58 protein-coding genes (1 of these 58 only partly in view) are annotated in these 86858 nt (G+C 33.5%); 30 read left to right on the forward strand and 28 right to left on the reverse strand.

Translation table 11 applies throughout. The annotated features are described in order from the left end of the window. A protein-coding gene (locus tag EAH81_RS21315; protein ID WP_140511032.1) for a SulP family inorganic anion transporter crosses the window boundary here: on the forward strand, positions 1-256 show its 3' end. 1274 nt of this gene lie to the left of the window's left edge; the window shows 256 of its 1530 coding nt (coding positions 1275-1530); the start codon falls outside the window, past its left edge; the stop codon is at positions 254-256. Between the two features lie 681 nt (positions 257-937). Here EAH81_RS21315 and EAH81_RS21320 read toward each other — a convergent pair. The 9 genes from EAH81_RS21320 to miaB all read right to left on the reverse strand — a co-directional run bounded on the left by EAH81_RS21320 (position 938) and on the right by miaB (position 10585). After that, complete coding sequence (locus EAH81_RS21320; RefSeq protein WP_140511033.1) at positions 938-2140, reverse strand: ectonucleotide pyrophosphatase/phosphodiesterase; 1203 nt, start codon at positions 2138-2140, stop codon at positions 938-940. Positions 2141-2412: 272 nt separating this feature from the next. Next, positions 2413-4041 (reverse strand): chaperonin GroEL, encoded by a 1629-nt coding sequence (groL, locus tag EAH81_RS21325; RefSeq protein ID WP_140511034.1) that lies wholly within the window; start codon positions 4039-4041, stop codon positions 2413-2415. A 74-nt stretch (positions 4042-4115) separates the two neighbouring features. Then, positions 4116-4391: a co-chaperone GroES gene (gene groES / locus EAH81_RS21330; protein ID WP_012023920.1), complete on the reverse strand. Its 276-nt coding sequence runs from the start codon at positions 4389-4391 to the stop codon at positions 4116-4118. 140 nt (positions 4392-4531) lie between these two features. Further along, positions 4532-4870 carry a preprotein translocase subunit SecG gene (secG, locus tag EAH81_RS21335; RefSeq protein ID WP_041517492.1) on the reverse strand — a complete coding sequence of 113 codons (339 nt, stop codon included), beginning with the start codon at positions 4868-4870 and terminating at the stop codon, positions 4532-4534. A gap of 3 nt (positions 4871-4873) precedes the next feature. Beyond that, on the reverse strand, positions 4874-6532 hold the full coding sequence (locus EAH81_RS27710; RefSeq protein ID WP_194150832.1) for a tetratricopeptide repeat protein: 1659 nt from the start codon (positions 6530-6532) through the stop codon (positions 4874-4876). 103 nt (positions 6533-6635) lie between these two features. Beyond that, positions 6636-7145: an LptE family protein gene (locus tag EAH81_RS21345; protein ID WP_140511035.1), complete on the reverse strand. Its 510-nt coding sequence runs from the start codon at positions 7143-7145 to the stop codon at positions 6636-6638. Positions 7146-7219: 74 nt separating this feature from the next. Further along, a complete protein-coding gene (locus EAH81_RS21350; RefSeq protein WP_140511036.1) occupies positions 7220-8479 on the reverse strand; it encodes a sigma-54 interaction domain-containing protein in 1260 nt (419 codons plus the stop codon). Positions 8480-8537: 58 nt separating this feature from the next. Beyond that, positions 8538-9059, reverse strand: a complete 522-nt coding sequence (locus tag EAH81_RS21355; protein ID WP_140511037.1) for a YcxB family protein — start codon at positions 9057-9059, stop codon at positions 8538-8540. Between the two features lie 80 nt (positions 9060-9139). Further along, positions 9140-10585, reverse strand: coding sequence for a tRNA (N6-isopentenyl adenosine(37)-C2)-methylthiotransferase MiaB (gene miaB / locus EAH81_RS21360; protein WP_140511038.1), 1446 nt, complete (start codon positions 10583-10585; stop codon positions 9140-9142). Positions 10586-11564: 979 nt separating this feature from the next. On the opposite strand from miaB, the gene topA reads away from it, so the two are divergent. The 8 genes from topA to EAH81_RS21400 all read left to right on the forward strand — a co-directional run bounded on the left by topA (position 11565) and on the right by EAH81_RS21400 (position 22750). Further along, positions 11565-14081: a type I DNA topoisomerase gene (gene topA, locus EAH81_RS21365; RefSeq protein WP_140511039.1), complete on the forward strand. Its 2517-nt coding sequence runs from the start codon at positions 11565-11567 to the stop codon at positions 14079-14081. A 3-nt stretch (positions 14082-14084) separates the two neighbouring features. Next, positions 14085-15236, forward strand: a complete 1152-nt coding sequence (locus tag EAH81_RS21370; protein WP_140511040.1) for a formimidoylglutamase — start codon at positions 14085-14087, stop codon at positions 15234-15236. Between the two features lie 263 nt (positions 15237-15499). Continuing rightward, a complete protein-coding gene (gene gldK, locus EAH81_RS21375; protein WP_140511041.1) occupies positions 15500-16906 on the forward strand; it encodes a gliding motility lipoprotein GldK in 1407 nt (468 codons plus the stop codon). A 56-nt stretch (positions 16907-16962) separates the two neighbouring features. After that, complete coding sequence (gldL, locus tag EAH81_RS21380) at positions 16963-17610, forward strand: gliding motility protein GldL (RefSeq protein ID WP_140511042.1); 648 nt, start codon at positions 16963-16965, stop codon at positions 17608-17610. Positions 17611-17662: 52 nt separating this feature from the next. Beyond that, on the forward strand, positions 17663-19207 hold the full coding sequence (gldM, locus tag EAH81_RS21385; protein ID WP_140511043.1) for a gliding motility protein GldM: 1545 nt from the start codon (positions 17663-17665) through the stop codon (positions 19205-19207). A gap of 44 nt (positions 19208-19251) precedes the next feature. Next, positions 19252-20241: a gliding motility protein GldN gene (gene gldN, locus EAH81_RS21390; protein WP_140511084.1), complete on the forward strand. Its 990-nt coding sequence runs from the start codon at positions 19252-19254 to the stop codon at positions 20239-20241. A 395-nt stretch (positions 20242-20636) separates the two neighbouring features. Beyond that, on the forward strand, positions 20637-21626 hold the full coding sequence (gldN, locus tag EAH81_RS21395; RefSeq protein ID WP_140511085.1) for a gliding motility protein GldN: 990 nt from the start codon (positions 20637-20639) through the stop codon (positions 21624-21626). Between the two features lie 74 nt (positions 21627-21700). After that, a complete protein-coding gene (locus tag EAH81_RS21400) occupies positions 21701-22750 on the forward strand; it encodes an NAD(P)/FAD-dependent oxidoreductase (protein ID WP_140511044.1) in 1050 nt (349 codons plus the stop codon). A gap of 2 nt (positions 22751-22752) precedes the next feature. Here EAH81_RS21400 and EAH81_RS21405 read toward each other — a convergent pair whose 3' ends face one another. Further along, positions 22753-23136 (reverse strand): DUF983 domain-containing protein, encoded by a 384-nt coding sequence (locus EAH81_RS21405; RefSeq protein WP_140511045.1) that lies wholly within the window; start codon positions 23134-23136, stop codon positions 22753-22755. A 74-nt stretch (positions 23137-23210) separates the two neighbouring features. Between EAH81_RS21405 and EAH81_RS21410 the strand changes: the two genes are divergently transcribed. Further along, on the forward strand, positions 23211-25124 hold the full coding sequence (locus EAH81_RS21410; protein WP_140511046.1) for an ABC-F family ATP-binding cassette domain-containing protein: 1914 nt from the start codon (positions 23211-23213) through the stop codon (positions 25122-25124). Between the two features lie 595 nt (positions 25125-25719). Here EAH81_RS21410 and EAH81_RS21415 read toward each other — a convergent pair. After that, positions 25720-26679 carry an App1 family protein gene (locus tag EAH81_RS21415; RefSeq protein WP_140511047.1) on the reverse strand — a complete coding sequence of 320 codons (960 nt, stop codon included), beginning with the start codon at positions 26677-26679 and terminating at the stop codon, positions 25720-25722. A gap of 65 nt (positions 26680-26744) precedes the next feature. On the opposite strand from EAH81_RS21415, the gene EAH81_RS21420 reads away from it, so the two are divergent. After that, positions 26745-27614: a diacylglycerol/lipid kinase family protein gene (locus EAH81_RS21420; protein ID WP_140511048.1), complete on the forward strand. Its 870-nt coding sequence runs from the start codon at positions 26745-26747 to the stop codon at positions 27612-27614. 420 nt (positions 27615-28034) lie between these two features. Here the strand turns inward: EAH81_RS21420 and EAH81_RS21425 are convergent, their stop codons facing one another. Both EAH81_RS21425 and EAH81_RS21430 read right to left on the reverse strand, forming a co-directional pair. Continuing rightward, entirely contained in the window at positions 28035-29180 is a 1146-nt protein-coding gene (locus tag EAH81_RS21425) for a peptidogalycan biosysnthesis protein (RefSeq protein WP_140511049.1), read from the reverse strand. Positions 29181-29297: 117 nt separating this feature from the next. Continuing rightward, positions 29298-29786 carry a DUF1761 domain-containing protein gene (locus EAH81_RS21430; protein WP_140511050.1) on the reverse strand — a complete coding sequence of 163 codons (489 nt, stop codon included), beginning with the start codon at positions 29784-29786 and terminating at the stop codon, positions 29298-29300. A 222-nt stretch (positions 29787-30008) separates the two neighbouring features. On the opposite strand from EAH81_RS21430, the gene EAH81_RS21435 reads away from it, so the two are divergent. Together EAH81_RS21435 and EAH81_RS21440 are read left to right on the forward strand one after the other, a co-directional pair. After that, positions 30009-30824 carry a Two component regulator three Y domain protein gene (locus EAH81_RS21435; protein ID WP_241676614.1) on the forward strand — a complete coding sequence of 272 codons (816 nt, stop codon included), beginning with the start codon at positions 30009-30011 and terminating at the stop codon, positions 30822-30824. Positions 30825-31140: 316 nt separating this feature from the next. Beyond that, entirely contained in the window at positions 31141-31446 is a 306-nt protein-coding gene (locus EAH81_RS21440) for a hypothetical protein (RefSeq protein ID WP_140511052.1), read from the forward strand. 113 nt (positions 31447-31559) lie between these two features. Here EAH81_RS21440 and EAH81_RS21445 read toward each other — a convergent pair whose 3' ends face one another. After that, on the reverse strand, positions 31560-32546 hold the full coding sequence (locus EAH81_RS21445) for a GlxA family transcriptional regulator (RefSeq protein WP_140511053.1): 987 nt from the start codon (positions 32544-32546) through the stop codon (positions 31560-31562). A gap of 161 nt (positions 32547-32707) precedes the next feature. Between EAH81_RS21445 and EAH81_RS21450 the strand changes: the two genes are divergently transcribed. The 3 genes from EAH81_RS21450 to EAH81_RS21460 all read left to right on the forward strand — a co-directional run bounded on the left by EAH81_RS21450 (position 32708) and on the right by EAH81_RS21460 (position 34222). Then, the gene (locus EAH81_RS21450; protein ID WP_140511054.1) at positions 32708-33019 is read left to right on the forward strand and encodes an EthD family reductase; all 312 of its coding nucleotides are present in this window, start codon (positions 32708-32710) and stop codon (positions 33017-33019) included. Positions 33020-33075: 56 nt separating this feature from the next. Beyond that, positions 33076-33573: a DinB family protein gene (locus EAH81_RS21455; RefSeq protein WP_206669098.1), complete on the forward strand. Its 498-nt coding sequence runs from the start codon at positions 33076-33078 to the stop codon at positions 33571-33573. A gap of 205 nt (positions 33574-33778) precedes the next feature. After that, entirely contained in the window at positions 33779-34222 is a 444-nt protein-coding gene (locus EAH81_RS21460; protein WP_140511055.1) for an SRPBCC domain-containing protein, read from the forward strand. 505 nt (positions 34223-34727) lie between these two features. On the opposite strand, the gene EAH81_RS21465 is transcribed toward EAH81_RS21460, so the two are convergent. From EAH81_RS21465 to EAH81_RS21475, 3 genes are all read right to left on the reverse strand, one after another. After that, positions 34728-36737, reverse strand: a complete 2010-nt coding sequence (locus EAH81_RS21465; RefSeq protein WP_140511056.1) for a hypothetical protein — start codon at positions 36735-36737, stop codon at positions 34728-34730. A gap of 415 nt (positions 36738-37152) precedes the next feature. Continuing rightward, on the reverse strand, positions 37153-38853 hold the full coding sequence (locus EAH81_RS21470; protein ID WP_140511057.1) for a RagB/SusD family nutrient uptake outer membrane protein: 1701 nt from the start codon (positions 38851-38853) through the stop codon (positions 37153-37155). A 25-nt stretch (positions 38854-38878) separates the two neighbouring features. Beyond that, positions 38879-42085, reverse strand: coding sequence for a SusC/RagA family TonB-linked outer membrane protein (locus EAH81_RS21475; protein ID WP_140511058.1), 3207 nt, complete (start codon positions 42083-42085; stop codon positions 38879-38881). Between the two features lie 850 nt (positions 42086-42935). Between EAH81_RS21475 and EAH81_RS21480 the strand changes: the two genes are divergently transcribed. Beyond that, complete coding sequence (locus EAH81_RS21480) at positions 42936-45134, forward strand: alpha-galactosidase (RefSeq protein WP_140511059.1); 2199 nt, start codon at positions 42936-42938, stop codon at positions 45132-45134. Between the two features lie 235 nt (positions 45135-45369). Here EAH81_RS21480 and EAH81_RS21485 read toward each other — a convergent pair whose 3' ends face one another. From EAH81_RS21485 to EAH81_RS21495, 3 genes are read right to left on the reverse strand one after another with little or no spacing between them, the layout of a single operon-like run. After that, positions 45370-45936 carry a hypothetical protein gene (locus EAH81_RS21485; RefSeq protein ID WP_140511060.1) on the reverse strand — a complete coding sequence of 189 codons (567 nt, stop codon included), beginning with the start codon at positions 45934-45936 and terminating at the stop codon, positions 45370-45372. Between the two features lie 18 nt (positions 45937-45954). Then, positions 45955-52626 carry an FG-GAP-like repeat-containing protein gene (locus EAH81_RS21490; RefSeq protein WP_140511061.1) on the reverse strand — a complete coding sequence of 2224 codons (6672 nt, stop codon included), beginning with the start codon at positions 52624-52626 and terminating at the stop codon, positions 45955-45957. Between the two features lie 9 nt (positions 52627-52635). Further along, positions 52636-53088, reverse strand: coding sequence for a T9SS type A sorting domain-containing protein (locus tag EAH81_RS21495; RefSeq protein WP_140511062.1), 453 nt, complete (start codon positions 53086-53088; stop codon positions 52636-52638). 384 nt (positions 53089-53472) lie between these two features. On the opposite strand from EAH81_RS21495, the gene EAH81_RS21500 reads away from it, so the two are divergent. Both EAH81_RS21500 and EAH81_RS21505 read left to right on the forward strand, forming a co-directional pair. Beyond that, complete coding sequence (locus EAH81_RS21500; protein WP_140511063.1) at positions 53473-57288, forward strand: T9SS type B sorting domain-containing protein; 3816 nt, start codon at positions 53473-53475, stop codon at positions 57286-57288. Positions 57289-57321: 33 nt separating this feature from the next. Beyond that, positions 57322-57858 (forward strand): hypothetical protein, encoded by a 537-nt coding sequence (locus EAH81_RS21505; RefSeq protein ID WP_140511064.1) that lies wholly within the window; start codon positions 57322-57324, stop codon positions 57856-57858. Positions 57859-57860: 2 nt separating this feature from the next. Here the strand turns inward: EAH81_RS21505 and EAH81_RS21510 are convergent, their stop codons facing one another. From EAH81_RS21510 to EAH81_RS21520, 3 genes are all read right to left on the reverse strand, one after another. Next, on the reverse strand, positions 57861-58709 hold the full coding sequence (locus EAH81_RS21510) for a hypothetical protein (RefSeq protein WP_140511065.1): 849 nt from the start codon (positions 58707-58709) through the stop codon (positions 57861-57863). Positions 58710-58868: 159 nt separating this feature from the next. Next, positions 58869-59288, reverse strand: coding sequence for a hypothetical protein (locus EAH81_RS21515; protein WP_140511066.1), 420 nt, complete (start codon positions 59286-59288; stop codon positions 58869-58871). A gap of 33 nt (positions 59289-59321) precedes the next feature. Continuing rightward, positions 59322-59549: a helix-turn-helix domain-containing protein gene (locus EAH81_RS21520; protein WP_140511067.1), complete on the reverse strand. Its 228-nt coding sequence runs from the start codon at positions 59547-59549 to the stop codon at positions 59322-59324. A 154-nt stretch (positions 59550-59703) separates the two neighbouring features. On the opposite strand from EAH81_RS21520, the gene EAH81_RS21525 reads away from it, so the two are divergent. Next, positions 59704-60042 (forward strand): hypothetical protein, encoded by a 339-nt coding sequence (locus EAH81_RS21525; RefSeq protein WP_140511068.1) that lies wholly within the window; start codon positions 59704-59706, stop codon positions 60040-60042. On the opposite strand, the gene EAH81_RS21530 is transcribed toward EAH81_RS21525, so the two are convergent. Beyond that, a complete protein-coding gene (locus tag EAH81_RS21530; RefSeq protein ID WP_140511069.1) occupies positions 60043-64113 on the reverse strand; it encodes a hybrid sensor histidine kinase/response regulator transcription factor in 4071 nt (1356 codons plus the stop codon). A gap of 885 nt (positions 64114-64998) precedes the next feature. Here EAH81_RS21530 and EAH81_RS21535 point away from each other — a divergent pair. From EAH81_RS21535 to EAH81_RS21570, 9 genes are all read left to right on the forward strand, one after another. Further along, entirely contained in the window at positions 64999-67941 is a 2943-nt protein-coding gene (locus tag EAH81_RS21535) for a SusC/RagA family TonB-linked outer membrane protein (RefSeq protein ID WP_140511070.1), read from the forward strand. A gap of 6 nt (positions 67942-67947) precedes the next feature. Then, entirely contained in the window at positions 67948-69555 is a 1608-nt protein-coding gene (locus tag EAH81_RS21540; RefSeq protein ID WP_140511071.1) for a RagB/SusD family nutrient uptake outer membrane protein, read from the forward strand. A 29-nt stretch (positions 69556-69584) separates the two neighbouring features. Then, positions 69585-70652 (forward strand): SusE domain-containing protein, encoded by a 1068-nt coding sequence (locus EAH81_RS21545; RefSeq protein WP_140511072.1) that lies wholly within the window; start codon positions 69585-69587, stop codon positions 70650-70652. A gap of 289 nt (positions 70653-70941) precedes the next feature. Then, positions 70942-72039, forward strand: a complete 1098-nt coding sequence (locus tag EAH81_RS21550) for an arabinogalactan endo-beta-1,4-galactanase (protein WP_140511073.1) — start codon at positions 70942-70944, stop codon at positions 72037-72039. Between the two features lie 3 nt (positions 72040-72042). Next, entirely contained in the window at positions 72043-73074 is a 1032-nt protein-coding gene (locus tag EAH81_RS21555; protein WP_241676615.1) for an arabinogalactan endo-beta-1,4-galactanase, read from the forward strand. Between the two features lie 290 nt (positions 73075-73364). Next, the gene (locus EAH81_RS21560; RefSeq protein ID WP_140511074.1) at positions 73365-75803 is read left to right on the forward strand and encodes a DUF4982 domain-containing protein; all 2439 of its coding nucleotides are present in this window, start codon (positions 73365-73367) and stop codon (positions 75801-75803) included. A gap of 135 nt (positions 75804-75938) precedes the next feature. After that, complete coding sequence (locus tag EAH81_RS27525; protein WP_161595838.1) at positions 75939-76097, forward strand: hypothetical protein; 159 nt, start codon at positions 75939-75941, stop codon at positions 76095-76097. Continuing rightward, positions 76097-76981, forward strand: a complete 885-nt coding sequence (locus tag EAH81_RS21565) for a hypothetical protein (RefSeq protein WP_140511075.1) — start codon at positions 76097-76099, stop codon at positions 76979-76981. The genes EAH81_RS27525 and EAH81_RS21565 overlap by 1 nt, the downstream gene beginning before the upstream one ends. 64 nt (positions 76982-77045) lie before the next feature. Next, entirely contained in the window at positions 77046-78089 is a 1044-nt protein-coding gene (locus EAH81_RS21570) for a hypothetical protein (RefSeq protein WP_140511076.1), read from the forward strand. Positions 78090-78194: 105 nt separating this feature from the next. On the opposite strand, the gene EAH81_RS21575 is transcribed toward EAH81_RS21570, so the two are convergent. From EAH81_RS21575 to EAH81_RS21590, 4 genes are all read right to left on the reverse strand, one after another. Continuing rightward, positions 78195-78599 carry a helix-turn-helix domain-containing protein gene (locus tag EAH81_RS21575; RefSeq protein ID WP_140511077.1) on the reverse strand — a complete coding sequence of 135 codons (405 nt, stop codon included), beginning with the start codon at positions 78597-78599 and terminating at the stop codon, positions 78195-78197. 341 nt (positions 78600-78940) lie between these two features. Then, positions 78941-79495 (reverse strand): porin family protein, encoded by a 555-nt coding sequence (locus EAH81_RS21580; protein WP_140511078.1) that lies wholly within the window; start codon positions 79493-79495, stop codon positions 78941-78943. Positions 79496-79583: 88 nt separating this feature from the next. Beyond that, positions 79584-80720 (reverse strand): helix-turn-helix domain-containing protein, encoded by a 1137-nt coding sequence (locus tag EAH81_RS21585; protein WP_140511079.1) that lies wholly within the window; start codon positions 80718-80720, stop codon positions 79584-79586. Positions 80721-81100: 380 nt separating this feature from the next. Then, positions 81101-84922 carry a T9SS type B sorting domain-containing protein gene (locus EAH81_RS21590; RefSeq protein WP_140511080.1) on the reverse strand — a complete coding sequence of 1274 codons (3822 nt, stop codon included), beginning with the start codon at positions 84920-84922 and terminating at the stop codon, positions 81101-81103. 509 nt (positions 84923-85431) lie between these two features. Between EAH81_RS21590 and EAH81_RS21595 the strand changes: the two genes are divergently transcribed. Further along, the coding region (locus EAH81_RS21595; protein ID WP_140511081.1) for a T9SS C-terminal target domain-containing protein at positions 85432-86858 on the forward strand (1427 nt) is incomplete at its 3' end.

Here is an 86858-nt window from a genome sequence, read left to right on the forward strand (position 1 = left end):
TTCTATAACAACTTTCGTCGAAAAGTTTGATATAGCAAACGATCCAAATCATGTAATTATTGATTTTAAAGAAAGTCGTATAGCTGATATGTCTGCGATTGAAGCTCTGAATAATCTAACTAAGAAATATAATCAACTTGGGAAAGTGATCGAGTTGCAGCATTTAAGCCCGGATTGCCGAGAGTTACTTAAAAATGCCGAAGCTGTTATCAAAGTAAATGTAATCGAAGATCCTACGTACAAAGTTGTCTCTTAATTAGATAATGTGTCAATTAGAAAATTAGATAATTTATGCGTTATCAATAAAATTATCTAATTGACACATTTTCTAATTATCAAATTCATGCACTCTATGTAATTGGTGCTATTATTTTTGTTGTTTAAAATAGTTTTTCAAATTTGGAATCAGCAAATCAAAAACTATTAAAGCAATAATAAGAATATATAATATTGGTTTTTTATACACAAAATGCACATGAAAAATCATTGTGGTTATCACATACAGAAGAATAACTATATACAGACTAATTCTAATCTTTTTCATTTTAGTATAATATTAATTTTCTTAATTTTTAAAAGTTGATTAGAGACTTAATATAAAATGTCTTAAAAGAGGAATAATCCAACCGCCATCAATTTCTTCTATCTCGTGTTTGTTTAACTCTACTAAATTGAGGTTTTCTAAGTTTACCAATTCTAACTTCATAATTTTAATTTAAAAAGGCTAATGATAAGCTTTTTGCAAATGTTTCTCAAGAACTTTTGTGATTACAAACTTATCATAGTTCCGTCCAATAAAATTGGATGGAAGTTAAGTGCTTAGAAAAAGATATCTTTTTTGGTGGATCTTATATGTAAAACAGTAAATTAATTATAAAATTATTATTCGTTATCAATGAAATTTTCTAATTGACACATTTTCTAATTACCACATTTTCTAATTCTTCAACATGTTTTTTACCTCACTAAACCTTCCATCTACTTCTTCAATTTGCAAACCTAAAATATGAGCAATTAACGGATAAACAGAAACGTTTTGAAATGAACTGACCTCCTTATCTACTTTAAAAGCTGGGCCTTTTGCATAGAAAATGGCTTGCATATCTTTTTGTTTGTTATCATAACCGTGAGTTCCGCCTTTTGTGTCGTCAGTCTTATTTTTTGCCAGACTATATCCTTTTTTAGCTTCAATCACAAAATCATGAACACGTGGATTTGTACCGTAATGAAGCCTTTTAGGAACTTCACCTGATTTCCAGAATTTAATATGTGGTACTTTTTTTAAAGCCTTTGCGATAGAATCCTGATAACCCGGTTTCGCCTGAAGACTCATAATTGGATTGATTACCTCTTTGTAACTCAACCATTCCGGTTTTAAATAATCCAGAATGACTACTTTTTTGTCATTGCTAATATTAGTCATTCCATGATCTGAGACAATAATTAAATTGATTTGTTTTCCAATGGCTAATTGATCAAGCTTAGAAGATAATTGTCCCATAACGGAATCCATTTTATGAACCATTTTTTCGTTTTCGGGAGAAAGCGGGCCATAAGTATGTCCTGTATGATCTGGTTCGTCAAAATATAAAGTAATCAAATGCGGTCGCTGTTTTTCAGGAAGCTGTAACCACTTTATAACAGTGTCAATTCTGGTTTCGTATGGAATTTTATTGTCGTAATTTTTATAAATACCAGGACGTTTTTTATCCGTATCAGATCCCGGCCAGAAAAAAGAAGCGCTTTTTACACCTTGTTGTTCTGCTACATTCCAAATAGGATTTCCACCATAAAAGCGCGAATCATTTTTAGAATCTGTCGACAATGAGAAATATTTATCTAAAGCCGAATCGTAGAAAGCATTATTGATAATACCGTGATGATCCGGATAAAGTCCAGTCACAATCGAATAGTGATTCGGGAATGTTTTGCTTGGATAAGATGGTCGCATAGATTTGGCATGCACACCTTCTTTGGCAATTTGTTTTAAATTTTTAAGGTCAAAATGTTTTGCGTAATCCCAACGAAATCCATCCATAGAAACCAATACAACGTAGGCATCTTTATTGGATTGAGAATAGGAGAAAGTGTTAAGAAATAAGAATGCAAAAAATAATAGGTGAGTTGTAAATTTTCTCATTTTATAATTTTAATAGAATGACAAAGTTACTGATAAACGATTTTTTAATGAAAAAGAGAATGTTAAACTAAATGAAAGTTTACTGGATATTTGAAAAAAGGTTAGCCACGAATTTTACGAATTATCACAAATTTTTAGCACAATAATAAAAAAAATAATTTGTGAAAATTCGTGAAATTCGTGGCAAAAAAATCTTTTAATTCATTTAATCTGTGACAAAAAAAAACGCCAGATCAAAATCTGGCGTTTTATAGTTTAAGAAGTTAGAACGATTACATCATTCCTGGCATACCGCCACCCATTGGCATTCCGCCTCCGTTATCTTCTTTAATATCAATTAATGCACACTCAGTAGTTAGGATCATTCCCGCAACAGAAGCAGCATTCTCTAATGCTACACGAGTTACTTTTTTAGGATCAATAATACCTGCTTTAAGCATGTCAACATATTCGTCAGTTTTAGCATTGTATCCATAATCACCAGAACCTTCGGCAACTTTTGCTACAACTACAGAACCTTCAAGACCTGCATTTTCAACAATAGTTCTTAATGGAGATTCAACAGCACGAGAAACGATTTGAATTCCTGTTGCTTCGTCAGCGTTATCAGCTTTAATTCCTGCCAAGGCCGCTTTTGCTCTTAATAAAGCAACACCACCACCAGCAACAATTCCTTCTTCAACAGCAGCACGAGTAGCGTGTAAAGCATCGTCAACTCTGTCTTTTTTCTCTTTCATTTCAACTTCAGATGCAGCACCAACATAAAGAACAGCAACACCACCAGCTAATTTAGCCAAACGCTCTTGCAATTTTTCTTTATCATAATCAGATGTAGTAGTTTCCATCTGACCTTTAATTTGGTTTACTCTGTTTTTGATGATATCAGCTTCACCAGCACCACTTACAATAGTAGTGTTGTCTTTATCGATAGAAACTCTTTTTGCAGTTCCTAACATTTCGATAGTTGTATTTTCCAGCGTATAACCTCTTTCTTCAGAAATTACAGTTCCACCAGTTAAGATTGCGATATCTTCTAACATTGCTTTTCTTCTGTCTCCAAAACCTGGAGCTTTTACAGCAGCAATTTTAAGAGCACCTCTTAATTTATTAACTACAAGAGTAGATAGAGCTTCTCCGTCAACATCCTCAGCAATAATTAATAATGGTTTTCCTGATTGAGCAACTGGCTCTAAAACAGGTAGTAATTCTTTTAAAGAAGATACTTTTTTGTCGTATAATAAGATATATGGAGAGTCTAATTCAACTTCCATTTTCTCTGGGTTTGTTACAAAGTAAGGAGAAAGATATCCTCTGTCAAACTGCATACCTTCAACAACATCAACGTATGTATCTGTTCCTTTAGCTTCTTCTACAGTAATTACACCTTCTTTACCAACTTTAGCGAAAGCAGTAGCGATCAAATCACCAATAACTTCGTCATTGTTTGCAGAGATAGAAGCAATTTGTTTGATTTTGTCAGAATCACTTCCAACCACTTTAGCCTGTTTAGCAAGGTCAGCAACGATAGCTTCAACGGCTTTATCGATACCACGTTTCAAGTCCATTGGATTTGCACCTGCAGCAACGTTTTTCAAACCTTCTTTTACGATTGCCTGAGCTAAAACGGTAGCAGTTGTAGTTCCGTCACCCGCTAAATCATTAGTTTTAGAAGCTACTTCTTTAACCATTTGCGCGCCCATATTTTCTAATGGGTCTTTTAATTCGATTTCTTTTGCAACAGAAACACCATCTTTAGTAACAGTTGGTCCACCAAATGATTTTCCAATGATTACATTACGACCTTTTGGTCCTAGAGTTACTTTTACAGCATTTGCTAATGCATCAACACCACGTTTTAATCCGTCACGTGCTTCAATATCAAATTTTATATCTTTTGCCATTTCTTTTAATTTAGTTTAAAGTTTTATTTGTTTCAAGTTTCCTCGATACTTATATTCTTGAGACTTATGTATTTTTAGATTATTGCAAGAATATCGTCCTCACGCATAATCAAATAATCAGTTCCTTCAAGTTTTAATTCTGTTCCGGCATATTTACCATAAAGAACAGTATCGCCAACTTTTACGGTCATAGTGTGATCTTTAGATCCGTTTCCAACAGCTACAACAGTTCCTTTTTGTGGTTTTTCTTTGGCAGTATCCGGAATAAAAATCCCTGAGGCAGTTTTAGTTTCAGCAGCAACAGGCTCAATAAGTACGCGATCTGAAAGCGGTTTAATGTTTAAGGCCATGATTTTATATTATTATAAGTTATACGTTTTTTATGTTCTATTGGATTTCAGAAATTGTGCCATGCTCTTAAAACTGACATTATTTCTTAAAAAAAATGCCAGCTTTGACAGGCTGGCATTTAATATTTATATCTAAGTGATTATTTTGCTGCAGGAGTTGCCGGAGCAGGTGTTTGTTGAACTGGAGCAGCTGGCGTGTTAGCAGGAGCTTCGGTTTTTTCAATAATTTTAGAGTCAGTATCACTTAATGATCCTGTGAAACTTAAGCTTGAAAGCAAAATTAAAGCAATCAAAATAGTCGCTAGTGTCCAGGTACTTTTATCTAAAAAGTCTGTTGTTTTTTGTACTCCACCTAACATTTGAGTTCCGCTGATAGTAGACGACAATCCGCCTCCTTTAGGGTTTTGAACCATGATTACTACGATCAATAGAAAACAAACTATTGTGATTAAAACTAAAAAAATTGAAAATGTGCTCATTGCTTAATTATTATTGTTATTTTGTTGTAAAATCTTTATATCCGAAATACGGTCTGCAAAGAAACTAATTTTTTCTGGATATTTCAAAATTAATATTTCATATGCTTGTATTGCTTTTGTATATTTTTTTTGTTCCAAATATACTCTGGCCAAAGTCTCGGTCATTAAGTAGGAATTATCCTCTTGATTTATGTTGAATTGTACTGCTGGCGTTATTGCAGTCTGCTTTATAGGCGAAATCTTCGGATTCGTTTCGATGAATTTATTGATTATTTCTGCCTTTTTCTTTTTCTCTTCGTCCAATAATTCAACTTCAACAATTGTTTCGGTTGGTTTTTTAGTTTGTTTTTCCTCTTCCGGAGTTTCTTCTGATCTGTCAATTGGCTCAGTTTTGGCTAATTGAAGCCATTCCTGAAAAGAGTGTTTTTCATTAACCGAAAAATCTAATGGTTTTCCTATTTCCAGATTTTCTTCTGCAGTTTTTACAACTTCCGGGATTTCGATCTCGTTAGGTTCTTCAACTTCTTCTTCTTCTTTAGCTTTCTCAAAAACTACTGTTGAAGCTTCTTTAATAGAATTTAAAATCGATTTTTCAATGGGATCAACTCTGACATCTGGAATTTCATCATCAACGGTTTCATCAAAAAAGGTTGAAGTTGCTATTTTAACAGGCTGCTCGATAATTGGATCAACTTTTATTTCTTCTATTTTTGGAGTTTCTTCAAAAGTTATATTCGTTTCTGTTTGATCAGAAGTTAAAACGGGTTCCTCAATTATTGCAGGTTCTTCAAAAACAACTGATGTTACTTCTTTAAAATGATCTAAAATGGGTTGCTCAATAACGGGCTCAATTTTAATCTCTTCTGTTTCTATAGGTTCTTCAAAAGTTGCAGTTGTTATTTCTTTAAAAGAATCTAAAATTGATTGCTCGCTAATTGGCTCAATTATAAGCTCCTCTATTTTTGGAGTTTCTTCAAAGGTTGCAGTTGTTACCTCTTTAAATGAATCCAAAATTGCTTGCTCGCTAATTGGTTCGATTATAGGCTCTTCTATTTTTGGAGTTTCTTCAAAAGTTGTACTAATTACTTCTTTAAATGAATCTAATATTGATTGCTCACTAATGGATTCAATTTTAAGGTCTTTTATTTTTACAGGTTCTTCAAAAGTTGTTGTTACTTCTTTAAAAGAATCTAAGACAGGCTGCTCAATAACCAAATCGATTTTTGGTTCTTCAATTATTACAGGTTTTTCAAAAGTGACCGTTGTAGCTTCTTTAATAGAGTCTAAAATAGATTGTTCTATTGGATCAATGCGAACTTCTGTACTTTTTTTAATTTGTTCTGCCGAGATGATTTCGCTGTCAAAAACAGTAATATTCAAAAGATCTTTTAACTTTCTGTCGTAATATTCGCTTTGGATAGAAGTAAAAGTTTCCGAAGTTATAAAATCAAACAAAATCGAACGGTCAGTCGTATAAGCGGCCGTAACTTTTAGAGCATAATTATACTTAAAGCTGTTTTGATTATAAAGTCCTTTTAATCGCAATGCGCGGGCACTTTGAAAATACGGAAATTCATTCAAAACACTTCCTAATGCATCCGCCTGCTTTTCTGTAATAGCATCGGGTTTGTTCATTAAGTAGGTATAATCAGTTACGTTCATTATGTATTATTTAATCGTATTGTTGTTTAATTATTTATTGGATTATTAAATCGTTTGTAGATTAGTCGATTTGACGATTAACCGATTTAACAAATCAACATTTTTACCACTTTGCGAGTGACTCATTAAAAATATCCTGAGTAATTCTCTCAAAAATTACTTTAAGTGCTTCGTTCAGAATAGCACCTGTTGGAAGACCAGATCCGGCAAAATCATAATAAAACTCAAATGATTTTTCAAAATCGTCAGTTTCTTTCTTTTTATTGGTAAACCTAACTTGTACACGAATTGTCAAACGGTTTTGTGCCGCTTTCAGATCTGAATCTGCTGTAGCAGTCATTGGCGTTGTTCTGTAGTCTACAATTTCTCCTTCATAAACTAAATCTCCACCGTTGCTAACTAAGTTTAAATTAGTTTGCCCCATAATTATATCCTGCAATGCCAGTGTAAATTGTCTGTCGATTCCCGGTTCAACCAAATCAGCATTATTTTGAAAGAAATTAACCTGAAAAGTTTTTGCGTCAATTTTTCCCGTTCCTGTAAAGTTGTAAACATTGCAACCGCTAAAAGTTGTTGCAATTAATAGAATTAAAAGATATTTTAAATTTTTCATTTTTTATTTTAAGATTTCAAAGATATTCATTTTCGGCCAAAACTTTTTTGCGTCTTCGTGTCTTTGTGGTAAAACTACAAATCAAATTGTTTAATTTTTCTATATAATGTTCGCTCAGAAATACCTAATTCATCTGCAGCAGCTTTTCGTTTACCTTTATTTTTCTCTAATGATTTTTTGATCATTTCGATTTCTTTTTGTTCTAAACGTAAAACCTCTTCTTCTTCAATCGTTTCAGCGAACAAATAATTATCGTCTTGCATTTGATAATTTTCTTCGCGTGCTGTCGGTGTCATGACAGCCGTTCTTGGTTCTTCTTCAAAATCTATCTCGCTTTCATTTTCCTGCGAACCATATATCTTCTGAATCAAATTAGGATTAATGTCCTGGACTTTTGAACTTCCATTTTTCATTAATTCTAAAGTCAATTTTTTCAAATCATTCAGATCACTTTTCATATCAAAAAGAACTTTGTACAGGATATCTCTTTCAGTACTAAAATCGTTTTCTTTTTTCTTGTCGCTAATTACAGAAGGCAAATTGCTTCCTTCGGCGCTAGGGAGATAAGATTGTAAAGTTGCTAATGTAATATCACGATTGGTTTCTAAAACTGAGATTTGTTCTGCTACATTTCGCAACTGACGGATGTTTCCGTTCCATCTGAATTTTTGCAAAAGCAGAACAGCATCGTCATCTAACTTCAACGGTGGCATTTTGTATTTATGCGCAAAATCAGCAACAAATTTTCTAAATAACAAATGTATGTCTTCGTTTCTTTCACGCAAAGGCGGTAAAGTAATTTCGACAGTTGTTAAACGATAATACAAATCCTCACGGAATTTTCCTTTTTCAATTGCATTGAATAAGTTTACGTTTGTAGCCGCAACGATTCTAACATTTGTTTTCTGAACCTGAGAAGATCCTACTTTTATAAATTCACCATTTTCAAGAACACGAAGTAAACGAACTTGAGTTGTTAAAGGTAATTCACCCACTTCATCAAGAAAAATAGTTCCGCCATCGGCTACTTCAAAATAACCTTCACGCGTGCTTGTTGCACCTGTAAAAGCGCCTTTTTCGTGTCCAAAAAGCTCACTATCAATAGTTCCTTCCGGAATTGCACCACAGTTTACAGCAATATATTTACCATGCTTTCTGTGCGAAAGCGAATGGATTATTCTTGGAATATTTTCTTTACCAACACCACTTTCCCCAGTCACCATTACCGAAATATCAGTAGGCGCCACCTGAATGGCTTTTTCAATGGCGCGATTTAATTTAGGATCATTTCCAATAATCTCAAATCGCTGTTTTATTGCTTGAACTGTTTCCATTTGTTTTTTGTTTCAAGTTTTTATTTGTTTCAGGTTTCAAGTTTTTATACTTTGAGCCTTAACTTTTTAAACTCTTTTTTATATCGATCGAATTAAAAAGCTGTTTTAATTCGTTATATTGATTGTTTTTAAGATCCGCTTTGTTGAGAATAAGAAAGTGATTCTTTTTTATAAACACAATGAAATAATCTTTTACTTCTTTTATCTTCAATAAGTCCTTCCAGAAATATTTTGTATCGAAACTATCTCCTTTTACTTGAAAAAAGTCATAATTGAAAATATGGTATATGTTTTCTTTGTTTTTAGGGTCTTCATTAAATTTAATAGCTATGTTCCGACGTAGTATAAGGAAAAGAACTAAAGGGAAAAATAAAATCAAGATTTCTGATCTAAACAAATTATCGAAAGAGAAGTTATCTTTTGATGTCTCATTTATGATTATGCGAACTCCGTTTATTAATAATAATGAAAATGCAATAATACAAAACCAAATTATCGGTTTTGGGAACATTACACTTAATATGGCTTTTGTGTATGTTTTTGCACTAAAATTATTTTTTACTAGAATTTCTTTCTCCATATTTTAAATTAAAACTTAAATAATCTTTATTATGTATGTCTCAAGTTACAAAGAAAACCTGAAACTTGAAACAAATTTTCTTAATTCATTTCACTAAATCCAACCGCTTCACCTTTCAAAGTTCCACTCGTACAACTTGTGATTTTTACATTTACAAAATCTCCAATTTTATAATTTTCCTTTGGGAAAACTACTGTAATACTTTGAGAGTTTCTTCCAGAGAACTCTTCAGATGATTTTTTAGATACTTTCTCAACTAAAACTTCAACAATTTGCCCTACGAATTCTTCACTGCGGAACCAAGCATGTTTTTGTTGTAAATCAACAATTTCCTGTAATCTTCTTGCTTTGGTTTCTTCCAGAACATCATCTTCCATTTTTCTTCCTGCCAAAGTTCCCGGACGCTCAGAATACGAATACATATAACCAAAGTTATATTTCACATATTCCATCAGACTCATTGTATCCTGATGATCTTCTTCAGTTTCTGTTGGAAAACCGGCAATCATATCTTGCGAAATCGAAGCATTCGGGATAATCGCCTTGATTTTATCAATCAAAGCCATGTATTCTTCACGAGTATGTAAACGATTCATTTCTTTTAGAATTCTGTTGCTTCCAGACTGAACCGGCAAGTGAATGTGTTTACAAATATTTGGATATTTCGCAATAACGTGCAAGATGCTTTCGTGCATATCCTGCGGATTAGAAGTCGAAAAACGAATACGCATTTTAGGAAAACCAACAGCAACCATTTCAAGCAATTGATCAAAATCGACCGCCGTTGCTTTTTGCATATCAGATGCATTTACAAAATCTTTTTTCAAACCGCCACCGTACCAAAGGTAACTGTCAACGTTTTGACCTAAAAGTGTGATTTCCTTAAAGCCTTTATCCCATAAATCCTGAATTTCCTTTATAATACTCTGAGGTTCACGACTACGCTCACGTCCGCGTGTAAAAGGCACAACGCAAAACGTACACATATTATCGCAGCCACGAGTGATAGAAACCAAAGCTGTAATTCCGTTACTCATCAAACGAACCGGCGAAATATCTCCATAGGTTTCATCTTTTGATAAAATTACATTAATGGCGTCACGGCCTTCCTCAACTTCTGCCAATAAATTAGGCAAATCTTTGTAAGCATCAGGTCCAACAACAAGGTCAACTATTTTTTCTTCCTCCAGAAATTGACTTTTCAAACGTTCCGCCATGCAGCCCAAAACGCCCACTTTCATCTTTGGGTTAATACGTTTCACCGCATTATATTTCTCCAGACGTTTGCGAATAGTTTGCTCCGCCTTATCTCGAATCGAGCAGGTATTTACAAGAACCAAATCGGCATCTTCAAGAGTTTGTGTGGTGTTATATCCGTTTATTGATAAGATAGAAGCTACGACCTCACTGTCCGAAAAATTCATCGCACAACCGTAACTTTCTATAAAAAGTTTCTTAGTATTCTCAGGTTTATTCTCCAAAACAAGACTTTCGCCCTGTTTGCTTTCCTCAATAATCTTTTCCATTGTATAATTTCAAAGTGCAAAGATAACGTAAATGCTATCAATGTGACAAGATGGCAGAAAAGAATTTTTAGATTATTGATTATTGATTTTGATTACTTGGACAAACTATAAATGACTTCTTTGCCACATATTAAAAGATCAAAAGGATTTTTTTTACCGCAAATTTCACAAATTTCCACAAATTAATTCGTGCTTATTCGTGGCGAATAAAAACTTTGTAAACTTTGCGATTAACTTTTTTTGCCACAGATTAAAAAGATTCTCAAAGCTTTGCGAACTTATCCTGACATCTTTCAGCTCAAATTAAACTTTGTGAACTTTGCGTAAAAACTTTGTGGTCTCTGCGGTTAGATTTTGCCACAGATTAAAAGATTAAAAGGATTTTTTACGCCACGAATTTCACAAATTTCCACAAATTAATTCGTGCTAATTCGTGAAATTCGTGGCGGATAAATTTTAATAATTCTTTTCGGAAAACCCTGATAAATTTGCGGTTATATTTTTTAGCCACAGATTAAAAGATTAAAAATGATTCTCAAAGCTTTGCGAACTTCGCCTGAAATGTTTCAGCTCAGATTAAAACTTCGCGAACTTTGCGTAATAACTTTGTGAACTTTGGGGTTAAATTTTTTAAGAAGCTATTTCCAGCTTTCCGTTGCATCCCGATAGCTATCGGGACATAAAAAAAGCAAAGTTTCTAATGTTTTAAAAAGAGCTTCTTTTAGTCGCTTTTTTAAAACAAGAAACTTTTGCGTTTTTTATTCCGGGCTTTTCACTGCAATCTGGGCTAGGAATTTAGGGTATGAAAAAGAACATTTCCGGGGTAAAAACCATTAAAAGTTATACCTATATATATAATAGGTAGGAATACAGATAAATCTGCAATTTTAAGAAACATAATATTAAAATAACTCAAAAATGCATTCGCAAGGCAGATATTTAAAAAAAATAGATACTTTTGTTGCAGAAAAATAGAGCAATGGCAAAGAATTTAGTAATAGTGGAGTCACCTGCAAAGGCGAAAACGATAGAGAAATTTCTGGGAAGTGATTTTCAAGTAGAATCAAGTTACGGACATATCGCAGACTTACCATCAAAGGAAATAGGAGTAGATGTAGAGAATGGATTTAAACCTAAATACGAAGTCTCTCCGGATAAAAAAGCCTTAGTAAGCAAGTTGAAAGCACTATCTAAGAATGCCGAAATGGTTTGGTTAGCAAGTGATGAGGACCGCGAAGGAGAAGCTATTTCATGGCACTTGGCGGAAGAATTAAAACTGGATGTTAAAAAAACCAAGCGAATTGTTTTTCATGAAATTACCAAGTCAGCGATTCTTAAAGCGATTGAGAATCCAAGAGAAATTGATTATAACTTAGTAAATGCACAACAAGCGCGTCGTGTTTTAGATCGTTTAGTAGGTTATGAATTATCTCCGGTTTTATGGAGAAAAATTAAAGGCGGACTTTCTGCCGGACGTGTACAATCAGTTTCAGTTCGTTTGATTGTTGAGAGAGAACGCGAAATTCAAAATTTTAATGCCGTTGCGAGTTATTCTATCGTAGCAGAATTTGTAAATGAGGCAGGGAAAACTTTCAAAGCCAAATTACCAAAGAACTTCAATACTAAAAAAGAAGCCGAAGATTTTTTAAACAAAAACATCGGATCACAATATAAGGTAGCTGATTTAGAAACTAAACCTACCAAAAAATCACCAACAGCGCCTTTTACAACTTCTACTTTGCAACAAGAAGCAGCCAGAAAATTGTATTTGCCGGTTGGAATCACAATGCAGCTTGCACAACGTTTATACGAAGCGGGACTTATTACTTATATGAGAACCGATAGTGTGAATCTTTCTAAAGATGCAATGGATGCCGCTGAAGCTGAAATCATAAAATCATACGGAAAAGAGTTTTCAAAACCTCGAACTTTCGCCAACAAAAGCAAAGGAGCACAAGAAGCGCACGAAGCAATTCGTCCGACAGATATGTCACGTCATACCGTAAATATCGATCGTGACCAAGCTCGTTTATATGATTTGATCTGGAAAAGAACATTGGCATCTCAAATGAGTGATGCACAATTAGAAAGAACAAACGTAAAAATTGAAGCAAATAATCACAGTGAGATTTTTACAGCTTCAGGAGAAGTTTTACTTTTTGAAGGTTTCTTGAAAGTGTACTTAGAAGGACACGATGATGATGAGGAAGAGCAAGAAGGCATGTTGCCAGCCTTGAAAGTAAACGAAAAGTTAGCAAACAATTATATTACAGCTACAGAACGATATTCAAGACCACCGTCTCGTTATACAGAAGCTTCATTGGTTAAAAAATTAGAAGAATTAGGAATTGGCCGTCCGTCTACGTACGCGCCAACTATTTCTACTATCATCAATAGAAATTATGTTGAGAAAGGAACTCTTGAAGGCCAGGAACGTAAATACACCCAACTTACTTTACAAGCAAATAAAGTAGGCGAAAAGGTACTGAAAGAAAATACAGGTTCAGACAAAGGAAAATTAGTTCCAACAGATATCGGAACTATCGTTACAGATTTCTTAGTTAAGAACTTCGGAAATATTTTAGATTACAACTTTACTGCAAAAGTAGAACAGGATTTTGATGAAATTGCTGAAGGAAATATTGACTGGGCAGTTATGATGCAAGAGTTCTACAATAAATTTCATCCAAATGTAAAAGAGGTTGAAGCTAATGCAGAACGTGAAAGCGGAGAAAGAATCTTAGGAAAAGATGCAGACGGGAGACAAGTTTCTGTTCGTTTAGGAAAATTTGGACCAATGGCTCAAATTGGAGAAGCGGATGACGAAGATAAAAAATTCGCAAGTTTAATGTCTGATCAAAACATCGGAAACATTACACTTGAAGAAGCTTTGAATTTATTTTTATTGCCTAAAAATCTAGGAGAATATAAAGGAGAAGAAGTAGAAGTTAGCAATGGTCGTTACGGTCCTTATGTGCGTCACGGAAGTGTGTTTATTTCTTTACCAAAAGGAGAAGATCCATTAAGTCTTTCTAAAGAAAGAGCCCAGGAATTAATTGATGAAAAAGCAATTGCTGATGCGCCAATTGCAGTTTACAAAGGCGAAGGAGTGCAGAAAGGTGTGGGGCGTTTTGGTCCGTTCATCAAATGGAATGGTATTTTTATCAATGTAAGCAAAAAATACAATTTTGATAATTTATCACAACAAGAAGTAGAAGAACTAATTGAAGATAAATTACAAAAAAATATAGACAAAGTGCTTCACAATTGGGAAGACGAAGGAATTTTGGTTGAAAAAGCGCGTTGGGGTCGCTCGGTTATTACAAAAGGTAAAATCAAAATTGAATTAAGTAAAGATGTTGATGCTACAAAATTGACATTGGCTGAAGTTCAGGAAATGATTGCTAAAAAAACACCGGCAAAAAAGACACCAGCAAAAAAAGCAACAACAACTAAAAAAGCACCAGCTAAAAAACCAGCTGCTAAAAAGAAATAACAAATGGAATTTGATTTTCTAGAACCAGTTAACGAAGGGATTTTAAAATTCATTAGTTCGTTGTCTTCACAAGAATTGGGCAGCAAAGTAGTTTTGCATACACAAGATCAATTTCCTGATATTAGCAAAATAAATATTGCTATAATTGGTGTTTTAGAAGACCGTCGCAGCAATGATATAGTGAATGAAGTTAATCTTACAGCGGTTCGTAAAAAGATTTACAGCATGTTTCCCGGTAATTGGGATGCTTCTATTGCTGATTTGGGAGACATACTGGCAGGAGACTCTGTAGAAGACACATATTTTGCATTAAAGAAGGTAACTTCTACATTAATTAAGAATAAAGTGATTCCTATAGTCCTGGGAGGTTCCCAAGATTTAACCTATGCTTTGTATCGCGCTTATGATGATTTAGAGCAAATGGTAAATATGGTTTCTGTAGATAATAAATTTGATTTTGGTAAAGAAAATGAAACAGTTTCGGCTAATTCTTTTTTGACTAAAATCATAATAGATGAGCCTAATAACCTTTTTAATTATTGTAATATTGGATATCAGACTTATTACAATTCGCAGGAAGAAATTGATTTAATTGAAAAATTATTTTTTGATGCCTATCGTTTGGGCGAAATATCAAATAAAATAGCTTTGGCAGAACCGGTTTTTAGAGATGCTGATTTGGTAAGTATTGATTTGAATTCCGTAAAGTCTTCGGCTTCAGGAAATATGAAGTCTTTTGAGCCTAATGGTTTTAACGGAAAAGAGATTTGTTCTTTGGCGAGATATGCCGGAATTAGTGATAAAGTTTCCTCTTTTGGAGTTTTTAATCATAATAGCACAGCACAGGAATCGGGTATTATTGCTCAGATCGTATGGTACTTTATAGAAGGGTATCATTACCGATCAAAAGAGTATCCGTTTGGAAGCAGAACGAACTATTTAAAATATATTGTTCCGCTGGAAGATGAGGAGCTTATTTTTTACAAAAGTGACAAAACGGAACGTTGGTGGATCGAGATTCCGTTCGAATCAAATGGTAACAATAAATTAAAAAGAAATACGTTATTACCGTGTTCTTACGACGAATATTTGAGCGCTTGCAACCAAGAATTGCCAGAAAGGTGGTGGAAAGCACAGCGAAAAAATGCTTTGTAGCAGAAAATTTTAGCAGAAATCTTAATTTTTTTAAAATTTAAAAATCAAGTTAAGAAATATTAGTAAGACAAGATTTACATATTATAAAATTTAACGTTTTACGTCGATTTTTTAAGTTAGTTTGTCGATAAAATATTTTTTTTTTATTTTATTTAACATTATTTTTGAACGGTGAAATAAATTTCGCAACTAGTATTGTTTTTTAGATAAATAATAAATACGTTTACGAACTTATAATAATGAATAGATAATCCCAAATTTATATGAAGAAGTTTATTGCATTTGCAGCAATGTTAACACTGGTAATTGGCTGTGGTAAGTCAGGAGACAAAGGTGAATTGGTTGGTGTTACAGGAGGCAAATGGCACCCTGAAAAGCCTTATGGAATGACTTTAGTTCCAGGTGGGTCTTTTATTATGGGTAAATCAGATGCTGATTTAGCTAATGTAGAGGATGCTCCGACTAAAACAGTAACTGTTCGTTCATTTTATATGGATGAAACCGAAATTACAAATAGCGAATATCGCCAGTTTGTAGAGTGGGTAAAAGACTCTACAATGAGAGTTCGTTTAGCTATTTTGGCTGATGAAACCGGACAGAAATCTACAGGTGATAAAGGTAAAAAAGGTGGCAGCATCTCAGATTATGCATTTAATGATTCTGAGCCGGATAAGATGACGGCTTATGATAAATATATGTATGATAACTACTATAGTGTAGGTACAAAAGATGATCCTTATGCTGGAAGAAAACTGAACAAAAAAGTTAAGTTAATTAAAGATACTAAAGCTTACCCGGATGAGTATTATACTGAGGTAATGGACTCTATGTATTTGCCAATTGAAGAATCATATAATGGTTTAAGAACAATTGACGTAAATAAATTGAAATTCCGTTATTCTTGGATGGATATTCAGGCAGCTGCAAAAGCCAAAGTAGGAAAAAGAAAAGACTTCGTTAAAACAGAACAAGTTAGTGTTTACCCTGATACAACAGTTTGGATTAAAGATTTTGCTTATTCATATAATGAGCCAATGCACAATGATTATTTCTGGCACAAAGCTTATGGAGATTATCCTGTAGTTGGTGTGACTTGGAAACAAGCTAAAGCATTTTGTGCCTGGAGAACTTTAAATAAAAATAGCTATATCAAATCTAAGAAAAAAGGACGTGATTTAGTTAATGCTTTCAGATTGCCAACAGAGGCAGAATGGGAGTATGCTGCAAGAGGTGGTCTGGAATCAGCTACTTATCCTTGGGGAGGTCCTTATACTAAAAGCGACAGAGGTTGTTTCTTAGCAAACTTTAAACCAAACAGAGGAGATTATGCTGCTGATGAGGCATTATATACTGTTGAGGCTAAATCTTATGAGCCAAACGGATACGGATTGTATAATATGGCAGGAAACGTTTCAGAGTGGACGGATTCAGCTTACAATCCAAATGCATACGAATACGTTTCTACAATGAACCCTAACGTAATTGATGGAAACAATCAAAGAAAAGTTGTTCGTGGAGGATCTTGGAAAGATGTTGCTTACTTCCTACAGGTAAGTACTCGTGATCACGAATATGCGGATTCTGCAAGAAGTTATATTGGTTTCAGAACTGTACAAGATTACATGGGAACTCAAACAACAGGAAGCGGAAAAAAGAAAAGTAAATTATAATTAATATCAATAACCAAATCGAATCTATTTAAAATTAAAACCTAAAAAAAAGTATTATGGCATTATTAAGTAAAAAAGCAATGAATTTCGCTTATGGTATGGGAGCGGCAGTAGTAATTATTGGAGCATTATTCAAAATTACTCACTTTGAAATTGGACCATTAACAGGAACATTGATGCTTTCAGTTGGATTAGTAACAGAAGCGTTAATCTTTGCACTTTCTGCTTTTGAACCAGTAGATGATGAGTTAGATTGGACTCTTGTTTACCCAGAATTAGCTAACGGTCAAGCTAGAAAAAAAGCGGATAAAGTTGAAACTCCATCTGATGCCCAAGGATTATTGTCTCAAAAATTAGACACTATGTTGAAAGAAGCTAAAATTGACGGTGAATTAATGTCAAGTTTAGGAAACTCAATCAAAAATTTCGAAGGAGCTGCAAAAGCAATTTCTCCAACAGTAGATTCTATTGCAGGACAAAAGAAATATGCTGAAGAAATGTCTATGGCTGCTGCACAAATGGAATCATTAAACAGCTTGTACAAAGTACAATTAGAAAGTGCTTCAAGAAATGCACAAGCAAACAGTGAAATCGCTGATAATGCTAATAAATTGAAAGAACAAATGCAATCAATGACTGCAAACATTGCTTCTTTGAACAGTGTTTACGGTGGTATGCTTTCTGCAATGAGTAACAAAGGATAATTAGTTTTTAACTATTGTATTAAATTTATTAATAAGAACTAATTAGAAAAAAATGGCAGGAGGAAAATTAACCCCTAGACAGAAGATGATTAACCTGATGTATCTGGTTTTCATCGCAATGTTAGCAATGAATATGTCAAAAGAAGTTTTATCAGCTTTTGGCTTAATGAATGAAAAATTTGAAAGCGCTAATACCTCTTCAGAACAAACAAATGTTGGTTTATTGACATCTTTAGATCAAAAAGCCGCTGAAGCAAAAGGAGAATTCGCAACTGCTGCAGTTACAGCTCATAAAGTAGAAACAATTTCAAAAGAATTTTACGCATACATCGGATCTTTAAAAGGTGATGTTTTAAAAGGATTTGAAACTGATAAAGAAACTGGAAAATTACCTTACGAGTCTATGGACAAAGGTGATAATATCGACAACTGGTTTACTGGTGAAGGATATACTGCAAAAGGAAAAGATATCATTTCTCATATTGAAAAATATAAAGCAGATATGAAAGCTGCTTTGGCTGATAAGAATAATAAATATGGTACTATTATCTCTGAAGTTGAAAAGAAATTTGATGTTTCAGACGTAAAAAATAAAGAAGGTTTAAAAGATAAATATTTAGCTTACCACTTTAAAGGTTTTCCAGCTGTTGCTTCATTAGCTAAACTTTCAGCTTGGCAAAATGACGTTCAAAAAGCAGAATCTGATGTTTACAGTGCTGCTTTAGGAAAAGCTGCAGTTGCTGCTGCTTCATATAGCAACTACCAAGCAATTGTTGTTTTAGATAAAAATGCTTACTTCCAAGGAGAAAAAGTTACAGGTAAGGTAGTTTTAGGTCGTTATGACGAAAATACAAAACCAACTTCATTCCAAGGTCCTGGACAAATTGTTAACGGACAGGCTGTTATTTCATTAACTGCTGGAGCTGTTGGAGAGCAAAATATTAATGGTCAATTTACTTTCTTAGAAGATGGTAAAAATATCCCTCTTAAATTTGCTGGAAAATATATTGTAGTACCAAGACCAAATTCTGCTACAATTTCTGCAGACAAAATGAATGTGGTTTATAGAGGTGTTGTTAACCCAATCTCTGTATCATTCGCTGGTGTTGCTGATAATAAAGTTGTTGCTAGTGCTCCGGGATTATCTTCAGCTGGTAAAGCAGGAAAATATAACATGAATCCGGGTTCTGGTAATGAAGCTACAATCGCTGTTACAGGTACATTACCAAACGGAGATAAAGTTACAGATAAGAAAACATTCAGAATTAAAGGTATTCCTGGACCAACGGGTACAATTAGAGGAGAACCGGGTGTTGTTAAAGGACCTAGATCTAACTTAGAAATTGCTACTATTGGAGCTAAATTAATGGACTTTGATTTTGAAGTTGGTTTAGATGTTGTTGGATTTAATTTAAAAATTGCAGGACAGCCTACAGTTGTTGTTACTGGAAATAAATTGAATGCGCAATGTAAAACAGTACTTTCAAGAGCAGGTAAAGGAGACCAGGTTACTATTTCTGAAATTAAAACTAAACTTGTTGGAGCTGGTAGTTATTTATTGCCAAGAACTGCTCCGGTAATTTACGAAATCCAATAATAAAGTAGGTAAAACTACGCTCAATATCTCATAATGATATCATGATGAAAGTAAGAAATTTTTTAATAGCTATTGTTTCTATCGCTGGAAGTTTTGCTTCTAATGCGCAATCTAATTTGCTTAATGCGAAAACACCTGCTCAGATAGGACTTAAGACTCCTGCGCAACTTATCTCAGACAACGATAAGCCATTGGCTTATGGTTATGTAGATGATAGAGATGTCTTGATGGGAAAAACTACTTGGGAGATTATTGATTTGAATGAAAAAATCAACTTTCCAATGTATTTCCCTGTAGATACAGCTAATATTGGTTCAGACAGACGTTCATTATACGACGTTTTGACGAAAGCCGTTAGAAACGGTAAAATAACTGAAGTGTATAGCGACAGTTATTTCAATACTAAAAAATCTATGAAAGACATCGAAGGTGCATTATCACGTATTGACACAACAGATGCAGGTAGAGAATTGATCAACCAATATCCTGATGACTACAAAACTCACGTTGTGAAGAAAAAAGTAGTTACAGGTACAGGTAAAAAGAAAGTTGTTACTTATGTTGATGAAACAGTTGGTGCAACAAGAACAGTTCCTTCTGAGTATATCTTGAAACAAGATCTTACTGCAGCAGATGTTACACAATATAAAATTAAAGGATACTGGTATTTTGACAAACGCCAAAGTGAATTGAAATATCGTTTACTTGGAATTTGTCCTGTAACTCCAGACGTATACACTATGAATAGTGACGAAAAGGATTATATTGAGTTATTCTGGGTTTTCTTCCCTAATGCGAGAGAAGCATTACATGAAGCAAAAGCTTTTAACGATAGTAATTCAGCACTTCCGATTTCATTTGATCAAATACTAAACTCAAGACGTTTCAATTCAGAAATCTACAAAGAAGAAAACTTGTATGGAGACAGAGCAATTAGTGATTACATGAAAGATAACGCTCAAAATCAGTTATTAGAATCTGAAAGAGTAAAAGAGAAGATTCGTAACTTCGAACAAGATATGTGGAACTACTAAGTATCTAAAAAACATAATACAAGAAGCCCTTGCTAGAAATAGTAAGGGCTTTTTTTTGTCATTATTTGAACCTGGAAATCAAATTAGTTAAGGTTTACATTATGATTGAATAGGAACTTCTTTGAGCAGATAATTTTAAGTCCTGAGATTTTTCAATATTCGCATAATAATTTTTGTAGCTTAAATATTATTGGGCGGAAATAATGTTGTATATTAGATGGTTGATAGTTAGTAAATTAGCTTTTGTCACGAAAGTGATATACCTATATTACGATAACAGAAATACAAGTCTTTTGATAAGTAGAGTATTCCCAAATTTAGAATCTTTAATTAATTGTAAGAAAAATAACAATATACTGAATTAATCTGCGTTTAATATGTTTAATGATATCATGATGAAAGTAAGAAATTTTTTGATGGTTATTTTTTGTGCAACGGGAATTTTAGCCTCACATGCACAATCGAATTTGCTTAACGCAAAAACTGCTGACCAAATTGGGCAAAAGAATGCTGCTCAGCTCATTGCAGACAATGATAAACCATTGGCTTATGGTTATATTGATGACAGAGATGTTTTGATGGGGAAGACGGTTTGGGAAATCATTGATTTGAATGAAAAAATCAACTTTCCTTTTTATTTTCCTGTAGACACAGCTAATATTGGTTCTGATAGGCGCTCACTTTATGATGTTTTAACCAAAGCAATGAGAACTGGCAGAATTACTGAAGTTTATTCTGATAGTTATTTTAATACAAAAAAAACATTGAAAGATATTCAGGGTTCCTTGTCGCGTATTGATACAACAGATGCCGGTAGAGAACTAATTAATCAGTATCCGGATGACTATAAAACACATGTTGTCAAGAAAAAAGTGGTGACCGGAACAGGTAAGAAAAAAGTGGTTACTTATGTTGATCAAACAGTGGGCGCAACAAGAACAGTTCCTGCAGAATATATCCTGAAACAAGATTTAACTGCGGCCGATGTGACACAATATAAAATTAAGGGTTATTGGTATTTTGATAAGCGTCAGGGTGATTTGAAATATCGCTTGTTAGGAATTTGTCCTGTGACTCCGGATGTTTATACAATGAATAGTGACGAAAAGGATTATATTGAGTTATTTTGGGTCTTTTTCCCCAATGCTCGGGAAGTACTAAACGAAGCAAATGCTTTTAATGATAGTAATTCGGCACGTCCAATTTCATTTGATCAGATTTTAAACTCACGACGTTTTAACTCTATTATTTATAAAGAGGAGAATATGTATGGAGATCGTGAGATTAAAGATTATATGAAGAATAACGCACAAGATCAGTTGTTAGAATCCGAAAGGGTAAAAGAAAAGATTCGCAATTTCGAAGAAGATATGTGGAACTACTAACAATCCAAATTACATTATAACAAAAACTCTTGCTACCTTTGTAGCAGGAGTTTTTATTTTATTACCTTATATACATGCTTGATTATATAATTGTCGGATCTGGACTGGCTGGGATTTCATTTGCCGAAATTGCCCTTAAAAACGATAAATCTATTTTAGTTATAGATGATAGATCTCAAAATTCATCCAGAGTTGCAGGAGGTTTATATAATCCCGTAATTTTAAAGCGTTTTAGCGAAGTTTGGAAAGCCGAAGAGCAATTGGTAGTAATGGAAGAATTCTACAATAATATTGAAGCTAAATTGCAAACCAAAGTTAATTTTAAGCTTCCTATTTTGAGAAAATTTTTCTCAATCGAAGAACAGAATAATTGGTTTTCTGCTTCTGACAAACCTCTTTTGGCTCCGTTTCTTTCTACAAAATTAACTTTCAAAAAATATTTCGGCATAGATTCTCCTTTTGATTATGGAGAAGTTTTGCACACAGGTTATGTAGATACAAACCTGTTGTTAGATAAATATCAGGAGTATTTAATCCAAAACAAATTACTACTTCAGGAATCGTTTGATTATTCCGAAATAGATATTCAGGATGATTATGTTCAATATAAAGAGCATAAGGCCAAAAATATAATCTTTGCAGAAGGTTTTGGATTGCATGCTAATCCTTTTTTTCAGGATTTACCGCTTGATGGAACCAAAGGTGAACTGTTAATTATAAAAGCACCAAAACTTGATTTAGATATAATTGTAAATACCAGTGTTTTTATTCTGCCATTAGGCAACGATTTATTCAAAGTTGGCGCAACATACAATTGGAAAGACAAAACGGATTTGCCAACAGAAGAAGGTAAAGCCGAGTTAGTGGATCGTATTAAAGAAATTATCAATTGCGACTTCGAGATTGTTTCTCATTTTGGAGGAGTTCGTCCAACAGTTCGTGACAGACGGCCAATTATTGGGACGCACAATCAGTACAAAAGATTACATTTATTAAACGGCTTAGGTACGCGGGGAGTTATGCTCGGACCGGCTATGGCAAAAGATTTATTTGATTTTATCGAGAATAAAACAGCATTGGATCCAACGATTGATATCAACCGATTTTATAAAAAAAGAAAGTAACTTTATTTCTTTCCGGCTTTCGGATCATAAGAAACAAACATATTAATGTATAAATTTCTCGAAAGACGTAAAACAAACGGAAACAAAATAACTAAAGAGATAACAATTGTCAAAAACGATTGCTCAATAGTAGTTTTAAAAAAGACAAACGAAACAATAAATGCAGCAATTCCTACTGCGACATTTAAACCATAACTTACATACATTGCACCATAAAAGAAAGAAGGTTCGATTTGATATTTTAATCCACAATGGCTGCAATTTTCGTTCATTTTTAGAACTTTAGACAAATGAAGCGGATTTTTGTCCGAATACATGCTTTCATTTTGGCATTTTGGACAACTTCCTGTTAAAATACTATTTAGTTTGGATCCTTTTTTTAACATTTGCAAAAAATTAAATTACCCATTGAATTGGGAGTGTAAATTTACACAATCAATTAGTTATAAAATAACAATACATGCTTAATATACATAATTTATCGGTTTCTTTTGGAGGTACATATTTATTCGAAGAAGTTACTTTTCGTTTAGGTGCCGGAGATCGAGTTGGACTTGTCGGAAAAAATGGTGCTGGAAAATCAACTATGCTAAAAATGTTAGCGGGAGATTTTGCTCCTGACTCTGGAGTTATTTCTCAGGAGAAAGATATGCGAATGGGATTTTTACGTCAGGATATCGATTTTGAACAAGGAAGAACTGTATTGGAAGAAGCTTATGAAGCTTTTACTGAAATTAAGATTGTAGAAAAAAAGTTAGAACAAATCAATCATCAATTGGTTACCAGAACCGATTATGAGAGTGAAGAATACAGTCAAATCATTGAAGATTTATCTGATTACACGCATCGTTTTGACCTTTTAGGAGGTTATAATTATGTGGGAGATACAGAGAAAATTCTTTTAGGATTAGGTTTTAAAAGAGAAGTTTTCAATAACCAAACCGAAACTTTTTCCGGAGGTTGGAGAATGCGTATCGAGTTGGCAAAACTATTATTGCAATCCAATGATGTATTGCTTCTGGATGAGCCAACGAATCACCTTGATATCGAGAGTATTATTTGGTTGGAGAGTTTCTTGCGTAATTATCCCGGAGTTGTGGTGATTGTATCGCACGATAAAATGTTCCTTGATAATGTTACGAATCGAACGATTGAAATCTCATTAGGAAAAGCATATGATTTTAATAAACCATATTCTCAATATTTAGAATTGCGTCATGAAATTCGTGAGAAGCAATTAGCGACTCAAAAGAATCAGGCTAAAAAGATTGAAGAAACAGAAAAATTAATCGAGAAATTCCGTGCAAAAGCCTCAAAAGCTTCGATGGCGCAATCATTGATTAAAAAATTAGATAAAGTAGAACGAATTGAAGTTGATGAAGACGACAATTCAGTAATGAATATATCTTTTCCGGTTTCAAAAGAACCAGGAAGAGTAGTAGTTGAAGCCGAGCATGTAACTAAAGCTTACGGCGACAAAGTTATTTTAAAAGATATTGATTTATTGGTCGAACGCGGAAGTAAAATTGCTTTTGTAGGACAAAATGGACAAGGAAAATCGACTTTTATTAAAGCAATTGTAAACGAGTTTGAATATCAGGGAAATATCAAATTAGGACACAATGTTCAATTAGGATATTTTGCTCAAAATCAGGCTGAATATTTGGACGGCGAGATTACATTGCTTCAAACGATGGAAGATGCCGCAATGGACACGAACCGCTCTAAAGTTCGTGACATGTTGGGATCATTTTTATTCCGCGGAGACGATGTGGAGAAAAAAGTAAAAGTACTTTCAGGAGGAGAACGTAACCGTTTAGCACTTTGTAAGTTGTTGTTGCAGCCCATCAATGTTTTGCTAATGGATGAGCCTACGAATCACTTGGATATTAAATCTAAAAACGTTCTGAAAGCCGCACTTCAAAAATTTGGAGGAACATTATTATTGGTTTCTCACGATAGAGATTTCCTTCAGGGAATGTCGAATATTGTTTATGAATTCAAAGATCAAAAGATCAAAGAATATTTAGGAGATATCAATTATTTCTTAGAACAGCGCAATCTTGAAAACATGCGTGAAGTCGAGAAAAAAGACGTTGCAAAAGCTGCTGCTCCAAAAGAAAGCAATAAAACATCCTACGAAGATCAGAAAAAGGGTAAAGCATTACAAAATAAATTAAGCAAAGTCGAAAGTCAAATCAAGCAATTAGAAAGAGACATTCAGCACGACGACAAATTGTTGGCTTCTAGTTATGATAAACATATTGAAGATGCTTCATTCTTTACAGCATATAAGAAAAAGAAAAAAGATTTAGATCAATTACTTCTGGACTGGGAAATCGTTCAGGAAGAAATTGATAATTTTAGTGCTTAATATTTTAGCTACAGTTTCAGTTTTCAATATATATACCTTTATCAAAATTTCGAATTTTGATAAAGGTTTTTTTGTGATTTTCAGGAGCTACTTCCAGCTTTCCGTTTCATCCCGATAGCTATCGGGACACCAAAAAAACTATTTTTCTAAGCCATAAAACGAGCTTCCATTGGTCGCTGTTTTCTGGCAAGAAAAATTAGTTTTTTTAGTTCCGGGCTTTCCTCTTCAATCTGGGCTAGAAAAAGAAGTTTCAAGTTCTTTTTGTTTCAGGTTTACGTAAAGTTTATCATCTCGACCGAAGGGAGAGATCACACTAGAAATGCCACATACAAAATCGCCAATCTTTGTCGAGTTTCGCGTGTGATCTCTCCCTTCGGTCGAGATGACAAGATTGGGTTTATGATTGTCAAGAACGTATTAATCCCGAAGCTTCGCGATTAATACGTTGAACGCACAGTAACCGCAATATTGAGATTACTTCGTTCCCCGCAATGCACAAAGCGAAAAAAAATCCGCGAAAACCAGTTAAAATCCGTCTCATCCGCGTGCCAATATCATCAGCATTCAATTCACATCCCACATTTCACAAGAAAAACTAAATAAGTCCAATAGATTTTGAATGCATAATCGCTTCACTACTATGTTTAAAATAACAAACAGAAACATCTAAATTTTCCAGATTTTTCATAATAGTTATAGTTGCATTTTTTTGATGTTTTCCGGTTTGCCTGATATAAACGGCTTTTACCGTTACCGGAAATATTTTGCAGATTCGCTCATACAAAATAGGATCGTGCTGTGAATCGTCTCCTAATAAAACATACTTCAGATTGGGATAAAACTCTAAAACGTGTTTTATTTTATCAAACTTATGATCGTGATTTCCACGCCCACTCATAAAAAAATCGGTGATGCCTCTTTTAATATCTTTCAGTAAAATAACCGCCCTTGGTAAATGATGTATTTTAGTAAATTTCACAATAAACTGATACAAATTCCATTCGCTGCTCGAAATATAAAAAAAAGCATTTTCTTCTTCTTTATTATTTCGTCCTGCAGAGCTCAAAGCCTGATAATGTGGAACAACATCTTTAAAAACTTTGCGATCATTTACATTTTTAAACAACAGAATGTAGATTTTCTTAAAGAAATTTTGAGTGTGCGAAATCAAAAAAGTATCATCAATATCCGATATAATTCCTAGTTTTCCTTTGTGAGGTCTTATAAAACTGCCTTTTTCAGTTATCGTTTCCGTTCCATGTTTAATACTGACTTCGTATTCGATCCAACCAAAATGAGTTTCTTTTTCCAGCGGAATGCAAAATTTAAAATAGCCGTCATCCAGTGTTTTAGTGTGAATTTCCTGATTGTTGCATTTTAAATAAATATCAAAATTTTTAAGCGTTTTTATTCTATATTGATTGATAATTGAAGTGGCATTTTTAAAGTTTTTCTTCTGAAAATCATAATCATACGTTCTTTTAAAAACGTGCCCCATTACAATTAGTTCTTCCTCATTGGCATAACCTCGATATAATTGTAAAATTGGTTTCATTAATTACGTATATTTATAGATGACGATGTAAATTAATTATTTTAATTGATTTTAAAAATAAAATTTTGAAAAAGAATATCATATTTGTTGTAAATCCTATTTCGGGCGACCTGGATAAATCGGATCTAATTGATGCAGTACAAGAGTTTGCGACAACAAATCATTTTAATCTGGAAGTTTATGAAACTGTGGGTAAAAATGATCAGAAAAAAATAGAAGCACTTTATAATCAATATTTACCGGAACGGATTGTTGTAGCTGGCGGTGACGGAACTATAAAAATGGTTGCCGAAGCTATGGAGCAATACGATGTAATTCTAGGTATTTTGCCTGCAGGTTCAGCAAATGGATTGTCTGTCGATCTAAATTTGCCGCCAACAATCGAGGAGAACCTAAAAATTGCCTTTTTACACCATTATATCGAAATGGATATGATTTGTATCAACGGCAAAAAGAGCATTCATTTAAGCGATATTGGAGTCAATGCAAACTTGGTAAAAAATTACGAAGAAAGTAATTTACGAGGTTTTTGGGGTTATGCATTACAAGCATATTCAGCATTAAAAGAATCCGAAGAACCTTTTGTAGCTACAATTTCGGCTAATAATGAAACTGTCGAACATATGGCAAGAATGATTGTAATCGCTAATTCTCAAAAATACGGAACAGGTGTTATTATCAATCCAAATGGCGCAATGAATGATGGAAAATTCGAATTGGTTATTTTAAAAAACCTGGATTTGTTATTAATTGGAAAAATTATCACCGGAAATATGCCAATTGATTCTGATGATATTGTGATTATTTCGACAGATAAAGCGACAATAAAAACAGATTATCCTGTAAACTTTCAAATTGATGGCGAATATTGCGGTGCACAAACTGATTTAGAAATTCATATTTTGCATAAACAAATGAAAATTGCGGTTCCTTGATTAAATAACTCCAATCTTGTCATTTCGACCGAAGAGAGAAATCACACACGAAACTCCGTTCTTATGATCGTCAATCTTTGTCGAGCTACTTTATGTGATTTCTCCCTTCGGTCGAAATGACACAAAATGGGCTGACCAATCTTTGTCGAGCTACTTTATGTGATTTCTTCCTTCGGTCGAAATGACACAAAAAATGGGCTGACCAATCTTTGTCGAGCTACTTTATGTGATTTCTCCCTTCGGTTGAAATGACACAAAATGGGCTGACCAATCTTTGTCGAGCTACTTTATGTGATTTCTCCCTTCGGTCGAAATGAAACAAAATGGTCTGACCAATCTTTATCGAGCTACTTGAGATGACACTGATTCGGGGTATTTTGTGTGATGTTTTTTTTATTTTAAACTAAATTATTAAGATAATTACTTAAACGGATTTCTTTCTTGCCAATCGGTTTTGGGTTCAAGATAATTGAATAGTTTGGCAATGTTATGGTTGATCAACGTATTGCTGTGTGTAATTAATCCGTACATTTTTACAGGTTTTGCTCCCACGGAACTTTTAATTTCAAGAGCCGTTCTGGCGAAAACAATTTCAGAGAAACCTTGATTGATCGAGTAAGCAATCATGTCGTACAACATATTTAAATACAGCATCTTTTCGCGTTGAATGGTTTCATCATAGCCTAAAAAATAAGTATCCATTACATTTCTGTTTTTGATTAATGTATTGAAGCCTATTAGTTTATCCTCTAAGAAATACCCGTAAAACAAGAAATTATCTTTCATGATTTCTTTAAAAAAACTAAAGTGATTTCGAGCTAAGAAAAAAGTATTAAAAGGTGCATTTTTGGCTACATGAAAATACAAATCATAAATAACATCTTCGTATTTTTTAATGTCGGCAAGAGACATTTTTTGTTTTAATATTCCGTCAGATTTTTTTCGGGCACGTTTGTATTGATCCCTATATTTTTTTGATAAAGCATCAATATAATCTTGTTCCGCTGTCCAGTTTTTATTGATTTCAAAAATCATATTAGGCTGAGTCGAAAACGTATAATTGTTTTTGAATTCGGCTTGTAAAGGCTCGATTTCTTTTGCGGTAAAATCTTTTATACTGGTAATATGAACTTTTTTCCCACTCGCTTTCAAATCTTTTTTAAGCTGATTAATTGCTTTGTGAAGTGTTTTTATCACTTTAGGCAGATTCGCTTCTTTATCAAAAGCAAAGGCATTTTGACCTGTAAGCATGTTGTTGCCAACAAATAACACATGTGAAGCAAAATTTTTGAAAGCAAAATTGCGTACAGAAGTCTTTAAACACTGATCGCGTTCTCCAAAGGATTCCAGTTTTTCGGCAAATAAAAATTGAGTTATGACGATTCCGGCTAGTTTATCTTCGTTGAAAATTCCGATAAAATGACAAATCATATTTACGGGAGAAGAGTTCTCCAATACTTCAAGATATTCTCTGGTCAAAAAAATATTATCTACAGCCAGCGAATTCCATTCTAAAGGCAGTAAAGACGTGCTGTTGTAAATTTGGAAAGAATAAGTTGTATTCAAAAGAGTGTGCTAATTTCTTCAAAATTAGGTAATATTTATAATAACTCGGGTTGTTTAAGCTATTATTAAGAAAAACCCGTTTGATTTTGATTTCAAACGGGTTGCTATTTTTGTTCTTTATGCAAATCCGCAAATAATTCCTCCCATTAAAGTAAGAGAAACAATCCAGAATCCTGCGTGAATAAAGATATATTTCCATGATTTTCGCTCAAATAATCCATTAATTCCAATTACAGGAAAAGCAAAAAATAAACCCGCCATAAAGCCATGAAGCGATCCATGTTTAAAAGTGCGATATGCCGTTCCGTAATCTGCCATAAAAGCTGCAAATGAAGGTTTTGCGCTATCAACCAAAGGCGGTCCGCCTACCATTCCGAGAGCTCCGGTTTGATGTATGGTTACTGACATCAGGATTATGGTAATCATTAAAGAGAAAACATACGTAAGACCGAAAATTTTAAGCATGTTTCCTGTTCGAAGCTGTTCCTGAGTGAGATTGTTTTCTCTCATCCAGATTGTTCCGAACACTTTTGGGTTGTACCAGATAAAACCAACTACAAGTGTTACAACAGCTGCTAATAGCAATGCAATAGGGTTAATTTCCATAATATGAGGTTTTTAGGATTAGTTGGTCAAATTTAATCAAAAAAATACAATTTTTTGAAATTTATAAAAAGTAAATAAATACCTGTTAATTAATTACTTATTAACACTTTATCGACATTATATGCTTTATATCTGTGAATTGCATATTTTAGCACAGATAACAAAACCCCCAAATCTGTTATGAAATGCCTAACAACTCTTTTATTAATATTCATTTTTTCGATGAATATTTTTGCAGATACAGTTTCTGATAAAGAAAAAGAAGCCTTAATAAAATTATACCATTCGACAAATGGAGCACAGTGGAAAATTAAGTGGGATTTATCACTTTCAGTTTCAACGTGGTACGGAGTTCAGGTCGAAAATGGAAAGGTAACGGCTCTTAATTTAGCCGACAATAATCTGGAAGGAGAATTACCTGCTGAATTTTTTGATTTAGTGAATTTGACCACAGTTGATTTGCACAAAAATAAATTACAAGGTCAACTACCAAGTGCCATTAATAATTTTAAAGAACTTGAAGTTTTAGATGTTTCGGTGAATCAAATTTCGGGAGCAATACCGGAAACTATTTGCGAGTTGCAAAAGCTTAGAGATTTAGAACTTTTCAAGAACAAAATCTCGGGAGAATTACCTGTCGAGATTGGAAAATTAAATCAATTGGAAGTTCTGTCATTATTTGATAATGAGATTGAAGGACAATTACCAAATTCAATTTATAAGATACCCGCACTGAAGGTTTTGCTTTTAAACAGCAATAAACTATCAGGGAATTTAAGCGCAGAAGTGATAAATTTTAATGCTTTACAAAATCTTAGTTTGTTTGATAACGATTTTGAAGGTGAAATTCCGAAAGAGCTTGAAAAATTACATCATTTGTCTGAAATGAATCTTTCATACAATAAATTTGCCGGAGGAGTATCAAAAAACTTAGCATTATTGGATGCTTTAAATATGACGATGTTCGATCAAAACGGGAATCTGTTTTTGTTGGAACTAAATGCTGAAAAAGATACCAGAGTTATTATCGAAAATTAATCGTGCTTAGGAATGATTTTTTATAATCGTTCATAAAGTTGATAAAATATATTTAGTTAATTATGAAAACAGTAATTCGTTACGGTTTTTTTATGCAGTGATATTTCGATATCAATAGAAGGGAAAATCTAATGATTGAGAAGAAAATAAAAAGGTTTCGAAAGTAGAATTTGTACTAACTTTGTATCGATTTAATAATTTAAGATAAGTTTTTATATGAACTTACTTTTTTTTCATAACTTTAATATTGAATTCAACTTATAAGTATATTGAAGTTTTAAAATAATAATAATTTAACCTTTTTAATAATAAGATTATGGTAGTACAGTATCAAGGTGAACAATACGGGAAAAAGACAAATTTTACAATAAGGATAATAGGGAACAATTTATCGAAAAGTAGCTCTAATTATCAAATTGATTTGCTGGTAGGAGACAAGAAGCTGCCAACTTTTACGACATCAATTCACCAGAGTTTGTCAAATTGTTTGAAAGAAATCTATTTGTTCAGAAAACACAATGGTATTAAATTCGAGGCTTCTTCAGAAAAAGTTGGAACACCTTTAGTGCCGTATGATCAGGTTTTATACAACTATAATAAGTATGCATTGTTTATGGCTTAAGCTATAATGCTTAAAAATATAAAATGCTTGAAAATATAAAAAGACTGTTCGGTTATACTGAACAGTCTTTTTTTGATATTATGTAGAAAAAATAATTCCAAAGGTCAATAATTTTAAGCGACTAAAACAACATCTTTATGGTATTTTCTTTTGTATTCTAAAGGAGACATTCCCGTAATTTTTCTAAACACTTCCCGAAATGCTTTCACATCAGAATAACCGACTTCGTACATTACTTCGTTGATTGTTTTTCTATTGGTTTCAAATGCTTTTTTGGCGGCTTCAATTTTTACTCTTTGCGAATATTCTACGGGAGTATTTCCGGTGGCTTTTATAAATCTTCTGTCAAAATTTCTCCTTCCAACATTCAGCTTTGAGGATAATTCTCCAATAGATATTTTTACTTCTATATTCTTTTCGATGTATGATTGTGCCAATTGTACCATTTCGTCATCGTGCTTTTTTTGACCTGTGAAAATGGCAAATTGAGATTGTGTATTTCGGTTCATTTCGATTTGAAAAACCTTCGAACAATAAATAGCGGTATTTCTGTCATAATACTTCTCAATCAGATAAATCATCAGGTTAAGGAATGAATAAGCGCCGCCATTTGTGTAAATTCCTTTTTCATCGGTAATTAATTCATCGATTTGTAAATTTACTTTGGGAAACATTGATCTGAAATTTTCGGTTACGGACCAATGCGTAGAACAGCTTTTTCCGTCCAGCAATCCAGATGCAGCAAGTACAAATGCTCCGGTACAAATGGTGGCAATTTCGGCTCCGTTTTGGTATTGTTTTTTTATCCACGGTAATAATTGCTCATTGTCTTTTAGCGCAATGTTATAATTATGATTTAATGAAGGTATAATAATTAGGTCAGTTTTAGTAACTGCCGAGATATTAAGATGGGGTTTTACAGTAAACAATCCTCCATTAAACTCTACTTTTTCAGATATGCCGGCTAATTGTATCGTAAATAACTCGTTTTTATTATTCGCCTTATTATAAGCATTTGCTCTGCTAAAGATTTCATAAGCACCGGTAATACTGGGAAGATTATTATCTCCATTTGGAACTATAATGGTAAGATGTTTCATCGTTTTTTGCTTTTGTTTGATAAGTAAAGGTAGTAAATGTTTTTGTCCAAAACTACCCATTACAATGTCTGATTTACACCTTAAGGATTTGATTATTAGGTGGTAATTTTACAATACAAAACTCAAAAGGAGGATTGTAACAATTTAAACAAAAAACTATTATGGCAAAAATGACTGTGATTTACACAACTCCAAAGGATAAGGAATTTTTTGAAAAGCACTATTTTGAAGTACATGTTCCGCTGGCAAAACAATTGCCGGGATTACTAAAATATGAAATCAATAATGGTCCAATTATTTCTCTTACGGGACATAATGATGTTTATCGTGTAGCCAATTTATATTTTAATTCGCTTGACGAAATGATGGAATCTTTTAAGTCTGATATAGGTCAGCAATGTGCAGTTGACAGAATGATTTTTGCAAGCGACGACGAGGTTCAGATCTATGTCTATGATTCAAAAAACACCTGATTTTCCAACAAAAACTTTTACAGATTACAACTATTATAACCTAAAAAAAAATAAAAATGACAACAACGGCAACAATTCCAACAACGACATTATTTGTTAAAATGATATTAGACAGATGGTACGCCTCAATAGTAAATTGTGATGTATTACTCCATTCTTTAACTGACGAAACTTTGCAAAAAGAAATTGCTCCGGGAAAAAACCGAGGGATTTATTTGTTAGGACATCTTATTGCGGTTCACGACGATTTGCTAATTCTACTGGATATGGGCGAAAAATTATATCCTGAATTAAATGAACCTTTCATAAAATCGCCTGATAAAACAGTAGCACAATTACCTGCTGCATCAGAATTGAGAAGTTTTTGGACAAAACAATCTGAAGCAATAAAACAAAAATTCGAGAATATGAAACCCGAAGAATGGTTCGAAAAACATACTGCTGTAACTACCGAGGATTTTGAGAAAGAACCTCATCGCAATAAATTGAATATAGTAGTAACAAGAACCTCACATTTGCAATACCATTTAGGGCAATTGCAATTGCTTAAATAATATCTACACTTTATAAAAACTTAATTTAACACATAGAAACATAGATTTATATGGTGTATAAAAAAGACGTTTCACTTAGCATTAATACGCATAGCTATGTTTGAAGAAATATTTTTCTTTTTTTGCAAACTTTTCACAGAAATAAAAAACTATGTATCTATGTGTTTGAAAAATAGAAGTTTTAAATAATGTAAAAAACAACAAAATGGCGACATCAAATTATAGCACAACAATTTTAGTTGACAATTCTAAAGAAGAAGTTTTTAATGCCATCAATAATGTTCGCGGTTGGTGGCAGGGAGAAATTGAAGGAAGCACAGAGAAACTCAATGAAGAGTTTAGTTATAGTGTGCCGGGAATTCATTTTTCGAAGCAAAAAATTGTAGAGATTATTCCAAACGAACGAATTTTATGGGGTATTATAGACAGTAAATTAAGTTTTGTGAAAGATCAAAGTGAATGGACGGGAACAAAAATTGTCTTCGAAATTTCTGAAGTAAACAATAAAACACAAGTTCGTTTCAGTCATTTGGGTTTAGTTCCAGAATTTGAATGTTATGGAGATTGTTCAAATGCCTGGAAAAAACTGATAGAAGAAAGTTTATTCAGCTTGATAACTACCGGAAAAGGCGTGAATGTTTTTGGATAAAAAAGTTATTCATTACAATTTGTTACAAGTATTAAATGATGATTTAATGGTTAGTTATAGTTTGTATGATTACAGAAGAAGAGTTTGAGAAATCAGAATTTTAGCAGCGTGTTTTAGGAATATCGTCCTATAAATAAAATTAGAAATTACGCCGTGGTAGGTGCGGTCCCTAAGGGCAATGTCATTAAGTTAAGGAAAAATGCAATGTAACAATTTGTTTTTGTTCCATCGGAACATTTCATTGGTAGCCCAATAAATACGGCATTTTTTCACGTTCCTTAGGAACGTTTGATTTTATAAATAATAATTGGTAAAAACATACACAGATTATATATACAATTTCTCAAACGTCCCAATGGGACGATGTTTCTCTCGGTGCATTTTTTTTCTACCGATGAGATGTTCCGATGGAACAAAATCTAAAATATCTTAACTTAATGATATTGCCCTAGGGACTACACATTTTTAGAATAAACAACGTTTTTTTAATATATTACAAATAACCCTATTTAAGATTGATATTTATAGTGTCTCCATCTTTAATGACTTTATTGACTACTATTTTTTTGCCTTCTGATATTGTTATTTTTAATTTCTGATCAGCTCTTTCTACCGTAATGTCAAAATCTTTTTCAAATGCATTTATATGACGCATTTTCATAACCGTCCAGGATTTAGGAAGTCTTGGCGTGAAATCGAAACTGTGTAAACCTGTTGGACGTATTCCAAATAATCCTTCGGTAAAAATTCTACAATACAAACCGCTTTCTGCCGAAAGGTGACGTTGATCGCCTTCAGGATATGCTTCTACAGGATAAGGAACGTGATCGCCCAATAAACGACGGTTGGAGTAATAATGTAAAAAATCCAGCGCTTTGTCTGTTTCTCCCGCTGCTAATACACCTCTCAATGCATACAAAGTCGAGCGATCCCAGAATATTTTATCGCCTGCAACACTGGCAAGGCCGTCTTTTGTCCATAGTCTTGGTGAGAATAGTGCGTCTATAGTTCCGTTTTTTCTGTCGTAAATTCCCATGGTAAGCGGCGTACAAATCCAGGCTCTTAAAACATCATTTTCTTTGTAGTATTTGTAGGTTTCAAAACCTTCTACTTTTGCACCAAAATACTTTTCGATCGCAGCTTTTAATTTTTCGGCCTCTGCTTTGTAATTTTTAAGTTGTGCTTGATCTTTTCCTAAAGCTTCGCCCAAATAAACGGCTGAGTTAAGTGCATCATAGTATAAAGAGGAAGTATTAAGATTGGCTTTTCCGGCAGGAAGACGACCTTCTAATTCATCAGAATCTGAGGTTACAACACCATTAGTGTTTAGTTTTCTATGACAATATTCCAAACACCATTCAATCAATGGCCATAATTGTTGAGCCTCGTTTGTATTTCCTCTTGAAAGTGCATAACGTGAAGCTCCATAAGCAATCATCGCTCCGTCACCACGATCTCCGGCACCCGCCCAAATATCAGTTCCTTCGGCAATAATCGAACTCGGGATTGGTTTGTATTCTTTGTTCATGAATTTTGCAAATTGCAGATACGCGTTTAACGATGCCTGATTGCCATATTCATATCCTAAATAAGGGAAAAATGGTCCAATATATTCTGCCTGATCATTTGCCCATATGGCGGCATAATATGATTCTCCACCGGGACCATGCATTGGACCGCCTTTGGTTTCAAAAATACTTTCAGAGGCTCTAATTTTCGCGAAAGCAAACTCTGTATTCAAGACTTCATCAGGCGTTTCTAAAATAAGTTTATCCCAGATTTCACGGATTAATTTTATGCGGTTATTTTTTTCATCGTCTACATTTACGACAGGAACTTGTTCGTTTGCCTTAACGCCCGAGTAGAAAACTGAGAAACTAATCGTTTCATTTGTCTTAAGATTAAAGCTTCCGGGATTAAAAAGATCGACATGTAAATCATAACTGCCTTCTGTTCCTTTTGCAGGATCTGAGGTATAAACTGCATTTGATTTTGGAATTTCTACTACAGAGGTTTTTTCGGAAATATTTTTAAGCGTATAAATTTCGCAATAACCCGCCAATGTTGTTGACGGGAAAAATTGTCGTGTTAATTCGAGTGTATTGGTTTTGCTCTTTACAAGCAATGTTCCGTTAAGGGTTAGCGAAACCACTTTTTCGGAAGTAATAGGTTTATAGTTTACTGTTACGAGATCCAAGGCGTCTTGTGCAAATTGGCGCGTTAAACTAGCATGAGTATTGTTGGGTATTGTTCTGAGCATTGGCCAAACCAAACTGCGGGTCGCGTGAAACGAACCATCGGCAGAAACTCCATATCGTAGAACGCAGGAGATTTTTTTACCGCTCATTTCGATATGATCGTCATGCGGAATGTTATTGTTTATCTGCCACGAAATAGAGCCATCCTGATCCATTTGCCAACGGCGCTCTTCTTGCGAAAATGCCTTACTTATGAAGCAAAAAAGGACAACGACAAATAGAAAATATTTTTGATTTTTCTGAAATGATCTCTTCATTAAATTTATTTTTAAGGTATTAAATAATTACCGCCAACGAGTTCTTATCCATTGTATAGTAGTGTGAATGTGTTGTTTTTTGGATAAGTATTTTACTAATTTACTAATTCAGTTAATATTTGAAAAATGCACTTATTTTTTGTCCTCGTTTAAATGAGGACATCAACAAATGTAATAGGAATTCTTGTAATCATCTTTCTTGCGGTTGGCGGTAATTTCATTATTTATGGATTATAACAGCATAATTTCCGGAGAATATATCGTGTTTTTATACAGGAGAATTACTTTTATTATGAAGTATTAATTTTTTAAATTTTAAAAGCAAACCCACACAATTTATAGAGTGGGTTTGCGGGCTTATCAGATTTTTTGATCGACTATAACCATGAGACTGATAATAAATAAAATGCAATTATTAATTATAACCCGGATTCTGAACCAGACTTGTTCTATTGGTTTCATCCCTTGGAATTGGTAATAAATACTGTTGAGGTTTAAAAATTCTATCCTGAACTTTGGTATAAGTATAGGTTTTTGAACCATCACCGTTTTTGGTAATAACAACTCCCATTAAAGGTTTGTTTTCGGTCACATCGGCAATTTTCCAACGGCGAACATCATAATAACGAAATCCTTCCAGACACAATTCTACTTGTCTTTCGTTACGGATTTTATTTTCTAAAGCACTACCGGTCAAACCTGCCAACGGAACTGTAATTCCTGCACGTTGTCTGATTGTGTTCAGATATTGTATTGCTGTACCTTCGTTACCCAATTTGAATTGCGCTTCGGCATAATTAAGATAAATTTCGCCTAAGCGAGAAATAATCCAGGCTTTGTTTGTTTGTGTTTCACTGTTGTAATTGTAAGTTGTATCACAATATTTACGGAAAGTGTAACGTGTTTTGCTTGCATTCCAATTGTCCCATCCTTGAGGAGAATCTAATCCGCCTTCGTAGAACTCAGCTTTATTTGAGCTTCCCACATCATAACGATCTTTACAAAATTCAGGTTTTCCATAAGCACGGCCATCATATACAATATTTTTGTAAAAACGAGGATCTCTGTTTACGTATGGTTTTTGCGGATTGTAACCAGATGTAGGATCTGTAATGTCTTTTCCGTCAGCAGTACCATAAGCATCTACTAAACCCTGGCTTGGTGCAAAATTTGCCCAACCGTGAAAACCACTTGGTGAATTAAACATTTCGACACCATTAAAAGCACTCCACTGTGGATCTTTACTGGACAAACGACAAAAGATAATCTCAGAATTATTAGTAGTAAAAAGATCTTCGTAGTTTTTATCATAAAGTTGATAGATGTTTAAATCAATAACCGCTTTTGCAGCATCAGAAGCTTTTTTCCATTTAGATACATCATTAGAAGTATTCCATTGCGGACTTGCAGCGTACAATAATGCTCTCGATTTTATGGCTAGAGCGGCACCTTTTGTAACTCTTCCAAGACTGGAAGCGGTTAATGGCAGTAACTCAGCAGATTTGTCTAACTCAGTAACAATAAAATCAATACATTGATCATAAGTACTGCGGTCTACCTTGAAATTACTGTTCAGGTCAAAAGGAGCCGTAACCAAAGGAACTCCACCATAATCGCTGGTTAATTTGAAATAAGCAAAAGCTCTTAGAAAAATAACTTCACCTTTTAATCGTTTGCGTGTGGCTTCATCACCGGGAACATTATCAATTCGGGACAAAAAGATATTACAATTCTGAATCGTGGCGTAAGCAGGTTTCCAGGTATTAAAATTACCGGCATTATCTGGCGTAAGTGCTCCGGAATTAAGATTCCATACATCATAATCGTTAAAATTATTGAATGCTTCGTCACAGGCGGTAGACAAAATCCAACTGCGGTTTGTTCTGTCGTTCCAATTGTGCTGCGTGCTAGGCAATACCGTGTATAGATTATTAGCAAAAGCTTCAGCAAGTTTCAAATCATTCCAAACTGATGCATCTGTATAAGAATCCAAAGGAATTTTATCTAACGGATCTTCGCTACAGGATATAAATGATGCAATTGTGATAAAAAAAGAGGCAAGGATAAATACCTTCTTTTTTATATTTATTAGTTTATTGTTTTTATAATTTTTCATGTCTTGATATTTATTTGTTGTACTATTATAATTCAATACTTACACCTACTCTGTAGATACGCGTTTGCGGATAATTAATTCCTGTAGTATTGTTAGTTTCCGGATCAAGATTATATTGTTTCATATGATCGAAAGAAAACAAATTGGTTCCTCCGGCATAAATTCTCATATTTAATACTCCAAATCTCGAAAGCATATTTTCAGGTAAAATATAGGATACCTCCAGAGATTTTAATCTAAAGAAAGAAGCATCTCTTAACCAAAAGTCAGCGTCAATATTATTTCTGTTATCAGAGTCATTGAAAGCTACCGGATATTTAGAATTAGGATTGTCTGCCGTATATCTGTCGTTGTACAACCATGTTGGCGGTGCTACGATTGCTCCCTGTGCTTGCGGAAGAATCATTTGTTTTGCCTGAGATTGTCCTGTCCAAAGCATATCGATCGAAAACCCTTTATATTCTGCTCTTATCGGAATACCATAAGCAATTTTTGGCGTAGCCGATTCTGGTATTCTAACCTTATCATTAGTCGTTATATGACCATCGTTGTCTTTGTCTTTTACCCAAATATCACCAGGTTTTGCTCCTTCAAAATGAGGCGAATTGTCAACATCTGCCTGTGTGCGATAAATACCGTTTGTTTCGTAAACTAACCAGGAATCAATTGCTTTTCCAGTTGATTTTTGCCACTCCGGAATGTTAGCAGCCTCGTCACGAAAAAGTACTTTACTTTGGGCATAAGTAAGGTTAAAACCAATACTGTATTTAAAACTATGACTCATATCAGCATAATTTACAGACCAGTCCGTACCTCTGTTAATTGTTTCTCCAATATTTTCTTTAGGAAGTGCCAATCCAGTGTACAAAGGCACAGATGCATTTCTAGCGGTTAAAATATCAGATCTTTTGTTGCTGAAATAATCAAAAGTAGCCGTCAGTTTGTTATTAAAAAAAGCCATGTCAAATCCAATATTTTTAGAATCCTGAACTTCCCAGGTAATATTAGGATTAGGAGTTGCTGAAAGATAGATGCTGTTATTTAAAGTATAATCAGAACCAAAATAGTTATAAAGCTGTTGATCCGTAATTAGTTGGTATCTCGTTAAGAAAAGATATTGATTCAATTGACCATCACTTCTCATATCATCATTACCCATTTTCCCCCAAGACGCCCTTATTTTAAGCTGATCAATTCCTTTTACATTATTATTGAAAAAGGATTCTTCAGATATTTTCCAGCCTGCTGATACCGCCGGGAATAAGCCCCAACGAGTGGCAGACGGGAAATTGAAAGATCCGTTGTAACGGGCAGAAACTTCGGCAAAATATTTATTGTCATAGTTGTAAGCAACTCTGCCCAGATAACTTTCTCTTCCGTCTTGATAAGCGCCACCTGTTGCGTTTTGCCCTTTTGTACTTCCTGTAAAAATTTGATCTAATTGATCGCTTAACAAATCTCTTCTATAAGCGTATGTTTCTGTTTTATCAGTCGTAGTTTGTTCGTAACCTACAAAAGCGTTAACATTGTGTTTATTGAATTTACGATCGTAAGCTAATTTTATGAAATAGGTATTTTGATTCGTAATTTGTTCGTCTTGCATAACACTCGTTATACTTGTACTGTTTTTTACGTTATTATAACTATCATTTGTTCTGTCATAAGAATAAGCATCCCAAGGTTTCGTGAATTTTTTTTCGCTGCGCACATTGTAGTCAAATGCAGCATATCCGTTTAACGATAAACCTTCGGTAATCTTTGGTAATTTAAGGTCAAAACCTATTTTTGGGTTAACGATTAAGTTAATCACCTTATCATAACCAGCAGCCGAAGAAGACATTAAAATTGGGTTTCTACCGTTTGCAATTCCAGAAGATGGTAAACCATTTTTCCAATAAGCCGGAATAAAAGGATACATGCTCACCGTTTCGTGCATAATACTTCCAATGCTTATTGCCGGATACTCTCTGTCTTCTTTACGGGTAGCAATATCAAGGTTAACTTTGAAGTTGGATGAAATATTAACATCAATATTGGATCTTAAGTTAAACTGTCTGTATCTCTCGTCGCTATTTCTAAGATTACTGTCCTGATTTAAGTATTGACCGGAAAAGAAATACTTAACCTGCTCATTTCCTCCATTTACAGAAAGAGAAAGATTAGCCTGCGGAGCATCTTTTCTATACACCTCTTTAAGCCAGTTTGTACTGGTATAATTAGGATCATTTCCTGCTTTGTATTTGTCAATGTCTGATTGTGTATAAGGAAGCGTCGTTCCTTTGTGGGCATTTAGTTCGTTGTAGTATGTCATGTATTCCCAGGAATTAACCCTTTGGTCCATTCTCGTTAATTGCTGAATACCATAAGATCCATCAAATTTGATTGTTGGTTTACCAATTTTACCTCTTTTGGTCGTAACCAGAATGACCCCATTTGCAGATCGAACTCCATAAATTGCCGCCGATGCATCTTTCAAAACCGTAACCGATTCAATATCATCAGGATTTATTCTGTTCAAATCACGATCCGGAATTCCGTCTACAACTACAAGAGGACTTGTACCGCCGCCAAATGAGTTAAATCCCCGAATCAAAAGAGTTGAACTGTCATCACCGGGTCTTCCGGAACGGTTATTGGCAATTACACCAGACATACGCCCGGCAATAGCATTCGAAACGTTTGCAGAAGCATTTGTTGTTAGTGCCGAACCTTTTACAGAGGCAATTGCTCCCGTTGTAGAACCTTTTTTCTGAGTTCCGTATCCTACAACAACAACTTCATTTAAGGTTTGATTTTGCTCTTCAAGCTGAATATTCGAAGCATTTGCAGCAGAAACTTCTTTAGTTACAAAACCGGTAAATGAGATAACAAGAATACTGTTGGAGTCCGGAACTTCAATAGTGAAATTACCATCAAAGTCAGTAGTAACGCCAATTTTCGTGCCTTTTATAAGAATATTAACGCCCGGAAGCGGTTCTCCCTTTGTGCCAGTTACTTTACCCTTAATAGTTTTTTGTACCGTAAGTAAAGAAACAGATAAATCTTTTCTCGCAACATTGTTCCCAGTGAGAGGAATGTTTGAATTCAGAAAAAACTTTGTGTCTTTAGTTTCTGTCGCAGCAGAAACTTGTAATGTCATGGCTAATAGAAATCCGGAGGTCAGTTTGGTAACTTTCCAGATTTCAGCAGAAAGCCAATCGTTTGTTGGTTTGTCTTTGGTTAATAATTTCATGATTTTCTAATAATGGTTTTTGGTTAGTAATAGAATTCTCTAATTTGTCAAATTCGCTCCCTTTCTTTTTTTTCAGAACCAACAAGATGCGTGGAGTACTTGCAGATCGTTTGTGAAAAGAGACAAATGTGAGATCCAAAAGTAGATATGTTTCCATATCTCTCTATACCAGTACCTACCAGTTTTTTTACGATATGTTTAAAAAACAGATGTAAAATAAAATAATATGAAAATTAAAGTGGATAATATATGAGTATAAAGCATAAAATCTGAAATCACTTATAGTGGTGGAATTTTCTGATTTTTTATAGTCACGGAACGTAATGCTATCGCTATTAAGAAAGAAGAAAAGAGGAGGTTTTTAATCCTGAAAAAAGTAAAAAGTGTTAAAATTACATTATTTTAAAAACTCCCGAAAATAATGCTCTTTTACGGGTTTTATAATTTGGAAAATCTGCTATTGAAAAATACTCTTTTTCTCTTCGACAGTTATAAAATGATAAGTCGTTGAATTTTTCTTTTAATACTTAGAATTCTCTTTTAAATTATCAAAAGTGGATAATATAGTATCAGAATAAAAATTTCAAAAAATTCGAATATTCTTTAAGTAAAATTGCTTTTTGCAATCTGCAAAAATAAACTGGTGGGTACAGGTATGAAGGAGAATGTGATTATTATATTTTTGAAATTCATTTTGCATAAGTTAATAACGAAATTCAAAAATATGCTTCCTTAAATTATGAATTTCATAATATAATAAATCGAATTAAGGTGCATAGAAAATCATTACGGCATAGAAATTTTGCAAACTAAATAAGAAATAACCACTGACTACAACCAAACAAATTTTATGAAAAAAATATTATTTCTATTAGCACTTACAACTCTGTTTTGTAAAGCTAATGCGCAAGAAGCCCAAATTCAGATCGAAACTCAAAGTACCGCTTTGATTCTAAAAGCGGGAAAGAATGGCTTACTTTATCAATCGTATTTAGGAACGAAACTAAAAGATAACTCAGGTTACAATACGCTTTCTAAAGAAAATACAAAGACATTTGTCATAAACGACGGAAATCCGTTGGTGAATTTGAGGCATCAGGCATATCCAACCTATGGAACCGAAAATTTGTTTGAATCGGCAATTCGAATGACTCATAATGATGGAAACCCGTCTTTGGAATTAAATTATGTAAGTCATCGTACCGAAAAAATTGATGCTAATACAACAGAAACCATTATACAACTAAAAGATCCGGTATATCCTGTAGAAGTTACGCTTCATTATAAAGCTTTTTACAATGAAAATGTAATTGAGCAATGGACAGAAATTGTGCATCATGAAAAGAAACCTGTTATGTTGTACAATTATGCGTCGTCGATGCTGCATTTTGATGCTGATCATTATTGGTTAACGCAATTTCACGGAGATTGGGCAAAGGAAGTCCGCATGCAGGAAAGTGAATTAACCAGCGGAACTAAAGTAATAGACTCAAAATTAGGAGTTCGCACGGACATGTACCAAACTCCGGTTTTCTTTTTAGCATTGAATGAAAAAGCCAACGAAAATTCGGGAGAACTTGTGGCGGGAACAATTGCCTGGTCCGGAAACTTTAAGTTTGCTTTTGAATTAGATAATAAAAATTCGCTTCGAATAAGTTCCGGAATCAATCCATTTGCTTCAGAATACAATCTTCAGCCTGGAAAAATATTTACAACACCGTCTTTTATTTATACCTTTTCGAATAAAGGAAAAGGGCAGGCGAGTAGAAATTTACATACTTGGGCAAGAAAATATGGAGTTAAAGATGGCGAAAAACCCCGTTTGACTTTATTAAACAATTGGGAAACTACTTTTTTCAATTTTGATGAAAAGAAATTGACAGATATGTTTGCCGATTCAAAAACATTGGGCGTTGATATGTTCTTGTTAGACGACGGCTGGTTTGGAAATAAATATCCAAGAAGTGGCGATAAATCCGGTCTTGGAGATTGGCAGGCAACAAAAACAAAATTGCCAAATGGTTTAGGTTTTCTGATGCAGGAAGCAGAAAAAACAGGCGTAAAATTCGGAATTTGGATCGAGCCTGAAATGGTGAATCCTAAAAGCGAATTGTATGAAAAACATCCGGATTGGGTTTTGAAATTGCCAAACCGACCGGAAAGTTATTATCGTACCCAATTGGTTTTGGACTTATGCAATCCGCAAGTACAGGATTTTGTATTCAAAACGGTAGACGATATTATGCAGACCAATTCAGGTGTCGCCTTTTTTAAATGGGATTGCAACCGAATGATGACAAACGCATATTCGACATATTTAAAGAATCAGCAATCGCATTTATTCATCGAATATACCAACGGTTTGTACAAAGTTTTAGACCGAATTAAAACCAAATATCCAAATTTACCAATGATGCTTTGCGCCGGTGGAGGAGGCAGAACAGATTATGGATTGCTGAAATATTTTACAGAATTCTGGGCAAGTGATAATACCGATCCGTTCAATAGAGTGTTTATACAATGGGGATATTCGCAGTTTTTTCCCGCCTTTACGATTTGTAATCACGTAACTTCATGGGGAAATCAATCCATCAAATTCAAAACTGATGTTGCGATGATGGGCAAATTAGGATTTGACATTAATATAAAAGAACTGAAAGAAAAAGAGCTAAAATATTGTCAGGATGCAGTTGCCAATTATAAGCGATTAAGTCCCATAATTTGGCACGGCGATATGTATAGAATGATCTCTCCTTATGACGAAAGCCGCGCTGTATTAATGTATGTAAATGAGGCAAAAAGCAAGGCAGTATTGTTCTCTTATACGCTTCATCCGCTTTATGATCCGCAATATAATTTGGTTCGTTTTCAGGGTTTAGATCCAAATAAAACATATAAAGTCGAAGAAATAAATCTAATGCCCGAAGTAAAGAAAACTCTTGAAGAATCCGGAGAATCCTTTACAGGAGATTATCTAATGAATGTGGGTTTAAGAGTTTCTTCGTCTAAAGTAGAAACAAGTGTAGTTCTTGAAATTACTGAAATTTAGTTGAATTAATTATATAATTGAAAAAGCCTTTCTATGAAGAGATTCATTTGAAAGGCTTTTTTGTGTAAGTATTTAGAGTTTGATACTGTCTTTTTAAATGATTAATTTGTACTTTTTCATGAAAACTTTTAAAAGGAGAGTCAGGAAAACTACATTGGTTAATAAGAATTTTTTATTGTAAAACCTCAACATATTTCAGGAAGAAAAATTAGATATAAACTAAATTTTATCATTGTTAAAGATATTTTTTCCAAATAGTAAATAAGTCATATAAGCAATTTTCGTCTTTTGATTTATCTATTATTCCCATACCAATAATATACAGTAGCCATATAGGATTAAGTTCCAATATTTTTAATTTAATAATAACATGACCATGGTTCAAATCCTTTTTTCTTTTGGAAAAATATTGCTCCCATTTTAAATTTGGGTATTCTTTTATAAAAACTTCCCCAAAATATATTCCAATATCTACTAGTATTGATCTAGTTTTAATTGTTAAATCCCATTCTTTTATATCTATGTGGCTAGGAACTTCATTTCTCTTTTTATTATATTCTTCAACTGATATTTTTTCAATTTCTACATTTTGAACTAACCACAGACCTAATTCTTTCAAAGATTCAGATGAAAAATTTGGATTCCAACTTTCAAAACCTTTAGTTGATTTTACAAGATCTATTAAAAAAACTATTCTCTTACTTTTATTGTCATTAAACCAAGCATTATATGTTTTTAGCTCGTCTTTAGTTTTAGTGCTAAACTTATAATCAATTGGCAAATCGCTTATTATTTTGTACATAATCTAAGTATATAGTTTTTATTCATTAATAATTGCTTTAATTCCATATTTTTCAAGTGCATCTAATAATGGTTGCGAGGCGCCTATTTTTCCTGTTACAGGACTTCTAAAAAAATACCATGTTGCGCCCTTGATTTGGTTTGTATTAATTAGTTCTACATCTTTAGCAATTTGCAAAGATATAGTTTTTGTAAGTGAGGTATAGCCTACTTTAGATTCGTTACCAACTCCCTCAACCAATTGATCAATATAACGTCCTCCTAATGTTGTTTTTGCATAGTGCTGAGACTCTCCTCCTAACAATTTCAAAGCATCTTCACCAACTTTACCAGTAGAACCAATCGTATTAAATTCCGGACGATTAGAAAGATCTACATAACCATTATCAATATCAATGTTAGTTGCTGTATTATTTTGGAATGTTGCTGCTGTTGTTGGTTCTGTCGAACTTGAAATTTTATAATCACCGGTTTTTATATTATTAGCATTGTCGAGTTCTGCGAGTCCGGCTGTCTGCGGCAATGTTATAGGCTGAACAGCAACTTTAATCGTTGCTCCTGTCCAAAATGTTTTACCGTAAGCTAAAGCAGTAACACCATTTATTACACCTCCTGTCAACATTCCAAACGCTACTCCTTTGATCATATCCTTTCCAGACATTAAAGGATCACCAAAAGCCGCATGATTTCCAAAACTCAAAAAAAGTGATGACGAAAGTGTACCAATTCCTCCTGAAAATGCGCCTGCAAGAGCACCTCCTGCACCTGCGCTTGCTCCTCCTGCTAAACCAAAAGCAGCTCCTCCTGTTGCCGCTCCCAAAGCTCCTGCTCCTGCTCCAATTCCAAAAGCCTTAAGCCCTTCCATGTCCATTCTAAAACCATGAACTCCCCAGTTAATCACACCACCAATTACAGCACCAATTACAATATGGACCCATTCTCCACTTGCATCGTTATATCTTAAAGGATTATTCCAACAATACCCATAACGATTATAATTTTGTGTATTAAAAGGATCTTGTACAAAATTATCAGGTTGCATGAACCGATGCAATTTAGGATCGTACAAGCGTCCATTCATATGGATGATACCAATACTCTGCAGATGCTCATGTCCTGTATAACCACGATCCAGAACTGTTAGCCCTGATAAGATATTTCCTGCGCCGTCTTGTACCTTTACAATTGTTCCCCACGCATCAAACAATCTTTTTTCGACGATTGCTCCAGTCTGATCAACTATTGCTACTATAGTACCCTGATAATCTCTTGCCAAATATAAATAATTTGACGGATTTATTCCATCACTTTTCGCCGCTATTGGTGCAGTATATCCATCTCCTCCAATATAAGTTATAAATTCAACCGCCCCTGTGACTGTATTCTGCTTGATCTCCATTGTACCATCTGCAGAATAATGTTTGAAATAGGTTCTTTGTAATTTATTAGTTTGCTGTCCTCCATAAAACATAGAACTGCGGTCATTTCCATCATTATAAGTAAAACTGATCTTATCAACTCCGGTTTCTTCAATTTCTATAGGGCTTTTGAATGTATTGTATGTTACATTTAAGGCTCTTGTAGTTGTAGCAAGGTCACTTGTTTTACGAATTTGAACATCATCGAACCATATATTTCCAAGTCCGTTATTGTCTAAACGTAAACGTAATTTTTTTACTGTTGCAGGTACTGTAAATGTACCCGTAATTTGTGTCCATGCGCCTTTCGTATTATTTATAGTATTAACTTGTGTTACAACATTTGCAGCATCTTTCATATACAGGAATATTTCTGCCTGCGGATTATCACTTTTAAACCAAGCAGAATAAGTATATTGTGTCGCTATGGTATTATCTATATCAACCCATTTATCTGAAAATACAAACTGCTCGGTAGTTAATGTATTGGCAAGCTTTAAAGAGTTTTTGCCTGTATGTGCGACAGTTGTATTATCATAACTGTAAAATGCAGTATTGGGACCCCAACCAATTCTGTCCTCCATACTGTCATTAAAAATTCCTTCTCGCATACTATAATATCCCAGCGCTTCAGGAGTAACCGCTATTGCCTTATTACGATAAGGATTCAAACTATCATATTCATAAGTTCCCACACTATTTTGGGTAATTCTTCCTCTATCATCATAAGTTTGTGTTTCCAGAACTCCAAGTTTATTGGTATAGTCAGTCAAACGATCTAATGAATCATATTTGAATGTTTCATTTCGACCAAACAGAGTATTAGAGCGACTACTTAAATTTCCTGTTTTTGTATTAAAAGCGGTATTTAAAGTTAAGATATTAGTTAAAGGAGTCGTTTTGTCAAATTTTGCTTGAGAAATATAGCCATACGAGTCATAAGTATTTGTAATAGTCATTGGTCCACTTTGTGCACTTGTCACTTGTCCTCTGGCATTAACAGCAGTATTTTGCCATAAGACAGCATTTGTTATTCCATCTAGAATTTGCCAGTGTGAACCATTTTTATATGTGTTTACTATTTTTTGTGAACTTGTTTTTACTCCCGCTTTAGCTATCGAAGTGATCGTATCGGTTCTTCCAAAAGCATCGTAACTGTATCTTTTTGTAAATGTAGAATAAAGACCTGTTTCTACTGTTTTAATGATTCTTTTTGATGAGTCGTAAGTATATACATCTGTTATTGTTGAAGTATTTTTTTTATCTGTAAACTCGCTTTTTAGTAATAACTTAGTAGTAGGGTCATAAGAGTATTTAGTCCTGGAAATAGTGTCATTTGTCCCCATCACTATTTTCTTCTCATCTAGTTTTCCAAAGGCATTCAATTTATACATTGTATATCCCGCTGGGGTTTCTTCTTTAGTAATCTCTCCCAGATCGTTATATTCATATTTATAGGTTCCAGCCGATGGATCTCTTAATTCTTTTTTTCGGCCCCATGCATCTTGAAGAATTTCGGTTTTTGATGTGCCGTATAGTGTGGTGTTCAAGTTACCATTAGCAAAATAAGTATAAGTTATCGTTCCTCCTGGTGTATCAGTCATTGATATAATTTTGCCAACTGCATTTCTTATAGATACAGTAGTTTTTAAGCTATCGCTAACTGTAGTTGTAAGCCCCAAGTATTTAACATCAGTTGTTTTTCCTGTAAATGAAATGCTCTTTTTTAGTCTGCCATATTCATCATATTGTGTCTCACTAAACTGTGTGGGGCTGGCCCCAGAGTAAGGTTCACTTACCTTATAATTTCGATCATAAATATCATATAAATAATCAGTTGATGTAAAATTACCTGATATATCTTTAGTTTTTCTCTTGGTTTTTCTGCCTAAATCGTCGAAGGTTTCTTCAGAGTTGCTGCCGTCATCTCCTGTATTAGTGATAAGAGTTTTTTCTGCACTGCGACTATAAACATGATTATTACTTTTATCCAGATAATCAATAGTTTTAGTTTTTTTGAACCAACTGTCATATTCATAGCTTGTAGTTAAACCATTTTGATTAACTTCTGATTTTAAAACCCCTGAACTTAGATTATAGTCAAACGTTTTGAATAATCCTTCGATGTCAGTACTTTTTATCAAAAACCTTCCGGATGTATCATACACGTAACTGGTGATCCTTGGTGTAAGACCGGTAATCGTTATTGTTTTTTTTGTGATATTACCAAAACCATCATAATCATTTTTCTCATCAATATAATTAGTAGTAATATCTGCTTTTTTACTTATTTTCGTTAATAATCCATAAGTTGTATTATTGTATTCATAAACTTCTTCGGATAACATTCTGCTTCCAGTGACTGAAACATCTAGATTTTTACTCGATGGAACTCCAACATAATAAGGCGAAGCATTTTCTGTTTTATAGTCAATTTTTGTTATGGAGGTTTGGATCGGGTTAGTTATTCCATTTTCTTTTAGTTCAGTCGTTATTGTTAAAGGATTATTGAACTTATCATAAACAGTAGTTACAGTTTTAGTTGTCCCGTCTAAACCATTAAACTCATTGAGGGATGTGTTTTTTAATTTAAAAACTTTATTGCTCTGCAGTGCATCAGCAGCTGTGTTATAATTAAGAGTTGACCTCGAAATGAAAACTGTTGGGGTTGAATCAGTAGGTACTTGATCATCTAATACTGAAAAATTCTCGACATTTGCCCCTCTTAAATCAATATTATTCTTTGATACAGTTGATATTAAACTAGTAGTGTCATTATGCCAATTTGTTCTCATAGTGGCTCTGAAACCAAGAAAACCAATACCATTTGCGTTAGATACTGCACCGGAATAATTGAATAATTGTTTTTTATAACCACCACCAACACTTTGCTGTTCTAACTTAGTAACAATTTTAAAATTTGGAGCTGCAATAATATCAATATTAGGGAAAGTCTCCGTAAATATTGTTGGTGAATAAAATGGTTCATATTGATCTTGCTGCAAGGGACTGTAAGTAATAGATTGTTTTACCAGATTACCATTAGTTACGCTTTTAATTAATAATTCCTTACTGACATCATTTTGCGAATCAAATGTATACATTTGACTATCACTTATTAATCCAACTGATAAATATTGATTATTAGTTTTCGGAGATAAGAATATCGGAATAGGATAACTTTTTATATTGCTTGATGACGCCGTCTGGTAAGTAGGGATAGAGGAAGCAACAAAAGAAGACTCTTTATTCTTGAAAATAGTTATTGTTGCTGTTCCGGTACCAGATGATTTTTGATAAATAGATCTAAATTGTACAATATCAGTTTTTCCGTCTGCATTTATATCTAAAGGAATAAGAGTACTGGTATAGATAGCCTGACTATCCTCGCTATAGCCTAAATTTGAGAAAGTATAAGTCCTAGGTGTTTTTTCAAATCCATTGCCTTTAGATATAAAATTAACATAATCAGTTGCGTAGAGTCCCGTACTTTTTGGAATTATAAAATCCATCTTTCCATCTCCATTATAATCACCTGACAAGATTGATTGGGTTATTTTAATATCTGGATCAGACATTTGCCAAAGAAGTTCAAGCTGATTATTATTATCTAAGGTATAAACAGTTACCATTCCATTTTTAAAATGAAGAATATCTGTTTTTCCATCACCATTAACATCAAATGTTTCAATCCTGCCAGTAGTTAAATAGTAATCTTTTAATGCTCCGGCAAAATTTACAAAATTTGTAGTTTTTCTTCGATCAAGATCAACAAAATATAAATACATAGTAATGTTTGTTGCGTAGGATTGTGCAGGATAACCATCCCTATCATCAAAACAAAACCATTCTTGAACCTCTTTATCAATCGCTATAACATCGGTTAGTCCATCTCCATTGAAATCGCCGCTTAAAAAAGTTTTTTCAAGGGTAACATTTTTAGAATCATAACAATCAGAAATAGATCTTTCAGGAAAAACTGCCTTTTTAGTGTTTTCTAAAGTAACTCCATTGGAAGATTTATAGTATGTGTTAAAATTTATAGCGTTGGGATCGGTATCTCCCTGAACTAGGGTAATTCCTTGATAAGGGAAAAATTTACCATTAGAAGTTAAACCAGTTGACGCAAAAGCATCTCCAAAATACCCAGTTGCTCCTTTCAGTGGGAAATTTAAAGAAGTTTGATCCACCTTAGTAAACATCCAAAAATCTTTTTTGGTATTAACTCCGGTAGTTGGATATAAAATAAAATCCATTTTAGCATCGCCATCAAAATCCCCAGAAACTATTTGAGAATTATTTGCATTAATCTGCCCTAATCCTACAGATGAGATACTATTTTTTTGTAAAACGGTCTCAGTACTTGTACTATAATCGAATGTTGTTGGGTTATAACTCTTTGAATTATCTCCATTTTTTTCTGTAATTCGCGAAAGTCGTTGATAATCTAACTGACTACTGATGTAATCTAAAAAATAATTTCTAAATCCAACGCCATTACCGATTACATTAATACTTGATAAAATTTTAGTTTTACTTAAACTTTGTCCCCCAATGTATGATTGTTCTGATCTTCCTCTTGGACCATAATTAAATTTAATCTCATTAATTGGTGTTATATTTGTCAAAGTCCCATACTTCACTGATGTGATATCTAAGATATTATTGGTAAGAGAGTAATTATAGCTGATTCTAACACCTTGTGGATTTTCCCAATATGTAATAGCCCAATCTGTAATAGAACGAGAATCTGTAGAATTTCCATAGTTGGCTTTTGACCCGTCGGGGTATTCTACAATAAAATAAGCCGGACCATAATTTGCACCATTTGGGTGGACTCCATAAGAAGTAATCTTTACATTAGAAAAACTTTCAGTTTCATAGACTGTTAAATTTGCACCATAAGCTCCGATTGTTCCATTTTTTACAATTAATCGTTGTCCGTCTAAAGTAAATCTGTCAAGATTATCAAAATCAACAGGGTCAATTACTCCGTCATGAAATTTAGTTGAAGCGATTCTTCCAATTGTAGATATTCCGGCAATATTCCAGCCATATCCTGCATTTCCACTTCCACTTTGACTGTTATATGCTAAACTAATTTGTGGTACAACTCCATTTATTCCTGGAGGAACGGCTATGGGTAGATTATAAGTTGCTGCGCCGGATAAAGAGACTGATAATTCTCCTGGCGTAGAACCGACTTCTGTCGATTGAGCAGACAGGAATAAACTAAAACTTATAAATAAAAAAGAAATGTAAAATTGTTTCATAAAGGAAGCTTATTGCTTGATAATTTTTATTGTTTTTTGATCGCCGTTTGAATAGTTTAAAACAACGAGGTAAACACCAGTTGAATAACTCTGGAATGAAATGTTTTGAGTGTTTGATCTTTCTGTATTAGAATAAGAATTTAACAATTGACCGCTTACTCCATAAACTAATATAGAAGAAACTTTATTATCGTCTAACAATTCCCATTTTAGGTAAAGTTCTTCCTTAACAGGATTAGGATAGTAAGAAATTTGGTCTTCTGGAAAGAATTTTTGCAAATCTTCATCGACTACGGCCTCAATTTCTTTAATTTCCTTAACTTTCTTAAAAGTGGGACAGCCACTTAGACATAAAGTTCTGCTGATTTGATTACCGGCGGTATCGTATCCAAAAAGAATTTTTTGTTGTGCAAATGAGAGCGTAAAAGTTCCAAACAAAAGGAGTGTTAGGATGTGTTTCATAAATGTTTGATAGGTTCTGGTATTGTTTAATACATTAATTGATATGGTGCAAATATTATTTTTATTTGGACATTATTTTTACGGGAAACCACATTGTTCGAAAAATTAACAGATTAATTTTAAAACCAAGAAATGAGGATATTGGAAAATGCCTTAAGAAACAATATAAATCAACTACAAGTTTTTTGTTCCACTTAAAATAAGTTATAAAACATAATAGGAGTTTAAAAAGTTTATACAAAATTTAAAGACGTCCATAATTGCTTTAATTTAAGAAAAAACAATTTAAATATTTTTCAAATAGAAAGCATAGCTTATTTTAGTAACATATTTTCTGATATATTTGTTGCTTTTTTTAAGGAGTTTTCACTAAAAGTATATCAATTGAAAAATGCATTTCTTATAATATTCGTATTGGTTATTAGTCATATATATGGGCAAAACGAGTCTAATAATTGGTACTTCGGCGAGAATGCAGGCTTAAATTTTAGTAATGGTGATCCAGTTGCATTAACTGATAGTAAGATGAGTACTTTTGAAGGATGTTCAACTATTTCAGATTCAACAGGTAAGCTGCTATTTTATACTGATGGGATAACAGTCTGGGATAAAAATCATCAAATTATGCCTAATGGGAATGGTTTAAAAGGAGACACAAGTACTACGCAGTCTGCAATAATAGTACCTAAACCCAACTCGACAACTATTTATTACATTTTTACTTGTGCGGCACAGGCTGATGTAAATGGTCTGCGATATAGTGTTCTGGATATGACATTAAATTCAGGTCTTGGAGATATTACCATACAAAAAAACATATTGTTATCTACTCCAGTATGTGAAAAACTTACGGCCGTTAAAAATGAAAATAGTAATGAATATTGGGTAGTAGCTCATGGATATGGAAATAATCAATTTTTAGCTTATAAAATTACAAATACAGGTGTAAACCATACGGCGGTGACTAGCAATGTAGGTATAGTAGTTGATACAGAGATTCGAAGAACGGTGGGGTATTTAAAATTTTCACCCAGAGGCAGAAAATTAATTTCATGCAATAATTATTATATTGGTGTTGAATTGTATGATTTTGACGCTTCAACAGGATTAATCACTAACCCACGAAAAGTAAATAATTTATTCTTTAATTATGGCGTTGAATTTTCTCCTTCCGAAAATATAGCTTATGTATCAGGGGGAATTGGAGAAAGTATTCAGTTATTTCAATATGATTTAACAGTATCAGACATTCCGAGTTCACAAATTGTTTTAAAAGACCGTGTGCCAAATGGCAATTTTTTTACATATTTTGAAGCAATGCAATTAGCAAAGAATGGCAAAATTTACGGTGCAATTTTAGGAAGTGGATATGTTTTTGAAATTGAAAAACCTAATATTTTAGGTACAGGATGTAATGTAATTCTAGATGCTGTTTCTTTAGGAACAGGTATATGTCAATATGGTCTACCTCAGTTTATACAATCCTTCTTTAAAATTAACGCAAAAATTGATATAAAAAACACTTGTTTTGGAGATACCTCAACTTTTTCTATTTCAGCAGATCAAACAATAAATAATGTTGTATGGGATTTTGGAGATGGTACTACATCTTTAGATATTAATCCTAGCCATGTATATTTAAAATCAGGTGTATATACCATTTCTGCTACAGTAAACACTGAAACGGTACTTACTGAAAGTGTTACTATTGCTAAAATTCCCACAGCAACCAAACCACAAGACATACTGGCCTGCGATGATTATAATGATGGATTTTATTCTTTTGATTTAACAACTCAAAATCCTGCTATTTTAAACGGACAAGATCCTGATCAGTATTTAGTTACTTATTTTTCAAATGGAGTTCCTTTGACTTTACCTACTGCTTATGTTAATTCTAGCGCTTATGTACCGGAAATAATTACTGCAGAAGTCTCAAACAAGGTAAATCCATCTTGTAAAAGCAGTACCTCTTTTAATATAGCAGTATTTGATTCGCCAAAAGCTAATTTGCCTGCAAATATCCCAGATCTTACAATGTGCGACAACACTTCGGTTGGAACAGATACTGATGGTCGCGTAATTTTTGATTTAACTCAAAGAGAGACAACTATTTTAGAGGGACAATCTGCAACACAATATGTAGTTTCTTATTTTAAAGACGCATTATTTACGCAGCAAATCGCTTTACCTAAAAATTATCAGAATACAACTGCAGCAGAAACTATTTTTGTAAATGTTGCCAATAAAGACAATATAAACTGTTATGCTTCGTCATCATTTAAGATAGAGGTTTTTTCTTTGCCTACAGTTGCAGGAACAGTGAGTCTTAAACAATGCGATGATGATATTGACGGTTTTAGCAATTTTAATCTTGAAGAAGCCATCACTAAAATCACTGTCAATTCAGCAGTTGAAACAATTACTTTTCATAAGACGTTAGCAGATGCCCAAAATAATAGTAATGTAATTTTAAATCAGACCGCTTATCGCAATCAAATTGTTAGTTCTGACAAAGTATATGCACGAGTGGTAAATAATAATAACTGTTATAGAGTTGCTCAGCTTAACCTAATTGTTTCGACTACTCAAATTCCATCAACGTATTCAAAAACTCTGATACAATGTGATGATACACTTTTAGGCACAAATAAAGATGGTATTGCATCATTTGATTTTAGTACTATCACTACAGAAATTGAAAATATCTTTCCTTTAGGACAACAATTAGATATTAGTTATTATCAGAATATTAAAGATGCCCTGTCAGAAAAGAATGCTATTGCAGATATTTCAAATTACCGAAATGAATCTTCTCCCAATTCTCAAAAGATCTTCATTCGGGTTGACAGTAAACTCAATAATGATTGTTTAGGATTGGGCGGTTATATAACTTTAAAAGTAGAATCCGTTCCAGAAGTAAAATCAATTACAAGAATTCATTGTGATGACGATCAGGATGGCTTGTATGCATTTGACACTTCAAATCTGGAACAAGAATTATTAAACGGATTAACGAATGTGAGTGTATCATATCTGGATCATAATAATGCTCCATTACCAAGTCCGTTGCCAAATCCTTTTATTACCAATTCTCAGATTATAAAAGTTGTTGTTACTAATAATACACCAACATTATGCTCGTTTGATTCAACAATTTCATTTGTTGTAGATGATCTGCCGGAAGTATTTCCAATTGATCCTTTGCTTACTATTGTCTGTGATGATGAAATTGATCCTGTTAAACAAGATGGCAAATATGCTTTTAATACTGCTACTTTTGAATCTGCTTTGTTGGGATCACAAACAGGAATGATTGTTAAGTATTATGACTCCAATAATAATCTATTGTCAAGTCCGCTTCCAAATCCATTTCTTACCGGTTCTCAAAATGTGAAAGTAGAAGTTATAAATCCAATCAACGCATCATGTTCAGCAAATACTGTCATTGGTTTTGTCGTTAATCCTGTTCCTAAAATCACTTTAGAAGGAGAGGAGTTGGTATGCAGTAATTTACCCACTTTTACAAAAGAAATAGATGCAGGATTACTGGATTTGAGTACAATTAATGATTTTAATTATCGCTGGTCTTTTAACGGAACTGAAATTTCAGATGAACAAAATTATAGTCTGACAGTAAATAAAGAAGGTATTTTTACAGTTGAGGTAAGTAATAAATTAACGCATTGCGCAAGAACCAGAACGATAAAAGTTTCAGCGTCTGATATTGCATCAAATGTGATTGCGGTTGTAGATGAATCCAATACTATTTCGGTTTCTGTATCAGGAAACGGAGATTATGTTTATGCGCTTGATGATAATCAAAATGGCTATTATCAGAAAGAAAATGTCTTTTTGAATGTACCGGCGGGAATTCATATTGTTTATATAAAAGATCAAAATGGCTGTGGAGTTGTTCAAAAAGAAATTGCGGTCTTTGGAATTCCTGATTTTTTCACACCTAATCAGGATGGTTATCATGATTATTGGAATGTAGAAGGATTGGATGAAGCTAAAAATGCTAAAACAACAATTCAAATTTTTGATCGATATGGGAAATTTTTAAAACAAATTAGTCCGTCAAGTCAAGGTTGGGATGGAACTTATATTGGAATGCAAATGCCGGCAGATGATTATTGGTACATAATAAAATTGGAAGATAATCGAGTTTTCAAAGGGCATTTTGCATTGAAACGATAAAACCATTGTTCTTTTTTTTAAAATTATTAGTATATGAGTAAAAGTATAAATCTTAGAATTTTATTTTTTTCGACATTCGTAGCTCTGGTGATTTTTGGTTGTTCAGATAAAAAAGCAAAAGATATTCAAGAAGAAGATCCTTATTTGAAACAATTGACAGAAAAGCAAATAGGAGATAGTAATTATTACATTTCGATTCCAAAAAAATATGCAATTAAAGAAAACAGAGGACCGGACTTTTCGGTTTATTATTTCTATCCGACGGACACTACTGCAAAAGCTGCTTTTTCGGGTGGTTTGTATTTTGGTAATCATCCCAGTCAATTTGAAGTAAGCAGTGATAGTTGTAAGACGGAAAAATTTAAAAGCAAAATACTAAATAAAAATGCGGACTGGACAAGTTACAATTGCCAGGGTAAATTTTCTATACAAACAATTGTCGAAAGCGGAAGTGGAGAAGGGTGGAACGAATATATTCATGCTTTTGCCGGTGCATCTTCAACAGCAGATTTAAAGAAGGTTTTAGTGATTTTTAAAACAATAAAAAAGAAGAAAAAGAAAGGAAATTGAGATTATAATTCCTTAGAATAAACAAACTTTGAGATAGAACTATAATGTTTATTCTTGTTTTTGCATGTTACTAATAATCCATTTTTATCATAAATATACTCTATTGTATCACCGTCCGATAATTCTTTTATCAGTTGTTTTTGTCCATTATAGAAAAATAATGTTCCAAAATTCGCAACATCTATTGATTTGCTTTTTTCAATATTATTTAACTCATTTTCAATTTTTTCTATTTCGGTTGAAGTTTTAAGAATATTTAATTGCTCTTTTGATACGCTGAATAATTCCCTTGAAACTTTTGAATTCTTGATGTTTTTAGAATAAGTAATGCTCGTCTTATGAAAATAAGCATAATGATTTAAATCAGTTGTATAACGGAAATCAATATCTAATTTTTTTACTTCTTTTACATTATTTAAATCACTATAAACTAATTCTAAACCTATTCTTTCATTTTTATCATTAGTCTTTATTTTTAAAATTATATGTTTTTTGTCAAAATATAAATATTCGACTGATGTTGAATCAAAATCAACTCTGGACATTTTTGCAATTCTATCATCTTTATAAAAATAATATTGCTTTAAGTCTTTAGAATCAGAATGTGATGCTACTGCACCATTTGGATTTAAAGTACTAATGATATGCCCTCTATTATCGAATAAAATTTCAGATTCTAACATTAACCCAACAGGTTTTTTATAATAATTTGGATTCTTTTTTGATAGAACCAAATATTTTGAAGCCTTAAGAATTCCGTTTTTTGCGATAATATCGTCAGGAAAGTCTATTTGAGCAAATAATTTAAAACTCAAAAGCATCAAGATGAAAGTTATTTTTATATTTTTCATTTTTATTTGATTAATAGTGCACCAATTTTTTAAAAGGGTTTATAACACAAAAATTACTATTACTTACTATGTCTAAGAACAGAAAAAAACACCCAAAGTCAGAGACATTTGCAAAGCGTTCGTAAGAATATCGCGTAGAGTGATAAGGCAGAGCAGTTTTCAATGTGTTTTAATGATATTAACACGAGGATAATTTATAACCCAGTTCATACTATCCAATTCTCTTATTGAATATTTATCAACTTGGAATTTTTTATTAAATATTATAGTATTTTCATTTTTATAGACATACTCTCTATCCTTGATATTAAAATATACAATGTATAATGTTTTATTGTAAGAGTTTTTATTTATTTCATGCAAAATTGTACCTCTTATACCAGGAGAACCATAAGTATTAGGTTTTATTTTGCCGCCAATAGCTGGTCCATAATAAGTATTCTCATTTCTATATTTGAGAATTATATGATAACAGATATCTTTTGTCGAATTGTTTTTAATTTTTAACTTATCTTTTTTATAATTACAACTGACAATTACAAAAATGACCGATAAAAAAATATACTTTAGTTTGTTCATTTGTCAAAAAAATATCTTTCGAAAATTTTAGAATTATATTTTTCGGAATAATTCTGATATTTCTACATTCAAAGCTTTGCTGATTCGGATAAGCTTGTCGATTCCCATAATTTGTTTGCCTAACATATATCGTCTTAACGCTTCAATATCTAAATCTGAATCGTGAGCAATATGTCTTACTTTAAGATTTTTTTCTTTTATAATATCTTTTATATTATTTCCAACAATCTTAACAGATTCAGGTACCTCAGTTTTTCTCATTTCCTAATTATTATAAGGTTGAAAATTATAAGTAAGTAGTCAAAAAAACAGGAATGTATATATCCAGTCAAATACGTCTGTTTTTGTTTATATTTGCTAAGAGATACAAAGATATTTCAGCGAATAAAAAAATCAAAAAAAGACAGTCAGAATTATGGAAATAAATGAAACTAAAAAATTAGAGAATCTTGAAAAAATAATCGGGAAGTATTTCAATAATCCAAAGTCAGCTACTAAATCAGAATTTTATACTGCTCAAATCAAAATCAATTATTATGAACTTGGTTGCGTGATTACCAATATGATAAAAATGTGCATTTTAACGATAGATAATGAAGGACATATAATTTCAAGCACAAACAAAAAGGCTGTAAATGTTTCGCTTATGTTAGAAATGGTACTTGAAATGTTTCCTTTAAATGAATTTGAAATGTTAGGCGAAATTAATGAGATATTTATTGGAGATTCGCATAATAGTGAGGAAAAGAGATAACTATGAAATATCCCTTTTCTGAATAATATTCAATTCCTTATTAAAAGAGTTTCTATATTTTTTGATATATTCTGAAGGTTTCATCCCAAACAATTTTACGAATTGTTGACGGAAATAACGCTGATCTTCAATACCAACCTGAGGTCCAACCTGTGCGATATTAATATTTTCAGTTAGCATAATTACGGCGGCTCTGCGGATTCTGATCGATCTGATAAAAACATTTACGGTTTGTCCTGAAATTGCTTTAATTTTTTTGTAAAGACTTGAATGACTCATACCCATTGCAGCCGAGAAACTTTTCAGGTTAAATTCGCTGTTTTCAAGATTGGCTTCGACGATTTCGATACATTTATCAAGAAATTCTTTGTATTCAAGAGGAACTTTATTTACGTTTTCACGAAGTGTAATACTATCCAGGAAATACTTGCGTAGTTGACCTCTGTTGCGAAGAACGGAATCAACTCGTGCCAGAAGTATATCGCTGTCAAAAGGTTTGGTGACATAATCGTCCGCACCTTCGGTAATACTCTGCAAGTGAATATCATTGCTGGTTGTAGCCGTGAGAAGTATCACCGGAATATGGCTTAAATCATCATTTTGCTTGATTTTTTTGCATAAATCCAAACCGTTCATGCCTTCCATAGAAATATCGCTAAGGACAATATCAGGCATGTGCTTTTCGACCAATTTCAGTCCTTCGAGTCCATTTGCTGCCGAATAAACAATATAGTTTTTGGTAAAAAGCTGTACCAGATAATGATTCATTTCGGGATTGTCTTCAACTATTAAAAGTACTTTTTTGGTACTGATTAATTCCTCCTGTATACTTTCAGGATTTAAGGATTGATCGCTGGTTTTCGGTGCATTTTGACGATCTGCCGGCATTCCTTCCAGAAGTTCACCTACAAGTGGCGACATTTGCGGACAATTCTCATTGATGCTCATTTCTGCAAAATGACTTTTCCCTTTTGGAAGTATAATCGTAAACGAGGTACCTTTTCCAACTTCACTTTTACACGTTATTTCGCCATGATGTTTAGTCACAAAATATTTAGCAACATAAAGACCTATTCCAAAACCATTGCTGGATTTAGACTCAATTTGTTTGAATTTTTCAAAAATAGTATCAAGGTCATTCTCATTAATTCCGCTTCCGGTATCTGATATAATAATAGAAACATCAGCAGTTTTCTCGATTATTTCAATACTTATCGATCCTTTATTTGGCGTAAATTTGAAAGCATTTGAAATTAAATTAAACAGCGTAATCTCTATTTTTTCGTAATCTCCATATATTTCAGCGGGTGTTTTTTCTTCAATAAACTGATAATTTAAACTTTTAACCGCTGCCATTTGTGTAAAGCTTTCGTAGATTTCACGACACAGATTATTTAAATTAATCTTAGAAATTTTGAGTTCATCAAGATCTGTTTCTGCTTTTCTAAATAACAGTAACTGATCTGTAAGACTCAATAATCGTTTTGCATTTTTATAGGCGAGATTCAGGTCGAGATCATCTTCAGAACGGTTTTTTCTTTCAATGGCACTTTTCAGCGGATTTAAAATTAAAGACAGCGGAGTGCGCAATTCATGCGCCATATAAGTAAACATAGAAAATTGCTTTTCGGCATGTTCCTTGTCTTTTTTATGCTCCATACGGGCGAGTTTTATCTCGTAGCGAAGTCTTTCCTTATTTTTATGATAATCTACGTAAGCATAAATTGCACCGGCAGCAGCGATGAGATAAAAAGTATACGCCCACCAAGTTCTATACCAAGGCGGAAGAATTTTTACCGTCGCGAGTGTTACTTCATTCGTCCAATTTCCAAAAACATCGGTTGTTTTTACTTTAAAAACGTAAGTTCCTTCGGTCAATCTGGAATAATTTGCACGGTTATTTTTTGAGGTATAATTCCAGTCTTTATCCCAGCCTTCGAGAAAATAAGCGGTATTAATTTTTTCGGAATTGACATAATCAAGATAAACAAAATCAAAACTCAATGCCGATTTTTCATAAGGAAGTTCAGCACCGCTTATCATTTCGAGTTTCTTTTCTGTGACATATGGACTGTCCAATTTTAAAGACTGATTGTTGACCAGTAAATCATTCAATAAAAATTTTCCGGTATTTTCTTTGTCTTTTATATTGTCAGGATCAAAAACATTGAAACCGTTTATACCGCCAAAAATAAATTCTCCTGTCGAAAGTTTCGTCCCTGCATTCCAGCTAAATTGATTGCCCTGAAGTCCGTCAGAAACTCCAAAATTTCTAAAAGTATTGTTCTTAGGATTCAATCTCGAAATTCCGTGATACGTACTCATCCATAAATTCCCTTTTTTGTCCTCTAAAAGGCGAAGTATGGTATTGCTCGAAAGACCGTTTTGTGTGGTGTAATTTTTGGAAGTGCCTGTTTTTCGGTTGAATAAAAGCAAACCACCTTCGACGGTACCAATCCAAAGATTTTTGTTTTCATCTTCGGTGATGCATCTAGTCGTATAATCTGAATGATAGGTTTTTACTTTTTTTGTTTTGGGTTCAATTTCAAAAAAGGAATTAAAAGTTCCTCCCCAGATTTTTCCGTCTTTGGTTTCGTAGAGACACGTAACATCTCGTAAAGTTGTACTATAACAAACGAATTTGTTTTGTTTTTTGTCAAATTGATATAATGCTCCACTATTTGTAATGGCAAGCCACAACGTTTTTTTTGAATCTATAAAAAGCAGCCACGATTCCTGTTCTGCTTTTTTAGTAAATTGATTATAAATCGAAAAATTCTGAATTGCTTTTGATTTTGGATCAATTCGACAGACTCCGCCTTTCCACATCGCAACCCAAATGGCATTATCAGAATCCCTGACGATGCTTGTAACAAAATTGCTCTGAATTTTTCTCCCCGCAGCTGAGGTTGTCGAGTAAACATCGTACGTATTTTGTTTTCTGTTCCAGTATCGCATTCCGGCGCCATCAGTACCAATCCAGATATTTTTCTTTTCATCTTCGCAGAAAGAAAGCATGAAATTTGCAGCAGGATCTTCGTCTTCTTTATTAGTCAGCGGATCTTTACTTTTAAAATGGTTGAAATAAAGCGGTTTTTTGCCCATCATACTTACGCCGCCACGCAGGGTTCCGAACCACATTTCTCCGGTTTTGCTTTCGAATATATCATACAAAGATTTACTGTTAAGCAAGGAAACTGGACCGCTGGCACGATATAAAATTGGAGTAGATTGATTTTTTGTAAGTGTGTAAAGTCCGGCTCCGTCAGTCGCCATCCAAAGTCTGTTTTCTTGTTGGTAAAAATCACGTACAACTGTTTTTTCCGAAAAGTAATTTTTAGAATAAGTATTCAGATTGTGATTATATAAGTACGCACCTTCGTCTGATCCAATCCAAAGTCCTTCATTGGTCAGTTTAATGCAATTTGCGCCTGTAATTGTATTGTTAAGTAGCGTTAGTTTTTTTGATTTAATATCGTATTGGCAAAGACCAGTTCCGGTTATAAAAACATAGAAGATTTGTTTTTTTGCATTATAAGATATTGATCTCGCAATATAATTTAGTTTTCCGTTGAAAGGTATTGCCGTTCCAATTTTCTCCCCTTCCTTATAAAGTACAATTGCCTCTTTTGCAGCCACAAGAATAATATGCAGAGAGTGAACGGCGATTATTTCGTAAGCAGTAACATTTAGCGGTTTAATTTTTTTATTAATATCATAATATTTCAACGGACTAAAAGAAGAACGTTCGGCATTGAAAACTACAGGTCCGGCAGTTGTTCCTATCCACAAATTATTTTCAAAATCACCTTCGATACAGCTAATGGCATTTCCCTGAATCGAATTTGGATCCGTATGGATATGGCGGTAAATTTTAAAATCATTTCCATCATATCTGTTCAATCCGTCAAAAGTTCCAAACCACATATAGCCATTTTGATCCTGATATATAGACGCAACAGAATTGTTCGAAAGTCCCGATGAAATATCAAGATGTCTTATCGGGTAATTCTGTCCGGATGCATTTATATACAGCAGGATAATAATAAGAAAGAACTTTAGCTTATTCATAGAAAATTTTTTAAAAGCATGCTATTTTTTGATATACGAAAAATAAAAAGGATGCGATCTAAAAGCTGAATCAATTATTTATGTGAATATGTTTGAAATCTGATACTTTGCGAAATTAACACAATTATTATGTAATGTTTAAAAAACACTACTGGTTTTTTAAAGGAATGAAGGCTTATAATTTTAATGTTTTTTTTGAATCAACACTAAATTTTTGTGTTCACTAATTATTTTTAACGCAGAGAACACAAAGATTTTTATCTATGAATGTCTCAGAAAGCGCAAAGTTCACAAAGCTAAACACAATATTGTCATTTCGACGAAGGAGAAATCGCACTCGTAACTCGACAAAGATTGGCGATTTTGATTGTAGAGTTTCTTACGGAGATTTCTCCTTCGTCGAAATGACAAAATCTTCGATTTTACGTCGTTGCGAGAGATTTATTCTCCATAACATTATAGATTTTTAACTCAATAACATAGTTTTTTTGGATTGATTCTTCTTTTGAATTTTTTATTTAAAATTTAAAGCCTTATTAAATTCTTTTTTTGAGAATATACCGATTAAAAACCACTAGCAATTTGATTGTTAATTCCATTACTATAAAGGTTAATTATTTGTATTATCGTTTTTTTTGAGAGAAAATATTGCAGAATATGTTTTTATTAAGTGTTGTGTGTACACTTTTACGAAATTGTCCCCGTTTATAAATGAATTTTTCCCTGTCTTAATACCTTGCTCTGTGCTTAATTTGCAGGGTGAGTTGACAAGCTATAACGATTGAGTAATACTGCTTTATTTTTTTGTTCAGAGTACGTCAATGAAAACAAACTAACCAACATTAATTATCAAAAACTAACTTAAACCAACCCAATTAAAAAAGTATGAAAAGAATTAAAACCAAATTTTTACTTTTATTACTCTTACTTCCTTTTTGTGTTTTTGCTCAGAACACAATTGGCGGTGTAGTTCTGGAAAAGAATACAGGACAACCAATACCGGGAGTAAATATAAAAGTAGGAGGCGCTAATATAAGTACCTCCACAGATTTTGACGGAAAATTTCAATTATCAGGAGTGAAATCAGGCAGTCAAATTACGTTTTCCTATACCGGTTATACCAATCAGACTATTGCGGTTGCGGGACAAAAAAACATAACCGTATATCTTGAAGAAGATAATAATCAACTAAAAGAAGTTGTTGTTCAGGTAGGTTACGGAAGCGTTAAAAAGAAAGACGCTACAGGATCTGTAACGGCACTTACCACAAAAGACTTTAACAAAGGAAATAATATTACAACAGAAAACCTGCTTAACGGAAGAGTAGCCGGTTTAACCGTAAATTCAACGGGTGCTCCGGGTTCTAGTTCTCAAATCAGAATTCGTGGTGGAAGTTCGCTTTTTGCCAGTAATGATCCTCTTATTGTAATTGACGGATTACCTCTTGATAATACTACAAATACAGGATCTTCGTCCTTTTTAGCTTCATTAAACCCTGCAACTGTAGAATCTATTACGGTTTTAAAAGATGCATCGGCTTCTGCGATTTATGGTTCCAGAGCTTCAAATGGTGTAATTATAATTACGACCAAAAAAGGAAGCAAAACATTATCTGTAGATTATAATGTACAATATGCTGCGGGAACGCTAACTAAAACGGTTGATGTTTTTAGTGCAGATGAATTTAGAAGTGTTATTGCTGACAGAAGAAGTGATGATCTAAATAAACTGGGAACTGCAAATACAGATTGGCAAAAAGCAATCTATAGAAATACAGGAACTATCGATCAGAGTTTAGCCGTTAGAGGAAGTTTATTCAATATCATTCCAACAAGTTTAACGCTGGGAAATACAGATCAGCAAGGTTTGCGTTTAACCAATACTTTTAAAAGAAACACAGTTGGTTTAGTAATGAATCCAACTTTCCTGGACAATCATTTAAAATTGAGGCTTTCTGCCAATTATACAAACGAAAAAAACAGATTTACTGATGCTGTTGAAGGAGCTGCTATTGGCTTTGATCCAACACAGCCTATAAAAGTTGATGGTGCACCGTATGGAGGATATTTTGAATATACTACTGGTGTAGATGCCAACGGAAATTATCCGTTAGTTTCAACTGCGGCAAGAAATCCAGTTTCGCAATTGTTGAATACAAACGACAGAGGAACAAACGACAGAATTTTTGGGAATTTTGAAATTGATTATAAATTTCATTTTTTACCTGCTTTAAGAGCTGTTGTAAATGTTGGTTATGATGAATCAAATGGAGACAGAACAAGATTGGTTGGTGCTGATGCAGGTTCTGCTCCATCAAACAATAACATTCCGTATGGTACAAATGAATATACAGAAGCAACCAGAAAAAATAAATTATTAGACACTTATTTAGTTTATAATAAAACGTTTAAATCTTTGAATTTTGAAGCGACAGCTGGTTATTCGTATCAAAAATTTCAAAGTTCCAAATTTGAAACAGGAAATATTTTAAATCCTGATTTGCCTTCAACATTTCCTGAAACTACCTTAGACACAGATGTTGTTTTATTAGGATTCTTTGCGAGAACAAATTTAAATTTCAGAGACAAATATTTATTAACGCTATCTTATAGAAGAGATGGTTCTTCAAGATTTGAAGAAGCGAATCGTTGGGGAAATTTTCCATCGGTAGCATTTGCATGGAAAATCAAAGAAGATTTCTTTAAAGACAGCACGGTATTATCTGATTTGAAATTAAGATTAAGTTATGGTATTACAGGACAACAGGATATTCCTGAGCCAAACGGATACCTTCAAAAATACCAGGTTGGCAGCGGAAATTCTGAATACTATTTTGGCGAAAGCCCGGTTGCAGTTGCACTTCCTTCAAAACGAACAAACAATTTAAAATGGGAAGAAACATCTTCGTACAATGCAGGTCTTGATTTTGGTTTTTTAGACAATCGCTTAACTGCCGGATTGGATGTTTACTACAAAGAATCTAAAGATTTATTGGTAAATGCAGCAATATCTGATGGTAGTAATTTCTCTAACCGTGTGTATCAAAATGTTGGAAGCTTTACCACAAAAGGTGTCGAGTTTACGATTAATGCAAATGCTATCAAAACAACGAATTTTAACTGGAATATGAATTTCAATATTTCTAAATTCGAAAGAAGAATCAAAAATCTGGTAAACGGAAGCGATATCTTTTTGGGAGATAACATTGCAGGAACAGGAACTCCGGGACAAATTTTTAGAGAAGGTTATACTCCTTATTCTTTCTACGTATACAAACAATTATACAACAACGAAGGAAAACCAATCGAAGGAGCTTTTGCAGATTTAAATGGCGATAACGTCAAAAATGATGCTGATAAATATATTTACAATAATCCGGATCCTGATTTTACTTTAGGATTTGCTTCTAATATGAATTATAAAAAATTCGATTTTTCATTCAATTTAAGAGCCAGTGTTGGTAATAGGATTTTTAATGCTGTAGACGCCAGCAGAGCACAATATGATGCTATGGAAAACGGAGGTGTTTTAAGTAATGTTCCTTCTCAGGTAACACAAACTAATTTTCAAACTACTTCAAATGTAGTATTATCAGATCTTTATATAGAGAATGCTTCATTCTTAAAAATGGACAATATTACGTTAGGATACACTTTAAACAATTGGTTAAACAGTAAAGCCTCATTAAGAGTATCAACTGGAGTTCAGAACGTTTTTGTAATTACAAAATACAGTGGTTTAGATCCTGAAATTACGAATAACGGTGTAGACAAAACGATTTACCCGAGACAACGATCTGTTTTATTTGGTCTTAATCTTAAATTTTAATAAAAGATGAAAAAATATATTTTAATAACAATTTTAGCATTGACTACCGTTTTTCAGTCTTGTACTGATGACTTAAACGTAGTGTCTAAAGATGATGACGTTCTTTCGTCAGATGTTTTATTTTCGACTCCTGCCGGATATAAGCAAGCTTTTGCAGGAGTCTATGGAAATTTAACTTTAACCGGAGTACTTGGTCCTGATAATTCTTCGCTTGAAGGTGTAGATGCGGGAACGAGCCAGTTTACAAGATGTTTATTGTACTTGCAGGAATTAACCACAGACGAACTGGTTTGGAGTTATGAAAATGACGGAGGAACTGCAGAATTACAACGTAATATCTGGACAGCTGCAAATCCTGTTATTTTAGGAATGTTTAGCAGAACGATGGTTTCGGTTTCTTATGCAAATGAATTTTTACGTCAGAGTACACCGGAAAAATTAAGTTCAAGAGGTATTACAAATGCTGCAACTTTAGCAGATATAGCACTTTGGCGCAAAGAAGTTCGTGTTTTAAGAGCGTATGCGTATTATAACATGATGGATTTATTTGGAAAAGCACCAATGTATACCGAAAATGATCCTGTAAATTTTGCCGGACCTGAGTTTAACAGAAAACAATTATTTGATTTTATTGAAACAGAATTAAAAGCGGTTTTACCAGATTTAAAAGCAGCCAGAACAAATGAATACGGAAGATTAGACCAATCTATGGCACGTATGATTTTGGCTAAAATGTATTTGAACGCACAAGTATATATTCAAGCCGATCGTTTTGATGATTGTATCACAATGTGTAATGAAATTATTGCAGGCGGTTATACTTTAAAACCAAAATACCTGGACAATTTTAAAGCAGACAATAATACTTCTGCAGAAATCATTTTCGGAATTCAGTCAGATGGAGCAGTTTCTCAAAACTGGGGCGCAACAACTGTTTTAACAAACGGACAAATTGGTGCCTGGGAAAATAATGGTGCTGATTTTGGAATAGGCGGCTGGACAGGAGCGCTTAGAATCAGAAAAGAATTTGCTCAAAAATTTGACGGTGTAAAATTCAGTCAGGATACCAGAAATACCATAGGAAAAGGTGTTGCGGGCGATCCTGCAAAACAAAGATCGATAGATATTGAAGATATTGGCGTAAAAACACAAGGTTATATTTTATCTAAATTCTCTAATAAAACGTCAACAGGAGTAAACGGAATAAGCTCGACTTATGCGGATACTGATTTTCCTTTATTTAGATTAGCTGATGTTTATTTAATGTACGCAGAAGCCACTTTAAGAGGCGGAAACGGAACCACAGCTCAAGCATTAGAGTATGTAAATGATTTAAGAAAAAGAGCTAATAATGGTTCGACAGTTGGAAACATTGCTTTAGGCGACTTAACCCTTGATTTCTTAATTGATGAAAGAGCGCGTGAATTACATTGGGAAGCACACCGAAGACAAGATTTAATCCGTTTTGGAAAATATACCGGAGGATCTTACAATTGGGCGTGGAAAGGAAATTCTTCAAAAGGGATTTCGATTCCGGCTTACATGAGCGTTTTCCCTATTCCGGAAGGATCATTGGGAGCTAACAGAAATTTGACTCAAAACACGGGTTACTAAAACTTTTTTAAACTTAAACGATACACAAAATGAAACATATATATAAGATTTTTATCGCTATTGCTTTAATTACAGGACTTTGGTCTTGCGAAAACGAAACGGATTTAATGATTTTAGAGCCTCAGGAAGCTGCTTTTTCAATCATAACTCCAGAAAGTGGTTCTTCTACAATTTTAAATAAAGATACACCTAACAATACTGCGCTGACTTTGACTTGGGAAAAAGTGAGTTACGGAACCCCAACAATCGTTACTTATACCGTACAATTTGCAGCCAGTAATACTGAATTTGCAGCACCGGTAGATATTACAACTTCTACAAGTACGCATGCCGCTATTACAGTAGCAGAACTTAATGCAAAAGCACTAGAACTTGGACTTCTGCCTGATGTTGAAGGAACAATTGATGTGAGAATTAAATCTACTGTTGGAACAACACTTTCAGAGCCAAAACTTTCTACGCCAATTACGATTGCATTAACTCCTTTCAGAGGTGTATTCCCTAGAATTGATTTGTTTTTAGTAGGTCCCGGTACTGCTGCAGGATGGAGCGTAACGAGCAACAATATGCCAATTTACAGAGATACAAAAGAAACTGCAAAGTTCTATTATACAGGATTTTTTAATGCAGATGGTTTTAAATTAATAGAACAAATTGGTTTCTGGGCTCCGGCTTACGGAACAAATGGTGCCAAAGTACAATACAGAGCAACAGAAAGCGATACTGATCCAGGTGTTTTCCCTACGACAGCATCAGGTTATTATAGTTTTGAAGTTAATCTTGAAGAATTGACATACAAAATCACGCCTTATACAGGACCAATGACAACGTACGCAACAATTGGTCTAACTGGTTCTGTATTAACAGGCGATGATACGGGCTGGAATACAGAAGTTCCTTTAGTGAAATCTGATTTTGATGGACATATCTGGAAAGTGACTCAAACGTTAAAAGCCGGAAAAATGAAATTCAAAGCTAATGGCGGATGGGATGTTAGTTGGGGAGATAATGGCGGAGATATTATTGTTGAAGCAGGAAAATACGATATCTGGTTCAATGACTTAGATGGTCGTTATATGTTTATTTCAACTCCATAAATTGAATTAAAAAAACTGTTGGGTGAAATCATAAAAAAATAAACACATAGAAACATAGCTTTTATGATTTTGAAAAAGGTAAATCAAAAAGAAACTAGTTTCTCACACATAGCTATGTGTGTTAATGCAAATGAAATACCTTTTTTGAGTTCAACAATTCTATGTTTCTATGTGTTAAAATAATTACTTCCAATGGGTTAAAAAAATGAGAGAAGCCTCAGCTTATTTTGAGTCTTCTTCTTTACATAAAAAGGGACTTATTTTTAAATTCAAAATTTTACTAATTATCATGAAAAAATATATAAAAATTCTTGGGCTGCTGGCTCTAACTGCAATTCAGTTTTCGTGCTCAGGTAACGATTCTGCAGATGCTGAAGCGGCTATCCCGCAAGATGCAACGGATACTTTTATCAGAGCATCAGATGTCTCTTTTCTTCCTCAAATGGAATCCTTAGGAACTAAATTTTACAGCAATGGCAAAGCCGAAGGAATGCTAACAACTCTAAAAAATGCAGGTTGTAACACAGTCCGAATTCGTTTGTGGAAAAACCCTGTAAATGGGCGTTCCGGTTTAAGCGAAGTAAAACAATTGGCTCAAAAAGCAAGACAAGCAGGACTTAGAGTTTGGCTTACCGTTCATTATTCTGATAATTGGGCAGATCCGGGCACTCAGACCACTCCTGAAGAATGGAAAAATTTATCTTTTGCCGATTTAAAAACAGCCGTTACCAATTACACAGCAACAATACTTACAGAAGTAAAACCGGATATTATTCAAATTGGTAATGAAATCAATAGCGGATTATTGTGGCCACAAGGAAATCTTATCAGCAACGAACAACAATGTATCGCTTTATTAAGTGCTGCTAGCGCAACAGTTCGCAGCAAAGCGCCTAACACAAAAATAATGATTCATTATGCAGGTGTAAATGGTGGAGCGACAGATTGGTTTTTTACCAAAATGAAAAGTATTGATTACGATTATATCGGATTATCGTATTATCCTGTTTGGCACGGTAAAGATTTAACAGAAGTGAAAAATACCATTGACGCTTTAGGAAAAAAATTCAGTAAAAAAGTTCTGATTGCAGAAACTGCTTATCCTTTTACTTTATTACACAACGATCAGACTAATAATATTGTAGGAACAGCCGATCAGTTGGTAACTGGATATCCGGCAACTCCGGCGGGACAAAGAACTTTTGTTATGGATATTAAAAACTTAGTAAAAGCATCAGAGTTCGGACAAGGATTTGCGTATTGGGGAGGCGAATGGGTTGCTTTTAAAGGACCACAATCGACAAGCGGTTCTACATTCGAAAATCAGGCTTTATACAGTTTTGATAACAACGCCTTATCCGTAATGCAAGCTTTCAGCAAAGAATAAAACATGAAAAAAACATTTAAAATTGTCTCTTTTTTGATGCTAATTGCTCTTTCATTTACTTCTTGTAAATCAAAAATGATTAGCGAAAAAAACTCCTTTTCAAATGGAGCAGATGTAGGCTGGCTGCCACAAATGGAAGCAACAGGTTATAAATTTTATGATGCAGACGGCTCTGAAAAAGACTGTCTGCAATTATTAAAAGACCGCGGAATTAATACCATTCGTTTGCGCGTTTGGGTAAACCCTAATGATGATAAAGCCAGCGGACACTGCAGTCCCCAAGAAACAGTTGTCATGGCGGTTCGCGCGCAAAAAATGGGAATGCGTATCATGATCGACTTTCATTACAGTGATTCCTGGGCAGATCCCGGCAAACAAAATAAACCCGCTGCATGGGTAAAACATTCTTTTCCGGAATTGTTAACTGATGTTTATCAACATACTTATGACGTTTTGCAACTGCTGAAAAAAGCCGGAGTAACGCCGGAATGGGTTCAGGTGGGGAATGAAATTCCGGGCGGTATGCTTTGGCCGGAAGGAAGCACAGACAATTTCAGTCAGTTGGCACAATTACTGGATAAAGGATACGAAGCTACAAAAGCTATCGACCCAAAAATTAAAGTAATTGTTCATTTGGACGAAGGAAATAAAAGCGAAAAATTCAGATGGTTTTTTGATAAAGCAACTGAAAATAAGGTAAAATATGATGTAATAGGATTGTCGTATTATCCGTATTGGCTCAAAACAGATTATCAAAATACCATTTTAGATTTAGAAAATAATCTAAAAGACATGGCTTCGCGTTACAATAAAGAAGTTATGGTGGTCGAAGTTGGTGGTGATTTTGAGCAAGTTCAAAACACCAAAGAAATGCTTGAAGCCACAATAAAAGCTGTAAAAAGCGTACCCGATCATAAAGGTTTAGGCGTTGTTTATTGGGAACCACAAGGCGAAAAAAGCTGGAGCGGTTATCAATTAAACGCTTGGCTTTCTAATGGAAAACCTTCGCCGGCATTGGATGCTTTCAAAGAATAAATGTTTTTAAATTAAAAATTAAATTTTACCATTAAGATATTAAGTCTCATAAAGCTAAATGATTTTAACGTTGTGTGTAAAAAATAAAAGAAAATTAAACACATAGAAACATAGATTTTATGTTTTTGAAAAAGATTATAAAAAGAATCTAGTTTCTCAGACATAACTATGTTTGTTAATGCAAGTGAAACGCCTTTTTTGAGTTCAATAATGCTATGTTTCTATGTGTTAAAATTATAATGCCCAACGGTTTATCTTAATCTCTTAATGGTGAAAAAATAAAACAGAAAATGAAATTAATTTTTAGGTCAATATTATCGTTATTTCTGCTGATTTTTTCGTCTGGAAAAATAATGTCACAATCCAGTACTGTTATTTTAAAAGACAACTGGCGCTTTTCTGCAGCAGTAAAAGGAGATGCATTTTCTGTAGATTTTGATGCTTCGAAATGGGAAAAAGTCAGTGTACCTCATGATTGGGCTATTTACGGACCTTTTGATAAAGAATGGGACAAACAAGTTTCGGCAATTGAACAAAATGGAGAAAAAATTCCCACCGAGAAAACGGGTCGTACCGGAGCATTGCCGCATATTGGTACAGGTTGGTATCGCAATACATTTTCTATTCCGGAGTTTAAAAAAGGAAAAAAAGCACTTCTTATTTTTGAAGGTGCCATGAGCGAACCTCAGGTTTATTTAAACGGAAAAAAGGTAGGAGAATGGGGTTATGGGTATAGCTATTTTTATATTGATATTTCCAAAGATCTAAAAGTGGGTTCCGAAAATGTATTGGCAGTAAAATTGACCAATGAACCATTTTCTTCAAGATGGTATCCCGGCGCGGGTTTATATAGAAAAGTTAGCATTGTGGTAAAAGAGGAGGAAAGCTTTACCCAATGGGGAACTTTTATTACAACTCCGGATATCAATGAAAATACCGCTGTTGTCGATCTTAAAGCTGAGGTCAATGGCAATAATTTGTCGATAGTAACACAAATAAAAGATGCAGATAATAACATAGTAGCAACACAAAAAGGGACAGAAATGACTGATGGAAAACTTCATCAAACTATTTCTGTTGCTAAACCTCATTTATGGAGTCCTGAAACGCCTTATTTGTATACAGCTATTACCAAATTGTACGCAGCAGATGGAACTTTAAAAGACGAGCAAAGTATAAAATTTGGTATCAGATCTATTAAATACGAAGCCAATAAAGGATTTAGCCTTAACGGAAAAATAACAAAATTTAAAGGAGTTTGTCTTCATCATGATCTTGGTCCGCTTGGTGCTGCGGTAAACAAAGCAGCGCTTCGAAGACAGTTGACAATTCTAAAAGATATGGGATGTAATGCGATTCGCAGTTCTCATAACATGCCTTCTTTTGAACAGCTTGAATTGGCCGACGAAATGGGATTTATGTTTCTTGCCGAAAGTTTTGACGAATGGGCAAAGCCAAAAGTACAAAACGGATATCATCGCTTTTTTGAAGAATATGCAGAAAAAGACATTGTAAATTTAGTGAGAGCCACACGCAATCATCCTTGTATTGTAATGTGGAGTTCAGGAAATGAAGTTCCGGATCAATATGGAGCCGAAGGTTTGACAAGAGCTAAATTCTTGCAGGATATTTTTCATAGAGAAGATCCTACACGTCCGGTAACGGTGGGAATGGATCAGGTAAAACAGACTATGGCATCCGGTTTTGGGTCTTTATTAGATGTACCGGGACTGAATTATAGAGTTCATCTTTATGAAGAAGCTTACAAATCATTTCCACAAGGATTTATTTTAGGTTCAGAAACAGCTTCAACGGTGAGTTCAAGAGGAATTTATAAATTTCCTGTTGTGCAGCAAAAAGAAAAACAATACGATGATCTTCAATGTTCGTCTTATGATCTTGAAGCTTGCAGTTGGTCAAATGTTCCCGATGAAGATTTTGTGCTTCAGGATGACAAACCGTGGGTTATTGGAGAATTTGTCTGGACTGGTTTTGATTATTTAGGAGAACCAACGCCTTATGACGAAAAATGGCCATCAAGAAGTTCTTATTTTGGAATTTCTGATTTGGCGGGACTTCCTAAAGACCGTTTTTATCTTTACAGAAGCAGATGGAATACGAAGGATAAAACACTTCATATTCTGCCACATTGGAATTGGAAAGGAAGAGAAGGAGAAATCACTCCCGTTTTTGTCTACACAAATTACGATAGCGCTGAACTTTTCGTAAACGGGAAAAGTATGGGAATTCAGAAAAAAAACAATTCAACTCCGCAAAATCGTTATCGTTTAATGTGGAATGATGTGAAATATGAACCAGGAACGGTAAAAGTTGTAGCATTTGATTCGAATGGAAAAATAGCTGCCGAAAGTGAAGTTAAAACTGCCGGAGATCCATATAAAATTGTTCTTGAAGCAGATCGAAAAACTATCAAAGCCGATGGCGATGATATTTCTTATGTAACCGTTTCGGTGGTAGATAAAAACGGAATTCCATGTCCTACAGCAGTCAATGAATTACAATTTAAAGTAACTGGCGCTGCGACTTACAGAGCTGCATGTAACGGGGATGCAACATCACTAGAAATATTTCATGAAAATAAAATGAAACTTTTCAGCGGTAAATTGGTGGTTTTGGTTAAAGCAGTCAAAACCGCAGGTGCAATCCAATTGGAAGTAACAGGTAAAGGACTTCAGAAAGGAAAAATAAATTTAAAGTCAGAATTATAATGACTGGAAACTGAAAAAGAATATAATTTTATAATTTTTAAATAATAAAGAGGCGACCTATAATTGGTTGCCTCTTTTGTTTTTTTGGATTTATTATATATTTTCTATCTTCATACCCTAATATGTTTCAAAACAATGTCTGTAAAAATTAAAAGCCGCAAAACAATCAAAAATGCTATAATTCAACGAATTGAATATTATAATACAGAAGGTATAATAGTAAGAGATGAAGAATATGAAGAAGGAATAGTAAAATTAGTTAGCGTTTACAGATATGAAATCAGTGCAGTTTGATGGAAGCATTCAATAGCGAAGGAATATTACACAGAAGAAATGAAAGATGGTATAATGAAAATAATAAAATAGAAAAAGAAAAGTTAGGTTTTGAAACGTTTTGTTATCAATATGGAGAGGATCAACGGCTTTTGTCTATAAAGAAGTTTGATTCAGAAAATAATATCGAAAATAGTATAAAATACAGTTATGTTGAAGATTACGAGTACAGAAAGTTCTTTAATTCTTCGGGTATTTTGCTCTCACTTTACATTACCAGATTTAATGATGCTAAAAAGCCGCTCAGAACAATCTATTTTGAGAAACCGGATCATGATTTTGCTGGTGCGGAGGAATCTGAAGGATATAAAGAGTTTTTTGAAATGATGAAAATCTTTGGTTTTGATGTAGATGGAAACAAGGTAGATACCAAAATCTCTATGCGCTTTTTAGTAGAGGAAATCGTTTTTGAATACGATCAGTTTGGAAATATGATATCAGAAGAAAAGTATGATTATGATAGAGAAAGTGTAGCAGATAAATTAGTGTTTAGAGGCGGAGATTATAACTACTATAATGAAAATAACTTGCTTATTAAGTATCACTCTTTCGAAATAAAAACAGATTGGGATGATGAACTTTGTTGTTTGTACGACTATGTTCTGGATGAAAAAGGAGTGATTATAGAAAAATCGACAGACAGCGGTTTCAATAAAGTAATGGAGAAATTTAATTATAACAGCGAAGGAACCTTAATCAGTTATATTGAAAATAGAAATGATGGTGAAGAAATAAAAGAAATTCTTTACGATGATTTTAGCAATAAGGTTTCTGAAATCGCAGAGTCAAATTTTGACGGCGAATACGAAAAAGAAAGTACAGAATATGAAATTGAGTATTATTAATTGTTTATAGCTAAAAAAGATGTTTATATTTTTAATAATAATATCGTTCATATTCATTGCTATAATGGTCAGCAAAGAAATGTCTAAAGAGCAGCAAGAAGAGGAAGTGGAGAATTTGATGGATGATTTTCATCCAATAACAGAGAGTAATACGGCTGAAATTAATCGTTTGTCATCTCAAATTTATTATAAAGAAAAGAGTCAAAAAGAGGATTTTTATAAAGATGCTGATTTTGTAAATAAAGATTGCAAAAGCCTGGATGACTTTATAATTAATGCTGATATAAATGCATTTGATTTAAGAAAACTGGCAGATTTAAATGGTATTGCATTGCAAATTTCAGAAGGATGGTATCCGCTAACAATTGAACTGATTAGGAAATTACATGATAATGGATGGGACAAAAGAGTTCATTGTATAAAATCAAAATATGCATTATTAGAATTTTATGCTTCTAATGAAGATCATCTTTATAAAATTATTTGGGATTACGGATATCGTTCTCAAACCGTTTGTGAGACTTGCGGAGAAAAAGGAGAAATGAGAAGTTATTCAGGATGGGATTATATAGATTGCAGAAAGCATTATTTAGAAAAAAGAAGAAAAATTACCATTGATAATGAGGGTTTTACCTATAACGGTTTTTATTATTATTGGAACACAATAATTGACAGATCTTTTGAAAATTTAGATTTTAATGGAAAGTACAGAACCTTAATAATTGAATTCAAAAAAGATACAGTTCAAAATGAGGATTTAATATATGGCAAATTGTATATTTCAAAAAACGCAATTGGGTTTGGAAATTTCCTCAATTATCTTTCAAAAAACTTTTTCAGACTGGCTAATAGTTATGTAACGAAATTTGAAAATGTAGAATTTTGCGAAATCTGCGGTTATAAAGCGGTTTATCTGGATGAATGCGAATGTTGTGAATACACTACACGCCAAGGTTATTTAAAAAGGTGGAGTGAGGAAAAAAATAGTGAAGAAGAAAAATTCCAATATATTAAAGATCGTCAAATTTGGTGGATAGAAGATGAAGGAGAAATCTACGAAACGAAACAAAAGAATTATATAAAAAATCCTGATTACAAAGTGTTATAAACGAAAAAAAGCTCCAGATTTCTCTGAAGCTTTATTTTGATATTTTTTATAAATGATTATTTCTTAATTTAATATTTCTACAGATAAATAAGAATTACTTCTAAATTATTTATTGAATAATTTTTCAAGCCTTGCCATCATTTCATCTTTTTCTTTCAGCATACGCTCGTATAATGCGATTTTTTCTTCGTGCATCTTTAGTACTTGTTCTATAGGATTAAAAGTAGGATTATCATTTCTCTGATATCCAATACCATTATTACCAAAAGTATTTGCAATTACATTCACCGCTTGCTCTTCATCAAAATTCTGAAAGGCTTCCACGGGAATTTTTAACGCATTTGAGATTTGTTTAAGCAGATTATCTTCAATTACATCTTTTTGCTCCAGTACAGAAATTTTCTTTTGATTCCATTCATTTCCCAAATCAAAAGCCAATGCTTCCTGTTTGATTCCAAGCATTTCTCTAAAACGTTTTACGTTTCTTCCCTGATGTATTTTCTGTTCCATAATGATTATCAATTTTCTAAAGATTCAAAGATAAAGCCATTTGGCTTAAAAATTTTGAATTTCAAAGATAAAAAAATATCCTCTAAATATCCGTTTTTTCAAATGTTATGTCCGATTTTGCCACGCTCCGAAATGAATCCTTTAATGTGGTACAAAGTGAATTGACAAAGGATTAAAATTATAAATCTTTCTGCTCCGCTTGAATCTTTTTGTATTACACAAAGAAAACAGACTAAGAATTAGAACCATAATAAACAAAAAAAGCTCCAGATTTCTCTGAAGCCTTATATTAGTATTCCTATCGGGGAAATTCTCGAAACGTTTTATAGTATTATGAAGTTTTAGAAAAAGAAATATCCCACAGATACTTGAAATACTCCATTTTTATTTTTACCGGAATACCCCTCTAAATTATTAATATCAGTTAATCCCAGATTATATCTTGCACCAAAATTAAGCCCGTTTTCAAGTTTATAGCCTAGACCGAAATTAACACCAAAATCAAAAGTATTAAACGAATCTTTTACATTTATCTTTTCATTTTTAGCAGCAAGTAAAAAGCCTATTTGCGGTCCGGCTTCAAGACTAAATCCTTTTGTTACATAATATTTTCCCATTAAAGGAACGTTCAGATAACTTAAGGCAACTGTATTATCATTGAAACTATATCCCTGACCAGAATACATTATTTCAGGTTGAAAAGAAAATTTATCGGAAATTGGGATTTCTGATAAAACACCAAAATTAAATGATGTTACAACATCAATACCTTTGGTATTATCTCCGCTGATAGTTGCAAAGTTTAAACCTCCTTTAGCACCAAATTTAATTTCTTGGGCATTAACATTTGCGAATCCTAAAACTGTAACAACAGCTAGTAATAAAATTTTTTTCATAAAATGTGATTTGAATTATTTGAGTTCAAAATTCGCATAAGAAAAATCAGTAAAGGTTTCAAAAGCTTAAAACTGTATAAATCGGTACCTATTTGCCGGTGTTTTTATATTCGTTTGGCGTCTGACCTGTAACTTTTTTAAAGGCTTTATAAAAAGTCGTTTTCGAAGTAAACCCGGATTCTAATCCCATTGTCAGCAAATTGTAGTTTTCATATTCAGAATTTGAAATCATTTCCTTAACAGCTTCAACCCGATATTGATTGATGTAATTGGCAAAGTTATCTTCCGTTATTGTATTTATAATTTGTGAAACATATCCGGCGCTTATGCCTAGTTTTTCAGCGACTTTTTCTCGGTTTAATGTACTGTCCGTATAAATGTGCTGCTCTTTGCAAAGTATTTCCAGTTTTTGAAAATAAAGATTATCTGCCGTGATAGATTCCTTGTATTCTTCGGGTGTACTATTTTCTACAATTTGAAGACTGCTGTACGAAATAGCTAAATCATTATTCAGAAAATTATAAACAGCATCTTTGTTTTTGACCAGTTTGTATTTGTAAATACCTATATAAGCTGTCCAATGGATTATGAATGTTACAGATAAAGCCAGAACACTCATAGTAGAGGAAATGTCTGAATGAAAAAACAGGCCAACCAAATAAGTCGTTAGCCAGACAAATAATAGCAAATACATGATAGTTAATAAGGTAATAACCCATTTTTTCTCTTGAGGGTCTTTTAAATGCTTTATCATAAAATAAGAATAAAGAGGTAGAAACACGACGATGATAACGGCCATTAAAAGCTGAATCAGCTGAAGTATATTGATGAGGTACATGCAGGACTCAGGAATTTTATAAATTCCTGCTACATTGTCAAGACAGATTGTAATATTAAGAATACTGTTATAGACAAATGGAATGTAACACAGATAAGTTTTTTGTCTGTTTTTTACCGAATCATCAATGCGGTTTATAATAAACAGAAATGTGAAAACAGGAAATAGAAATACCCAATCGATAGCGTCTAGAAAACGTAATAAGGGATAGGATGTAAAGGCATCTTCAAGTTCAAAAACATAATTTAGTAAAACGATTGAAAGTGCAAATAATAAGCCTGCCAGATATTTATTTGAATTACTATTGAATAAGGAAGACTTTAAAATAATTAAGCCTAAGACTATTCCCTGAAAAATCGCAATATTTAAAAGTGTTGTATAAATCAAATTTTTAATATAAAGTTGTTATTGAGATTTGTTTTGGAATAATGGTAATTCGTCATTTTTTTAAAACATAGCTTATTTCATACTAATTGGTAAAACGAATTTATGTTAATACAGATGAATTTTCTTAAGTGATTAAGAAATGATTAACTAAATAATTTATTAGTTTGTATAAAAAAACAACTTAAATAATTTTTTAAGAGTTTGATTTGTAAAGGCTGTTGCAGGAATGTTTATGGATTTCTATTTGAAAAACAGAATCTATAAATTGATAAAAACCAAAAAAGCTTCAGATTTCTGAGAAGCTTTGTTTTATTGTTTCTGAAGGGACGATTTTTGAACCATTTTGTAGATGATTTGGAAAAAATACTAGAAAAGTTTTTTTATCGCTTTAGCGCAAAATGTCCTTTAAAAATTCGACCATCTTCCAGTCTAATCGAATACCAATAGTCTGTTGCCGGCATTTGTTGACCAACATAAGTACCATCCCAGCCTTCGCCCATTGGGTTTATTTCTTTAAGTAATTTTCCATAACGATCAAAAATTTGGATTGTCGTTTTTGCATTAAAAACAGAATTGACTCCTTTTAAATTCCAAGTGTCATTTGAACCGTCCTGATTAGGAGTGAAAAAAGTTGGAATTCCTAAAACGGCGATTTCTTTTGGAACAATACCACATCCATTTAGATCTTTTACATAGACGATATGGATTCCAGATGGTACATTTTGAAAAATATTGCTGTTTTGATACTCTCCGGATTCATCATCCAAAGAAAAAACATAGTCTCCAGTTCCCGTCGCCAAAACCGTTATGCTGTTTTCTGTAGATAAATCAACAATATCGATCTGTACTGTCGCTTTATCGGATGCATTTACAGTAATAGTTCTCGTTCTGGAGCATCCATCACTATTACGGGTTTCAACCTTATAGATTCCTTTTTTATTGACTATTAAATCATACCGATTTTCGCCAACAATTAGGTTTCCATCCAATGTCCAGATGTAATTATAATTTGTTTTTTGAGTTTCATCTATTAAACCTGCATTGATTGTTTTGGTAAAAGTTGGCAAATTGCTACATACCAATTCGTCTCCTGTTAATTGAATAGTTGGAACTGAATTAACTTTAAACGGGATAATTGTTGTTGCAGTACAACTTTGATTTACGGGATTAATAACCTCTACTTTAACATCTTGTGTTGCTGATAAAAACGGATTGGGTAGTGGACTTGATAAGGCATTGCCATTTGCATCATAATATTTTACAATCATTCCGGTTTGATTTCCAAGAATAGTATTTTGAAAAGCAGTAGTATCAAAAGGATATTTTCCGTCTTGTAGTACAGGGTCAATTTCATCATCACAAAAAGTTGTCAGCGAATTAGGAATAGGAAAAGTCTGCGGTAAACGATCAACTACAAATTCAACTGTTGTATCATAAGAACAAGCTGATACAGTATTGTTTGTTACTTTTATTTTTACAATCTTAGAACCTGTTACAAATGGATTTGGTAACGGACTAGGTAATGGATTGTTATTTTGATCCAGATATGAAATCGAGACATTTGTTAATCCATTTAAAATTCGGGATTCAATAGTTGATGTGTTAAAAGCAAATAATCCATCCTGATTGTCGTCGCATTGAGTTTCTATGAGAGATTTCACTATAGGAATTGGTTCAACATTTAAAGTAATATATCCTCCTAACCCCAAACAATCATTATTGACTTTGCTATCTACACGTACATATATTTTTTGAGAATTGGGATAACCAACATTACTATAATTCGAAATATTTGTAATCGTATTTTTTTCAGCCAAAGCATCATTCAGGTTTTTATAATAGGTAATATCTAAAAGTTGACCTAAAGGAAAAATAGCCTGAATCTGATTGGTAACACCGCTAAAATCAAACGTAGCTAGACCATCAGTATTCGTTCCGGAAACTACATCATCACATTGTGTAAAAGATTTTGAAAAACTTGAAGGAATCTGAGTTGTAGAGACAATCAGGTTTAATCGCGCTATTCTAAAACAAGTATTGGCATTACTAATTCTCACATAAACGACATCATTACTCACAACTGTATTGGTATAAGTTGTAGTATTAGATATTGAATTAGTATTGTTTTGTGCATCAGCTATCGTCTTAAAAAAAGCAATTGTTTCATTTGAAGCATTTGTTGTTATTTTAGAAATGGCTTCTTCTAAATTAAAAATACTGAAACCATCAATATCGTCGTCACACTGTTTTAAATTAGCAGTTGCAGTAACTACCGGCAAAGCTAAAACGGCAATTTTAAAAGAGGTAGTTGCTATACAGTCAGGATTTTCTTTGTTTGCAACTTTTACAAAAATAGTTTCAGTAGATATTGTGTTTTGATAGGCTGTTGGTGTAGTAATAAGTTGTGTAAAACCGGCATCTTTATAATAGGATATTGAAAACTGAGTAGCCAATTGTCCTTTTAAAATAGCTGAAGCTCGTTGCGTTAAGTCAAAAGCGATGCGACCATCAACATCAGTCCCAACACTCGTATTGTCGCAAGAAGTTAAATCTGGGATGGCATTGGCTAGTTCTGGTAATGGACTATCAAAAACATCAATTGCAAAGCTTGTACTGTTTTTACATCTTCCGTTGGCAGTATTAGAAATTTCAGCAGTAATGATTTCCTTTTGATAAGCAACTTTATTGGCGTAAGCAGTAGGTAATGGGATAGCAACATTGTTTGCAAAATAATTTACTTTATACAAGTTAGGATCTTGTCCGTTTAAAATGGCTGTATTTTGAATGGTTAAATCAAAAGTATAGATACCATCATTATCGTTATCGCAAGCCAATATATCTTTTGGTTTAGTTGCTATGGGAACTTTTGATATAATAATATCTCTGGTTTTGGTACTTGAACCACCAGGGCTCGTGGCGGTAACTGAAACCGTAAAAGTTCCATCAGCCAGGTAGGTGTGCGTTGGATTAATATCTGTCGATGTTGTTCCGTCTCCAAAATCCCATGTTGCAGAAGTTATAGATTTGTTACCGCTTAAAGAAAAAGTTGTGTTTTCTCCTAAACAATTATTTAGAACATTGATTCCAACATTAAAATAGGATTGAATGAATTGTGGTAAACCAGTACCAGAGGCTGCATCATTTCCTAAAAAAAGCTTGTTTGCCACAAAATCACTCCCTAATCCTAAAACATCCGGGTTATTAATAACAGAAACATATCTTTCTGCAAAAAGAGCCCCATAAATTTTGCCATCTGGGGCTAATTGAAGTGCTGATACTATATGTGGGTCAAAATTTTTATAATTGGAGTGCAGAGTAGTTGCGGTACTTGCAATATTTGAAGCTCTTAAATCAAATTGGAGTAGATCCCCATTTTTTGTTGTAACATATGCTATGTTTCCGGAAGGAGAAAATTCAGCACCATAATTTGGCCAACTATTTGATAAAATTACTACTGGATTACTCACAATCCCCGTTGCATTATCAAAATCAAATAATTCGACATTTAGATTTCTATTACTGCTTATTACCTTATCACCATTAGGAGAAATTTTTAAGTAACCTATTGAACCTGATCTGTCTCCATCTACACTATCAATGATACTTCCTGCATTACTTACAATTGGAGTTAGATTTACGCCATTTTCGGTTATGCTATAGGCAATAAAACGATTGTTTCCAAAGCCATGTGATAGAACCCAATATCCATCACCGGCAGCATTTTTTATAGCCGTAAGTTTTTCACAGGAAGGAGTGTATAATAAAATATTTTTTTTTGACGTTATATCTCCCAGACCTCCATTTAAGGACATATCTACTTCTGAATATCTAAGTCCATCCGGACCTGCCAATGCAGGTACCGTAAAAATATAGTAAATACCAGGGGTATTAGGCTTAGGTATTATAATTCCAGATTGTGTACTTGATGAGTCTCCTAATAAGTCGGTACCATTAGGCATCATTTGATGATTTTTATTCCAAACTCTATACCCGTCAGTATAAAACAATAACTTCCCGTTTGCATCCGAAATGGTAGAACAACCTTCGTAAGTTATCATTTGACTATCATTTATAACAACAGGGCTGCCGCTATTAAAATCTAACCCTGCCATATAACCAAAGTACCAAATGTTAGCTTCTCCTTGCGCAAAAGAATTAAATGAGAGGAATAATAATACAATAAGAAGTATTTTTTTTGTCATATTTTTAGTTAAAATGGAATGATCGACTGCTATATTAAAGGAATGAAATTCAGCAAAATCAACACTTTCCTTTGGATAATTTTAAAAATTTTTGCTTAGTTCAAAGAAAAGGAAAATGTTTCTGATTTTATTCCTTTTTTTATGTTGCTATAAAATGTAAATTTTATAAAAATTTCTTGACTTTTTATGAATGATTCTCTGAATTAGTAAAAGTAATTAAGTCCAATGATTATTTTGTTTTGGAGCTTTGATAAGAAAAACAAAAAAACTTTAGATTTCTTTGAAGTTTTGTCTTAGCGATTCTGATAAGACATTTTTTGAACGATTTTTATGATTGATTAAAAAAATAAATAAAATTGATAACTTTTAGGAAACCTCCAAGGCGCATTTTTGCACGCTTTTTTCTAGTTATTAAGAAAAGTTTTTTCAGAATGTGGAAACCCGTAAAGTTTTAAGGAATTGATCATTTAGATTTGCGCGCAAGATAAATTCCAGAACGAAAATTGTGTATGAAAAAACTTTACTTACTACTACCACTTTTATTGCCATTACTTACTTATTCTCAGGATATTCTTTGGGAAAAATCATACGGAGGACAACATGCAGATTATCTTTTTGATGCCCAGCCAACAGCCGATTACGGTTTTATTTTGGCAGGAAGCTCTGCATCTAATAAAACTGGAAATAAATCAGACGATAGTCATGGAGATCTTGATTATTGGGTGTGGAAAATGACTGAAAAAGGGGAGCTTGACTGGCAGAAAAGTTTTGGAGGAAGTGGATTTGATTTACTTCAAAGTATTAAAAATACAAGTGATGGAGGATTTATTCTGGCAGGAACCTCAAACTCTGAGAATAGTTTTCAAAAGAATGAACCTTGTAAAGGACTTACCGATTTTTGGGTTATAAAATTAAATGCCTCAGGGGACGAACAATGGCAAAGAACAATTGGCGGCAATAGTTCAGATGAGTTGTTATGCGCTTTTCAGACCAGAGACGGAGGTTATATATTAGGAGGATCTTCGAGCTCAAGCCCTCTATCTGTTTCAAGTACTATACCTGATGCAAAATCAACAACAACGACCAAGGCAGATTTATACAATAAATCAGAAAAAAGTAGGGGAAACATGGATTACTGGGTTGTAAAACTGGATAAACAAGGTGTTATACAGTGGCAAAAAACATATGGAGGTCAATATGCAGACTTACTCAAAAGTATGGAGCAGACTACGGACAATGGTTTTATTCTGGCAGGATATTCAAATTCTTCTCAATCTGGAGAAAAAACAGATAGTAGTAAAGGAATTGGCGATGTGTGGGTGATAAAAATAAATGATGTTGGTGAGATATTATGGCAAAATTCCTATGGAGCCGAAGGTGATGATCAGGTTTCTGTGATTCATCAGACAACTGATGGAGGATATATTATCGGAGCTATTTCTAATAGCAAAAATCCACTTACTTCATTAGGAGGAATTGTAGGTAATGGAACGGATTACTGGGTTTTAAAATTAGATGAAGAAGGAGGAGTCGTGTGGAGTAAAACTTATGATTTTGGAAAAACAGATATTTTGACTTCTTTGGTAGAAAACAAAGAGGATCATACGTATCTGATTGGCGGATATGCTCAAAGCGAAATCAGGGCTCCAAGAGAGGGAATTGTTGGAAAATTAACCAATAAGGTAGTCAAGGAAAAAGACGGGATTAATGATTATATCGCCTTAAAGATTGATGAAAAAGGGGAGGAATTGTGGAAGAAAACTGTTGGAAGTGCAGGTGAAGATATTCTTAGGGAATTAATTGAGACCCGTGATGGAGGATATTTAATGGCGGGAACCTCTAACTCAGGCGCTTCAAAAGATAAAAATTCAAATATTGGCAGTAGTGATTTTTGGGTTGTGAAATTAAAAGACAAAACAAAAATCGAAAAAGTTAA

The organism is Flavobacterium pectinovorum, assembly GCF_006438875.1.
In the GTDB taxonomy this organism is placed as follows: domain Bacteria; phylum Bacteroidota; class Bacteroidia; order Flavobacteriales; family Flavobacteriaceae; genus Flavobacterium; species Flavobacterium pectinovorum_A.

Coding starts and splice junctions, on each gene's coding strand:
- EAH81_RS21320 (WP_140511033.1), bottom strand. CDS start 2,140: ATGAGAAAATTTACAACTCACCTATTATTTTTTGCATTCTTATTTCTT.
- EAH81_RS21355 (WP_140511037.1), bottom strand. CDS start 9,059: ATGGAGAAAGAAATTCTAGTAAAAAATAATTTTAGTGCAAAAACATAC.
- EAH81_RS21545 (WP_140511072.1), top strand. CDS start 69,585: ATGAAACATATATATAAGATTTTTATCGCTATTGCTTTAATTACAGGA.
- EAH81_RS21470 (WP_140511057.1), bottom strand. CDS start 38,853: ATGAAAAATTATAAAAACAATAAACTAATAAATATAAAAAAGAAGGTA.
- EAH81_RS21475 (WP_140511058.1), bottom strand. CDS start 42,085: ATGAAATTATTAACCAAAGACAAACCAACAAACGATTGGCTTTCTGCT.
- EAH81_RS21575 (WP_140511077.1), bottom strand. CDS start 78,599: ATGGAACAGAAAATACATCAGGGAAGAAACGTAAAACGTTTTAGAGAA.
- EAH81_RS21445 (WP_140511053.1), bottom strand. CDS start 32,546: ATGAAACATCTTACCATTATAGTTCCAAATGGAGATAATAATCTTCCC.
- EAH81_RS21550 (WP_140511073.1), top strand. CDS start 70,942: ATGAAAAAATATATAAAAATTCTTGGGCTGCTGGCTCTAACTGCAATT.
- EAH81_RS21440 (WP_140511052.1), top strand. CDS start 31,141: ATGGTAGTACAGTATCAAGGTGAACAATACGGGAAAAAGACAAATTTT.
- EAH81_RS21435 (WP_241676614.1), top strand. CDS start 30,009: ATGAATATTTTTGCAGATACAGTTTCTGATAAAGAAAAAGAAGCCTTA.
- groL (WP_140511034.1), bottom strand. CDS start 4,041: ATGGCAAAAGATATAAAATTTGATATTGAAGCACGTGACGGATTAAAA.
- EAH81_RS21505 (WP_140511064.1), top strand. CDS start 57,322: ATGAGTAAAAGTATAAATCTTAGAATTTTATTTTTTTCGACATTCGTA.
- EAH81_RS21410 (WP_140511046.1), top strand. CDS start 23,211: ATGCTTAATATACATAATTTATCGGTTTCTTTTGGAGGTACATATTTA.
- EAH81_RS21465 (WP_140511056.1), bottom strand. CDS start 36,737: ATGAAGAGATCATTTCAGAAAAATCAAAAATATTTTCTATTTGTCGTT.
- EAH81_RS21525 (WP_140511068.1), top strand. CDS start 59,704: ATGGAAATAAATGAAACTAAAAAATTAGAGAATCTTGAAAAAATAATC.
- gldM (WP_140511043.1), top strand. CDS start 17,663: ATGGCAGGAGGAAAATTAACCCCTAGACAGAAGATGATTAACCTGATG.
- EAH81_RS27710 (WP_194150832.1), bottom strand. CDS start 6,532: ATGAACGTAACTGATTATACCTACTTAATGAACAAACCCGATGCTATT.
- gldN (WP_140511085.1), top strand. CDS start 20,637: ATGAAAGTAAGAAATTTTTTGATGGTTATTTTTTGTGCAACGGGAATT.
- EAH81_RS21350 (WP_140511036.1), bottom strand. CDS start 8,479: ATGGAAACAGTTCAAGCAATAAAACAGCGATTTGAGATTATTGGAAAT.
- EAH81_RS21415 (WP_140511047.1), bottom strand. CDS start 26,679: ATGAAACCAATTTTACAATTATATCGAGGTTATGCCAATGAGGAAGAA.
- miaB (WP_140511038.1), bottom strand. CDS start 10,585: ATGGAAAAGATTATTGAGGAAAGCAAACAGGGCGAAAGTCTTGTTTTG.
- EAH81_RS21455 (WP_206669098.1), top strand. CDS start 33,076: ATGACAACAACGGCAACAATTCCAACAACGACATTATTTGTTAAAATG.
- EAH81_RS21520 (WP_140511067.1), bottom strand. CDS start 59,549: ATGAGAAAAACTGAGGTACCTGAATCTGTTAAGATTGTTGGAAATAAT.
- EAH81_RS21555 (WP_241676615.1), top strand. CDS start 72,043: ATGAAAAAAACATTTAAAATTGTCTCTTTTTTGATGCTAATTGCTCTT.
- EAH81_RS21485 (WP_140511060.1), bottom strand. CDS start 45,936: ATGTACAAAATAATAAGCGATTTGCCAATTGATTATAAGTTTAGCACT.
- EAH81_RS27525 (WP_161595838.1), top strand. CDS start 75,939: ATGTCTGTAAAAATTAAAAGCCGCAAAACAATCAAAAATGCTATAATT.
- EAH81_RS21515 (WP_140511066.1), bottom strand. CDS start 59,288: ATGAACAAACTAAAGTATATTTTTTTATCGGTCATTTTTGTAATTGTC.
- gldN (WP_140511084.1), top strand. CDS start 19,252: ATGAAAGTAAGAAATTTTTTAATAGCTATTGTTTCTATCGCTGGAAGT.
- groES (WP_012023920.1), bottom strand. CDS start 4,391: ATGGCCTTAAACATTAAACCGCTTTCAGATCGCGTACTTATTGAGCCT.
- EAH81_RS21590 (WP_140511080.1), bottom strand. CDS start 84,922: ATGACAAAAAAAATACTTCTTATTGTATTATTATTCCTCTCATTTAAT.
- topA (WP_140511039.1), top strand. CDS start 11,565: ATGGCAAAGAATTTAGTAATAGTGGAGTCACCTGCAAAGGCGAAAACG.
- gldL (WP_140511042.1), top strand. CDS start 16,963: ATGGCATTATTAAGTAAAAAAGCAATGAATTTCGCTTATGGTATGGGA.
- EAH81_RS21495 (WP_140511062.1), bottom strand. CDS start 53,088: ATGAAACACATCCTAACACTCCTTTTGTTTGGAACTTTTACGCTCTCA.
- EAH81_RS21580 (WP_140511078.1), bottom strand. CDS start 79,495: ATGAAAAAAATTTTATTACTAGCTGTTGTTACAGTTTTAGGATTCGCA.
- EAH81_RS21345 (WP_140511035.1), bottom strand. CDS start 7,145: ATGAAAAATTTAAAATATCTTTTAATTCTATTAATTGCAACAACTTTT.
- EAH81_RS21405 (WP_140511045.1), bottom strand. CDS start 23,136: ATGTTAAAAAAAGGATCCAAACTAAATAGTATTTTAACAGGAAGTTGT.
- EAH81_RS21530 (WP_140511069.1), bottom strand. CDS start 64,113: ATGAATAAGCTAAAGTTCTTTCTTATTATTATCCTGCTGTATATAAAT.
- gldK (WP_140511041.1), top strand. CDS start 15,500: ATGAAGAAGTTTATTGCATTTGCAGCAATGTTAACACTGGTAATTGGC.
- EAH81_RS21540 (WP_140511071.1), top strand. CDS start 67,948: ATGAAAAAATATATTTTAATAACAATTTTAGCATTGACTACCGTTTTT.
- EAH81_RS21480 (WP_140511059.1), top strand. CDS start 42,936: ATGAAAAAAATATTATTTCTATTAGCACTTACAACTCTGTTTTGTAAA.
- EAH81_RS21450 (WP_140511054.1), top strand. CDS start 32,708: ATGGCAAAAATGACTGTGATTTACACAACTCCAAAGGATAAGGAATTT.
- secG (WP_041517492.1), bottom strand. CDS start 4,870: ATGAGCACATTTTCAATTTTTTTAGTTTTAATCACAATAGTTTGTTTT.
- EAH81_RS21460 (WP_140511055.1), top strand. CDS start 33,779: ATGGCGACATCAAATTATAGCACAACAATTTTAGTTGACAATTCTAAA.
- EAH81_RS21535 (WP_140511070.1), top strand. CDS start 64,999: ATGAAAAGAATTAAAACCAAATTTTTACTTTTATTACTCTTACTTCCT.
- EAH81_RS21430 (WP_140511050.1), bottom strand. CDS start 29,786: ATGGAAATTAACCCTATTGCATTGCTATTAGCAGCTGTTGTAACACTT.
- EAH81_RS21570 (WP_140511076.1), top strand. CDS start 77,046: ATGGTCAGCAAAGAAATGTCTAAAGAGCAGCAAGAAGAGGAAGTGGAG.
- EAH81_RS21370 (WP_140511040.1), top strand. CDS start 14,085: ATGGAATTTGATTTTCTAGAACCAGTTAACGAAGGGATTTTAAAATTC.
- EAH81_RS21400 (WP_140511044.1), top strand. CDS start 21,701: ATGCTTGATTATATAATTGTCGGATCTGGACTGGCTGGGATTTCATTT.
- EAH81_RS21510 (WP_140511065.1), bottom strand. CDS start 58,709: ATGAAAAATATAAAAATAACTTTCATCTTGATGCTTTTGAGTTTTAAA.
- EAH81_RS21565 (WP_140511075.1), top strand. CDS start 76,097: ATGGAAGCATTCAATAGCGAAGGAATATTACACAGAAGAAATGAAAGA.
- EAH81_RS21490 (WP_140511061.1), bottom strand. CDS start 52,626: ATGAAACAATTTTACATTTCTTTTTTATTTATAAGTTTTAGTTTATTC.
- EAH81_RS21560 (WP_140511074.1), top strand. CDS start 73,365: ATGAAATTAATTTTTAGGTCAATATTATCGTTATTTCTGCTGATTTTT.